The organism is Microbacterium sp. DWRC1-3, assembly GCF_049896645.1.
GTDB classification, from domain to species: Bacteria; Actinomycetota; Actinomycetes; order Actinomycetales; family Microbacteriaceae; genus Microbacterium; species Microbacterium maritypicum.
On sequence record NZ_JAFCUS010000001.1, the window covers coordinates 2482252 to 2597594 of the forward strand.

The following is a 115343-nucleotide window of genomic DNA, read 5'->3' on the forward strand; positions in this document are numbered from 1 at the left end:
CGTGCGCTGGAACCCGGAGCAGCTGCGCGCCGCATCCGCGTCGAGCCTCTGAGCGCCTCGCGCCTTCTCTCGCGGAAGGCGCGGCCGTGGAGTCCCTCAAGGTGAGGGAGAGACGATCGTGACGGATTTCGCCGGCGTCCTTGTGCTCTCGCCGATCCTCTGGATACTCTTTACCCATCCAATAATGAATGGATACTTAACAAATTAAGTATCCCGGCGTCAGCTTCACTGTGGAACGACGCCGTAGACGCGAGTCGCCTCGTCGCAAGCACGCTCCCGGAATGTGTCGAGACGGCCCCGCACCAGCTCGAACTGGAGATCAAGATGCGCAACGACGCACACCGTGACCGTCCCCGATCGCTCCTTCGCAGTCTCGCCGGCGCGCTCGCCGTGCTCGTGACGCTCGGCGGTCTCGCCTTCTCCGCCGCTCCGGCCAGCGCCGCAGACAGCCGCGACGTCGCCCGTGAGGGCACCGCCACGGCGCGATCCACGTACTCGCTGAGCGGCAGCTTCGCCGCGGCGCACGTGAACGACGGCGACGCAGCGACGCGCTGGGGATCGAGGTATACGCGCACGAACCCGAACGACACCTACGACACGGCCGGTGAATGGGTGCAGATCGCCCTGGCCGAGCCCACCTACATCCTCAAGGTCGTGCTCGACTGGGAGGCCGCCTACTCCACCGACTACGAGATCCAGGTGTCCCAGGACGCGGTGGAGTGGACGTCCCTGCGCCGGGTGACGACTCCCACCGGGCAGGCCGTCGGAGGCCGCCTCGTGCAGCAGAGCGATGTCGACACGTCCGACGCCTGGTCGTACGTGCGCATCCTGTCCCACAGCGTCGCGACGAAGTACGGCCTGTCGCTGTACTCGTTCCAGGTCTGGGACCAGCCCGTCAGCGTCCCTCCGGGGGAGGCCAGGGACCTTGCCCTCGACGGCACCACCACGGCGAAGTCCTCGTACAACACCACGACCTTCGCTCCCGCGAACGCCACGGACGGTGATTCGGCATCGCGCTGGGGCTCGCACTACACGCGCGGCACTCCCGCCTACGACAACAGGTCCGACTGGATCCAGGTCGAGCTCGCAGAAGCCTCTCGCGTGCACACGATCGTCCTGAACTGGGAAGCGGCCTATGGCAAGAAGTACCTGCTCCAGGTCTCCGGCGACGGTGCGGCGTGGACGACGATCCATGAAGGCGCCGCCACGAAGGCCGGTGTGCAGGAGATCGTCGTCGATACCGCGGACGCCTGGAAGTTCGTGCGCATGCAGGGTGTGGAGACGGCCGGAATCTACGGGTACTCGCTGTTCGACTTCGAGATCTGGGGAGCGGCCAAGCCTCCGGTGGAGGTGCCCGACCCGCAGGGCGGTGACATCGTCCCGAAGCCCGTGAGCCGGAACGACGCCGAAGGCGCCGCGTTCACCCTGGGAGCGGATGCGCGCGTGGTCGCGCCTGCATCCTTCTCCGGCATCGCCGAGCAGCTCGCGGCGACCCTCCGCAGCGGCACGGGCTACGCTCTCCCGGTCGTCGCGAACCCGCCGCGAGACGGTGACATCGTGCTCGTCGAGGGCGACCCGGCCACGGGCGGCGCGAAGGCGTACCAGAAGGAGCAGGGGTACCGGCTGAACGCCGATGCCTCGAGCGTGACCATCACTGCGCAGGCCGCGGCCGGAGCGTGGAACGGTACGCGCACCCTGCTGCAGCTGCTGCCCTCCTGGGTGCTCGCCGGCGACCCCGACGTCGTCGTCGACTGGACGGTGCCGGCGACCGAGGTCGTCGATCATCCTCGGCTCGAGCAGCGCGGCCTGATGATCGATCCGGCACGCAACTTCATCACGGTCGACGCGGTGAAGGCCATCATCGACCAGGCCTCGCAGGCGAAGATGAACAGGCTGCACATGCACCTCACCGACGACCAGGGCTGGCGGCTCGAGATCGCCTCCTGGCCGAATCTCACCGCGCACGGCGCATCGTCGTCGATGAAGAACGGGCAGTCCGGCTTCTACACGCAGGCCGAGTTCCGCGACATCGTCGCCTATGCGGCCGCTCGCCAGGTCACGGTCGTCCCAGAGATCGACGTGCCGGGGCACGTCGACGCGGCACTGTCCTCCTACCCCGTGCTCGATTGCGCCGAGCGCAGCATCCCGATCCGCACCACCGGCGGCATCTCCACCAACTCGCTGTGCATCGGCAAGCCGATCGTCGAGACGTTCATGCGCGACGTGATCGGCGAGCTCGCCGTGATCACCCCCGGCGACTATCTCCACATCGGCGCCGACGAGGTGGAGGGTGTGAGCACAGAGCAGTACGCATCGTTCATCCGCATGGTCGAGCAGATCGCGGCCGAGAACGGGAAGAAGATCATCGGCTGGACCCCGATGCCGCAGGCCGGAGTCTCCAAGGACGCCGTGCATCAGTACTGGGCTGATCGCAAGAACCACCTCGCGACCAGCTGGTTCGAGGGACGCGACGTCATCCTCTCCCCCGTGAACAACGCCTACATGGACTACAAGTTCCCCGGATCGCCGCTCGGCTTCCGGGAGGCGATCTACAGCACCAAGTACCAGTACGACTGGGACCCCAGCCGTGTCGTCGACGCCACGACGAAGAAGAACCTCAACACCTCCTTCGGTCTCACCGAGGACGACGTGCAGGGTGTCGAAGCGGCAGCGTGGGGAGAGACCTTCCTCCGCGGAGGCGAGGATGTGGAGTACATGCTCTGGCCGCGCACGCTCGGCATCGCCGACAAGGGCTGGTCGACCAAGGCGGACACCACCTCGTTCGCCGACTTCGCCCAGCGCGCAGGGGCGCAGGGCGCACGGATGCTGGTGCAGGGGCAGAACTTCTGGAACGACCCCGATCTGGCCTGGGTCAGCGAGCTCGCCGGCACGCGAGTCGCCGCGGGATCCGAGGGCCAAGTCGCCGGCGTCGTTGCACAGATCGCCTCGCCCCGGGTGCCGAAGGGTCAGCTCAACGCGACGATCACCTGGCCGGACGGGCAGACGTCGGCAGGGGTGATCGACGGCAAGGATGCGATCGGTGCGGATGCGGCCTCGCTCTTCACCGTGACCGGCAGCCACGCCAGTGCTCCCTCCGCTGCGGCCGGCACCGGCTCGGTGCGGGTGACGGGGCCGGCGGGTCTGGACATCACGGCACCGTTCATCGTCGAGGCCGAGGTCGTCGCACCTCCCGTGATCGCGCTCTCCGCCTCCACCATCCAGGCCGGATCGACGGTCACGGTCGATGCCACCGGCCTGACCCCGGGGGAGCGGGTGTCCTTCGCGCTCCACTCGGATCCGGTCGACATGGGGGCGGCCATCGCCGATGACGACGGTGCGGTGTCGCTCACCTGGAAGGTGCCGACGGGCACGCCGGCCGGGGCGCACGAGGTCGTGATGACCAGGGCCGACACGACCACGGTCGCCGTGCCGTTGACCGTCACCGCCGCGGCCGTGCCGGGAGGCGATCCCGGTACGGGGGGAGGTGCCGGTGGAGGTGCGGCATCCGGTTCCGGTTCGGGTTCGGGCGCCGGATCGTCGGGCCCCGCCGGGCTCGCCGGAACCGGAGCGGACCCGATCCTCATCACCAGCGGACTGCTGCTTGCGGCGTTGCTCCTCGCGGGTGGTGCGGTCGCGATCAGGCGACGGAGTCTCGGGCTCTGAGCGGGGCGCCTGGGATGATCGGGCTGCCGGCGAGCATCCCTCCACCGAGTACGAGTCACGCGCTGGCCGACGGCATCTCGTCGCTGCCGATGATCTGTCGTGGTGCCGGATCAGGCCGGTGAGGGCGGCCTTTCCTCCTCGTAGACGGAAGCAGGGCCGCCGCGGCCTCCGGGGTGAGGCGGCGACGACCCTGCGCGAGAGTCCGGTCAGCGGTGGGAGGATCGCCTGCGTCGGACGGCGACGGCGCCGCCGGCGAGCAGCAGCAGGGCCAGCAGAAGGGCCGTCGTGATCATCGTCGGGTCGGCTCCGGTGCTGGCGAGGTCGCCCCCGCTCGACGAGGTGCCGGAACCGGACCCGGTCCCCCCGCCCGGTGAGCCGTTGCCGTCCCCGCCGCCGGGGTTCGCGGCGGCGCGCACCGTCACCGCGAGGGACACGCTTCCCGGGGTTCCGGCCGCGTCACGGGAGGTGACCACCAGCTGGTGGTCACCGGCGTCGACCCGGGGAACCGTGAACGACAACCGGGCGGTGCCCTGATCGTCGGCGACGGCCGTGCCGAGAGCCACCGGGTCGGAGTGCAGCTCGAACGCCGCCGTCGAACCCGGCTCGAGCCCGGTGGCGGTCGCGGTGACCTCGGTGCCGATGACGAGCGGACCCTCGGGCACCGAGACGGTGAACGAGACCTGACGGTCGGCGAGGAACGCGCGTGTCGCGGTGTCGAGCGCCGCCTGGAGCCGGTCGACCTCGGCGGGGATGTCGACGTCGCCCGGATCGATCACCCCGCCGTACGGGTCCTTCTTGAATCCGGGGTTCGCCATCTGCGCCATCGCGGCGTTCAGGGCCGTCGCGGCATCGGCGGAGCGGGCCGACAGCCACCGCACCTTCTCCGCGTCCCTGATCCCCTCGTTCATGTGCTCCCAGCGCACGGACGAGATGTCGTGCGGGTACACCTGCGCGGCGTCGCCGGACTCCCAGGTCTTGAAGTCGACCGTCGTGAACGGGTCCTCCACGAAGCTGTCGTAGGCCCAGCGGAGGTAGCCGTCGGACTGCGTCGCGGTGGTCTTCCACTGCCCCCAGACCGCCTCGGCGAGGTTGGAGCGCACGAACGTGTTCGGGTAGATGCCGACGCAGTAGTAGATGCTCGTGATGAGGCCAAGGTCGCGTCGGTGAGCTGCGACCTGCTCGAACTCCTCGTCTCCGATGAGCACGTGGTCGGACGACACCGAGATCTTGTCGATACGGTCGAGTCGGTCGTCGTTAAGGCTGTTGTAGTTCATCGCCGCCCCGACCTTGAGGCCGGGTGCCGCGATGTCGATCAGGTCCACGGCCTTCAGGATGTCGTCGAGCGCGCGTTCGTCCATCGCCATGTAGGTGATGTCGAACCAGCCCTTCTCCTTGAGGTGCGGGCCGAACTTCGTCAGGAACGCCGTCCACATCTCCCGCCACACGGGCGTGCCGACCGACACCGACGCCGTGATCCGACGGTTCTGCGCGACATCGAAGTACTCGATCTTGCTCGCCCAGTTGACCATCGAGTACGCGTCGATCTGCCCGTCGATACCGACCTCGTCCATCATGAACTCGACCCATCGGTCGAAGACGCTGAAGTCGAACGACCAGGTGCCGTCGGTGTTCTTGGTCCACTCGACCATCGAGTCGTACGGGTCGTAGGTCTGCGACGCCCACGGGTCCTTCACCACGGTTGCGGTGATCACGTCCTGTCCCGCGTCACGCAGCCGCTGGTAGTGGGGGAGCATCGCAGCGAAGTGGGCATCGCTCCAGAGCTCGCTCTTCGGGATGCCCTCGGCGCGGGCCACCGCATACGGGTTCTGCCACAGGTCGATGAACTGGTCCCAGTCGCCGGGGGCGGGAAGGCGGATGTCGAGCACCTCGAGCGAGAGGGTGAGCTCGATGCGGTCGCCCTGATCGCTGACCACGACGATCGTGCCGTCGTAGACGCCGGGGGTGGTGTCGGCCGGCACGTCGACGGTCATCCAGACGGGCTGCACGGAGCGGGGCGCCATCTCCACCGATGCGACCGGCTTGAGCACGTCAGGGATCGGCTCCTGCGGCTTTCCGAGCGAGGGGCGCCCGCGTCCGGCCATCACGTTGGAGATGAGCGTGGCGGTGATGCCGTCATCGAGGGTCGCTCCGTCGGAGCCGCTCAGATGCACGCTCTCGATCCGCACGCCGGTCTTGCGTTCGCCGGAGGTCCACAGCACGAACTGCGCGTTGACGCGGTCCCGCTGCCATGCGCTCGCCTGCCACGACTTCTCGGTCATCCCCACCACGTCGGGGTAGTACTTGCGGCGGTAGTCGTCGAAGGACTTGGTGGTGACGTAGTGGAAGTTGGTGTCGGCGACGGCTCCGGCGAGCTCGGTGCGCGCCTTCGTCACGGTGACCGTGCGCCGGGCGGTGAACCCACCGTCGCGCGTGGTCGCGGTGACGGTGGTCTCGCCGGCGGCGACGCCGGTGATCGTGCCGTCGGCGGCGATGGTGGCGATGCCCTCGTCTGCGGAGGACCACGCCACCGTCTTGTCGGTCGCTTCGGCGGGGGCGACGGTCGCGGTGACCTTCGCCGTGCTTCCCGCTTCGAGCGTCAACGGTGCCTGATCGGTCGTCACGCCGGTCGCGGGGACGACCTCCTTCGTCACACGGGCGAAGTCGATCTGCGCCCCCGCGCGGGAGGCCGCGGGGTTCTTCTGCCCCGTCACCCGCAGCACGACAGTGTGGGCTCCGGGGTCGAGGATGCCGGTCGAGAACAGCACCTGCTGGTACTGCCGCGTCGCGGAGTAGGCGTCGACGACGGTCTCGGGTCCGCCGTCGACGGAGACCGCGTACGTGCCGTGGGCAGGATCGGTGTTCCCGAGCAGCTCCGCCTGCACTCCGGTGAACCGGAACGTCATGCTGGGGGTGTCACCCGCCCGCACCCAGTGCTCGGTCCCCTCCATCCAGCGGGTGGCGTCGAGGCCGGACTCGGCCACCCACTTGGCCGGGAACTCGAATCCCTCGGTGGGGGAGGTGACGGCATCGTCCACGATCACGACGGTCGTTTCCGCGGCCAGTGCCGGAGCGGCGAGCGCCGGAGCGAGGGGGAGGGTGAGAGCCAGGGCGACGATGGCGGCCCCGCCTCTCAGGAATCGGTGTGCGCGGGTGCGCGGTGAGGGAGGTAGGGGTGCAGACACGTGTCTCGGTCCTGTCTTGTCGTCGTTGAAAGGCATGGGAGGGCGAGCGGGGGACTTTACTTAGTGAGTAAGCGAAGTGTGGCTAGCGTAGAGTTTGAACCTGCTGCCTGTCAAGGTTCCGTGGGGAACGCGGGCAGGCGGGGCGAAGGAGCGCGGAAGGTCGATGCTGACAGCAGAGGCACAACTGAGGACACGACTCGAGAGCTCGGTGTTCGGCCGCGGTGCGGACGCCCTCCTCGACGGCAAGGGCAAGATCCGCCGCGACCATCTGCGACGTGCCCTCGCGTTGATCGCCTCCGCTGACCCCGTCACCCGTGCGTCACTGGCTCGATCGACCGGCCTCACGACGGCGACCACCTCGTCGCTGGTGAACGAGCTCATCGCGTTGGGGCTCGTCGTCGAGGGCGAGCAGGCCGAGAGCACCGGAGGGAAGCCGGGAACGCGCGTCGAGGTGAATCGCGCCTTCTACGCGGTGTGCGTCGTCATCGTGCGGGCGCAGAGCGTCGAGACCGTGCTCCTCGACCTGAGCGGCGCGCGGGTGCTGACCAGGGAGTCGGTCCATCCGGCGGGCGTGACCCCGGCCGACGTCGTCGCCGTGACGGCTGAGGTCGTGCGCGAGTTCCGCGATCGCGTTCTGGCGGTGTGCCTGCAGTCCCCCGGCGTCACCGACGGCTCCGTCGTGCGGGAGAGCGTGCTCCTGGGGTGGAAGGACGTGCCGCTCGCCGACCTCCTCGCGGAGGAGATCGATGTGCCCGTCGTCATCCTCAACGACGCGGATGGTGAGGCGCTCACGGAGTCGGCGTTCGACGAGGTCGACGGCGTGCAGCGGCTCGTGCTCCGCATGGGCGAGGGCATCGGTGCGGCGGTCACGATCGACGGCCGGGTGCTGCCCGGAGCCACCAGCCGCGCAGGGGAGATCGGCCACGTGGCATTCGGCGGCAGGGGATCGCAGGTGCGCTGCCGCTGCGGCGGGCTCGGATGCATCGAGGCCGTCGCCTCCCTCACCGCGGTGCTCGGCCCGGACTTCCATGACGAACTCGAGCCGGATGCGGTGCGAGCGCTCCTGCGGGCCGATGGCGCTGAGGAACGGATGCTGCTCGGGGCCGAGGCCGTGGCTGCTGCCCTGCGCATCCTGTCGGGCCTCACCGATCCGCACGAGATCGTGATCGCCGGTCGGGCTCCGCTGCTCGGAGAGCCCTTCCTCGCGGCGGTGCGGGAGGGGTTCGCGACGAACCGGGCCAAGGGGACGGCATCTCCGCCGATCCGTTTCGCCCACGACTCTGACCCCGCGCTGGGCCCGGGGCGACTCGTGCTCGGCAGGGTGCTCGGAGTCTCGATGCTGCGTCCGGCCGTGTACCCGTCCGGCAGCTGAGGTCCGGGTCGGTCGGTCACCGAGTGCACCGGCGCCGTGCCCTGCACGGATGTCGGGAGAACGGACGGATGTCGGGTGACACGCCGCAGGTCGGTCCTGCAGACGCACATCCGCCCGACAGGTGTGCTGTCGGGCGGATGGCGAAGCGCGGCGAGGAGCGTTACTTCACGCTGCCGGCGGTGAGTCCGCCGACGAGTCGCTTCTCGATGAGCATGAACAGGATGACCACCGGCAGGATCGCGACGATCGAGACGCCGAACACGTACTGCCAGCTGGTCTCGTACTGACCGACGAACTTGGTCAGAGCGACCGACAGCGGCTGGTTCTTGTCGGTCGACAGGATCACGAGGGATGCCGCGAACTCGTTCCAGCAGGCGACGAACGTGAACACGATCGCGGTCACGATGCCCGGCCACACGAGCGGCAGGTTGATCTTGAACAGCACCGTGAAGCGTCCCGCCCCGTCGATCTGGGCGGCCTCGTCGACCTCCTTGGGGATGCCCGCGAAGAACGAGTGCATGATCCACACCGCGAACGACAGGTTGAACGCGGCGTTGATGAAGATCATCGCCACCCAGGTGTCACCGAGTCCGAGGACCGTGAACTGACGGAAGAGACCCGAGGTCAGCACCGCCGGCTGCAGCATCTGCGTGACGATCACGAGGAAGAGGAACACCATGCGGCCGGGGAACTTGAACCGTGCCGTGTAGTACGCCGCCGGCAGCGACACCAGCAGCACGAGCAGCGTCGCGAACACCGCGATCACGATCGTCGAGATCAGGTTGTACGGCAACGGCGTCTCGGGGGTGGACCACATCGTGATGTAGTTCTCCCAGTGCCACTCCGTCGGCAGGTACGTCGGGTCGACCGACCGGATCTGCGGCTTGGTCTTCACGGAGCCGAAGAACATGATCAGGTACGGCAGCACGAAGATCGCGAGCACCAGGAACCCGGCGGCGGTGCGCAGGATGACGCGGGGCAGCGTCACCTGGTCTTCGGTGTAGCGGCGCTTGCGGCCGGGGGTCGGCGGTGTGCGACGGCCGCGGCCACCGGCGGTGGTCACGAGGGCGGTCTCGGTCACGGTCATGATCAGACCTCCTTCATGGGCTTGACGATCTTCACGTAGGCCGCGACGATCAGGATGACGATGAGGAATGCGACGACCGAGAGGGCGCTCGCGACATCGACCTTCTTCTGCAGCTCGATGTACTTGAAGATCAGCGTCATGATCGTGTCGGCGCCGTAGCCGGGGATGGATCCGGTCATCACCTTCAGGATCGGCAGCGAGTTGAAGACGTTGATGATGTTGATGAGGACGGCCACGGCGAGAGCGCTGCGCAGCTGCGGCAGCACGATCGACCAGTAGGTGCGGGCAGGGCTGGCCCCGTCCATCTTCGCGGCCTCGATCGCATCGGCCGGTACCGACTGGAGACCGGCGAGGATCGTGTAGGTCGTGAAGGGGAGAGACACGAAGATCGCGATCACGATCGACCAGATGAAGGCCGTCGTCGGGTTCTTCGTCCACCCGTATCCGACCGCGTCATCCGAGAGCCCGATGTCGTAGAGGAACTTGTTGAAGACTCCGAAGTACGGCTCGAGGCTGTAGTAGAACACCATCGTGGTCATGACGACCGATGCCGCCCACGGCACGATGACGGCCATGCGGACGAGCTGGCGTCCGGGGAAGGCCTTGTTCAGGATCTGGGCGAGGCCGAGCGAGATGACGACCGTGAAGACCACGACCGACACGACCCAGAGGATCGTGCGGAAGAAGATCGGCCAGAACTCGGCGAACGTGAAGACCGTGACGAAGTTGTCGAAGCCGACCGATCCCTTGTCGAGGCCCGACAGCGAGATGTCGCGCGTCGAGTTGAAGAACATCACTCCGGCGGGGAAGAACACCACGCCGATGATGAGCAGCAGTGCGGGGGCGATCCAGGGCAGCGCCTGGAGGAGGTCCTTTCCGCCCGGCCTGCCCCGAAGAGCATCCGGGGTCTTCCGGGTGCGGGGGCGGCCGGTGGCCGCCCCCGCGAGGTTCGAGGACTCTGTCTTCTGGTTCATTCGGGTACCCGAACCTCTCCGTTCAGCGGGCTCAGCCCGCGTCGACCTGCGCCTGGATCTCGGTCAGCACGTCCTGAGCCGGCTTCGTCTGGATCTGACCGAACAGGGACTTGAACGCACCGTCTGCGGCAGACCACTGCGGGTTCGTCGACGGGTAGAACTGCGCGTCGGGCAGCACGTCGAGGAACGGCTTGAGAGCCTCCTCGCCGGAGAGCTGCTCAGCACCGGACTTGGTGACGGGCAGGAAGCCCTCGGCCTGCACCCACGGCACGTACACGTCTGCCGAGTAGTAGTAGTCGAAGAACTTGGTGATCGCTTCCTTCTTGTCGTCGTCGTTCTGGAACGCCATCAGCTGGTCCATGACGCCGAGCGTGAACGGCGAGCCGTCCTTGGTCGGGATCGGGACGATCGAGTAGTCCAGGTCGGGGTTGCCCTCTGCGATCTGGCCGACCGTCGGCGGGAGGCCGACCTGCATGCCGATCTTGCCCTGGATGAAGATGTCCATCAGCGGGGAGCGCTGCGTCGAACCCGGGTCGGCCTGGGTCGCACCCGCGTCGATCATCTTCTTGATCTGCTCGGCACCCGCCAGGTTCTCGGGGGTGTCGATCGTGATCTCGGATGCGTCGCCGAACGATCCGCCGCCGCCCCACAGCCACACGGCCGCTTCGGCCTGAGCCTCTTCGGATCCGAGCGGCATGCCGTAACCGGCGACGCCGCCGCCGAGCGCGGACACCTTGGTGGCGGCATCCAGCAGCGAGTCCCAGTCGGTCGGCGCCTCGACGCCGGCCTGGTCGAGCAGGGCGTTGTTGACGAACAGGGCGCGAGCCGACGCGATCAGCGGGAGAGCGTACGCGGTGCCGTCGATCTCGGCGTTCTTGATGAACGAGTCCTGGAAGTCGGAGAAGGTGTCTTCGGAGACGACGTCCTTCGTCGGGTAGAGCAGCTCATCGCCGACGAAGCCCGCGAAGGGTCCGCCGTTGTAGATGTCCGGAGCCTCGCCGGCCTGGATCTTGGTGGAGACGACCTTCTCGAGGTTGTCCCACGACTGCACCTCGAGCTTGACCTTGATGTCGGGGTTCGCCTTCTCGAAACCGTCGATCACCGTCTCCCAGTTGGCCTTGGTGCCGTCGGAGTAGCTGGGGACGAGGAGATCGAGCGTGGTCGCTCCATCGGCATCGCCGCTGTCGCCGGAAGAACCGCCGAACCCGCACGAAGCGAGCGAGAGCGTGGCGACGGCCGCGATGGCGGCGGCGCCGAACCGCAGTGACTTCTTCATGTGTATTGCATTCCTCACTGTGATGTCCGAACCCTCGGCGGCGGGGCCGCTTCGGGAGGGGGGTGTGGTGCACAGTCGCAAGCACATCACGCGACAGTGCGTGGTGATCGCGTCGCCGGGAGGGCTACCGCGATCGTTCAAGCCGGGGCTCGGGGCTCTCGACGTCGGCCGGGGTCGGCGTCGAGGGTGGAACTCGTCTGATTATTTGTCAGGAGAACAAACAAATCAAGGTAAAGCTGGTGTTGCATCAATCTGACGCCATACTATGATCGAATCAAGCTTCAAACAATCACAAGTCTGCAACTTATCGCCAGAAAGGCACATCGATGACCGAATCGCTGCCCGGCGCACACATGCGCGAAGAGCTCAACTCACAGCCTCAGACGTGGGCCACGGCCGCAGATCTGAAGGCCGAGCAGGCGCTGTTGCCTGCCTCCGGTGCCCGGATCGCCGTCGTCGGCTGCGGCACCTCGTGGTTCATGGCGCAGTCGTACGCGGCTCTGCGCGAGTCCGCCGGCCACGGTGAGACCGACGCGTACGCGGCGTCCGAGGCGTTCCTCGACCGCGGATACGACGCCGTCGTCGCCCTCACCCGTTCCGGCACGACCAGCGAGGTGCTCGAGCTCGTCGACCGCATCAAGGGGCGCATCCCCACCGTCGGCGTGATCGGCGACCCGGACTCGCCGCTCGTCTCGCTCGTCGACGAGGCTGTGCTGCTGCCGTTCGCCGACGAGAAGTCGGTCGTGCAGACGCGATTCGCGACCACGGCGCTGGCCCTCTTCCGCGCTTCGCTCGGTGAAGACCTCACCGGAGCCATCGCCGATGCCGAGGCCGTGCTCGCCGAGGACGGCGACGACGAGCTGCGTGACGCCGAGCAGTACACGTTCCTGGGTCGCGGCTGGACGATCGGTCTCGCCCACGAGGCCGCGTTGAAGCTGCGGGAGTCGTCGCAGTCGTGGACCGAGGCGTACCCGTCGATGGACTACCGCCATGGCCCGATCGCGATCGCGGCACCGGGGCGCGTCACCTGGCAGTTCGGCCAGGCTCCCGAGGGGCTCGCGGCGCAGGTCGAGGCCACCGGTGCCCGGTTCGAGCAGCGGACGATCGACCCGCTCGCCGACCTCGTGCGCCTGCACCGCACCGCGCTCGACCGCGCTGTGGCGCGAGGCCTCGACCCCGATCAGCCCCGCAACCTCACGCGATCCGTCATCCTGGATGCATGACGCAACCCGCCGCCGGAGCTGACCATGACCCGAGCTGACGGGACGGCCGCCGTTCCCGACGTCGAGCGTGACGCCACCGGGGAGAAGCTCGCCGCCGTGCGCACCCTCGGTATCGGCGCGCCCGTGCTGGCCTTCGACGTCGGCGGCACCGACATCAAGTCGGCGCTGTTCGACGCCGACGGCACCGCTCTCGGGCTGCGCCGCACGCCGACGCCGATCGCCGAGGGCGACCGCACACAGGTGCTTCTCGAACGCCTCGAGGTGCTGGCGGAGGAACTCCGTGCCGCTCACCCCGAGGTCGTGCCGCAGGCGGTGGGTCTCGTCGTACCGGGGATCGTCGATGCGGATGCCGGACTGGGTGTCTTCGCGAGCAACCTCGGCTGGCACGACTCCCCGCTGCGCGACCTCGCAGCCGATCGCCTCGGGCTGCCCGTGGCGTTCGACCACGACGTCCGCGCCGCGAGTTGGGCGGAACGTCGCCTGGGCGGCGCGCGGGATTACGCCGACTCGGTGGTGCTCGTGATCGGCACCGGGATCGCCGGCGCCTTGCTCGTCGGTGGCGTGCCCTACACCGCCGGGGGATACGCGGGCGAGATCGGGCACTCCCCGATCGCGGACGGGCCGATCTGCGCGTGCGGCGCCCGAGGCTGCCTGGAGGCCGTCGCCTCCGCCGGTGCCATCGCCCGGCGCTACCGCGAGGCGACCGGGATCGCTCCCGACGGCGCGAAGGACGTGATCGCCCGTGCGGCGGCCGGCGACCGGATCGCCGCGGATATCTGGAACTCGGCGCTCGACGCGCTCACGATGTCGCTGGCTCAGCTCACCGCCGTCGTGGCTCCGGAGGCCGTGGTCATCGGCGGCGGCCTGTCGCGCGCCGGAGGCGCACTCTTCGACGAGCTGCGCACCCGCCTGGCCGCACGGCTCAGCTTCCACCGCATCCCCGCCCTCGTGCCCGCCGAGCTCTCCGGCAACGCGGGACTGCTCGGGGCGGCCCTCCGCGCGCGGGAGCTCACGTGATCCTCACCGTCACCCCCAATCCCGCACTCGACCTCACCTGGCGTGTCGAACGGCTCGTCGAAGGTGGAACGCACCGGGCGGATGCTGGGGCCGCACGCGCCGGCGGCAAGGGGCTCAACGTCGCGCGCGTGGCGCACGCCGAGGGCACTGAGGTGCTCGCGGTGACCACTCTGGGCGGTCGGGTCGGCGAGGAGTTCGCCGCAGAGCTCATCGCGAGCGGGGTGCCGCACGCTCTGGTCCCGGTGGCCGCCGAGACCCGTCGCAGCATCGCGGTGGTCGACGAGACCCTCGGAGACACCACGATCATCAACGAGCGGGGCGTGAACCCGACCGACGTCGAATGGGCTGCCGTGCTCGCCGAAGTCGTCGAGCGGCTCTCGGGCGCGCGTGTGCTGGTCGTGTCCGGCAGCGTGCCCCCCGGAGCGCCGGAATCGCTCATCCCCATGCTCATCACGGTGGGCAAGGATGCCGGTGTGCCGGTGATCGTCGACACCTCCGGTCCCGCCCTGCTGCGTGCGGCGGATGCCGGCGCCACCGTGCTCAAGCCGAACGCCGCCGAGCTGGTCGAGGCCACGGGTGTGGCCGACCCGGTCGAGGGCGCCCGCTCGCTGATCGCCCGCGGCACCGAGCTCGTGCTGCTCTCCCTCGGAGCCGAGGGCATGCTCGCGGTCACGGCGACCGCTCTCGTGCATGCGCGTCTCGACGAACCGCTCGCCGGCAACCCCACGGGCGCGGGCGATGCCGGTGTCGCCGCCTGTGCCGTGCTGTACGCCGACGGGGTGCGCGACCCCGAGCAGATCCTCCGCCGGGCCACGGCGTGGTCCGCCGCCGCCGTGCTCACCCCGCTCGCCGGCGACATCTCCCCGCGCTGGCCCGAGATCGAGCAGCAGCTGCGCATCTCGCATCCCGACCCTGAATCGTTCCGGAAGGACCCTTCGTGACCCTCGTCTCCGCTCGTGACCTCGTCTCCGCCGCATCCGCTGCCGGCACCGGAATCGGCGCCTTCAACGTGATCCACCTCGAGACCGCGGAAGGGCTGGTGCGGGCGGCCGCTCTGGCGCAGCTGCCGGTCATCCTGCAGATCTCGCAGAACTGCGCCGACTACCACGGCGGGCTCGAGCCCATCGCCCTGGCCACGCTCGCGGTGGCGCGGCGCGCGCAGACACCCGTCGCGGTGCATCTCGACCACGCCGAGCGGCCCGAGCTGGTCGACGAGGCCATCGCGCTGGGCTTCGGCTCGGTCATGTTCGACGGGGGCGCACTGCCCTACGACGACAACGTGGCCCTGACGGCGGCGGTCGCCGCCCATGCACACGAGGCCGGGGTCTACGTCGAGGGCGAGCTCGGAGAGGTGGGCGGCAAGGACGGGGCGCACGCTCCGGGTGTGCGCACCGACCCCGAAGAGGCACGCGCGTTCGTGGCCGCCACGGGCGTGGACGCCCTCGCGGTCGCGGTCGGCTCCTCGCACGCGATGACCGATCGCACGGCGTCGCTGGACCTCGACCTGATCGGGCGCCTGCACGAAGCGCTCCCGGTTCCGCTGGTGCTGCACGGATCGTCGGGCGTCGCGGATACCGTGATCGCCGACGCCGTGCGCGCCGGGATGACGAAGATCAACGTCTCCACCCACCTGAACGGGTTCTTCACGCGGGCGGTGCGCGACAAGCTCGACGCCGACGAGCGTCTGGTCGATTCCCGCAAGTACCTCGCGCCCGCCCGGGAGGCACTCGCGGAAGAGGCCGCCCGCATGCTCCGACTCTTCGCACTGCAGCCCGCGGAACCGGTGTCCTGATGAAGCGGGCCGCCCGGCTGAACGCGATCCTCGACCTGCTGGCCGCGAAGGGCGAGGTCACGGTCGAAGAACTGGTCGATCGGTTCGAGGCGTCGTCCGCGACCACGCGGCGAGACCTCGACACGCTCGCCGAGCAGCGCCTGCTCACCCGCACCCACGGCGGTGCTGTGGCGCAGACCGTCGCCTATGAGCTGCCCATCCGCTACAAGAGCCACCTGCGCACGCACGAGAAGGAGAGCATCGCGCAGACCGCCGCCGGCCTCGTCGCACCCGGCATGGTGGTGGGGCTCTCCGGTGGCACGACCACCACGGCCATCGCGGCAGCCCTCGCCGCGCGCGACGATCTCGCAGCGAACGGCGGCATCACCGTCGTCACCAACGCCGTGAACATCGCCGCCCAGCTCGCCACGCGGCCCGAGATCAAGGTCGTCGTCACCGGCGGCGTCATCCACTCGCGTAGCTACGAACTCGTCGGTCCGTTCGTGGAGCAGCTGCTGCGCGGGGTGCGGCTCGACATCGCCTTCATCGGTGTGAACGGGATGGATGCCGCCGCCGGTGCGACCACGCAGGACGAGCGCGAGGCCGCGGTCAACCGCATGATGGCCGAGCGTGCCCGCCGCGCGGTCGTGGTGACCGACGCCAGCAAGCTCGGTGTCGAGGCGTTCACGGCCGTCGGCGGGGTCGACCTCTTCCCGACCGTGATCACCGACGCCGGAGCGGACGCCGAAGCACTCGCGTCGCTGCGGGCGGCCGGATACGCAGTGCTGGTCGCCTGACCCCCCCGGACACCCCGAGGGCCTCGACGTCCCCACAACGTCGAGGCCCTCTGAGGGCGTCACGGCTGCGCGCCGCGATGCCCCCGAGCAGATGGTGTCCGTGTCGTGTTCGCGCTCCCCAGTGCGCATGATCCCCAGATCCGACAGCGCCTCCCTCGCGCCTCACCCTTCGAGGCCCTTCGCCTGGCACCTTCCGAAGAACAGGAGCGTGCGGCATCCGTTCTGATACACCGAATGGAGGAAAAATTTCAGAATCCGTCACCGTGGCACTGGAACGGCGCGCTCAGACCGGTGTCGAGGCCTGCCCTCGCGAGCGCGACAGCGGGCGCTGCGCCCTCGGAGAGACCGGTGTGCACGGCGCTGAGCAGTTCCCCGGCCACATCGTCGGGGACCGCGACGGGGGCGGCGATGACGCAGTCGGCTCCGGCGTGCAACCACACCCGCGTCATGCCCAGCGCTTCTTCTCCCCAGCGCACAGAGGAGCGCCCGAGTTCGCAGGCCGAGAGGATCACGGTCGTCGGGACGCGCGGTATCAGGTCGACGTCGTAGCCGAAGAGGATGCCGTCGGTGAGCTCGAACCCCGAGAACAGCGGGTTGTCCACCGCGTGCCGGCCGTGGGCGGCGATGTGGAGCACGTCGGTGGCGGCGGCGAGCTCGGTGACCGCCGCGACCGTCGCCGCGGAGGACTCCAGGATCCGCGGTGCGTGGCCCGCCTCACGCCAGGCCGCAGCCGCACGCGCGACCTCGTCTCCGGCGCGCGGGACACGGGGGCCTGCGGCGAAACCGATCGTCGTCGGCCGGGTCCGGTCGCGGGCGGGCGCGGCCAGCAGACGCGACACGGACGTCGCGAGGGTGAACGCGATGCCGGACATGCCGGGGAGCATCGCCCACGGCACGCCGCCCAGTGCTCCTGGCACGGTGATCGCGAGCCGCGCCGTGGTCGGCACCGCCAGCAGCAGCGGGGTGAGCAGCTCGGCGTCGAGGATCGCCAGCCGTGACGCGAGCGCCCGCGCGGTGACCTCCCCCATCAGCCCGCCACGGGTCAGTGCGACCATGTCGAGGTCGGCGCGGAGGCCGTCGAGAGCCGACTGCACCCGCTCCCATGACAGGTCGACGATGGTCGCCCCCGACGAGGTGACCACGATGGCATGCAGCGTCGAACCGGTGAACACGTAGGACAGGACGACGACGTCGGCGTCGAGCATCGAGGTCGCCTCGGCGAGTCCCCAGCGTTCGCGGGTGCCGCCGGATCCTGTGGCCGCCCATTGCCGCTCGCGCACGCGGTCGCGGAGGGTGCGCACCCTGGCATCCGTCGTCCAATCGGCGCCGGCCAGCTCGGCGCGCAGCATTCGCAACTCCGCCAGATCCACCGCCAGGGATTCGTCACGCGGGGGCCGCACCGGGGCGACCTGCTGGCTGAGGTGGCGCGCGCGTTCGGACCACTCGAACAGGATCGCGGGGTCGCGCAGCCGGGCAGCAGCGGCGAGGCCGGCGAACATCAGGTCGCTGCCGTGCATCGCGACGGATGCCTGCAGGTCGAGTGCACCGAAGGACTGCTGCCAGGCGGTGAGCAGGTCGAGGCCTTCGGCAGCCGCACGCAGCGCGTCGCGGTCACGGCCGGCAGCCGCGGCGCGCGCAGCACGCACCTCGTGGGCGCGCAGGCGCAGAGGCGTGGGGGCGGCGTCGTCCAGTCGCGGGAGGCGTCCGGTGCCGTCGCGTCGAGCACTCAGTCGCAGTCCTGTCGCCTCGGTGCGAAAACCTCCCCGGTCCAAGGCTTTCGCTGTGCGGGCGAATTCCGCTTCGTCGATGGGGCGGTGCGGTCTCGCCCGCTGCTGCGCCTCGAGGCGCACCGCCTCGGCTCGCGCCGCCCACCCGTGGTTCGCGAGTGCCGTGAACCGTCGCGCCGCGGTGCGGGCTGCGCGCTCGGCGGCGGCGGGATCGTGGCGCAGGAGCGAGCGGGCGAGGTGGAACTCGGACTCGCCTCTGGCCTGCCGCATCCGCTGCGCGCCGAACTGGGTGGCGACCTGCTCCAGCAGCGCTTCGGCCTCGGTCGTGAGACCCGCGTCGCGCAGCACCTCCGCCCGGTCGAGGTCGCTGATCGCCGCCGCGAGGTCGCTGATCGCGGCGAGCTTCGGTCGGGAGCGGGTCATCAGGGTGAGCGCGGTGACGAGGTCTCCGCCGAGCAGCGCCGCGTACCCGAGATTGTGCCGGGCCTCCGCCAGCGGCTCCTCGTCGTCGTTCGCCTCGTACACGGCCACCGCGCGCCGCAGATCCGCGATGCAGGAGTCGAGCTCGCGCTGCTGCATCCGCACCACGGATCGGTTCATGAGGCAGTTCGCGAGCTCGGTCGTCTCGTCTCCGACGGCCGTGAGCGTCTCGATCGCACGGGTGAGTTCGGCCTCGGCGTCGCCCAGCCGACCGCTGTGCGTCAGGAGCGTGCCGAGCTGGCCGCTGAGCACCGCGATGGTCTCGGCGCGCAGCCCGGATCGGCCGAGGGCGTCGCGACACAGCTGCTCTGCGGCCGCCGGCTCTCCCGTCTGGGCGAGGACGTAGGCGGTCGTGCCGTCGATGCGCGCACGAAGATCAGGGTCTTCGGTGCGGGCGGATGCCGCGTCGAGAGCGCGCTGTGCCTGCGTGAATCGCCGGGCGTTGGCCGCTTCGACCCCGCGCCGGTGCAGCTCGATCGCGGACAGGGGCATCCCTTCAGAATGCCCTGCGTCGGGGCCGCAGGGAAGAGCGCGTATTCCGAGCGGGAGCGGTGCGTGATCGCTCGGGTGAGGCAGTGGACACCTGTCGGGAGGAAGAGCACGTGTCGGGCGACACGCCGCGTTCGGATCCGACAGCCGAACATCCGCCCGACAGGTGCACCAGGACGAGCCGCCGGAGCGTGTCCCGCGAGCCGCTCGGGCGGCGCTCGGCACCAGGACGAGCCGCCCGCATCGGTACGGACGGCTCGTCCCGGGGGTGCGTCAGTCGAGGTCGACCGGGGTCGGCAGGGACTTCAGGACGGCGGCGACGGCTTTCGCCGCAGCGGCGGGGCTGACGCCGCCGACGGGGACGGTGCCGAGCTGGGCGGCTATGCGCGCTGCGACGTACGGGGCCGAGAACGAGGTGCCGCTCCACACCGCGAACCCGCCCCGATAGTCGTCGGGATCGATCGTCTCGCGGCGGAGGCCCTCGACGTCGGCCCTCGTGACCGCCTGGGTGCCGCCGACGAACGCGGGGGATGTGCTCACCACGGCGGCCCCCGGCGCGTAGGCCTGAACCCACGGGCCGATGTTCGAGAAGAGGGCGACCGACTGCGCCGAGGGGTTCAGCGCTCCGACCGACACGAGCGGCGCGTCTCTGTCCCGACGGATGCCGTTGTCGGCGCCGGGCCAGGACCAGAGCGACGCCGGGAACGAGGGACGGTCGATCGCGTCGTTGCCGGCCGAGCACACGACCACGCAGCCGAGCTCGCGTGCCTTGGCCAGCAGCTGGTATAGCGTGAGGCTGAACAATCCGTCGATCGGCGTCTCGTGGTAGTAGCTGAGCGACAGGTTCAGCACATCGATCGGGAAGCCGGTCTTCGGATCCTCCCGGTGGCGGGCCAGCAGGGTCACGACCTGGGCCACGGTCTCGAGCAGCGTGCTCTCGTCGACCACCCCGAGGGCTCCCGCCACCCGGATCGAGAGGATGTCCGCCTCCGGAGCCGCCTGTCTGACGATGCCGGCGATGAACGTGCCGTGTCCGGCGACCGCGTCGATCTCACCGTCGAGCTGCCCGTACAGGTCGGGGTAGCGTTCCGGATCGGCGTCGTCGGTCAGCCCGACCGGCACGCCGTCGAGGTCGACCGTGCGCGTGACGATGTCGGCAGGCAGCCAGGCGTGCTCGCCGCAACCGGTGTCGAGCACCGCGACCACGGGGCGCCGTCCGCGTTTCGGCGCGGGTCCGCGCACAGGGGCGGGGCCCAACCAGCTCACGGGCTGCCGTGCGCCGCGTCCGGGCTCGAGGTAGTCGTCGCTGCCGCCCGCGCCCCCTCCGGCGCCGCGCACCGGGTTCGTGCGGGTGAACGGGTTGGTGCGTGTGAAGGGGTTCGTCCTGGTGAAGGGATTGAGCCCGACCGGATCGATGGACAGCACGTGGTCGAGGCTCGTCCGCGGCATCGTCGAGCGCGACATGCGGCGTGCGCGCTGGAGCACTCGCCAGGCGTCGGGTGCGACGGGTGACTCGCCCCTGACCGGTTCGTCGGGAGTCCGCAGCCGTGCGCGAAGGAAGCTGGGAACCCCCGGAACCAGCTCGCCATCGACCGCCGAGCGGGTGCCGTCCTCGATCTCGAGCTGCCATCCGAAGGTGTCGGCGGCATCACGCAGAGTGCGCACCTCGCGGTCGTAGGCCTCCCCGTCGCCGAGGGCGCGGGTGATCAGCAGCCGCTCCGGCAGATACGCCGTCGGAAACGCGCGGATGCCGTCCACCGGCTCCGTGCTCGGATCGAGCGCGGTTCCCCGGCGGATCGATCCCTCCGCGCGGTCCTGCCAGGTCCATCCCTTGGGCTGATCCATGCGTCATCCTCTCCCTGCGGGTCGCCCCGCGTCCTCATCGACGGGCGGCGCCCGTGGTCACAGCTCGAACTGCGGGGTCGCGAGCGTGCGCGTCTCGTCCCCGACCGCGGTCGTCAGGCGCACGCGCGTGAGACCGGGCGGCACCTCGTCGAACACGAAGCGTCCGGTCTCCTCCGGCGAGACCGACCTGGCCTTCTCTCCCTGCGTCAGGACGATCTCGGCGGCCGCGGTGTCGACCCAGCCGTCGACGCGGCGGCGGCCGGAAGCGGTGGTCGTCACATGCAGCAGGATGCTGGTGGAGCCGTCGCTGAACTGCAGGGTGAGTGCATCCGCCTCGCCGCGCACCTCGCCGAGCTGTCCCTCGACCAGGGTCAGCAGTGCATACTCGCTGTTCAGGCCGTCCGAAGCGACTGCGGCGACCATGCGGTCGATCAGGCCCGCGGGCACCGGGTCGACCGCTCTCCAGTGCGTGCGGAGCCGGGCGAGCATCCTGGCGTCTTCGTGGTCGGTCATGCGAGTCCCCCCGCCGGCGCTGTCGGCGGTGCGTCCAGCAGGGCGCGGAGCTTCGCGAGGCACCGGTTCCGTGTGGGGCCGATGCTGCCGATGGGCATCGCGAGGTCGCTGGCGATGTGCGCATAGTCCGGGCGGTCCTCGAAGGCGATCACGCGCAGCAGCCTCTGACAGCGGTCGTTCAGGCGGCGTACGGCCGACCACAGCCGACGGTTCTCGTCGCCGATGGTCGCGTGCTCCTCGGCCGACGCCTGCTCGGGGAGCAGGGTGTCGAGATCGTCGACATCGGTCGTGTCGACCTTGCCGTGTGCCTTCGCGACCTTCCAGGCTTCGCGGCGTGCTGTGGTGGTGAGCCAGGCCGACACGGCCCGCGAATCGCTGATCGATCCGTGACCGCGCACCAGCCGCAGCCAGGTGGTCTGCACGACGTCTTCGGCGAGGGTGCGTTCGAGTCCGTAGGCGCGCACGACGTGCCAGAGCACGGGCGTCATCAGCCGTACGAGCTCGTCCATCGCGCGGCTGTCGCTCTCGCGCCATGCGTCGAACAGATCTGCGGCGCGCTCCCAGCGTGCACGCCCGTCATCCGAGGCATGATCGAGACCGGCGCCGGGTGCACCGTCGATCATGAAGCCCATTGTGATCACACCTACCAGGAGCGCGGCAAGGGCTTTCTGATACAAGTCCGCATCCAAGAATTCCGCATCCCGGCGGCGGTCGGCAGCCACAGGCGATGTCGATAGCGTTGAGGGGTGATCCCGCTCGCCGTCCTGCTCTTGCTCAACGCCGCCTTCAACGCCCTCGTCTGGCCGCGGTTCTACACGCGCGTCGCCAAGGATCCGCGGGCGCGCGACGAGAACGGCAGGGCCACGGCATTCCTCAAGGTGCACGCCGTCCTCATCGCGATCGCTCTCGTGCTCGCCCTGGTCTCCCTGCTCGCCGGCATCGCGGCACTGACCGGCGCGCTCTAGCCCGCACGGCTGCCGGCGCACACCGCTGCGGCATCAAGCCGTCTCGTACTGCTTCGCGTGCGCGGCCCAGCGCGCTTCGACCGGCAGTGCCCGCAGCGCCCTGTTGCCCACGGCGAGGAGGACCGCGACCAGGCACAGCGCGGCGCAGATCAGGATGGTGCCTTCGCGGCCGATCCAGGCGAGTCCGGAGCCGGCGATCAGGGGAGCGAGTGGCATCGCACCCATGCCGAGCACTCCGGCGGCGCTGTTGGCTCGACCGAGCAGGTGGCTCGGGGTGGCGACCATGAAGTAGCCCATCATGCCGGCGTTGAGCGCGGGCACGAGCAGGACCGAGGCGCCGAGCACCACCGCGATGGCCCAGGGCCCGGTGACCATCGACAGCACGATCGCGCCGACCGAGACGACCGAGAGCCCGGCGATGGTCAGGATCCCGGTCTTGATCCGCGGGACGAGCAGCGGAGCGCACACGGCGCCCACGAGCATCACGGCCCCGATCGATGCGCTCAGGGTGCCGATCAACAGCTCGGAGTACCCGTCCTGCTGGAGGGCGTAGATGACGGTCGTGATCGTGGCGTTGAAGCCGAGGTTGATGACCGTCGTGATGAGCAGCACACCGCCGAGGTCGGGGCGGGAGAGCAGCCAGCCGAACCCCTCGCGCAGCTCCGCCCAGGCGTTGGGCTTCGTCGTCGGGGCCGGAGCGACGTCGTCGTCCGCGCCCGCATCGACCACTCCTGCACGACGGGCCTGACGCCCCAGCATCCACGCGGTCAGGGCTGCGATCGCGTGGCACAGCGTCATGACCGCGCCCACGAGCCATCCGCCGACGCCCAGCAGCAGACCGCCGAGCGGTCCGCCCGCGAGCTGGAGCGCCGCGTCGCGCCCTTGGTTCGCCGCCTGCGCTCGGCCCATCGCGTCGTCGGGCACGATCTCCTTGATCGCGCTCTCACCGGCGACGTCGAAGAGTCCGCTGCGCGCGGCGAGCAGCACGTCGATCACGAGCAGTGATCCGAACGTCATCGCGTCGCCGAGGGCGAGGAGGGTGAAGCCGCCGGCGAGCACGATGCCGATGAGCGAGCCGAGGAGCATCAGCGCGATGCGGCGATGACGGTCGGCCAGCACGCCGCCGGCCAGGGTCATGAGCAGTCGCGCGATCATTCCGGCTCCGCCGATGATGCCGGCCTGGGCGGGGTCGTTCGTCACGATCAGGGCGAGCAGGGGGATGGCGAAGCCGAACAGGGAAGCCGCGAGGCCCTTGCTCGTGTCGCTCACCAACCAGGTGAGGTAGCGGGTGTTGCGCCACAGACGGTGGGGCTCGGTGACGGTGGTCATGGGACGAGAGTAGATGCGCAAGAACTATTGCGCAAGTCTTATTGCGCAATTGTGGGTGCGAGTAGGATCGGCACATGACGGAGGACAGCGCGAAGAGCACGAGCACCGATCCCGTCTGGATGACCTCGGCCATGCTCAAGGCCTACTCGCACCCCCTGCGACGCCAGATGATCCGGCTGTTCTCACGGCGGGACTTCCTCCGCGCCGCCGACATCGCCGCCGAGCTCGGCGTTCCGGCGAACAGCGCCAGCTTCCATCTGCGCGCCCTCGCCGATGCCGGGCTCATCGAAGAGGCACCAGACAAAGCTCGTGACCGACGCGATCGTGTCTGGACGGGGCACAAGGGCGCGCTCAACGTCGGCGGTCCGGAGAGCCCCGTCCCGGATGAGGCCCTCGGCGTCGCGGTGGTCGCCGCGCTCGTCGAAGACCATCAGGATCTGATCCGTCGGGTGATGGCCTGGACCCCGGAGTACGTCGCCGGACGCACGAGGGAGGTGCACGCCGCCTTCACCCAGCGCACGATCCGGCTCACGGAGTCGGAGTTCGACGACGTGATGGTGAAGATCAACGACATCCTGAGTGCGGCCGACGACGCGCACGACAGCGCGGACCCGGACGGCCGCTACTGGCAGATGGACCTGGTCGTCGCCGACGACACCATCTGAGGTGGCGGCCCGGGTCGGATCAATCCTCGGCCGGAGGGCGCGTACCGCTCAGGATCAGGATGCGACGCAGGTGCATCGCGGTGAGCACACCGGGTCCCATCGAGCGCCGCACATCGATGGTGCGGTCGTCGACCGTCTCGAGAAGCAGCCGGATCGCGCGCGCCGCTTCACCGCGGGCGCGATGATCGTCGCTCGAGGAGGCATCCCCCCGCGCGATCACATCGGCGACCGCGTGACAGGCCGCAGAGAGGGGCGCAGGCAGAGCGGGGTCGAGCGCCAGTGCCGACGGCCGGTCCCAGATCGTGTCGGCGATCTCGTCGGAGATGTCGCGGATGAGATGGGCGATGCGATCGAGAGCCGCGAGCTCGTCGTGGCTCTGCTGGATCCGTGTGCGATGCCCCCTGGCGCGAGGGTTGCCCCGTCGGCTCTCGTCCGCCTCCGTCAGCGCCGCTCGTAGTTCGGAGGAGGTGTCGGCGAGAGAGGCCGCATCGTCGGCCCATTGCTCGTGCTCGGGCGGCCATGCCTCCGACACCGCGGATCCGATGTCGTGCAGGTGCGCGGCCAACTGCTCCCGGAACGCCGCCACCCGTCCCGCCGCGGCGACGGTGAGTGGTGCGGGTGCGATCACCAGGTTCACCACCAGCCCGACGACCACGCCGACCGCCGTCTGGGTGAGGTAGCCGAGCGAATAGTCGTCGGCGTTCTGTCCGCCGATGATCAGCACGAACAGGGCGGCCATCGGCACGTATTCGCGGCCGACGCCGAACCAGCCCGTGCCCGAGAGCAGCACTCCGACGCCGACCACGAGGGGGATCGTCCACCAGGTCGGGTCGACCGTCAGCACCACGATCGTGGCGAGACCGATTCCCGTGGCGAGACCGAGCAGCGTCTGCAGGCTCGACTTCGCCGAACCCATCAGCGTCGGGTACATGCTCAACAGGGCCCCGAGGGGCGCGTAGTACGGGTACTGGTCGGTGACCCCGGGCATGTGCGGAGCGATCATCCACGCCAGTCCGACGGCCAGGGTCGTCTTGGCCACGAGCAGCAACCGGGCAGGGCGGACGGCGTCGTGGAGCGCGCGTCGGGCGCCCGCTCGTCGTACCCGGAGCCGGGTGCGGGTCTGCGTCACGGCATCCTCTCTGTCGGGGGCAGGGGGTTCCGCGAGCGTAGGCGCTCCGGTGCGCAGGAGGCGAGCGGGTTGCGTGCTCGGCGGCGTACCGGTAGCGCGCACACGCGACGCCGGCCGCCCGGGAGGGCGACCGGCGTCGGCGAGAGGGATGGATCTGCGGGGGGGGTCTACGGGATGGCTCTGCGGAAGGCGAGGAACGAGACGCCCATGAGGGCCGCCGTGACCACGAGGCCCCAGAGGGCGAGACCGAGGGCGCCGAGGCTTCCGATCCCCGTCCAGACCTGCCCCCACAGCTCGAACCGCGTCACGAGATACGAGAGCCCGACCAGCACGAGCGCCAGCGCGACCCACCCGATCGTGAGCACCATCAGACCCCAGCTCTTGTAGATGGTGGCGCCGGTGAACCCGACCACGAAGAAGAACAGCGCGAGGGTGAAGTAGACGACGAAGGCCCCGAGCGGACCGGCCTCCCACAGCCACGGGATGTAGAACACCCACCCGTTCACGCCGTAGCCGTTCGTGGCGACTTCGATCCCCCCGCCGATCAGGAACAGGATCCCCATGAGGGTGCTGGCGATGATGGCGGTGAGCATGGTGCCGAGGAAGAACTCGCGTCGCGTGATGCTCATCGCCTGAGAGAAGGGGAACGTGAGCGTCATCGCAGAGATGCCGATGGCGAAGAAGTACCACAGGGGCGCCTGTCCTCCGCCGCCGTAGATCGCGATGTCGTCGGGGATCATCCCGTAGATCAGTATCGAGATCGCCGTCGCCGCGCCGAGGATGATCAGCGGCACCCAGATGAAGGTCTGCCGGTTGATCAGCTGCAGGCGGATGACGTTGAGTGTGCGTCGCATCAGCGCACCTCCTCTTTCGTGACGGCGGATCTCGTGGCGTCGGCCTCGACCTTCTGGGTGAGACGCACGATCAGCTGCTGCAGCGAGACCGGCGCGAGATCGAGCCCTGCTGCCGCGATCTGCGCGCGCTCCTCCGCGGATACGGCGCCGAGGACGGTGACGGATGCCACGCGCCCGAGCGCCTCGCGGTGCAGCACCTCTCGGTTGCCGACCCAGGCGTCGACCTTCGCGGCGTCGCCCACCACGGTCACGGCGCGGTCGCGGACCGCATCCGTGTCCTCGTTCAGGAGGATCTGGCCGTTGTCGATCACGATGACCTTCTCGATGAGGTTCGAGACCTCGTCGATCAGGTGCGACGAGAGGATGACGGTGCGCGGGTGCTCGGCGTAGTCCTCGATCAGGCGGTCGTAGAAGATCTGCCGGGCGACGGCGTCGAGGCCGAGGTAGGGCTCGTCGAAGAACGTGATCTCGGCGCGCGAGGCGAGTCCGATGATCACCCCGACCGCGGAGAGCTGACCGCGGGAGAGCTTCTTGATGGTCTGCTTCATCGGCAGCTGGAACTGGGCGATGAGCTCGTCGGCGAGGGCCTGATCCCAGTTCGGGAAGAACAGGCTCGCGGCCTTGAACGCGTGCTTGGGGTGGGCGTCGTCCGGGTACTTCTGGCTCTCGCGGACGAAGCAGATCCGGCTGAGCACGTGCGCGTTCTCGTACGGGTGCTCACCGAACACCTTCACGGTGCCGGACGACTCGAAGTTCTGAGCGGTGAGGATCGACATGAGTGTCGTCTTCCCCGCACCGTTGCGGCCGAGGAGGCCGTAGATCGCGCCTCCCTCGATGGCGAGCGACACGTTGTCGAGCGCTCGCTTCTCCTTGTAGCGCTTGCTGAGGTTGTGCACCTCGATGACGGCGGTCATGCGGAGGTCTTCCCTTCTGCGTCAGTGGTCAGTGCGGCACGCTGCCGGAGCAGGGCCGCGAGGTCTTCGGCGCCGAGCCCGAGCGTGCGGGCTTCGGCGAGGAGCGGGTCGATGTAGCGGTCGGCGAACGCGGCGCGGCGCTCGCCGAGGAGGAGATCCCTGGCGCCCTCCGCGACGAACATGCCGATGCCTCGGCGCTTGTAGAGCACTCCCTTGTCGGTGAGCACGGCGACTCCCTTCGCTGCGGTGGCGGGGTTGATCCGGTAGAACGCGGCCAGCTCGTTCGTGGAGGGGGCCTGGGCCTCTTCGGCGAGTGAGCCGTCGACGATCGAGTCCTCGATCTGCTCGGCGATCTGGACGAAGAGCGGCTTGCCTTCTTCGATCACGAGTCCTCCGCGTGGTTAGTGGGTTACTTACTCGACTAAGTAACCACATAACCCGGACGAGTGTCAACCCCTACCCGGGCGCCGGGTCCGGAGGCTGGCGGAACGGATGTCGGGAGGGCGGGCGGATGTCGGGCGAGAATGCACCGAATGCCCCGACAGTCGTGCATCCTCCCGACAAATGATCCGAGGCGAGACGGAACGGCGGGCGGGACGGTACAGCGGGGCGGGCGGGAGTCAGCTCGGTTCGGTCTCGCGGCGCTGTTCGTGCCAGTCGTCGACGATCTGCAGCATGCGCGCGGAGAGGAAGCGGAAGAACTCGGCGAGCTCGACGGCCCGGTCGTGGGCGCCCTGGTCGTCGGTGTGCGCGGCGGCGATGTCGTCGATGTACGCGGACAAGCGGGAGTACACGGGCATGTTCCCCGCGATCGAAGTCGTGAACGGGTCGTGCACGAACTCGTAGCGGTCGCGGCGCTCCCCCTGCCGTGAGCGGCGCTGGACGAAGTGCAGCTGCTGCAGGTAGCGCACCGCGCCGGAGACGGCCGCAGCCGAGACGCCGAGACGCTCGCCGAGCTGGGAGGCCGTATACCCGCCCTCGGGCGCGGCGATCAGCGCCATCATCACCCGCGCCGGCATGCGGGGCATTCCCGCAGCGGTCATCATGGCCGCCGCCTTCTCCGCCGGTTCGATCCCTCGATGCACCGCGGCGGTCTCGAGGTCGGAGGTCTCGAGGTCGGCGGTGTCGAGGCTCTCGGTGCTGTCGTCGGGCATCCCGGCTCCTCCTACGCGCCGAGGGCGAGCTCGCGTCGCCGCATCAACGTCAGTGCTGCCGCGCCTCCTGCGGCCAGGGCGAGCACGAGCCACCACAGACCGCGCACGTCCACTCCGCCGCCGTCGACCACCGGGGTCACCGCGAACGGCGAGAGGTTCGCGCTCCACTCGGGCAGTCCGAACAGCGGCCCGAACATGCCGAGCAGGGCCGCCAGCAGCACGAGGCTCCACGCCACGGCGGTCGTCGCCCGCGGGAGCAGCACGAACACCAGGGCGGTCAGCACCGCGAAGATCGAGGCAGCGACCGCCTGCCCGAATCCGGCCACCGCCACGATGCGATAGAGCGACTCGTCGCCGCCGTTCGACCAGGCGCCGACCCACCCGGCGAGCACGGCGGCGGCGACGACGATCAGCACCGCGGCCACGCCGACCATCATGTAGTCGGCGAGCCAGCGCACGCGTCCGACCGGGGTGGCGAGCACGGCCTCGGCGGTGCCACGCGCCTCTTCCTGGCGGGCGCGCACCACGGTCTGCACCGCCGCGCAGGCGGCGAGGATGCCCAGCAGCGTGAAGAACACGGTCACCACGACCTCGTCGAGTCCTCCCGCGGCGCCGCCGATCTTCTTCAGGATGTCGGCGACGGCCGGGTTCTCGCCCGAGATCCGGTCGACCACCCCGCTCAGCGTCGTGGCGAGGAGGCCGGTGATGGCTCCGCCGATCGCCCATCCCACGATCGAACCGGAGGTGAGCCGCCACACCAGCGCGTGCGGCGACGCGAGCGCCGCTCGCGCCGAGACCCGGCCCGGGCGCTCCGCGACGAAGCCGGCATCGACGTCGCGCGCGGATTGCAGGGCGACGGATGCGCCGGCGAGCACGAGGCCGAAAGCGAAGCCGAGCAGCACCGGCCAGGCCAGATCGGTGTCGTAGGGGCGCGTCTGCTCGGCCCAGCCGAACGGCGAGAGCCAGGCGGGCCAGGCGCTCGTTATGCGGGTCAGGTCGTCGCTCGGAGTACCCGCCGCGTTGCCGATGCCGCGGATCAGGAAGGTCCCCACGAGGACCCAGATCGTCAGGGAGTTCGCCCCGCGCGATGTGCGCATGAGCTGCGCAGCGAACAGGCCGACGCCGAGGAACGCGATCCCGGTCGCGCCGGCCCCCGCCCCCGCGAGGAGGGAGCCCGCGGCCGGAAGCCCGGTGGCGATCAACGCGAGCGCGGTGAGCGCGGCCAGCACCACGTTCGCCAGGAGGCCGTGCACGATGGTCGCGATGGTCGGCAGTCGGCGTCCGGCCGGAGTGGCCCATACGAGCTCCGCCCGTCCCGCCTCCTCATCGCCGCGCGTGTGCCGCACCGCCAGGAAGGTGCTCATGAGCGCGGCGAGCAGCGCCAGCCACGGAAGGACCGCGAAGGCGAGGAAGGCTCCTTCGGACGTGCCGGAGGGCAGCCCGCGGAACATCAGGATCACGGGGTTCGCGAGTGCTGCGGCGAGGATGCTCTGCCGGTCGGCGACGGTCGCGTACGACTGGCTGACGCCGGCGTATCCCGCGAATGCCATGAGCGCGGTGCCCACGATCCATAGCGTCAGCTGCAGCCGGTCTCGTCGCAGCCGCTGTCGGAGCAGCACGCCGAATGCGGACATCACGCGCGACCCTTCAGGGCGCGACGCTCGCGACGGGTGGTGGGTGCCGCGTCATCGCGGCCGCCCTCTTCTGCGGCTTCGAGTGTGGCGAGGTCGTCGCCGTAGTGGCGCAGGAACAGCTCCTCGAGCGAGGGCGGGGCGACCCGGAGGTCATCGATGCCGAGCGCGGCGAGGGCGGGGAGCACGGTGGCCGTGCGGTCGCTGTCGACGGCGAGGCGGATGCGGTCGCCCTGCTGCTGGGCGTCGTGCACATCGGGGATGCGGGACACCTGGTCGAGGGTGGCCCCGGCGGGGGTGAACGACACGTCGCTGCGGGTGAGGTGTCGCAGCTGCGTGAGCGTGCCGGTCTCGACGATACGGCCGGCGCGGATGATCGACACCCGGTCGCACAGCTGCTCGACTTCGCTCATGATGTGGCTCGACAGCAGCACGGTCGCGCCGTTCGCATGGGCGCGGGCGACTTCGTGCTGGAAGATGACCGCCATCAGCGGATCGAGTCCGCTGGTGGGCTCGTCGAAGATGTAGAGGTCGGCGGGCACCGCGAACGCCGCGATCAACGCGACCTTCTGCCGGTTGCCCTTCGAGTAGGCGCGGCCCTTCTTGCGTGGGTCGAACTGGAAGGCGTCCAGGAGCCGCTTCTTCTCGCGCTGGTACCCGGGGTCGCTCGTGCGGGCCCCCCGCAGACGGGCGAGCAGATCGACGGCCTCGCCTCCGGACAGGTTCGGCCACACGCTGACGTCGCCGGGAACGTACGCAATGCGTCGATGCAGGTCGACGGCACGCTCCCAGGGGTCTTCGCCGAACACGGTCGCCTGGCCGGAGGTGCGCCGGGCGAGGCCGAGCAGGATGCGGATCGCGGTCGACTTGCCTGCCCCGTTCGGCCCCAGGAAGCCGTGCACCTGACCGTGCTCGACGGTGAGGTCGAGACCGTCGAGCGCATGCACGGTGCCGTAGTGCTTGGCGAGGTCCTGGGTGGCGATGACGGTGGCCATGCGCGGGAGCGTACGCCCGATTCATGAAGTTGTGAATCGGGCGAAGACGACGCATGCGAAATCCTCACGGCCCCCGCGTACAGTGGGCTGGTGCCGGAGTTCCCCTACAGCCGCCTGCGCCGCTGGCCCGACGTCGAGGCGGACAACCTCCAGGCGTATGACGCGACCGATCTGCTGCTCGTCGAACGGGCGCTCGCTCTCGATGCCCCGGGTTCCGAGACCGTCGTGATCGGTGACGAGTTCGGCGCGATCACCCTGGCGCTGACGGCTGCCGGACGGCACGGCATCCGGGTGCATCAGGACCTCGCGACCGGTCGTCGAGCCCTGAGCCGCAATGCCGAGGAGCTCGGGCTCGCCGGCTTCACCGCGCACGAGCTCGACGCCGAGCTGCTCGCCGGGGCGAAGGTCGTGCTGCTGCAGCTGCCGAAGGCACTCGCGGAACTCGAGGAGATCACGGATGCGGTGGTCCGCTGGGCGGCGTCCGACGTCGTGCTCATCGCGGGAGGTCGCGTGAAGCACATGACCCTCACCCAGAACGAGGTGCTCGGGCACCGTTTCGCCCAGGTGCAGGCCCAGCGCGCGGAGCGCAAGTCGCGGCTGATCGTGGCGTCGGAGCCGCTCCCCGCCCCGTCGACACCGCCGTTCCCCGTGAGCGCGCAGCACGACGGGCTCACTCTGGTGGCGCACGGCGGGGCCTTCGCGGGCGCGCGCCTCGACATCGGCACCCGGGTGCTGCTGGAGGTGCTCGGCGCTCAGGCGAGGGGGGCGGCGGTCGACGTGCTCGACCTCGGCTGCGGCACCGGGGCGCTCGCGGTCTCGTACGCGCTCGCCCATCCCGAGGCCCGCGTGACGGCGACCGACCGGTCGGCAGCGGCCGTGGCCTCCGCGCGGGCGACGGCGGCCGCGAACGGGGTCGCCGACCGGGTCGTGGTCACCCTCGACGACGCTGCCTCGGACGTCCCGGATGCGAGCGTCGACGTGGTGCTGCTGAACCCGCCGTTCCACCTCGGTGCGAGCGTCCACACGGGGGCGGCGACCCGCCTGTTCGAGGCCGCGGCGCGCGTGCTCCGACCCGGCGGAGAGCTCTTCACGGTCTACAACTCCTCGCTCGCGTATCGTCCGGAACTCACCCGGCTGATCGGTGCGACCACGCAGGTGACACGCACGGCGAAGTTCACCGTGACGCGCAGCATCCGCCGTTCCGACACGCCCGATTCCTGACGCCGGGGCCCTCGTCAGGGGGATTGTTGAATACCCGTGCAATTCCCCGGTCAGCCGCTGAAACTCGCGCAGGTCGAGCACCCGGGATTTGCCCCTGATCGGCCATTTCGTTACGTTGGAACGTGGGCCTGACGGCCCGAAGACCAGTCCGCGACCACGTCCTTCTTTCGATGAGCTGTGCTGCGAAGAGGCGTGGACGTACGGTCGATGCTCTATCGCGGCGGATCCGAAATCCGCCGCCTGTGCCGCCACAGCGATCATGTCGAACGGCCCCGAGAGCTCACCCGGGCGTAACCGAAGCAGGCTCAGCCACCCGAAGGCGAGCCGCGGGGGAAACGTGTCCGAAATCGCTCTCGAAGCGCGCAATCTGTACAAGGTTTTCGGTAAGAATCCGAGCACCGCCGTCCGTCGGTTGAAAGCCGGTGAGAGCCGCGCCGCCGTCGCGGATGCCGGTACCGCAGCGGTCATCGACGCCAGCTTCACCGTCAACCGCGGTGAGATCTTCGTCATCATGGGGCTGTCCGGATCAGGCAAGTCCACCATCATCCGCATGCTCAACGGGCTGCACGATGTAACCTCCGGAACCGTCACGGTGAACGGCGATCCCATCACGGGCATTCCGTCGTCGAAGCTCCGCGAGATCCGTCGCGACCGCATCTCGATGGTCTTCCAGCACTTCGCCCTGCTGCCGCACCGCTCCGTCGCCGCGAACGTCGCCTACCCGCTCGAGCTGAAGGGCGTCGGCAAGGTCGAGCGCCTGGCCAAGGCCGAGGAGATCCTGTCCCTGGTGGGTCTCGAGGGCCAGGGCGAGAAGCTCCCGTCCGAGCTCTCCGGTGGCATGCAGCAGCGCGTGGGGATCGCCCGCGCGCTCGCCGCCGACAGCGACATCCTGCTGATGGACGAGGCATTCAGTGCGCTCGACCCGCTGATCCGTCGCGAGATGCAGGAGCAGCTGCTCGAACTGCAGCAGAAGCTGCAGAAGACGATCGTCTTCATCACGCACGACCTGAACGAGGCCATGTTCCTCGGCGACCGGATCGCCGTGATGCGCGACGGCCGCATCGTGCAGATCGGCACCCCCGAGGACATCCTGATGGACCCGGCCAACGACTACGTCGAGCAGTTCGTGCAGGACGTCGACCGCGCTCGCGTGCTCACCGCCGCGAACGTGATGGAGCGCCCGCGCCCCGTCGTGCCGCACACCGCAGGTCCGCGCACCGCGCTGCGCCAAATGCGCGATGCGTACATGTCGGCGACCTACGTGGTCGGTCGCGACCGCCAGCTCGTCGGTGTCGTCACCGACCGGGATGCGGTCAAGCTCGTGCGCAACGGCGCGACCACTCTCGACTCGATCCTCAAGCCCGTGCTGCAGAGCGTGCGCGAGGACGAGGTGCTGATGAACCTGTTCGTCCCCGCCGTCGAATCGCCGCTGCCGCTCGCGGTGACCGATGCCGACGGCCGTCTGGTGGGCGTGATCCCGCGTGTGACCCTGCTCGCCGCCCTCGGCCCCGGCCCCGGAGCGACCGAGGAGATCACCCTCCCGCTGATGCCGATGCCGCAGGCCGAGATCGATGCCGTGCTCGATGACGGGTGGACCGCCGACCCGGCCGATGCCCCGACCACGGAGGAGGTGCGCTGATGGATGACTTCCGCATCCCCGTCGGAACCTGGATCGAATCCGGCGTCGACTGGATCAAGGACAACCTCGACGGTCTGCTCGACGTGATCTCGTTCGTGATGAGCTTCCTCGTCGACGGCCTCACGCGCATGCTGCTGACCCCGCACTTCGCGGTCATCATCGTGATCGCCGCGCTCATCGCCTGGGTCGTGCGCTCGTGGCAGCTCGCGATCGGAACGGTCGTCTCGTTCGGCCTGATCGTGGCGATGGATCTGTGGGTCCCCGCCATGCAGACCCTCGCGCTCGTGCTCGTCGCCGCCGTGATCGCGGTGCTGATCGCCGTGCCGCTGGGCATCTGGTCGGCACGCAACGCGACCGTGCGCGCGGTGCTCAAGCCCGTGCTCGACTTCATGCAGACCATGCCGGCGTTCGTGTACCTGATCCCGGCGATCGTGTTCTTCGGCATCGGCGTGGTGCCGGGCCTCGTGGCCACCGTGATCTTCGCGCTGCCCCCGGGCGTGCGACTGACCGAGCTCGGCATCCGCGGTGTCGACTCCGAGACCGTCGAGGCCGGACACGCGTTCGGTGCCAAGCCGGGTCAGATCCTGCGCGGCATCCAGCTCCCCCTCGCGATGCCGACCATCATGGCCGGTGTCAACCAGGTCATCATGCTCGCCCTGTCGATGGCGGTCATCGCCGGAATGGCGGGTGCGGACGGCCTCGGGAAGATGGTGGTCGAGGCGATCTCGACCATCAACATCCCCAAGGGTGTCGAGGCCGGTCTCGGCGTCGTGCTGATCGCCGTCTTCCTCGATCGCGTCACCGCAGCGCTGGGCGCACCGGGCGAGAACCGCTCCTCGCTGCTGGGCATGCTCGCGCGGCGCGGCACGCCGCGCGACGGTGGTGGCGGAACAGCATCCGCCCCCGCCCCCGAGGTCACCGCGCAGCAGGATGCCGCGGACGAGGCGGAGCGCGCTGCGACCTCGCCTCGCCGCAACGCCGTCGGCGGCGGAGTGCACTGAGAGTTTCACCCCTACGGAACAACACACATACGGAACCGAGAGAGAGAAATCACATGAAGAAGAAGATCCTCGCAATCACAGCAGTCGGCATCGCGGCATCCCTCACCCTCGCGGGATGCAGCGGCGACGGCGCCGGTGGCACGGGCGGCGACAGCAACGCCGACGACAAGGGCACGATCACCCTGGGCTTCCTGCCCTCGTGGACCGACGGCCTGAGCACCGCATACCTGCTGCAGGACCAGCTCGAGAAGATCGGCTACACGGTCGAGATGAAGACGCTCACCGAGGCGGGCCCGCTCTACACCGGCCTCGCGCAGGGTGATGTCGACATGTACCCGTCGGCCTGGCCCGAGCTCACCCACGCCACGTACATGGAGAAGTACGGCGACGACATCGAGGACCTGGGCAAGTACTACGACAACGCCAAGCTCACGCTCGCGGTGCCGGAGTACTCCGAGCTCACCTCGATCGAGGACCTCGTGGGCAAGGGCTCCGAGTTCGACGGCAAGATCTACGGCATCGAGCCGGGTGCGGGACTCACCGCGCAGACCCAGAAGATGATGCCCGAGTACGGACTCGACAGCGAGTACGAGCTGGTCACCTCGTCGACCGCGGCCATGCTCACCGAGCTGAAGACCGCGACCGACAAGCAGGAAGACATCGTCGTCACACTGTGGCGTCCGTTCTGGGCCAACGACGCCTTCCCCGTGAAGGACCTCGAAGACCCGAAGGGCGCGATGGGCAAGGCCGAGGGCCTGCACTTCCTGGGTACCAAGGGCTTCGCCGAGGAGTTCCCCGAGGCCGCAGAGCTGATCGAGAAGATCAAGCTCGACGACGAGCAGTACGGCGCGCTCGAGGACCTCGTGGTCAACGAGTACGGCGAGGGCAAGGAAGCGGATGCCGTCGACGCATGGCTGAAGCAGTACGGCGACCAGTTCGACTGGACCGTCACCAGCTGACCCGCCTCACGCACACGCCTCGCAGAGGTTCGCTCCGGTCGCACTTGCTGCCGCTTCCCGGTCCGCCGGGCGGCAGGAAGTGCGACCGGAGCTTCTGCGTTCCGGCGCCGGCACGACGGTCTCAGAGCGGGAGGACGATCGCGGCGATCAGGCCGCCGCCCTTGCGGGCCCGCAGGCGAACTTCGCCGCCGTGGGTCTTCGCGATGCTCTGCACGATCGCGAGCCCCAGCCCGGTGCCGTCGGGGCCGGTGGAGGTGCGGCTCGCGTCGCCACGATAGAACGGCTCGGTGAGCAGCTCCACGGTGGCGGGGGTGATCGGCGCCCCGGTGTTCTCGACCTCGATGATGGCACGACCACGCTCGCGTCGGCACCGCACCCACAGTTCGCCATCCGGCACGTTGTGGCGGATGGCGTTCTCGAGCAGGTTGCGCACGGCCCTGGCCAGCAGCACCGTGTCGCCATCGACCGTGAGCTCGCGCAGATTCGCGTGCACCGCGATCTCCCCGGCGCCGAGGTCTTCGACCTCGTCCTCGATGAGGGTGCGCAGCTCGACGGGTTCGACCTCGTCCAGCCCGGTGCGGGCTCGGGCGAGGGAGAGCAGGGCTGTGATGAGGCGCTCGCTCTGCTCGGTGGCGCGGAGGGCGCGCTGCATGTTCGCCTGCAGGTCTGCCGGCACCGCGCCCTGTTCGAGCGGGATCTCCAGGGCCGTCCTGGTCGTGGTCAGCGGGGTGCGCAACTCGTGCGAGGCGTTCGCCACGAAGCGATCCTGCGCGGTGAACGCCGACTGCAGCCGGTCCAGCATCCCGTCGATCGTGTCGCCCAGCTCCTTGATCTCGTCGTCGGGACCAGGCAGGTCGAGGCGGCGCCCGAGGTCGCGCTCCGAGATGTCCCGCGCCGCGGCGGTGACCTCCCCGATCCGGTCGAGGGAGCGTCGCGCGAGCCAGAACGCGATCGCGGCGGCGACACCGGTGAAGGCCACGAGCACCACGACCGACCACAACAGCAGCCCGCCGCCGACCTCATCCGCGAGGAACGTCGACTGTTGCAGCACCGCGCCCTCGACGGCGTCGATCGTCACCGTCTGCATCGGAGTGGCCGCCGGGAGCCCGGCGGCATCGGCGGTCTCTGCGAAGTACGCGCATCCGGTGCTGCTGTCCCCGTAGAGGAGCGTGCTGCTGTCGGTGAAGGGTGAGACGCCCTCGGGGTCGGTCGCGCTTGCCTCCTGCGAGATCTGAGTGATCGACATCGACGGCACGCAGGTCGCTGCGGTCGTGTTGATCGCGGAGGCGAACAGCGACTGCACCACCAGATACTGCACCGTGAGCAGGGCGGCGCCCGCGGCGATGAAGACTCCGGCGATGATGATCACCAGTCGGGTGCGGAAGCTCATGCGTCTCATTGCGTCCCCACTCGATAGCCGTGCCCCGCCGCGGAGTGGATGACCGCGGGTGAGCCGAGTTTGCGTCGCAGCGTGTGCACCACGATCTTGACCACGCCACGGGTGCGCTCGAGAGGTTCGTCCCACACCTCGTCGAGCAGATCGTCGGCGCTGACGTAGCCGCCCTCCGCGGCGAGCAGCGTCTCGAGCACCCCGAACTCCTTGAGCGTGAGCCGGATCGGGCTGCCGTCCCGCTCCACGATGCGGCGCACGACGTCGAGGCGCACGCCCGCGAACTCCAGGACCGCACTCGCCCGCGTCGACTGTCCGCGGCGACCGAGAGCGCGCAGGCGGGCCAGCAGCTCGACGTACGCGAACGGCTTGGCGAGGTAGTCGTCGGCGCCGAGATCGAGACCCTCGACGCGGTCGTTGAGAGTGCCGGCCGCGGTGAGCATGAGGATGCGCGCCGGATACTCCTGCGCCACGAGTGTGCGGCATACGGCATCGCCGCTCAGCACCGGCAGGTCGCGGTCGAGCACGATCACGTCCACATCGTTCGACGCGGCGGCGGTCAGGGCGCTCGCCCCGTCGCGTGCGACATCCACCAGGTAGCCCTCGCGGCGCAGGCCATCGGCGAGGGTGTCGGCCAGATCGACCTCGTCTTCCACCAGCAGCAGTCGCATGGCACCTCCCGTCTCCGAGGGTGCGCGCTGCGCGGTTAGTTTCCGGTTAGGCGGCGTCATACCCCCAGCAAACCAGCGCATCCGTAGAACTGACTGCACGTCGCGGATGAACTGCGACCGCGAGAAAGGGAAAGTCATGTTCGACTCGAAAGCACGCCGTTCCATGGTGGTGATGCCCGCTGTCTTCGCGCTCTTCGCGCTCTCGGCCTGCAGCGCCCCCTCCGGAGATGACAAGGCGAAGGACGGCGCGAACGATGCGGCCGCTGCCCGGTTCGTGACCTGCCTGACCGACGAAGGCCAGACGGCGAAGATCCTCGAAGGCGGCCAGGTGGGTCTGCTGATGCCGGATGTCGACGGCGGGGGATCCATGGGCACGCTCAGCGACAGCTCCGCATCGATCAGTGTCGGCGAGGGCGAGGAGATGCCCATGACGATGTTCTTTTCCGACGACGACGGCGCGTGGCTCGCCTCGACCGCGGCATCCGGCTATCCGGAGGAGGGAGGCCAGCGCGCCGCCTGGGAGACCTGCGAGCAGGAGGTCCCCGAGTTCACCCAGCCGGAGCCCGACGTCTCGATGAAGGAAGGGGCGCAGACCCAGATGATCTCTCCCGAGGAGCTCGCCGAGGCAGGACTCGCGTTCGCCTCGTGCGCCAGGGAGAACGGCTTCACCGACTTCGCCGATCCCGACGCCGACGGCATGCTCACGTTGCCCACGGGGATCACCGAAGACGAGGCGCGCACCCTTCTCGAGGCGTGCGCGGAGACCACAGGAGAGATGCCGCCCATGTTCACGCAGGAGAGCATTGAGGCGGCTGACTTCGACTGGTTCGCGCTGATGGGGGAGTTCTTCGACGGTATGTTCGCGGCAGCGTCCACCATCCCCTCCGGAGGCGACGAATGAGCCGCCGACTGACGAAGGTGCTGGTGCCGGTCGGGCTCCTGCTCGTGGCCGCCGCAGTGGCGCTGGCGGTGCTGCAGCCGTGGAGCTCGGTCGCCGAGTCTCCGGATGACGGCAAGAAGCCGGTCACCGCGAAGGCCGAGCTCACCACGCTCACCTCCGATCTGCGACTGAACGGAACCCTGAGCTACGGCGCGTCGATCGCCCTGCCGGGTCGTGGCGGAACGATCACGCGCCTGCCGACCGCGGGAGATGTGATCGGTGTCGGCCAGGCGATCTACGAGGTCGACGGGAGGCCGGTGATCGCGATGCGCGGCGACCGCCCGTTCTGGCGCGACCTCGGCGTCGGCGTCGACAAGGGCCCCGATGTCCGACAGCTCGAGCAGGCTCTCGCCGACCTCGGCTTCGGCAAGAACCTGACGGTGGACGACGAGTTCACCGCGGTCACCGAGACCAACGTCAAGGCCTGGCAGAAGTCGCTCGGCGTGCCGCAGGACGGCATCGTGAAATTGGGCGACGTCGTCGCGATCACCGCCTCTTCGGTGCGTGTCGAGTCGGTCACGGCGCAGCTGGGCGACCCGGCGGGCACGAGTCCGCTGAAGTACACCAGCACCACTTTGCGGGTCGTCGCCAAGCTCACCGATGCGCAAGCGCGTGAGATCCTGCCCGCGACCCGGGTGACCGTGGTCCTCCCGGACGGCACGGAGGTGCCGGCGACGGTGACCGCCGTCGACCCGGGCGGTCAGCCGACCGAGAAGGAGGGGGAGACCACGCCGGCCACCGCGAACGTCGAGTTCGACGACCCAGCTGTGGCGGAGGGGATCGGGCTGCGTGCGGTCAAGGTCGTGTTCGCCACCTCCGAGGTGAAGGACGCCCTGGTCGTGCCGGTAACCGCCCTGGTCGCGACGACCGACGGAGGCTACGCGGTCGACGTGCTGCGCAAGGGCGGCAAGATCGTGCGCGTCGCCGTGGAGGTCGGGCTGATCGCCGACACCAAGGTGCAGGTCACGGGCGGCGACCTCGCCGCCGGCGATGCCGTGGTGGTGGCGCGATGACGCCGGACACCGTGGTCGAGCTCGTCGACGTGATCAAGGAGTACCCGGGCAGCCCGCCGCTGCGCGTGCTGCACGGCATGAGCCTCGCGATCGAGAGCGGCGAGCTGGTGGCCGTGGTCGGAGCATCCGGATCGGGAAAGAGCACGATGCTCTCGATCATGGGAACCCTCGACGACCCCACCAGTGGCACCGTGCTGATCGATGGGACGGATGCCGCAGTCCTCGCCGAACGAGACCGGGCGGTCCTGCGCGCTCGCCGCATCGGATTCGTGTTCCAGCAGTTCTTCCTGCTGCCGGCCCTCAGTGCGCTCGACAACGTCGCACTCGGGCTCCTCTATTCGGGAGTCCCCGCGACGGAGCGCTCGGTGCGGGCGGCTGCGGCCCTGGAGCGGGTCGGCCTCGGCGCTCGGATGAAGCACCGGCCGGGTCAGCTCTCGGGCGGCGAGCAGCAGCGGGTCGCGATCGCCCGGGCGATCGTCGGGAACCCGTCGGTGCTCTTCGCCGATGAGCCCACGGGCGCGCTCGACTCGACGACGGGCGAGCACATCCTCGAGCTGCTCACCTCGATCGCGGGCGCCGGTACCGCGGTCGTGATCATCACGCATGATCCGCACATCGCCGAGCGCACGCAGCGGCAGGTCAGCATCCACGACGGGCGCATCGTGAGCGACACCGGCTCATCAGAGAAGGAAGAGGTCGCGGCATGAGGCGGAGGGGAGAGCGGATGCCGCGGCTGAGCGCTGCGGACAGCATCCGCACGGCGCTCATCGGACCGCGCAGCCGCAAGATGCGTACGGCGCTGTCGGCGCTCGGCGTCGCTGTGGGCATCGCGGCACTCACCGCGATCACCGGCATCGCCGCCTCGAATCAGGCCGAGCTGCTGGCGAAGCTCGATGCGCTCGGCGCCAACATGATCGTGGTGCAGCCGGGCTACGGGCCGGACAACAAGCCGGTCGCGCTGCCGGAGACGGCCGCGGGCATGATCGAACGGGTGAAGGGGGTCGAGCAGGTCGGGGTGCTCGAGAAGGTGCCGGACGGCACCGGCGTGTACCGCAACGACCTCATGCCGAAGAGCCAGGGCAACGGACTGACGGCGTATGCGGCGAGTCCCGACTTCCTGTCGTCGGTGGAGGGATCAGTGGCGAAGGGGTCGTGGTTCGACGAGACCGACCGCTCGCTGCCGGTGACCGTGCTGGGGTCGGCTGCGGCTGCGCGCATGGGCATCACGGAGCCGGGTGTGCGGGTGTGGATCGGCGAGCAGTGGTACACCGTGATCGGGATCCTCGATTCGGCGGGACTCGCCGAATCGATCGACGCGAGCGCGTTCCTCGGCGATCACTGGGCGGCCGAGCACGTGTCGGCTGAGGGCGATGACACGATCGCCTCGATCTACGTGCGCATGACCGACGGGGGCACGGGCGAGAAGGTCCGTGATGCGATCGCCCGTGCGGCGAATCCGTCGTCCCCGTATGTGCAGGTGACCGGACTCGGCGACCTCGCCGGGGCGCGGGACACCGCGGATGACTCGCTGTCCGGCCTCGCGGTCGGACTTGCGGCGATCGCTCTGCTGGTCGGAGGGATCGGCATCGCGAACACCATGGTGGTGGCGGTGCTGGAGCGGCGCGGCGAGATCGGACTCCGACGGGCGCTCGGCGCGCGTTCGGGTCAGATCGCGGGTCAGTTCGTGGCGGAGGCGATCGTGCTCGGCGGCCTGGGGGGCCTGGCCGGGCTGCTGCTCGGTGCCGCGGGTGTGTTCGTCTACGCCGGCATCCAGGGTCAGGCAGCGACGATACCCCTCGTGGTGCTCGTCGGCGGCCCGCTCGTGGCGCTGGTGGTCGGCGTGATCGCGGGGCTGTATCCGGCGATCAGTGCCGCGCGGCTGTCGCCCACCTCGGCGTTGCGCACGGTCTGAGCGTCAGCGCACTCCGGAGCGGAGCTCTCGGCGTCGGGAGGAGCATCCGAGCGCGGCGAAACGCCCCGGCCGGGTCGAGTGACCCGGTCGGAGCGTCCCGTCTCGCTGGGTGAAGATCAGCTGACCTTCTTCCGGTAGGAGATGATCGCGAACACGTAGGCGACCACGAGAATGCCGACGCACCAGGCGAGGGCCACCCAGATGTCGGAGCCGACGGGCTTCTCGGCGAACAACGCCTGGACGGTGTTGACGATCGAGGTGACGGGCTGGTTGTCGGCGAACCACTGCACCGGAGCCGGCATGGTGTCGGTCGGCACGAACGCCGAGCTGATGAACGGCAGGAAGATCAGCGGGTAGGAGAACGCACTCGCGCCGTCGACCGTCTTGGCGTTCAGACACGCGATGATCGCCAGCCAGGTGAGTGCCAGGGTGAACAGCATCAGGATGCCGATCACTCCGAGCCAGGCCCACAAGCTCGCCCCGGTGCGGAAACCCATCAGGAATCCGACGCCGAAGATGATCGCCAGGGTGATGGCGTTCGCCGTCAGCGACGTGAGCACGTGTGCCCACAGCACGCTCGATCGGGCGATCGGCATGGAGTGGAACCGCTCGAAGATGCCGCTCTGCATGTCGGTGAACAGCCGGAACGCCGTGTACGCGATGCCCGAGGCGATCGCGATGAGCAGGATGCCGGGGAGCAGGTAGTTCACGTAGTTGTCGGTGCCGGTGCTCTGCTGGAGCGCACCGCCGAAGACGTAGACGAAGAGGAGCATCAGCGCGATCGGGGTGACCGCCGTGGTGATGATCGTGTCGGGGCTGCGGAAGATGTGCCGCATGGAGCGGCCGGTGAGTGTCGCCGTGTCGGCGGCGAAGTGCGTGGTCATGCCGCATCCTCCTTCTTGGAAGTGGTGCCGACGAGGGTGAGGAAGATCTCCTCCAGAGTGGGCTGCTTCTCGACGTACTCGACCTTCGCGGCCGGGAGCAGCTTCTTCAGCTCGGCGAGTGTGCCGCCGGCGATGATGCGGCCCTCGTGCAGGATCGCGATGCGGTCGGCCAGATGTTCGGCCTCGTCGAGATACTGCGTGGTCAGCAGCACGGTCGTGCCCGTGTTCGCGAGTTCCTTGACCACGCCCCACACTTCGATGCGGGCTTCGGGGTCGAGGCCCGTGGTCGGCTCGTCGAGGTAGATGACCTCGGGGTGTCCGACCAGGCTCATCGCGATGTCGAGCCGGCGACGCATGCCGCCGGAGTAGGTGCCGACCTTGCGGGCGCCGGCATCTGTCAGGCGGAAGGTCGCCAGCAGGTCGTCGGCGACCTTCCCGGCGTCCGGCAGGTGCCGCAGCTTCGCGACCAGCACGAGGTTCTCGCGTCCGGTGAGGATCTCGTCGACCGCGGCGAACTGTCCGGTGAGGCTGATGCGCTCACGCACGCCCACCGGGTTCGCGGCGACATCGATGCCCTGCACGGTCGCGGTTCCGGCATCCGACTTCAGCAGGGTGGAGAGGATGCGCACCACGGTGGTCTTGCCGGCGCCGTTCGAGCCGAGGAGGGCGAAGATGCTGCCCTTCTCCACCTCGAAGTCGACGCCGCGCAGCACGTGCAGATCTCTGTACGACTTCTCGATGCCGCGCACCGAGATGGCTGCATCCGTCATGATTGCTCCTTCTTCTTCGCGTCGTCGAACGCCTTGATGAGACGCGTGCGCTCCTTGTCGATCCACTGCCGCCCGCCGTAGGCCGCCGCGTAGTTCTCGGCGAACTCGACCGGGTCGTCGCCGACGATCGCGCTGACGGGGGTGCCGTCGATCGCGGCCCGCTCCCACAGGTCGGCGATGTCGAGGAACATCTGCACGATGATGTCGCCGTCGGTGACGCCGCCGTAGTACATGTTGTAGCGCTGCTGGGCCTTCGCGACCTCGCGATAGGGCTCGGGCAGGGCGTTGATGCGGGCCTGGGCCTGCTTGTACTGCTTCTTCTCCTCGAGCGATCCGGTGAGCGCTTCGATCCACTTCGCGGCCATGATCAGTTCTCCTTGCTCTGGGTGTTGCTCTTGTTGTCGGTGTGGGTCTGCTTCAGCTGCGCGATGCGCTGCGCGAGGAAGTCCCAGGTCTTCCAGAACTCCTCGAGCTCCTGCCGGCCCTGCGCGTTCAGGGTGTACACCTTGCGGGGCGGCCCCTTCTCGCTCGGGACCTTCTCGACGTCGACGAGGTTCTTCTGCTCGATGCGCACGAGGAGCGCGTAGATGGTGCCCTCGGCGGTGTCGGTGAACCCGTGCGCGCGCAGCCGTGTGGTGATCTCGTACCCGTACGCGGGCTGCTCGGCGAGGAGGGCCAGGACGATGCCCTCCAGAGTGCCCTTGAGCATCTCGGTCATCTGCTTGCCCATCGGGTTCCCCTTTCGTGTCGGTTGGTACTCAGTGTTGCCGAGTACTGGTACAAAGTAACACTGAGTACCGGTACTTAGCAACACCGATTACTGGGCTTGTTTTTCCGAGAGCAAGCATCGAGACCCATCGCGCGCGTCGAGACCCACGCCCGCGTGCGTCCGCGCCGGTGGGTATCGGCGATGGGCGTGGGTCTCGACGCTGGGGGGCTGGGCGCGGGACGCGGTCAGCTGCGCAGGTAGGCGAGCACGGCGAGCACGCGCCGGTGGCCGCTGTCGCTGGAGGCGAGGCCGAGCTTGGCGAAGATGTTGCCGATGTGCTTGCTCACCGCGGTCTCGGTCACGAAGAGTCGCCCGGCGATGGTGCCGTTGTCGAGGCCTTCGGCCATGAGCCCGAGCACCTCGCGCTCGCGGGGGTGAGCGTCTGCACCGGGTCGTCGGCGCGACGCCTGCTCATCAGCTGCGAGATGACCTCGGGATCCATCACCGTGCCGCCGGCTGCCACGCGATGCAGGGCGTCGACGAAGGAGGCGACCTTGCCCACGCGCTCCTTGAGCAGGTAGCCGAGTCCGTCGGCTCCGGCCGCCAGCAGCTCACCGGCGTAGCGGTCCTCGACATACGCCGACAGCACCAGCACGGGGAAGCCGGGGCGGCGGGCACGGGCTTCGGCGGCGGCCTTGAGCCCTTCGCTCGTGAAGGTGGGCGGCATGCGCACATCGACCACCGCGGCATCCGCCTCGTCGAGCCGTGCGAGGAACGCCTCGGCGTTGTCGACGGCCGCCACCACCTCGAACCCCTCGCTGCGCAGCAGCAGGGCCAGCCCTTCGCGCAGCAGGGTGTCGTCTTCGGCGATCACGATCCGCATGGAAGCTCCGCTCTCAGGATGGTGGGTCCGCCGACCGGGCTCGTCAGCTCCAGCGCACCCTCGAAGGCCTCGATGCGGCGACGGATGCCGGCCACCCCGCCACCGGGACGCTCGACGGCTCCGCCCACGCCGTCGTCCTCGACCGTGATGCGCAGGATCTCGCCCTCGCGCACGACCCGCACCGCGGCGCGCGTCGCCTCGCTGTACTTGCTGACGTTCGTGAGGGCCTCGGCCACCACGAAGTAGCTGGCCGATTCGACGGCCGCGGGCACGCGTCCGACCTCGTCCGCCTCGATCGTGCACGGCACGACGCTGCGCCCGGCGAGCGAGGTCAGCGCCCCTTCCAGACCCAGCTCGTCGAGGATCGGCGGGTAGATGTCATGCACCGTGCGGCGGAGCCCGGCGAGCGCATCGGTCGCCGCATCCTGCGCTCGCCGCAGCGGTTCGAGCACGTCGCCCCCGGTCTCCTGGGCGCGCTCGGCGATCCCGAGCATCATCACCACGTTCACCAGGCGGTTCTGCGCGCCGTCGTGCAGGTCGCGCTCGATGCGGCGCAGCTCGGCCGCGTGGGCATCGAGCGCCGCGGCACGGCTGAGGGTCAGGGCATCGACACGGGCGGCGAGGCGCGACTTCTCGGGGGTCGCGAGGAGCTTCGCCGACACGAACGACACCAGCCGTGCGACCGCGGGGATCAGGAACGCCGCGACGATCGCATACCCGAGCGCGAGCAGAGGCTGCGTCGCCGCGAGTTCCCACGATGTGACCGGATAGACAGAACCGACCGGATCATCGGCGGGTGCGAACTGCCAGTAGTAGGTGATGGCGAGGGTGTTGACCGCGGCGATGGGGAGCGAGATCGTCAGCAGTGACACGAACAGCACGGGCAGCCCCTGCACCGCGAGCCACAGCACGTCGCGGCCGGTGGCGCGCGAGAACGCGAAGCGCAGACGATCGTCGATGGTCGACCCCGGCGGAAGCACATGGCCGATCGGTGCCAGCTCCACGCCCCGGTAGGCGCCGACGCGGCGACGGTTCAGATCCGTCCATCGGTGCAGGCCCTGCACGGCCTCGGGCATCACCAGCACGCCGCCGGTGAGGGCCATGAAGGGAAGCAGGACGATCGCCAGGCAGAGGAACACCACCGAGGCGATCGAGACTCCGGCCTCGACGGCCAGATACCCCCACGCACGCAGCCAGCGGCGCATCCATCCGTCCTTCACTCTCACAGTCTGCCCGAGGGCTCGTGGCGGCACGGTATAGCCAGCACCACCATCGATGCGGCAGCGGGCGGGATGGGGTGCCGCATCGGCCGTCCCTAGCGTCGAATCATGACCTTCACACCACTCGCCCCCGCCGTCGACGCGCGGCCCTCCGAAGCGCTGCGGCTGCAGTCCGTCGTCAAGACCTACGGCTCAGGCGCCAGCTGCGTCACGGCTCTGCGGGGCGTCGACCTCGCCATCGCGAAGGGCACGTTCACGGCGATCATGGGCCCCTCGGGGTCGGGCAAGAGCACGCTGCTGCACAGTGCCGCCGGACTCGACCGACCGAGCAGCGGCACCGTGCACCTCGGCGGGACCGAGATCTCGGGGCTGAAGGCGCGACAGCTCACGGCCTTCCGGCGCGATCACGTGGGCTTCGTGTTCCAGGCGTACAACCTGCTGCCGGCCCTCGACGTCGAGGACAACATCACCCTGCCGCTGCGGCTCGGCGGTCGCCGGCTCGAAGCCCGGTGGCTCGACTTCCTCCTCGACGCCGTGGGTCTCACCGAGTACCGTCGTCGCCGTCCTTCCGAGCTCTCCGGCGGTCAGCAGCAGCGGGTGGCGATCGCACGCGCGCTCATCACCCGGCCCCACGTGGTGTTCGGCGACGAGCCGACCGGCGCGCTCGACTCGCGCTCCGGCAAGCAGGTTCTCGACCTGCTCGCCCACACCGCGAGGGAGCTGGACCAGACGGTCGTGGTCGTGACGCACGACCCGGTGGTCGCCTCGCACGCCGATCGGGTGATCTTCCTCGCCGACGGAGCCTTCGCCGGATACCTCGACGGCGCCGACCCGGCCCAGATCAACGACCGCATGAGCGCATTGGGGGAATGGTGATGTCGGCGTCTCTGGGCTTGGGTCGACTCGTCGGTGCTGACCTTCGTCACCACCGTGGCAGCTTCGTCGGGGTGGCGGTGGCCGTGTTCGTCGCGAGCGCGCTCGTGACGGGGCTCGGGGTGCTCGTCGAGTCCGGCATGCGTGGAGGGCTGGCACCCGAGCGCTACGCCGCGGTCGACGTGGTGGTCGGTGCACCGCAGCAGGTGGATGTGCCGCAGGATCTGCCGGTTCCGCTGCGGGAGCGCGTGCCGCTGCCCGCTGACGCGGTGCGCGACATCGCCGCCCTCCCCGGAGTCGACCGCGTCGTTGTCGATGTCACCATCCCGCTCGTGCGGCAGGATGCGGGAGCGGAGGCCGCGGATGCCGGATCCGCCGTGATCGAGGCGCACCCCTGGCCGGCCACTGCACTCACGGGCTTCGAGCTGCGAGAAGGGCAGGAGCCCGCCGCAGCGGACGAGGTCGTCGTCACCGCCGGAAGCGGGCATGCCGTGGGCGACACGGTCGTCCTGGCTCACGGTGGCGTGCCGTCGGAGTATCGCGTCGTCGGCGAGGTCGTCGCTTCCCAGGCGCCGGAGCGGGCCTCGCACGTGTTCCTCAGCGAGAATCGCATCGACGAGCTCGACCCGCACGAGGGCGCTGCACAGGCGCTCGGCGTCTTCGTCTCCGGGGCAGATCCCGAGCAGACGGCGACCGCGATCCGCGAGGCGTTCCCCGGCCTGAGCGCCCGCACCGGCGACAGTCGAGGAGACGTCGAGTTCCTCGACTCCGGTGCCGCTCGGTCGACGCTCGTGTCCATCGGCAGCGCATTCGTCGGCACGTGCATCCTCGTGGCGATGTTCATCGTGGCGGGCACCCTGTCGCTGTCGGTACAGTCGCGACGTCGTGACTACGCGCTGCTGCGGGCGGTCGGGGCGAGTCCGTCCCAGGTGCATGCGCTCGTCGCCCGTGAGGTGCTGTGGGTCTCGGTGGTCGCCGTGCTGCTGGGACTCGCGCCGGGATACCTGCTCTCGAGCGTGCTGCAGTCGGCCTTCGTGGCAGCCGGCGTGATCCCCGGCGATTTCGCGCTGGCCGTCGGCCCGCTCCCCGCGGTCGGAGCCGTGCTGCTCGTGCTCGCCTCCGCCTGGGGCGCCGCGCGCATCGCGGCGTCTCGGGTGGCGAAGCTCGATCCCGTCGAGGCTCTGCGGGAGTCGACGACGGGTGCTCCGGCCATCGGCCTGCCGCGCATCATCATCGGAATCGTGCTGGCCGCCGCCGGGATCTCGGTGTCGACCGTGCCGCTCGTGGTGCGCGGGCAGATCGCCGCCGGTGCTGCCGGTGGCGCTGTCATGCTGCTGATCATCGCGCTCGCGGTGCTCGGACCGTGGCTGGTGTCGCTGAGCGTCCGACTGATCGGAACCGTGCTGCGCCGGATGTCATCCGCGGGATTCCTCGCCTCCGCGAACGCTGCGGCGAACAGCAGGCGCCTCGCCTCCGCTATCCTGCCGATCGCCCTCGGCATCGGGCTGGGGCTCGTGCAGATCGGTGCGCCGTCGATCATCGCGGCGGAGGCGGCGACGCAGGCCAGTGCCGGTGTCATCGCCGACCTGCGCGTGACGGCACCCACGGGTCTCTCGCCTGAGGCCGTCGACGCGATCCGCGAGACCCCGGGGGTGGGCGAGGCATCAGGGGTCGCGCTGAGCACGGCGGTGCTCGACTCCCACGATCTGGAGGGCAAGCTCGAGCGCTCGGAGCACGTGCTGCAGGGCCTGGATCCCCGAAACGTCGCGCACGCCCTGGATCTGCGCGTGCGGGAGGGGTCGCTGGCGGAACTCGACGGCACCACCACGGTCGCGGTGAGCACGGATGCCGCGCAGGTGCTCGGGGTCGGCATCGGCGGCGCGGTCGTCGGACATCTCGGCGACGGCTCGCCCTTCGCGGCGACGGTCGTCGCGGTGTACGAGCGGGGTCTCGGATTCGGCGACCTCGCCATGGCCGCCGACGCGGTCAGGGCGCACACCACCATCGGTCTCGACTCCTTCGCACTCGTCACGGTCGAAGAGGGCGCATCGGACGAGGTGCGTGCCGCGCTGGGCGCTCGCGGTCTGCTGGTGAGCGACCGGTCGGGGCAGGAGGCCGCCGGCGCGGCCACGCAGTCCCAGAACGGGTGGACGGGTCTCATCGCGCTGCTGGTGATCCTCGGGTACATCGCGATCGCCGTGGTGAACACCCTCGTGATGGCGACGGGCGAGCGCTCGCGCGAACTGGCACTGCTGCAGCTGATCGGGTCGTCGCGAGGGCAGGTGCGCTCGATGATGCGGATCGAAGCCCTGCTCGTCGCGGTTATCGCCATGGTGTTCGGGGTGGTCGTCGCCCTGCCTCCGCTGATCGGCATGAGCATGGGCATCTCGGGGCAGCCGCTGCCTGTGCTGCCCGTGCTCGGATCGCTGGCGATCATCGCAGGGATGGGCGCGCTGGCCCTCGTGGCGATGTGGATCGGGACCACGGCGACCATGCGCACGCGTCCGATAGACGAGATCGGCTCCCGCCAGTAGGCCCCGCGGGGCCGGGGCGCACCGAGTCATCGGTGCGCCCTTCTGCGTGGGGTGAAAAGGCGGGGTGAATTCTCCGGGATCGGCGGGGCCGCGTGTCGGGGGCCGGGCAGGCTGGACTTGTCCCGGATCGAGTTCGTCATGCCCGAATGACGCTCGGCGGTCGCCTGAGGGGGCGGGGGCTTCCGCGTGCGAACGCGCAGCGGTGAAGCGATGAATGGGGAGACAGTCATGGGGTTTCGTGTTGCCCGCAAGGACCACACAGCCGATGGCCTTCCGTCCGAGCGGCAGAGCCGCTGGCGGGGCCGTGCAAGGAAACTGATCGGCGGCGCCGTGAGTACGGCGCTCGTCGCGTCGTCGATGGTGTTCGTCGGCGGGACGCTGACGGCCGCGCCTGCGGCCGCGGCTAGTCCGTTCCTGTGCACACCGGGCGCGGTGTACGTGCAGAACGCCACCGAGGTGCGCGAGTTCACGGTGAAGGAGCAGGGTGCACCGGGCGACGGCGGCACGCTGGGCTCCTCCACGATCGGCCTCGACTACTCCAACAACGCCCTCGGCATCTCGTCCACCGGTCAGTACGCGTACACGGTCACCAACGCCGCCGGCTCGAAGGTGCTCGCCAAGCACGATCGCGTGACCGACTCCACGAGCCGCACGACGTTCACGCTCAACTCTTCTGTGCTCCGTGGTGCTGTGCACCCGGTGACCGGCGTCTACTACTTCGCCAGCGGTACTTCCGTCGACGGGGCCATCAACCTGTACGCCTGGAACGAGAGCGTCACGCCGCAGGCCTACGTGCAGGTCGGCACGCTCCGCCCGACCGCTGACAGCACCGCGTTCGGCGCCAACGGCGACATGGCCTTCAGCGCTTCGGGTCAGCTCGTGCTCGTGGCGGACAACGTCATCTACTCGTCCGACCTTCCCACCTCGCTCGTGCCGAGCAACGCGACCATCGAGGCCAAGCAGGTCCACAACATGGGTGCCGGTGTGCAGGGCAACGGCATCGCCTTCGGTAACCTCGGGCACATCTTCGTGTCGGTCGCCGGTAGCGATCCGAGGATCATCGAGGTCGATCTTCCGCGCGGGCTGACCGTCAACTCGACGTCGACCCCCGGCTTCTCGCCCACCGACATGGCGAGCTGCACCTTCCCGAACACCCTCACCCTGAAGAAGGACCTTCCCGAGGGGCGTCACGCCGCCACCGACCAGTTCGCGCTGCGCGTGCAGTCGCCGGCCGGATACCAGGTCGCGCAGACCGACGCCACCACGCGCGGTGAGCGCACGGGGCTGCAGCCCGACTACGCGGGACCGGTGTTCACCAACCAGGGCGACACCTTCCGCCTCTCCGAGGCCGCATCCGGAACCACGGACCGCACCCGCTACGCCGAGTCCCTGGATTGCGTGCAGGTCAATTCCGACGGCTCCACGATCCCGGTGGCCGTGACGGCATCGGGTGAGGTGAAGCAGCCTGCCGGTTCGCTCGGCACGGATGTCACCTGCACGTTCACGAACGTGCGCCTCGCGCCCGACCTGGCGCTGCGCAAGACGTCCGACCCCGCAGCCGGCGTCGCCGTGCACGCCGGTCAGCGCCTCACCTACACCGTCGAGGCGGAGAACACGGGCAACACGCGCCTCGACCCCGTCAGCGTGACCGACGACCTGTCCGGCGTGCTCGCGTTCGCCGAGTACCAGGGTGATGTCGCCACGAAGATCGATGGAAAGCCCGTCGCCTCGGGCGCTGCGACCGTCACGGGCGACGACCTCGCCTGGACCGGCGCACTCGAGCCCGGTCAGGTGCTCACCGTCACCTACTCGGTGATCGTCGACGCCGGTGTCGAAGGAGAGCGGATCGCCAACAGCGTCACCGCCTCGGGAACCCCTCCGGGCGGTCTCCCCCCGATCGATCCCCCCGCCGTCACGACCGAGCACCCCGTCGCGGGCTACACCGTCGCCAAGAGCTCAAGCCCCGCCGCCGGCACCGTCGTGGAGCCGGGACAGACCATCGAGTACACGGTGACCGGGACCAACACCGGCGCCACCGTGCTGAACCCGGCCTCGATCGCCGACGACCTGTCGGGTGTGCTCGCGCACGCCGCGTACAACTCCGACGTCACCACGTCGATCGACGGCACGCCCGTCGCCACGGGGGCGGCCACCATCACCGGTGACGACCTCGCCTGGACCGGCGCGCTCCAGCCCGGGCAGACCGTGACCATCACCTACTCCGTGACCGTGGATGCGGCGTCTTCGGGTGAGGTCCTGCAGAACACCGTCAGCGGCACGGCCACTCCGACGACACCGAACCCGGGCGACCCCACCGGGCCGCAGGTGCCGGGCGAGCCGATCGTCCCGCCGACCGCGACCACCGAGCACCCGGTCATCGGGTCGGGCTTCACGATCAGCAAGTCCGCCGATCCCGCCTCGGGCACGGCCGTCTCCGCTGGAGACACCGTCACGTACACGATCACCGGCACCAACACCGGCGACACCGACCTCGACCCGGCCCGGATTGTGGACGACCTCTCCGGCGTGCTCGACAGCGCCGCCTACAACGACGACGCCACCGCCGACCGCGGCTCGGTCGCCGTCACCGCCAACACGCTGACCTGGACCGGCGATGTGCCCCGGGGCGAGTCGGTCACCATCCGCTACACGGTGACCGTCGACGCGGGCGTGAAGCAGGCGCTGCTGAACAACGTCGCCACCGGTACGGCCACTCCTCGGATCCCGGTCGACCCGAGCGACCCCGACAGCCCCACGACCCCCGGAACGCCGATCGTCCCGCCGGCCGTGGAGACGAACCACCCGGTCGTCGACAACGGCTTCGAGGTGACGAAGTCCGCCGACCCCGCCTCCGGCACCGCCGTGCGCGCGGGTGACACGATCACCTACACGATCTCGGGCGTCAACACCGGCAACACGACACTCGACCCGGCGACGATCGTCGACGACCTGTCGGCGGTGCTCGCACACGCCCAGTACGGCGGCGATGTGTCGGCCTCGACCGGTGCGGTCGACCTCGCCGGCACCACGCTCACCTGGACAGGAGCGCTCGCGCCCGGCGCCCGCGTCGACATCACCTACACGGTGACGGTCGACGAGGACGCGACCGGCGTGCTGCTGCGCAACACCGTCACGGGCGAGGGAACGCCCCTCATCCCGACCGACCCGACGGACCCGGACAGCCCCACCACGCCCGGCACCCCGGTGACGACGCCGCCTTCGACCACGGAGCACCCGGTGGCCACCCCCGGCTTCACGGTCACGAAGTCGGCCGACCCCGAGACGGGCACGCGCGTCGACCCCGGCAGCGTGATCACCTACACCGTCACCGGTCGCAACACGGGTGACACCGTGCTCGACCCGGCCTCGATCGCCGATGACCTGCGCGGTGCGCTGGCGCACGCGTCGTACAACGACGACGTGACGGCCACTCGCGGCGACGTCAGCGTGGCAGACGGTGCCCTCGCGTGGAGCGGCGTGCTGCTTCCCGGCCAGGACGTCGTCATCACCTACTCGGTGAAGGTCGACCCGACCGCCGGCGGTGAGATGATCGCCAACACCGCGACCGGTTCGGCGACTCCGCTGATCCCGACCGACCCGAGCGACCCCGACAGCCCCACCACGCCGGGCACGCCGATCACGCCGCCGCCGTCGACCACGGAGCACCCGGTCAACGAGCCCGGCTTCACGTTCGCGAAGACGGTCGACCCGGAAGCGGGCACGGCCGTGGACCCCGGTGACGTGCTCACCTACACGCTGACCGCCGTCAACACCGGCCAGACCGTTCTCGACCCGGTCGAGATCACGGACGACTTCTCGAAGGTGCTGCCGTACGCGTCGTACAACGGCGATGCCGCGGCCGTGATCGGCGGGCAGCCCGCCGGTGCGGTGACTGTCGACGGTGCGAAGCTCGGCTGGTCCGGCGCACTCGCGGTCGGTCAGACCGTCATCGTCACGTACTCCGTGACGGTCGGCGCCGACGGCGTGGGCTCCGTGATCGAGAACAGTGCGAGTGCGACCGCGACCCCGCCCGGAGGCTCGGTCATCACGCCGCCGCCCGGCACCACGACGAACGCCGTCAACGTGCCCGGATTCTCGGTGTCGAAGAGCGCCGACCCGGCAGCGGGTACGGCAGTCGACCCCGGCAGCGTCATCACCTACACGGTGACCGGTGTGAACACCGGCGAGACGGTCCTCGATCCTGTCGCGATCACGGACGACCTCTCCGGCGTCCTCGCTCACGCCGACTACAACGGCGACGCGACCGCCACGATCGGTGCCGCCGCGACGACCGCTCCCGCGGTGGCCGGCGATCGCCTCTCGTGGACGGGCGTCCTCCAGGTCGGCGAGACCGTCACCGTCACGTACTCGGTGACCGTGCACGCGGATGCCGGCGGGACGATCCTCGAGAACTCGGCTTCCGGCTCGGCGACCCCGCCGGGTGGGGTGCCTCCGATCGAGACGCCTCCCGCGACGACCGAGAACCCTGTCAACGAGCCCGGCTTCGAGCTGCGCAAGACGGCAGACCCCGCCTCGGGGACCCGGGTCGACCCCGGCAGCGTCATCACCTACACGGTGACCGGTGTGAACACCGGTGAGACGGCGTTGTCGCCCGTGCGCATCACAGACGACCTGTCGGGTGTTCTCGCCCACGCCGCCTACAACGACGATGCCGCAGCGACCGTGATCGACGGACCCGCTCTGGAGCCTGTCGTGGAGGGTGACGAGCTCACCTGGTCCGGCGCGCTCGCCGTGGGTCAGCGCGTCACGATCACCTACTCGGTGACCGTGAACGGCGATGCCGGCGGTGCGACGATCGCGAACACGGTCGCCGGAATCGCCACCCCGCCCGGTGGCGCGGAGATCACGCCCCCGCCCGTGACGACCGAGAACCCGGTCGGCACCCCGGGCTTCACGTTCGCGAAGACCGCCGATCCCGGTTCGGGCACGGCCGTCGCCACGGGAAGCACCGTCACCTACACGCTGGTCGGCACCAACACCGGTGAGACGGGCCTGGACGACGTCGCCATCGCGGATGACCTCTCCGGAGTGCTGCGGCACGCCGACCTCCGCCCCGGTGCGACCGCCGTCATCGGCGACCGCACGGTGGCCGCACCCGTCGTGGACGGAATGCAGCTGCGCTGGTCCGGCAGCCTCGCCGAGGGCGAGAGCGTCACGATCACGTACTCCGTGACGGTGCACGCCGACGCGGCAGGGGCGACGCTGCGCAACGCGGCCGTGGGCTCGGCCACACCTCCCGGCGGTGAGACGATCACGCCGCCGAAGAGCTCGACCGAGAACCCGGTGCTCACGCCGCTCGCCCTCACCGGCGGACTGCTGGCGCCGTGGGTGCTGGCGCTCGCGTTCGCTCTGCTGCTCGGCGGTGCCGTGCTGCTGATCGTGCGTCGACGCCGGTCGCAGGCCTAGCGGTCACAGGAAAGGCCTCGTCTGTCGCGTGCGACGGACGAGGCCTTCTGTGTCTCCCGGGTGGTGTCTCGCTCGGTCGCCCTCTCACTCGGGGAGCAGACCGTGGCGCGCTGCCTGCTCCATCGCCTCGGTGCGGTTGTGGGCGCCCAGCTTGCGGTAGATGCTGCGGAGCTGGGTCTTGAGGGTGTTCTGCGAGACGTTCAGCTCGTCCGCGATCGCCGGCAGAGACGCGCCCGATGTCAGGGCCCGCAGCACGATCTGCTCGCGAGACGACAGCCGTGGCCGCGTCGCGAACGACGGCAACGCGGATCGCAGGGGGAAGGTCCCACGGCCCGTCGGGTCGAGGTCGGCCCGCACGGCGCCGAAGTCCTCGGCGCTCAGGAGCACGAGCGGGGTGGTGAGACCCCGGTCGATGAGCTGCACGCTCAGCGCCTCGCTCGAGGGCTGCGCGGCCGCGGAGGAGACGCGGTGCAGTGCGGCACTGTGCACAGCCGCTGCTTCCGCGCGTTCTCTGGCGGTGGAGGGCCGCAGGCGGGTCTGACCCAGAAGCCGGGACACGTCGGCGGCCTTGCCGTCGATGAGAGCCAGGCGCGCCCGCTTGAGGACCGTGCCGAAACGATCGGCGACCGCGTCCCGCTGCAGGATGCTCCGGGCCGAGCTCACGTCACCGAGGGCGAGGTGCAGCAGAACGCGCGGCTGAGACAGCGCTTGGCGCACGTGGGCTGTAGCCGCCTCCTTGCCCCGGAGACGCACGAATGATTCCAGACGCTCCAGTCCCGCTGCGGGCTCACCGTCGTGCAGAGCGACCCACGCTTCGACAGCGGCCATCGTCGTCCAGTGCTCGCTCGTCGCCCGGTACGGCTCGAAGAAGCGGATGTGCTGCTTGGCCGCGGGGAGATCACCGTCCTCCACCGCGAGCATCGCCTCGGCCACGTGGTAGAACGTGCTCCGATAGCTGTCGAGGAGCGCCGGATCCCAGTCGCCGTCGCGGATGAGGGCGACATAGTGCCTGGCCTCCGGCAGGTCTCCGTTCAGCGCGTGGACCCCGCCCAGGAGGCAGATGCCGTGGAAGGCGTTCTTGTTGCCGTGCGCGGCGGCGAGCGCCGTCGCCTGCTCCCAGATGTGAACGGCGTCGTCTCGTCGTCCGCCGTCGTAGAGCGAGATGCCGAGGTGGGTGCACAGGAGGGGCATGTCGCAGGCGTACTGCTGCCATTGCGACTCGGGTGTCTCGGTGAACAGGGCCAGTGCGCGTGCGGCCACCTGGGCGGCGCGCTCGGGTCGGCCGATGGCCCGCAGCGATGCGCTCTCGGCGGCCCAGATGAAGATCCGCTCCGTCGCCGAGAGCGTGGTCCGACGGGCATCCGCCGCCGCCACCGCGATGCGCAGGAGCTGGAGCCCGCGCTGGCGGCGGAGGCGATTGGGCTTGAGGCACATCCCGAGCAGCATGGCCACGAGAGGCTCCTCCTTGAGCCGTGACACCGGCACGTCGCCGAGCAGGTCGACGACGGCATGCCGGTCGCGGTGGAGCAGGCGGTTCCACCCCGACATCGTCACATGCGTGGCGAGGCGCAGGTCGTCATCCTCCATCGCGAGGCGCAGCCCCTCGAGCGGCATGTCGCGGCGCACCGCACCCTCTGCCGCGACGCGTCGCAGCTGAGCGACCTCGTCCGGAAAGGTCCGGCGCAGTTCACGGCGCAGCATGCCGCGGGTGAGGGGGGTGAGGGCGAAGCTGCTGCGTCCGTCGGCCGACCAGCGGCCGAAGCCGAACATCTCGGCCTGGTCGAGGGCCTTCGCGATCTCGGAGTCGCCGGTGAGCGCCACCGCGAGGGGAAGGTCGACCGAGTCGGTGACGCTGATCCGCAGCAGTCCCTGCAGGGCCTGAGGATCGAAGGCGCATTCGGCGAGCCGATCCTGCAGGTAGTCCTCGATCACGGTGGTCGCGGCGCGCAGCGATGAGGCATCAACTGCGGCGCCGCGCAGCGCGAGAGCCCGGATGAGGGCGGGGAAGCCGCCCGTCGCCTCTCGCGTGGCGGCGGCCGTGTGCTCGTCGACGTCGAGAGCACGACGGATCTCGTCGGTGTCGAACATGAGCTGTTCCGGGGTGATGAGCTTCGTGTCGATCACGAGGTCGAGGCCCTCGCTGTCGAAGGGACTGGGGCGGTTGGTGGCGACGATCAGCCGGGTCATCGCGGCCATGGCCACGGCGCGGCACAGGGCGAACACGCCTTCGCGGTCGACCGCGGCCGCGTCATCGAGCACCAGGGCCAGAGGAGCATCGACGGCGCGCAGCCGTGCCGTCACGGCGGCCCAGCCTTCCTCTCCGGCGGCGGTGTGCGCGGGATCCGCCTCCGGCAGGGCCCGTAGCAGGGCGCCGGCGAGGGCGTCTCCGGTCGCGATGGCGGGGGTGACGGTGATCCACACGACGTGGCACGCGGTGGCGGACGCCCATTCCACGAGGGCGGTCGTCTTGCCCGACCCGGATGCGGAGCGCATCAGCGTCAGCGGTGACGCGGTCTCGAGCGCGGCCGTCAGGCGGGGGCGGCTGACCGCATGCGCCGACACCCGCGGCAGATACCCGTCCCGTTGCACGGCAAAAGACGACACTGCACCTCCCCAGGTCCCGTCCCTACGATATCGCCCGGCGGCTCGTCGAGGTGACGTCTTCGGGGGCGGCTCAGGCGAACAGGAACGACAGAGGCACGCCGATGATGATCGCGACGGCCACGTAGATGAGGTTCGGCAGCTGGAACGAGTGGTCGAAGACGAACTTCCCCATCTTGGTCGTGCCGGTCTGGTCGAAGGCCACGGTGGCGACCTGACTGCCGTTGGCCGGCAGCGTGTAGATGCCCATCGCGGCCGGCCACAGGCCCACCAGGAGCGGGGCGGGCAGGCCGATCGTGATGCCGATCGGCACGATCGCGTTCGTCGCGCTCGACTGGCTGGTGGTGAGCATCGCGACCGCGAAGAGGGCCAGCGCGAACAGCAGCGCACCCAGGAACGCCGACGACCCGGAGACCACGGCTCCGAGCCCATCGACGATGAGGGTCTGGTTCGCGGCGACGAAGGTGTTGGCCAACCAGGCGATGCCGAAGAGGGCGATGGCGCCGACGATACCGGCGGGGAAGGTGGGCTGCTTGGGCACATCTGCCGCCTTCACCTTGCAGAAGACGAAGATGAGGGCGGCGATGATGCCCATCACGACCTCGATGATGACCGTGACGCTGAGGCGCACCGGATCACCCGCGTCGTCGGTGCCGATGACCGGACGCAGGTTCTCGAACAGGCCGAAGAGCACGATCACGCCGACCCCGGCGAGGAAGAGCGAGGCTGAGAGCACGGCGGTGGAGGGCAGCTTCTTCTCGTGCGCGTCGGTCTCGGGCGGCGTGATCTGGTGCTCGGCGAGACGCCGCTGGAACTCGGGATCGTCTTCCAGGTCCTTGCCGTGGCGCATCATGACGAGCGCCGCGACGAACAGCCCGACGATCGACGCCGGCCACATGATGAGCAGCAGCCCGCCGAGATCGACGCCCTGCGGGGCCAGCAGCACCACCATCGAGGCGGTCGCGGCTGAGACGGGAGAGCAGAGGATGCCGACCTGCGAGGCGACGGCCGAGACCGAGAGTGCCCGCTCCGGGCGGATCTTCTGCTGGTACGAGACGTCGTAGATGACGGGAAGCAGCGGGTAGAAGATGTTGCCCGTGCCGGCCCCGACCGTGAACAGGAACGACATCGCCGGGGCGAGGAAGACCACCGACCTCGGCCGGCGCCTGATGACCTTCGCCGCCACCGACACCATCCAGTCGATGCCGCCGGCCGCCTGCATGGTCGAGGCCGCGGTGATCACCGTGATGACGATGAAGACCGCATCGACCGGGGCGTTGCCCGGGGCCTCTCCGAAGAAGAAGATGAGCACGGCCACGCCGACCAGTCCCCAGACGCCCAATCCGATCCCGCTCGTGCGGGTGCCCATGTAGATGGCGCCGATGACGACGAGCAGCTCGGCGATGAGGATCCACACGTTGTCGTTCATGACGAGGGCCCCTTCACGATCGGGGCGCTCCCGGTGAGCAGGGTGGTGGGAAGCTCGGTCTCGACGATCTTCCCGTCGACGGCCTCGACGCGCAGGGCGAGGGGGTTCTCGACCGGGCTGACCGCGGTGACGAACGCGGAGTTCTCGAAGTGCAGCGACTGGAGGTTGCCGACCGCGTACCCGGTGGAGAGCCCACCGCTCAACAGGGAGGCGTGGAAGAGCGGGCGGCGCTGGTCCTCGGCGTCGTAGTGCGGGCAGAAGCTGCCGTGCAGGAACCCGAGTCCCTCGGGCAGCACCTGAAGCGTCGGGCCGTAGCTGTCGGTGGTCCCGCCTTCGAACCAGCAGATACCGCCGGCGCTGCCCCCGGTGAAGACCACGTTGGAGTCGGGGTCCTCCCACATCTCGCGCATGATCTCGTCGAGACCCTGGCGCTTCCACACGTCGAGCATGTTCGCGGTGTTGCCCCCGCCGACGTGGATCACGTCGAAGCCCTTCACGAAACCGGCGAGGTCGTCGACCGCTCGGTGGAAGAGGGGCAGGTGATGCGGCGCGCACCTGTCGGAGTCGTAGGTGGCGTAGAAGCTCACGATGTACGCGGCGTCGTCACCCGTGGCGGTGCCGACGAAGAGCACCCGGGGTCGCTCCTTGCCGGTGAGTCCGAGGATGTAGTCGTGCGTCGGATCGTTCTGCCGCTCCATCATGGCCTTGCCGGCCCCTGTTGCCACCACGTGAGACATGCCCCCACCTCTCCGACGAGTGTGAATGCGCTCAACCTAGTTGCGGGCCTGCGGCTGCGTCCAGAGGTCTTTCGTCCACGACGGGTGAGGGGGTCTCGGACGCCTATGCGTTCTGTCGAGCGGTCGCCACGAGTCCTTCGAGCAGCGCGAAAGTGCGTGCGCGAGGGCCTTCGGGGCGGATCCCGATGGCGTGCGCGAGTTCGAGCGCGAGGGCCGCGTGGCCTTCGGTGTTCGGGTGGAACGGGTCGTTCATGAGTCCCCACGGCACACCGCCGGCGCCGAGCTCGGCGAAGCGGGCGTACTGGTCGACGAGGATGACGTCTTCGCCGGCGGCCACCTGACGCACGGCCTCGGCGAACTCTCCGATGCGGGCCCGCTCCGGGGCGTTGCGGACGTCGATGGCCGGCGGTGTCTGCAGGACGGGAACGGCGCCGAGCTCGCGCACCCGAGTGACGAAGTCACGCAGTGAAGCCGCGTAGTCGTCGGCGGTGATGACCTCGCGCGGTCCGCCGTCGGAGGCGTCGTTCGTGCCGATCATGAGGGTGACGACGTCGGGCCGCCATGACGCGACGCGGCGGTCCCAGTCGTCGAGGAGGTCGACGATGCGGTTGCCGCTGATCGCGGTGTTGAGCACGACGTCGCGCACGCGCTCCAGCTCGCCGCGGATCAGCTCGTGCAGGTGCTCCGGATAGCTGCGCCCGCCCTGGGTGTGCACCAGGCCGTGCGTGATCGAGTCGCCTGTGATGACCCAGTTCAGCGGTGCGGGTGCTGCGAGCGACGCGGCGATGCGGCGGAGGTCGGATGCGGCGGAGGCGGAGGCGGGGGATTCGGCGTTCGACACGGCTCCGAGCCTATCGGCCGCGTGGCGTGGGTTACCGTGGAGGGGTGAGCCCTGAGTCCGACAGACCGTAGATCGCGGGTCGAGTGCACGTCGTGCGCTCCCCGCATCCCTGTCGACCCTTTTCTCGCCCGCTGTTCCTCGCCCTGAGCGATTCGAGCGGCGTCTTCGTGTCTGGATGCTCCATGCCCTTGCTCGTCCCTGTCCTGGCCCTGGCGATCTTCGCCCAGGGCACCAGCGAGTTCATGCTCGCCGGCCTTCTCCTTCCCCTTTCGGCCGATCTCGACGTCGATCCGTCCACCGCGGCCCTGCTGACGTCGGCATTCGCGGTCGGCATGGTGATCGGCGCCCCGACCATGGCGGTGTTCGCCAGCCGTTGGGCACCGCGGCGTACTCTCGTGCTGCTGCTCCTCGCCTTCATCGCTGCGCATGCGGTCGGCGCCCTCGTCTCGTCCTTCTGGGTGCTGCTCGTCAGCCGGGTGTTCGCGGCGCTGGCCTATGCCGGGTTCCTCGCGATCGCGTTGGCGACCGTGCGGGTCATCGTCGAGCCGGCGCAGACGACACGTGCCGTCGCGGTGCTGCTCGCCGGCACGACTCTGGCCACGATCGTCGGAGTTCCTGCCGGCGCGGCGCTGGCGAACGCCTACGGATGGCGTTCGACGTTCTGGGCCGTGGTGCTGCTGTGTCTGCCCGCCGTCGTGGCCCTGCTGCGTGATCGCACCCTCGTCGCCGTCGCGCGCTCGCCGCGGATCGCTGTGCGCGGGGAGCTCGCCGAGCTTCGGCGTCGTCCGGTGCTCGTCGCCGTGGTGATGGCCGTCGTGGTGAACGCCGCGACCTTCGGCGTCTTCACATTCCTCGCCGTCATCGGCACCGATGCCGGCGTCGGTGATTCCTGGATCCCTCTGCTCCTCGCCGCCTTCGGCGTGGGGGCCTTCCTCGGGGTCTCCGCGACCGGTCGGTGGGCCGCCGGCATCGAACGCACCTGGATCCGGGTCGGTGCCGTGGCGACGACCGCCGCGTGGATCGTCTTCGCTGCGTGCGTCGACGCGGTGCCCGGCGTCTTCATCGGGGCGGCGGCCGGCGGCATGCTGTCGTTCGCCGTCGGTTCGGCGCTGATCGCTCGCATCGTCGGGCAGGCGTCGGGTGCTCCGGTGCTCGGGGGCGCCTACGCCACCGCGGCCCTGAATCTCGGAGCCTTCGCCGGTCCTGTGGTCGCCGGCATCGCCTACGCACAGACCGGGGCGGCCGGGGTGCTGGTGGTGGCTGCGATCCTGGCGGCCATCGGGGTGCTCCTGGCTCCGCTGCTCCGTGCGCGATGACCGCCCACGACCGCGCTCGATGCGAAAGACTGGAGGCATGACTTCGCCTGCGCTCGACACCCTCCTGGCCCGCATCGTCGAGAGCGGACTGCTCGAAGATCCCCTCGCGGAGAACGGCCTGGTCTACGGGCGCGCGAGCATCGATGCGGCGGGCACCGTGGTCAACGTCAACGTCGACCCGGAGCTCGAAGACGATGATGAACAGGGCGACGACGTCGATCACGATGCGTTGATCGCCGCGGTCTCGCGCATCCTCTCGGTGGGGGAGTCGCGCTGGCGCGCGATCATCGACGAGGTGGCCGCCGACATCGACGACGCGGTGGACGACGAGCCCGTGGTCGAGCAGATCGACCTGCGCGACGACCTCGAGGCCACGTCGGTCGTGGTGTTCGCAGACGCCGTGCTGCTCGCCTTCCTCGCACCGAAGCAGTTCCCGGACTCGCGGATCCTCGTGCAGCTGGATGACGATCTCGAGGTCGACGGCGTCGAGGTGCGAGAGCTCGACGGTTCGGAGACCATCGCGTTCGATACGCTCGACGACCTGCTCGACCACATCAGCGGTCCCGACGAGAGCGCAGCGCCGGCGTAAGCCCGCTCCCGTGGAGACCGCGAGCCCTCGTTCCGATCCGCCGAAGCGGCGCGGAGCGGCGAACCCGAGCACCGTGCTGTCGGTGCTCGGGTCCGCCGCGGTCGGCGTCGTGGTGACGTGGTGGATCAGTGTCGTCCAGCGTGTCCCGGTGCACGCCGACGCCGACCTCGCCTCCGTCCGCTTCGGCTTCCCTCTTCCCTGGATCACACAGGATCATTCGTCCAACCCGTTCGTCGCGTATCCGCAAGAGGTGGCGCTGCGCCTGACCGGCCGCACCGGGATCAGCTATCCGACGGAGTACGACTGGACCTCGTTCGCCGGTGACGCGCTGATCTGGGGTGGCGTGTTCTGGGTGATCGCGATGGTCGGGATCCCCGCACTGGTCAGGGCGATCCGCGGGCAGGAACGCTGAGTCGGACACGGAGGAGGACGAGCAGGCGATGGACAGGACGGACACCCCCGACCTCGAGGTGCGCGCACGCATCGAGGACTATGCCCTGCTGAGCAACTGCCGCACGGCGGCGCTCGTCTCCCGCGCGGGGAGCATCGATTGGCTGTGCCTGCCGCGGCTCGACTCGGCGTCGACGTTCGCGGCCGTGCTCGGAGACGAGTCCCATGGGCGATGGCTGTTGCGCCCGACCGACCCTGCTGCCGTGAGCACCCGGCGATACGACGAGGACACCTTCGTTCTCGTGACCCGTTGGGAGAGCGCGGGAGCAGTGGCGGAGGTGCACGACTTCATGCCGATCGGACTCGACCCCGATACCGCGATCCGGCGCACCGACCTGATCCGCAGGGTCGTCGGCGTGCAGGGGTCGATGCGCTTCGAGCAGCGACTGAGCATCCGCTTCGACTACGCCAGGGTCATGCCGTGGGTGCGTCAGGTCGGATCGCCCGGCGAGCCGTGTCTGGTCGCGATGGGCGGACCCGATGCCGTCGCGTTGCGCGGTGCACCCCTGAAGCCGATCGACCATCAGCACCGGGGTGAGCTGACGGTGGCCGCCGGAGAGGTGCGCGACCTGCAGCTGACCTGGTTCCCCTCGCACCTCGAGGTCCCGCCGGTGCTCGAGGTGGAGAAGGAGCTCGGCGACACCAAGGCCTGGTGGCAGGACTGGGCGGATCGGATCTCGCACGATGGTCCGCACCGCGACGAGGTGGTCAGGTCGCTGCTGATCCTGCGGGCGCTGACCAACCACGAGACCGGCGGTATCGCCGCCGCAGCGACGATGGCGCTGCCCGAGGAGATCGGGGGTGTGCGCAACTGGGACTACCGCTACGTCTGGCTGCGCGATGCCGCCCTCACGCTCGAGGCGCTGCTCGCCCACGGCTTCCTCGGCGTGGCCGGGCAGTGGCGGGAATGGTTGCTGCGGGCCGTCGCCGGAGACCCCGCCGATCTCCAGATCATGTACGGCCCGGCGGGCGAGCGAGACCTTCCGGAGCGGGCTCTGCCGAATCTCCCCGGATACGAGGGGTCGACGCCGGTGCGGATCGGCAACGGCGCGGCGGACCAGTATCAGGCGGATGTCGTCGGCGAGGTGCTCGTGACGCTGTCGGCGGCGCGGGCGGCGGGGCTCAACGAGTCGGGCTTCTCCTGGCCGTTGGAGCGCGAGCTGCTGCGGTTCGCCTCCGAGCAGCTCGATCGCCCCGATCAGGGGCTGTGGGAGATCCGTGGTGAGCCCCGTCTCTTCACCCACTCTCGGGTGATGATGTGGGCGGCGTTCGACCGCGCGGTGCTCGCGGTCGAGGAGTACGGCCTCGAAGGCCCCGTGGAGCGCTGGCGTGGGCTGCGCGATCGGATGCGCGAGGAGATCGATCGCGACGGCGTCGTCGACGGCCACTTCGTGCAGCACTACGCGACGACCGAGGTCGACGCCTCGCTGCTGCTCCTTCCGCAGGTGGGCTACTGCCCACCGGACGACCCGCGGATGCTGGCGACGGTCGAGCGCATCGAGCAGACGCTGATGTCGGGCGGGCTGGTGCGTCGGTATCGCACCGCGACGGGAGTGGATGGACTCTCCGGAACCGAGGGTGCGTTCCTCGCCTGCTCGTTCTGGCTCGTCGAGCAGTATGCCCTGACCGGACGGCGCGGGGAGGCGGCCGCGCTCATGGAGAGGTTGTGCGGGCTGGCGAACGACGTGGGGATGCTCTCCGAGGAGTACGACCCGGTGGCGCAGCGGCAGCTCGGCAACACCCCGCAGGCGTTCTCCCATCTCGCGCTCGTGCGCGCCGCCGATGCCCTGGCCATGACGGAATCCCGGACGCGCTGAACAGAGGCGTCGAGCGGTGCGCGATCAGCGTCTTCTCACCGGTGCGGGCACTTCCTAGGATGTGGACATGGCGGAACCAGTCAAGAGGCGGGATCCTCTGGTGCAGCGTCGGCGGTTCTCCGTCAACGCGGCTCTCGACGATGCCTTCTTCGTCTTCGCCGGTGTCGCCGCGATCTGGCTCGCCTACCTCCTCATCACCGAGGCGTTCTCGTGGGGCTGGTGGGCCATCGCCTTCGCGATCGCTTTCTGGCTGCTCCTCGCCTACCTCGTGCTGCCGAGACTGCACTCCATCCTCACGCGCATCTACGTGCCCAGCTACTTCATCGGGCGCGCCCGAACCAGCGACGGCCTGCTCGGCGATCCGGTGAACCTCGCTGTCCTGGGCACGCAGGAGCAGCTCACCCGATGCATGGCCGAGGCCGGATGGACGCGCGCCGACGAGATCACCGCCGCGTCGACCTGGCGCATCGTGCAGTCGACCGTGCTGCGGCGCAGCTACGACGAGGCGCCCGTCAGCCCGCTCTTCCTGTTCGGTCGTCGACAGGATCTCGCGTATCAGCAGGAGGTCGAGGGCAACCCGGCCAAGCGGCACCACGTGAGGTTCTGGCGCTGTCCCGAGGGGTGGATGCTGCCCGGCGGGCACCGCGTGGACTGGGTGGCCGCCGGCACCTTCGACCGCGCTGTCGGGTTCTCGCTGTTCACCCTGCAGGTCACGCACAAGATCGATGCGGACATCGACATCGAACGCGATCACATCGTCCGCACGCTGCGGGACGCCCACGCCGGGGTGCGCATCGTCATCATCCGCGACTTCTCCACGGGCTATCACTCCCGAAACGGGGGTGGTGACAGCATCCACACCGACGGCGACCTGCCGGTCATCGATCTCCGCCACGTCACGAAGGCGCAGCCGACAGCCGCCATGACGGAGCCCGACGACCAGGCGCCGGTCACTGAGCTGCGGGGGCTGTCGTGAGGCGTCCGCTGGCCACCGGGCTCGGTGCCGTGCTGATGTCGCTCCGCGTGATCTGGGGGTTCATCTCGATCCTCATCTACGTGCTGAACTGGAGCGCGATCAGGGAGGATGTCTTCGCCTCCGCCGATGGTGGCCTGCTGGTGCCCGCAGACGTCGCCGATCTCCTCCTCGTCATCGGTTTGAGCGCGCTCGGCGTCTGGTACGTGTTCTACGGCGTGCTCGCCGGCCTCGTCTTCGCGGGGGCGAACTGGGCCCGCATCGTGGCGATGAGCTTCGCCTCGCTCAGCATCATCGTCGTCTTCTTGGACTGGTGGAACGCCGGGATCCCCGTCACGTTCCAGACCTCGCTCGCCAGCGTCGCCCTCGACATCCTCGTCCTGCTCGCCCTGTCGGCGCAGAGCGCCCGGAGCTTCGCCAGACGGAACGATCCTCGGTTCGCCAGCACGGGCGAGCCACTCGAGTGATGCTGCCGATCGCGCCCGCTTCGTGATGGGGAACGACGGTGCGCCCGCGTCGCTCAGCTCCGGCCGTGCGAGGCGAGGACCGCCGCGGTCAGCTCGGCGCGATACCGGGCCTCGTCGAACGCATCCTCGTGGGGGAGCAGATGCAGCGGCGGCGGGGTGATGGCCAGCAGTGTGTTGACGAGCCCGAGCGGCTCGGGGTAGCTGATGCGCACGGTGCCGGCCGGGAAGCCGTTCTCGCTCTGCCAGAGAGCCAGGTCGTCGCAGAAGCGCTCGTGCTCGGGGAGCCGGATCGAACGGGCCCGGTCTTCCGGCCAGACCTTCCACGCCAGGTTGTACAGTCCGTGGGCGAAGGGCCAGAACAGCTTCTCCAACGCTCCGACGCCCGATTCGGAGACACGCGAGACCGCGTTGACGTAGTTGTTCAGCTGCGTGGAAGCCTCCTCCGGGTCTTCGTCGAGCAGCGCGAGCAGGTACCTCAACTCCGCCTCGTACAGCTTCGGCTGCTTTCGCTCCAGGTGGCGGTGAGCGCGCACCCGCACCGACGGTGCGAGGTCTTCACGCCCGTGCCAGAGGACCATGACCACGGAGGCCATGGGTGCCCACGTGCCGCGGTCCAGGAACTCCTCGGGCAGCAGAAGCGGCACGCGATCGAACATCCCCGCCGCCAAGACGCGTTTGACCGTGGGGTAGGCGTAGTCGGGGGTGGAACCGGTCCAGTTCCGGCAGCCCTCGGCGACGGCGAAGTGGAACAGGGAATCGTTCAGGGCAGGCATGTCCTCAGCCAGAAGCGCGTCGTGCGCGGCCAGCTTCCACGGCACCCGCAGCAGCCCGCGCCACGTGTGGACCTGTTGATCTGCCGGCTTGCCGTCGCAGTAGTCGTCGAAGATCTTGCGGCAGGCATCCAGATACGCGGTCACATCCCGGTAGTGGCCTCGACCCTTCGCGCTGTCGTCGGCATAGGCCTTCATGTACTGCTGCCTGTACGTGGCGGTGATCACTGACAACCCCTCGGAATCCCTCTGCGTGAACCCAGTCTCCATCAGGTCTGCTGCCGGAAGCAGCAGGCCGTCACCGCCGTTTCCGTGCGGCGGTGACGAACCCCACGACGGACTCCGCCCTGGCGATCAGAGCCACTTCTTGTACTTGAACACCCCGAACAGACCGACGGCGAAGGCGACCATCGCACCGATGGCCATCGGGTAGCCGAACGCCCAGTGCAGCTCGGGCATCACATCGAAGTTCATGCCGTACACCGTGCCGACCAGCGTCGGCGCGAAGATGATCGCGGCCCAGGAGGAGATCTTCTTGATCTCGTCGTTCTGCGCGAGCCCGGCCTCGGTCTGCCGGCGGGCGACGAGCGCGGAGTGCACGGTCAGCGCGTTCTCGAGGATCGCGCGGAAGGAGTCGATCTTCTCGTTCACGCGGATCGTGTGGTCGAGCACGTCACGCAGGGAGCGCTGCAGCTCCTCGTCGATGCGGTACTTCTCGGAACCGCGGCGCAGCCACTCCAGCATCCCGTTCAGGGGGTGCACGGCGCGCTGGAAGTTGATGACCTCGCGGGACAGCTCGTAGATGCGGCGGGAGAGAGCGCTGTCGTCGTCGCCGTCGCCGAAGAGCTGGTCCTCGATCTCGTCGATGTCGTTGAGGAGCCCCGCCACGATCGGCTCGTACCCGTCGACGACCTCGTCGAGGATCGCGTACAGCACGGCCTCGGGGCCCATCGCGAGCAGCGCGGGGTTCGCCTCCATGCGGGCGCGCACGGCGGCGAGGTTGGGCGACTCGGCATGCCGGATCGTCACCACGAAGTCGGGGCCGACGAACAGGTGCAGCTCGCCGAACTCGATCGACTCCTGCTCATCGCGGTAGCGCGCGGGGCGCAGCACGGCGAACAGGGTGTCGCCGTAGCGCTCCACCTTCGAGCGCTGGTGCCCGGAGAGCGCATCCTCGACGGCGAGCGGATGCAGGTCGAACTCGCGAGCGACGGACGCCACTTCCTCGGGGCTGGGCCGGTACAGGCCGATCCAGGCGATCCCGCCGGCCGCATCCAGCAGCCGGTAGGTCTCGTCCAGGTTCTTGGGGGTCTCCACGCGACGTCCGTGGACGTACACGCCGTTGTCGATGAGCGCCATGATGCGGCTCCGTTCTCGCAGGGGCACGGCGGCAGAGAGCACCGTGCGCGGATTCGTCAGGGGCGGATGACGCCGCCGACGGCTGCGAGGAAGGACGTGCGAAAGCGGACCGGAAGGTCAACGCGTGAACGCAGGGAGTCTCGACGCAGCGAAGGCGGCGTCGTAACTATCACCGGACATCGCCATCACCGCCTTTCGGGACTCTTCGGGGTCGGACGACCCAACGGGTCAGCATACCCCTGTCTGCTGGGAGTCGGGTGTCCGGCCCGTCGCGCCTTCCCGCCCGGAGCGAGCTCAGAGCGTGATGACCTCGCCACCGCGGGAGGCAGAGGCCTGAGCGGCCGTGGCGATCTCGACCGTGCGGATGCCCACGCCGGCGTCGGGCTGCGGCTGCCGGCCCTCGCGTACGGCGTGCACGAACTCGTCGAGCAGCAGCGCGTCGAGGTCGGCGCCCACCGGGCTCCAGGTCTCGCCGTGCGCATCATGCCCGGCGACGCCCTTGGCGAAGGGGCTGACGGTGACGGTGCCACGCTCGGCGACGACCTGGAGGGTCAGCCCGCCCCAGGTGGCCGAGCTCATCGGCCAGCTCCAGGAGCAGTCGATCGTGGCGATGACGCCGCTCGGGTACCGGATCGAGACGATTCCGCCGGTCTCGACCTCGAGCTCGCGCTCGGCGTGCAGGATGCTGTTGGACACGGCGCGCACCGACTGGGCCCGCTCGCCCAGGAGCTCGTCGAGCAGGTCGGCGCAGTGCACGACGTGGTCGACCAGCGCGCCGCCTCCGGCCAGTTCCGGATCGGACTGGCCTGCGTCATTTGTGAGACCCGTTGGGTCTCACAAATGGACGTGCAGTACCGGAAGGCATCTCCGACCGCGTGACTCGTGCTGCCCCTTGAGCTTACGCGGCCGCACCGACTACGTGACTTTGATGGGGGAATCACCGTGAACGAAGCAGTCACTCGCTGGGTCGCTGAGGGAAGCGCGACAGCTGTTGTGCTCGCGCTCCGGGTGGTGCAGTACGGCGAACAGGGTGTCGCCGTAGCGCTCCACCTTCGAGCGCTGGTGCCCGGAGAGCGCATCCTCGACGGCGAGCGGATGCAGGTCGAACTCGCGAGCGACGGACGCCACTTCCTCGGGGCTGGGTCGGTACAGGCCGATCCAGGCGATTCCGCCGGCGGCATCCAGCAGCCGGTAGGTCTCGTCCAGGTTCTTGGGGGTCTCCACGCGACGTCCGTGGACGTACACGCCGTTGTCGATGAGCGCCATGATGCGGCTCCGTTCTCGCAGGGGCACGGCGGCAGAGAGCACCGTGGGCGGATTCGTCAGTGGGCGGATGACGCCGCCGACGGCTGCGAGGAAGGACGTGCGAAGCGGACCGGAAGGTCAACGCGTGAGCGCAGGGAGTCTCGACGCAGCGAGGGCGGCGTCGTAACTGTCACCGGAAATCTGCCGTCGCGCGGCCCGACACCTCTATGGCGACCTTTGTGCACGTTTGATGGACCTTCGTCGAACCGGCCGGTGGCCATGAGCTTGTCCCCCAAAAAGCCTACAGCGGTAGGCCTGCGGTGGTCGGTACTTTTGCTGCACCGTCTTGATGTTGCGCTGTCTGCGCAGCGGCCGGCTAGAACTGAATGGATGTGAGATGAAGAAGATCAAGGTTGCTCTGGTAGCGCTGACAACCGTCTCTCTGGTATTGGCGGGAACTCCCGCTATTGCCGCCGAGGACGACTTAGCGGAGGATGCGGCTCAGTCCGTTGCCGCGGCGGTGGAGAATCACCCCCTCGCCGAAGATGCTGAGATTATTGCGCCCGAGGCTCGTGACGGAGTGTTTGTCGCTGATTCTGAAGCAGCGCAGATCACCGTGCCGCGTACAGTCGATATGCCCATTGATGTTTCCCCAACGGGGCATTGGGCGGGAGCCCTGACTGGGATCAGCGTTGGTCTCCCGGAGCCTGTTCAGGGGGCCGCAACTGAGGTTGCAGATGACGGGAGTGTGGTAGCTGATGGGGACGGCGTGCAAGCGGTCGTCCAGACACTTGAGGGTGGTCTTCGGCTGAGCACAGTTATCGACGGGCCGAGTGCACCTACTTCCTTCGCCTACGAGCTGCCTGAGGATCTGGATATCACCCTTAATGAAGATGGGTCCGCCACGCTGTCAAGGACGGCAACCGGGCTTGACGAAGAAGGCAATGAAGTGTCCTTCACGGCTGAAGTGGGCTATGTGGGAGCTCCGTGGGCGGCTGATGCAGATGGTTCGGAGATCGAGACTCGGTACGAAGTCGTTGGCAACGAACTGATCCAGTACGTGGAGCATGGGCCCGGGACCAGCTATCCGGTTGTCGCCGACCCGACGTTCTGGTGGGGATGGAATGTGTACGCAAGCAACACGGTGGTCAGCCAGATCACCAAGCTGCTTCTGGGCGGGTCTAGCGCGGCTCTCTTGGCGAGCCGGATCACTGCGCTCATCCCCGCGGTTGGCACGTTGACCACGAACGTCATTGCTCTCGCTGGGGCGCTGCTTGCTTTCGGTGCAGCTGCGATCAACGCCTGCAACTGGAACAATCGGGGTGTCTACTTTGGCCACACCTGGGTCACTGGCGTTTTGCCTTTCGCCCCATCTATCGTGAGGAACGGGTACTTCTGCGTTCCCAACTAGTTGGTAGCGTGGGTCCAGGTGGAGCGAGGCGGCTCCCCTGGACCCACAAGGCGTTCGAGGGGCTCATATGACGGCTGTGATCTTGGTTGTCGTCCTGCTTGTGTCAACCATTGGGCTGATGCCGCGTCCTGGCCAGTCGAGGGGATTGTCCCGCGTCGTCCTGGGTGTTCTAGCCCTGGCCGAGGCGGCGTTGATCGTCCTTCTGCTGACGGACGAGGCGATCTCCTCAAGCCCATGGGTCGTTGCGGGCATAGCTGTTCTCGCCGCGATCGTCGTGACCTTCTGGTGCTTCGCTGTGGTCTCCGAATTGCAGCGGCCGACTGACTCATCCTGACAGTTCGCGAAACTGAATCCATCCACCGCTGAAGGACTCATTCGCCGCGATCGCGACGGACCTTCTTCTTTCCCTCGGTGAGATCTGGAAGACGAGTCTTGATCTCAGATTCCTTGAGATTTGTGGGGCGCCTCAGGCAATCGATCTGTCTACACTTAGGCGAGCGTGACGACCTCGCCGCCGCGAGCCGCAGAGGCCTGGGCGGCCGTGGCGATCTCGACCGTGCGGATGCCCACGCCGGCGTCGGGCTGCGGCTGCCGACCCTCGCGCACGGCGTGCACGAACTCGTCGAGCAGCAGCGCGTCGAGGTCGGCGCCCACCGGGCTCCAGGTCTCGCCGTGCGCATCATGCCCGGCGACGCCCTTGGCGAAGGGGCTGACGGTGACGGTGCCGCGCTCGGCGACGACCTGGAGGGTCAGCCCTCCCCAGGTGGCCGAGCTCATCGGCCAGCTCCAGGAGCAGTCGATCGTGGCGATGACGCCGCTCGGGTACCGGATCGAGACGAGTCCGCCGGTCTCGACCTCGAGCTCGCGCTCGGCGTGCAGGATGCTGTTCGACACGGCGCGCACCGACTGGGCCCGCTCGCCCAGGAGCTCGTCGAGCAGGTCGGCGCAGTGCACGACATGGTCGACGAGCGCGCCGCCTCCGGCCAGTTCCGGATCGGTGAACCAGGCGCGGTCCTGCGGGAGCTTCCCGTTGTTGATGCCGGTGACGCCGAGGACCTTCCCGAGGCGACCGCTGCGCAGCTCGGTGATCGCGTCGCGCACGCTCGGCGCGAAGCGCACAGGGTAGGCGACCATGAGGATCACGCCGGCACGCTCGCAGGCCTCCTGCATCGCGGCGGCATCCTCGACCGTGGTGGCCAGCGGCTTCTCGCACAGCACGTGCACCCCGGCAGCGGCCGCGCGCTCGACGAGGGCGCGGTGGCGGGAGTTCTCGGCGGCGATCACCACGGCGTCGGGCTTCCAGGCGAAGGCCTCGTCGTAGGTGTCGACGTACGCGACGCCGAGCTCGGCGGCCAGGGCCGCGCCCCGGAGCGCGTCGTCGGCAGCCGCGGCGCCGTCGGGATCGGCGGCGACCAGCTCGACGCCCGGCATCGCTTTCAGCGCGTGCACGTAGCTGAGCGAGTGCGTGTGCGCGAACGAGAGCACGGCGATCCGCAGCGGGACGGGAGTGTTCATCGGGCGGCCTCCTCGGCGTCGGCGGCGGAGCGTTCGGGCAGGGTGATCGGGGCTCCGACGGCGATCGAGGCGTACGCGGCCTCGGCCACGGCCACGGCCTCGATGCCGTCGGCGGGGCTGACCCTCGCGTCACGGCCCTCGCGCACAGCGGCGACGAAGTCGGCGATCTCGGCGTAGTACGGACTCTCCTGCGGAGACATCGGCGGCAGATAGTCGGTGTCACCCTCGGGGAGCACGGCGTCGGTGCGCAGCGCGTTGTCCTCGGCGCTGTCGTAGCGCAGGCGTCCCTCGGAACCTGCGACCTCGACGCTCGTGCGGAAGGGCATGCCCGGCGCGACCCAACTGCCGTGGATGTGGCTGATCACGCCGTTGCGGTGCGTCAGCACGACATGCGAGGTCACGGGGGCGGGCACGCGGTCATCGACCGTCGGCGGGCTCTGCACCGCATAGACCGTCGCGACGGGACCGGCGAACCAGACCGCCTGGTCGATGTCGTGGATCATCAGGTCGCGGATCACGCCGCCACCGGCGCTCTCCGAGAAGAACCACGGGGTCTGCGGGGCGGAACCTGCGCGGCTGAACCGCTGCACGGCGAGCGTGCCGATGCGACCGGCGTCGATGCCCGCCTTGATCTGGGCGTACTCGCCCATGTATCGCACGACGTGGGCAGGGAAGAGCCGCACACCGGCCTCTTCTGCGGCGCGGGCGATGGTCGCAGCGGCCTCGGCGGTCGCCGCGAGCGGCTTCTCGCAGATCACGTCGAGTCCGCGCGCGATGGCCCGCTGCGCGAAGTCGGCGTGGGTGCTGCTCGGGGTCACGATGTCGACGATGTCGACCAGACCGATGAGCGTGTCGACATCGGGGACCAGCTCGAATCCGTACTCCTCGGCGATCGCCTCGGCTCCCACGAGAGAGGTGACGTACCCCTCGGCGCCGAGCGCCCGCCAGGCGTCGGCGTGCACGCGGGAGATTCCCCCGGCGCCGACGAGTCCGACCTTCAACGTGCTCACTGCTTCTCCTCGGTGTTCTCGACGGTGGTGTCGTCGGTGCCGGCCGCCTCGATCGGCAGCGGGGTGATCGGCGGGGCCGGCATGTCCTCGATGCCGTAGATCTCGGCGGCGTGGCGCTGGAACGCGTGCACGACCGCTCCGTGCGCGGCGGCCTCGGCGCCCAGTCGCGCTTCGGCGATCGGCACCTGGAACGGCAGGCCGAGGTGGCCGGGCAGGGCGGCCCGAAGCGGGTCGAGCAGCTGCTCGTGCGCTGCGGACAGTCCGCCGCCGATCACGATCATGGCCGGGTCGACCGTCATGGTCAGGGTGGCGATCCCGTGGGCGAGTTCGTCGATGAAGCCGTCGAGCTCCTGCTGGGCGGCCTCATCGCCCCCGCGTGCTTTCGCGAACACCTCGGCCGCGGTCGGCGCCGTGCGCCACGAGATCTGACCCGTCTCGGTGTTCAGCCCCCGGAAGGCGAGCCGGCCGATGTCGCCGGCGGCGTTGTGGATGCCGCGCCGCGGGCGTCCGCCGAGGATCAGTCCCATCGCGATGCGGTTGCCGACCGAGAGGTAGATCACGTCGTCGACCAGCTGCGCGACACCGAGGTGGTGTTCCGCGACAGCTGCGAGGCGCACGCCGTTGTCGACGGCGACCGGACAGCCGAAGGCCTGCCGCAGCTGGGAGCCGATGTCGATGCCCGACCATTCGGGGATGACGACGGAGGTGGTCACGCGCCCCGCATCATCGACGATGCCGGGGAGCGAGACGCCGACCGCGCGCACCTTCGAGGCGGGGATGGAGACGGCGGAGAGGGTGCGGCGCACATCGTCGATCACGGCGGCGAGCTTGGAGGCGCCGTCGGGCTGCGCGGCCACACCGGAGTAGCTGCGCTGCGCGATCACGAGTCCGGACAGGTCGGCGAGCACCACGCGCACGCTCGCGACCCCGATGTCGACCCCCACCACGGTGCCCGCGGCGCCGTGGAAGGAGTAGCGGCGGGCGGGGCGTCCGGCGCCGCCGCCGTTCTGGGCAGGAGCGTCGACGATCAGCCCGGACTCGGCCAGGACGGTCACGGCGTTCTCGACCGAGGTGCGCGAGATCTCGAGCGAACGAGACAGGTCGTTCACGGTCGCGGGCCCGACATCGCGCAGCTGCAGAGCGGATCGCGCAACGATCGAGAGCGGACTGGTCACGGCCATGTGCGGTCCTTCCTTCTTCTCCGTCGTCGGGTGCGATCAAATTAGCACACCCAATTCTCAGATCAAGCTTTGATGTTCTCGAACGGGAAACACGGCTGAAACACGGGTCTGAGAACTTGTACTTGACGAATTATCCCATTGCAGTGTCATAATGAACCGTACTCAGCACGGTATAAGCAAAGGAGCACCATGCGCGTCAGCAAGATCACCGGCGTCGTCGCGGGATTCGCGGCCGCCACCCTGTTGGCCGGATGTTCGGCCGGCGGAGGCAACACCGCAGAGGGTGAGCAGGACATCACGGTCTGGCTCTACCCGGTCATCGCCGACGAGGCGGTGCACAAGGACTTCTGGGACTCGACGATCGCCGACTTCGAGAAGCAGAACGAGAACATCAACGTGAAGTACGAGATCTTCCCGTGGGCGAACCGCGACGAGGCTCTCCAGACCGCGATCGCGGCCGGCAAGGGCCCCGACGTCGTCTACCTCATCCCCGACCAGCTCGCGGCGTACCAGAAGTCGATCGCCCCGCTCAATGATCTGTTGAGCACCGAGCGCCAGGATGATCTGCTGCCGAACGTGAAGAAGTCGGTCACGCTCGACGGAGACATCCTCGGGGCTCCGATCCTCACCAGCGCCCAGCCCCTCATCTGCAACGCCGCTGCGTTCGAGGCCGCGGGCGTCACCGAGTACCCCGAGACCTGGGACGACGTCACCGCGATGGCCCCCGCCTTCACGGAGAAGGGCATGTACGCCCTGAACTACCCGGCATCCGCGGAGAACACCCTCAACCTCACGTACTACCCGCTGCTGTGGCAGGCCGGTGGCGAGGTCTACACGAAGGACGGCGACGTCGGGTTCGACAGCAAGGAGGGCGTGCAGGCGCTCACCTTCCTCACCGACCTGGCCGAGGCGGGCGCTCTCGACCCCGAGGCGCTCACCACCAACGTCCCGCTCGAGCAGACCGCCGTCGCCCAGGGCAAGGTCGCGTGCACGTGGAACAACGCGGTCAACGAGGTCGTGCCCTTCTGGGGCGAGGAGAACGTCAAGGTGATGGCGCCGCTGACCGAGAAGGAGTCCGTGGCCTACGGCACCGTCGGATCGCTCTCGGTGCTCAAGGGCTCCAAGGCGCAGGACGCTGCGGCGAAGTTCGTCGAGTACGCCACCGGCGCCGACGTGGTCGAGCCGTACCTCAAGGCGGCCGGCTACTTCTCGGCGCTCAGCACCACCGCCCCGCTGTACGCGGACGACCCGCTGCTCGGCGAGGTCGAGAAGTACGTCCCCGACACCACGGTGGGCGAGCTCAACGCCTCGTCCCGCGCGCTCATGGGCGTGCTCGCGCCGGAGATCCAGGCAGCCCTCCTCGGGGACAAGACCCCGGAGGCTGCGCTGAAGGATGCCGCGACAGCCGCGGCACCGCTGATCAAGAAGTAACACGATCGGGGGCATGCGGAGCCCGAACTCCGCATGCCCCCGCACCCCTTCACTCCCCCCACGTGAGGTATCACTGATGACGACGGCAACCACGGCGAAGAGGCCCGCAGGGCGGGTCACCCGGGTGCTCGCACGACGAGAGGCGCGGATCGCGTTCCTGTTCGTGCTCCCCGCCTTCCTCCTGTTCATCGCCTTCCGCTTCGGCCCGAGCATCGCCGGCGTGGCCCTGAGCTTCTTCGACTACGACATCACGGGTGAGATCTCGTGGCGTGGTCTCGACCACTTCCAGCGCATGATCGCCGATCCGCTGTTCTGGCGGGCGATGGGCACCACCCTCATCTACACGGTGTGCGCCGTGCCGATCGCGCTCGTGCTGTCCACCGTGATGGCACTGGGTGTGCGCCGGGCCTTCCGGGGCGCGCGCTTCTTCCGCTCGATCTTCTTCCTCCCCGTCATCACCTCTCTCGTGCTGGCCGGGTCGATCTTCGTCTGGATCTTCTCCGCGAACGGTCCGTGGTCGGCGCTGATGGCGCCGCTGGGGCTCGGCGGATCATGGCTCGGCAGCACCGTGCTCGTGATCCCCGCGATCGTCGTCGTCGGTGTCTGGTCGCGCTTCGGCTACGGGATGATGATCCTCATCGCCGCGCTGCAGGACGTTCCCCGCGAGCTCGAGGAGGCGGCGCTGGTCGACGGCGCCAACGCCTGGCAGCGCTTCCGGTACATCATCCTCCCGGTGCTGCGTCCGACCTTCTTCTTCCTCGCGGTGATCGAGACGACCGCCGCCTTCCAGGTGTTCGACGTCATCTACGTGATGACCCAGGGCGGGCCGGCGAACGCCAGCTACTCGCTCGTGTACATGCTCTACGACCAGGGCTTCCGCTACTTCGACTACGGCTACGCGGCCGCGATCGGTGTGGCCCTGTTCATCATGACCCTCGTCGTCGCGCTCATCCAGCGCCTGGTGATCGGAAAGCAGAAATGACCGCTCTGTTGCAGCCTCCGACCCAGGCACCGGCGACGCCGCCGAAGATGTCGACGAAGCAGCGTCGCGCCTACCGTGCGCTCCAGCCCACCGGATGGGGAATCGTCGGCCGGTGGATCTGGCTGAGCCTGGCCGGCATCCTCAGCTTCTTCCCGTTCTACGCGATGGTCGTGCTGAGCCTGAAGCCCGGCATGGTCGTCGAGCTCCCGGGTTCCCTGCTGCCCTTCCAGGACATCTCGTTCGAGGCCTACGAGCAGGTGCTCGCGGGACAGAACATCCTCGGCTGGCTCGGCAACACGCTCATCTACTCCCTCGTCTCGGTCGTCGCCGTGCTGTTCCTCTCGGCACTTGCCGGCTATGCCTTCGCGAAGAAGCGCTTCCGCGGCAAGGAGGTGATGTTCTGGTCGTTCCTGGCGATGGTCATGGTGCCGTTCCACGTCACCCTCATCCCGACGTTCATCCTCATGGCCAACCTCGGCGGCGTCGACACGTACTGGGGTCTGATCCTGCCGTCGCTCGCGAACGCGCAGGCCGTCTTCCTGATGCGGCAGTTCATCCAGGGACTGCCGGATGAGCTGTTCGAGGCCGCCCGCATCGACGGCGCGGGGGAGTTCCGCATCTTCCTGCGGATCGTGCTCCCGCTGTGCAAGCCGATCCTGGCGACGCTGGGCATCTTCGTCTTCCTGTGGCACTGGAACGACTTCCTGTGGCCGCTCATCATCGCGAAGTCCAACGCGATGTTCACACTCACCGTCGGCATCTCGTCGCTGCAGCAGCAGAACGTCCCGCTGAGCACCATGCTCGCCGGATCCGTCGTGGCGCTGCTGCCCATCTTCCTCGCGTACCTCATCGCTCAGCGGTACGTGCAGGAGGGCGTGGCCGGTACGGGTATCAAGGGCTGAGAAGAAGGGAAAGCACCACATGACTCAGCACCAGTTCACTTCCGAGGCGGAGCTCGAGGAGGCGCTCGCCACTCCGAGCGCCGGCCTGATCGACGACCTCGCACGGGGTGCGGGCGACCTCGTGATCCTCGGCGCCGGGGGCAAGATGGGCCCGACGCTGGCCATGCTCGCGCGCCGCGGGATGGATGCCGCCGGGCGCCAGGGCGACGCGGTCTACGCCGTCTCCCGCTTCGGTGACGCGGCGATCCGCGAGCGTCTGGAGACCGCGGGGGTGAAGGTCGTCCCGTTCGACCTGATCGAGAACGACGACTTCGCATCGCTGCCGGACGCCCCCAACGTGGTGTTCATGGTCGGGGCGAAGTTCGGAGCCGCGACCAACGCCTCGTGGGCGTGGGAGGTCAACGCCGCCCTGCCCGATCGGGTAGCCCGCCGCTACCGCGACAGTGCCATCTCGGTGCTCTCGACGGGCAACGTCTACCCGTTCCTGCCCGCGTCCTCCGGCGGTGCATCCGAAGAGGTGCAGCCCGCACCGATCGGCGAGTACGCGCAGTCGTGCCTCGGGCGCGAGCGGGTCTTCGAGTTCGGCGCCCAGGAGCGTGGCACGAAGGTCGCGATCATCCGCCTCAACTACGCCGTCGACCTGCGCTACGGGGTGCTCGCCGACATCGGCAGCGCCGTGCATGCGGGCCAGCCCGTGTCGGTCGCGACGGCCAACGTCAACGTGATCTGGCAGGGGTATGCGAACGAGGTCGTGTTGCGCAGCCTCGTGCACGCCTCGACCGCCCCGTTCGCGATCAACCTCACCGGCCCCGAGCTGCTGAGCGTGGAGTCGATCGCCCGTCGATTCGGCACCCTGTTCGACCGCGAGGTCACGGTCGTCGACGAGCCCCAGCCCACCGCGCTGCTCAGCGATGCCCGGCGCTGCATGGCCCTGTTCGGCTACCCGTCCGTCTCGGCCGAGACGCTGATCGGGCTGCAGGCGGACTGGATCGAGAAGGGCCTTCCGATGATCGCCAAGCCGACCAAGTGGGCCGTGCGGGACGGGAAGTTCTGATGGCGGTTCCCACCCTGCGACCGGAGGCTGCGGCGACCCTCGCCCGCGGCGCCGTGATCCCGGCGCATCCGCTCGCGCTCACCGCCGATCGGCGCATCGACGAACGCCGTCAGCGCGCCCTCACCCGCTACTACCTCGACGCCGGTGCCGGGGGCATCGCCGTGGGAGTGCACACCACCCAGTTCGAGATCCGCGATCCGGAGCACGCCCTGTTCGAGCCCGTGCTCGCGCTCGCCGCGGAAGAGCTCAACGCGCGGGCGAGCGCCGACGTCGTACGCATCGCCGGTGTCGCCGGTGGCACGGCTCAGGCGGTCGCCGAGGCCGAGCTCGCCCGTGGCCTGGGCTACGACGCCGTGCTGGTGAGCCCTCGCGTGGCCGGAGCCGACGAGCGCGCCCTGCTGGAGCGCGCCCGGGCGGTGGGCGACGTGCTGCCGGTGGTCGGCTTCTACCTGCAGACCGCGATCGGCGGTCCCGTGCTCGACCGCGACTTCTGGCGCGAGTTCGCCTCGATCCCGGCCGTCGTCGCGGTCAAAGCCGCCCCCTTCGACCGCTACCGCACGCTCGAGCTGGTGCGCGGCGTCGCGGCCTCGGGCCGCGCCGACGAGATCGCGCTCTACACCGGGAACGACGATGCGATCGTGGCCGACCTGCTCTCCGAATTCCACGTGGATTCGCCCTCGGGTGCGCGCACGCTGCGCTTCGTCGGCGGGCTGCTCGGCCAGTGGGCGGTCGGCACGCGCGCCGCCGTCGCTCTCCTCGAACGCGCGCAGCGGGCGATGGCCGGCGATGCGCAGGCCTACCGCGAGCTCGGTCTCGTCGCCTCCGACATGGTCGACGTCAACCAGGCCGTGTTCGATCCCGGCAACGACTTCGACGGCGTGATCGCCGGCGTGCACGAGATGCTGCGCCAGCAGGGTCTGCTCGACGGCGTCTGGTGCCTCGACCCCGCGGAGGGTCTCTCACCAGGACAGGCCGAGGAGATCGCGCGGGTGCGTCACGCCTACCCCGACCTGAACGACGACGCTTTCATCGCCGAGAACCTCGAGGCCTGGTTGAGATGAGCGCGCAGAGGAGTGTGCCGACCGTGGTCGCGGTCGTCTCGGAAGAGCTCTTCACGGAGTTCTTCTCCGACGAGGATGCGGAGCGCCTGCGTGCGGTCGCGGCTCGTCTCGGGGGCACCTTCCTGCGTGTCGACCGCCTCGCGGACGCGGAGCTCGCCGAGGCGCGCATCGTCATCACGAGCTGGGGCGTCGGCCCGTTCGACGCCGCGGTGCTGGCATCGCTGCCCGCGCTCGCACTGATCGCGCACACCGGTGCGACGATCAAGCCCTTCGCGACCGACGAGCTGTTCGACCGCGGCATCCTGGTCACCCAGGCCGGTGCGGGTATGGCGCGGCCGGTGGCCGAGGTGTCGCTGACGTTCACGCTCGCGCTGCTGCACCGGGTGCCCGAGATGCACAACGCCCTGCGCTCCGGCGACGGCTGGTACGACGCGGATGCCGTGGGCGTGCAGCGCGAGATCCTCGGCACACCCATCGCCGTGATCGGCGCCTCCCGCACCGGGCGGGCCTACCTCGAACTGATCCGTGCGCTCGGGGCCGAAGCGCTGCTGGTCGACCCGACGATCGATGCCGACGCGGCGACGGCTCTCGGAGCCGAGCTCGTGCCGCTCGACGAGGCGCTGCGGCGCGCGCAGATCGTCGCGGTGCATGCTCCCACGCTGCCCGAGACCCACCATCTCATCGGTCGCCGCGAGCTCGCCCTGATGCGCGACGGCGCGGGGCTCGTGAACACCGCGCGCTCGTGGCTGGTCGACGAGGCCGCGCTGATCGAGGAGCTGCAGCGCGGCAGGCTCAACGCCGCGATCGACGTGTTCGACGAGGAGCCGTTCGCCGCGGACAGTCCGTTCCGGACGCTGCCCGGCGCGCTGGTGACCCCGCATCGGGCGGCCGGCACGAGTCAGGGGCGACGGCGTCAGGGACGGATCGTCGCCGACGAGGTCGAGGCCTTCGCCGCGGGGCGTTCCCTCGCACACACCGTCTCCCGCGACCAGCTGTCGTCGATGGCATGACCGGGACGCCGCTGCGCGTGGCCTTCGCCGGGCTCGCGCACTCTCATCCGCACACCGACGCCGCGAACGTCCGAGCGCTCGGCGTCGAGGTCGTCGGGGTGCACGATGCGGATGCGGCAGCGGCGAGCGCGTTCGCGGCACGCTTCGGCGGGGTCACGGCGGCCTCGGTCGGCGAGCTCGCGGCGCTCCGACCCGACCTCGTCATCGCGACACCGCGTCCGCACGAGGTCAGACCCTTCCTGCAGGCGCTCGGCAGCGGAGCCGCTCCGGTCTTCGTGAACAAGGTGATGGCGGCGACGGCTGCGCAGCTCGTCGAGGTCGACCGCGCGCTCGTGGCATCCTCCGTCCCCGTCGGCACGAGCTCAGTCCTCCGCTTCGCGCCTGCGCTCAGAGCTCTCGCCGAGGAGGTCGCGGGTCACGATGTGCTCGCGCTCCGTGTGCACGCCCAGCACGACAATGCAGCCTTCCAGCTGCCGGAGCGCGCATGGCAGGACGACCCAAAGCGCGGCGGAGGCACGGCGGTGACGGTGGGGGTGCACGCCTGGGAGATGCTCGACGTGCTGCTGCCGGGTGCTGCTCTCGTCTCGGGATCGGGCTGGACGCGCTCGCGCCACGGATCGGCCACGGCGTCCGAGGATGCCGCCGGCGTCGAGGGCATGGTGCGAATGCCCGGTGCGGAGCGCGAGGTGCCGGTGCAGGTGCTGATCACCGGCGCGCCCGGTGTGGACGCCTACGGGGTGGATGTGGTGACGACCACCGGCATCCGCTCGGTCGCGCTCGATGTCGGTGCGGAGGGAGGTGCGGACGCGAACGACGAGCTCGGGTTCCGCGGCCTGATCCGCGCGCTGCTCGATGCGGCGCCCGCGGGGGCGACCGTGGCGCCCTGGCACGAGGCGCGGAGCGTCGTGGCGAACAGCATCCGTGCCGCCGAGATCGCGCGGGGCGACGCATGAGCGACCAGCGCATCCGGGCCGCGCGCGTCGAGGACGAGCCCGCGCTCACCGCGCTGTGGGCGACCGCGTTCACCCCTGCGCTCACGCCTGACCAGTGGCTCATCGACGACGAACGGTTCGCCCACACGATCGTGGCCGAAGACGATGAGGGCCTGTGCGGGTCGATCTACGGTCTGCCCAAGCGGCTGCGCGAATCCGACGGCGGCATCGCCGAGGTGCAGGCGATCGGCAGCGTCGCGGTCGCCGAGCGCTCCAGGGGACAGGGCCTGGCCCGCAGGCTCGTCACCGCGACGTTGCAGGCCGGGCGCGACGCCGACTGGGCGCTGCTGTTCACCGGCACCCCGGAGGTGTATCACTCGAGCGGGTTCGAGACCTTCTCCATGCCGCGCACCCTGGTCGGGCCGTGGAGCCCTCCCGTGTCGGCCGAGACCGAGGGGCTGGTCGTGCGCGAGACCGTGGGGCTCGGGAGCCTCCGCCCACTGCGGGAGGTCTACGAGCGTTCGCGCGCAGGTCGAGTGGTCCTGGCCCCGGTGCGCGGCGACCGCGACCGGGCGATGGCCGAGGTGCGTATGAGGGGCGCGACACTGTACCTCCGGGTCGAGGGATCGGCGCTCGTCGGCTATGCGATCGCCGAGCGCCGCGGCGACGTCGGCATGCTCCTGGAGAGTGCCGTGCTTCCGGGGCGCGGTGCTGCGCGCGATGACCTGCTCTCTGCCATCGGCGCGGACTGGGCATCCGCCGGGGTGACGTCGTGCGATCTCGCCGTCCCCGCTCTCGAGGATGAGGATCGCGCACTCCGCGCCTTCGCCCCCGCGGCCGTGAGGCAGGACGACCGCACCGGGATGATCCGTCCGCTGCGGCGTGAGGCGCGGCTGCGCGGCATCCGCCACTTCACGGCGGGCGACTACTTCTGAGCGACCCGCTCGGAGAAAGCACTGGGGACTGGGGATCGATCGGATGATGCGGCCCGGCCGAACGACCGGACGCCTGACCGCGGCGATGACGCCGCAAGGAGGATGAGCATGACCCAGAAGACGAGCACGACCCCGCAGGAGAAGACCGACACCGCTGCTCTGCGCAGCAGACGCATGCTGCTCGCCGGTTTCGGAGCGGCAGCCATCGGCGGCGTGGCGGCCGTCAGCGCGCAGACCCCCGCGCAGGCCGCCGGCCCGATCGTCACGCAGGGCAACTCGGGCTCCTCGTCTGTGGCGAACGGCGGCACGGCGACCGGTCTCGTCACGCGCAAGGGCAAGGACGGCGATCTGGTCCGCACGACCGGGTACGCCGCGGCCGGTGACGGGGGCGGCGGGCTGTACCGCTTCGTGAAGAAGAACGCTCCGGCGGCGAACGGCGGCACCGTGCTCGCCGCTCCGAAGGGCGGGGCATGGGTGCTCGTGCACGAGGGGGTCGTGGACTTCCGGATGTTCGGGATCATGGATGCGAGCGTCAACGCCGACGACGCGCTCGACGCCATGGTGAACGATGCGAGTATCCACCGCATCGAGGGGCACAGCCCCCTCAACTTCGTGCGTCGCCACAGGTTCTCGCGGTCGAACATCGCGTTCGACTTCGGCGGGCACCTCATGACGACCGTCGGCATCGAGAATGCGGGCAAGGACGACCCCTTCGCGGCGGTCATGTTCTTCCGCGGCGAGGTGACGGATGCCCTGCAGGAGGCGAAGCTCGGCGAGGTGGTTCCCGACCTGGGTGACATCTTCCCGGTCGCCGACTCCTCGTTCTTCGCGGTCGGCGACTGGTACGCCGCCGAGGTGAACGCGCTGTCGGGCCGCTGGGAGCGCGAGCTGCAGCGGCTGGTGCAGGTCACGCAGATCGTCGATGGCACGCACATCCGCATCAACTACAAGAACGGCTGGCCGCTCGGCAAAGACCGCACGATGACCTGGCGTCGCGTCGTTCCGGTGCATGACGTGACGGTGTCGAACCTGAAGTTCCTCGGCACCGGGACCGACGAGTACACGGGCTCGCACCCGTTGGCCTTCGAGTACGCGGTGCGCTGCGACGTCGACCACATCGACGGCACCGGCACCTTCTGGCCGCTGATCCAGCGCCGGTGGAACACGTACTACTCGACCGTGAGCTGCACGCTGAAGAACCCGACGTCGGTCACCTGGGGTGGGGCCGGCTACCTGACGCAGCAGATCTACTGCCTCTACGGATACGTCGCCAACTGCCACACCGCGAACGCCCGGCACCTGAACGACTTCACCGCGAGTGCCTACTGCCTGGTGGAGAACTGCCACGGCGACGGTGACGACCAGGGGCCGTTCGTCACGCACGGACAGTACGAGCACGACCTCACGTACACCGGCAACTCGGGGCTGATGACCTTCGCGAACTCGGGGGCGGCCTGGGGATCGGCGGCCAAGCGCATCACGGTGCGCAAGCACGTGTGCTCGTGGTTCGTCGCCCGCGTGCGCATCACCGACCTCACCCTCGAAGACGTGCAGGTGATCGGCAAGCCGTCGCTCGCGGGATCGGGCATGCTGTGGATCAACGCCGACGGCGCGCAGCTGCGCGGCTGCACGGCATCCGACACCCTCGTGATCACGCAGGCCTCGGACAACTCCGCGCGACCGACCGTGATCGCCGATTCGCACTTCACCTTCGTCGCACCGGGGGAGCTCACCAACGCCACGGTGAAGACGCCGGTCACGTTCGTCGACACCGTGCTCGACCGGGTCGGCGGCATGAAGATCGCGGGGGCCGGAGCAGTCACGTTCCGCGGCTCGACGCTCATGGCCGCCGACGACGCGGCGCCGGTCGTGACATCGTCGGAGCGGCTGCGGTTCGAGGGATCGACGCTCCGCAACGCCCGCATCGCCGCGGCACGAGGGGAGCGGCAGGCGGTCGAGATCGCGGGGTCGGATGTCGCGATCAAGGGCGGCACCGGTGTCTCGCGCGCCGGCGACGGCGAGCTGCACCTGACGCTGTCCGACAGCACTTTCCGTGCGGAGGGGTCGGCCACGCATGTCGCGGTCACGAAGGGAGCGACCCACTACCGCGCCGTCGGCAACCGTTTCGAAGGCGGCGCGATCGAGCTGGCGGATGCCGCGTTCGGCGCATCGTCCACGCTGCTGCACACCGGCAACGTCGAGTCGGGTGTGACCCGCACGGCCTTCCCCGCCGCGGGCCCGCGTGTGGTGGATACCGCGAACCTCGTGGTCTGACGCGCCGCCCGGGCGCGGGCCTCCGGGGCGGAGCATCCGTCGGGAGGTGCATCCGTCGGGAGGTGCATCCGTCGGGAGGTGCATCCGTCGGGAGAGTGTCCGGATGTCGGACCGGTAAGCCTGTTCCGGTCCGACATCCGTGAGATCTCCCGACAGGTGCGCACTCCGGGGAGACGAACCGGGGAACGCGAACCGGGCAGGCGAGCCGGGGCCGTTCGATGCGTTCGGGCTACGTGGCAGGGATGCCGACGAGCTCGGCGCTGCGCTGCCAGAGGGCCTCGGCGAGGGCGGCGTCGTTCACCTGCGGATTGATCTTCGTGGTCAGCTGGCGCTCGTCGTAGTAGGCGCCGGAGAACCAGGTCTCACCGGGGGTTCCCTCGATGAACCAGCGCAGTGTCGCACCGCCCTTGTCCGCACCGATGAGCATGAGGTGCTTGAGCGGGGTGCGGTAGAGCAGCCGCATGATGCTCGACGAGTCGGACGCGAAGTTCGTCTGCACGGTGCCGGGGTGGAAGGCGACCGCGCTCAGCCCCTGGGCGTGGAACTTCGTGTGCAGGCTCTTGGCGAACAGCACGTTCGCGAGCTTGGCATCGCCGTAGGCCTTGTTCGGGCTGAAGCGGTGGCGGTTGTCGAGGTCGTCCACGTCGAGATGACCGAACAGGCGGTGGGCGATGCTGGAGGTGTTGATGACTGAGCCTTCGGCCTTCAGCACGTGGGGGAGCAGCAGGTTCGTGAGCAGGAACGGCGCCAGGTGGTTGACCTGCATGGTCTTCTCGAAGCCGTCGACCGTCGGGGTCTGATCCCCGAAGATTCCGCCGGCGTTGTTCGCCAGCACGTGGATGCCGCTGTCGCCGACGGCATCGCTGATCTTCGCGGCCAGTGCTCGCACGTCGTCGAGGCGCGCGAAGTCGGCGGTGAACCACGCAGCGCCCGTCTCCTCGGCGATGGCGCGGGTCTTCTCGACCGACCGGCCGACGAGGATGAGGCGATGCGGGGAGGAGGCGAGCTGGCGGGCGGCCGCTGCGCCGATCCCGTCGGAGGCTCCGGTGAGGACGATCGTCTGCGGGGTCACGGCGCGGATCACTCGGCCGTGGGGGTGATGCGCTCGACGGCCCTGGTCACATGCTCGGCGATCACGGCCTGCGCCCGCTCGGGGTCGCCGCTCGCGATGGCGTCGACGATCTGCTGGTGGCTGCGCACGTGCTCCTCCTGCTCTGCGGGGTCGAGGGCCGCGTTGGCGGCATGCAGGAATCCGGTGATCCGGCCGCGCAACTGTCCGCTCAGCTCGTCGAGGAAGCGGTGCTCGGCGAGATCGGCGAGCGTCTCGTGGAAGAGGCGGTCCTGGCGCAGCACCTCGTCGATGTCGCCGGGGGCCGCATCCGCCATCGCCTGGATGATGGCTCCGAGCCGGGCGGCGGATTCCTCGCTCCATCGCTCCTGCACACGGATCGCCATGAACTGCTCCAGCACGATCCGCAGGCTGGAGATCTCCTCCAGGTCCTGCGCGCTCAGCTGGGCGACACGAGCGCCGCGGCGGGGCTCGCGGGTGATCAGGCGCTCCTCGGCGAGCCGGGTCAGGGCCTCGCGCACCGGGATGTGGCTGACACCGAGCCGGTCGGCGAGCTTGCGCTCGACCAGGCGCTCGCCGGGGGCGAGCTCTCCGGAGTGGATGGCCGCGCGCAGCTCGTCTGCGACCTGTTCGGCGATGTTCTGATCCGAGACGCTGCGCATTCGGTGCCCTTCTCGATCCGCGGTTCCGTCTCGTCGAGAGGCGCGAATTCGTTCGCTCGATGCTATGGCATTTTCCGGATGAGTGGACACGGCCAGGGATTTGCTAGATGCTATAGCAAGCCCACTCGAACGATGACGAAGGAGTTGTCCATGGCCGGGAACGCATCCGCACCCGATACGCGAACACCGGAGGAGGTCGGAGCCTCCGCCATGAAGAAGGCGATCTGGCGTCTGGGCCCGTTCCTCGGGTTGCTGTACCTCGTCGCCTACATGGACCGCAACAACGCGGGCTTCGCCAAGCTGGAGATGACGGCGGCACTGCAGATCACCGAGGCCGCCTTCGGGTTCGCCGCCGGCATCTTCTTCATCGGGTACCTGCTGTTCGAAGTGCCCAGCAACCTCCTGCTCGAGCGCTTCGGCGCCCGTAAGTGGATCGCCCGCATCATGGTCTCCTGGGGACTCGTCGCCGCCCTCACCGCCTTCGTGCAGGATGCCACCCAGTTCGCGATCGCCCGGTTCGTGCTCGGCATCGCCGAGGCCGGCTTCTTCCCCGGCGTGCTCCTCTACCTCACGCTCTGGTTCCCGCGGCAGTACCGCACCCAGGTGCTCGCAGTGTTCGTGCTGTCGAACCCGATCGCGAACGCCGTCGCCGCGCCCCTCTCCGGCTGGATGCTCGAGCTCCACGGCATGTGGGGTCTGGACGGTTGGCAGCTGGTCTTCCTCCTGCAGGGCCTCCCCGCTGTACTCCTCGCCTTCGTCGTCTTCTTCTGGCTGCCCGACCGTCCGCAGGATGCGCGCTGGCTCGACCCGACCGAGCAGCGGTGGATCAACGACACCCTGGCGGCCGAGACAGCGGCGACCGAGCAGAAGCACGGGCGTCTGCGCCTGCGCGAGGTGTTCAGCAACGGACGCCTGTGGACCCTGATCGTGCTGTTCTTCGGTGTGGTGTTCGGCGCGTACGGGCTCGGCATGTGGTTGCCCACGATCGTGAAGAGCATGGGCGACTTCTCCAACTCCACGACGGGGTGGATCGTCGCGCTGCCGAATCTGTGCGCCGCACTCGTCATGCTCCCGTGGGAGCGTGCCGCCCGCAAGCAGGGCAACATCCCGCTGCAGATCGGCATCACGCTCACCATCACCGCGCTGTCGCTCATCGCGGCGGTCGCGGCGCAGGGCACGCCGATCCTCGCGCTCGCGGCGCTGTGCGTCGGGATGTCGGCGCTGTTCTCGACGACGCCGCTGTTCTGGAGTCTGCCGCCCATGGTGCTCACCGGCACGGCGGCGGCTGCCGGACTCGCCTTCATCAACTCGGTCGGCAACCTCGCCGGATTCGCCGGTCCGTACGCGATCGGCTGGATCAGCGAGACCACGGGGTCGGCGATCTGGGGTCTGCTCCTGATCGCCGGACTCACGCTGCTCGGTGCGACCATCGCCTTCGTGCTCAGCCGACGGGCGGACTTCACTGTTCCGGCCGAAGCGCTGCTCGCCGCAGACGCGAAGTCCGGGGTGCGGTGATGTCCCGCAGCGACGCGGATGCGCGTGTGCGTTCGACGAGTCGACGCGCCCTCGTGGCGGGGTTCGGTGCGGTCGCGCTCGGTGCGGCCGGCTCCCTGGCCGCTGCGTCACCCGCGCAGGGGGCTCCCACCGCGGCGGGGGCGAAGGACATCACCAGGGCGGACTCGGTCTCCGAGCTGTCCCGGCGCCGTGCGCGCGACGGCGAGGTGGCGATCGTCGCCGGTTACCGGACGCCCGGCGACGCCGGACTACTCGTTTACGTGGGGGTCGAGGCTGCGGACATCGAGGCCAACGGCGGCACGGTGATCGCCGGAAAGCGCGGCAGCAGATGGCTGCTGCAGCACGACGGCACCGTCGACTTCCGGGTCTTCGGCATCACCGGGCCCGAGACGGCGGCCGATGACGCGCTCGCCGCGATGGTGAACGACATCCGCGTCAAGCGGATCGCGGCGAGCACCGACCTGCTGTTCCAGCGACGGCATCGCTTCACCCGCTCCCACATCGAGATCGACTTCGGGGGCCACGTCATCACGACGGACGGGATCGAGGCGAACACCCACGACAACCCCTTCGGTGCGGTGATGTTCTTCACCGGGGTGTCGCGGGACGTGGTGGTCGAGCACCGCCTGGCAGAGGGCTGGCCCGAGCTGACGGACGCGGTGACTGTGCCTGATGCGGCGGCGTTCCCCGTGGACTCCTGGTGGGCGCTACAGTGCGACACGGTCGCCGGAGGCGGAGCCGATGAGCGCGAGATCCAGCGATTCGTCCGGGTGACGCAGCAGATCGACGGAACGCACATCCGGATCGACTACCTGAACGGCTGGCCGCTCGACACGGGGCGAAAGCTCATCTGGCGTCGGATGGATCCGGTCGAGGGCGTGCGCATCTCGAACATGCGGTTCCTCGGGGCCGGTCCCTTCGACGGACCGACGGACGGCTCCTTCCCGGACTCTCGCGAGCTCACCGGATCGCACCCGATCGCCTTCGAGTACGCGATCCACTGCGATGTCGCCGACGTGCACGCCAGTCGCACCTGGTGGCCGGTCATCATGCGGCGGTGGAACACCCACTTCACGACCGAACGCTGCTCGGTCGAGAACCCGCCCACGGTCTTCTACGGCGGCGCGGGCTACCTCACGCAGCAGATCTACAGCCTCTACGGGCGGGTGAGCGACTGCACATCGTCGAACGCGCGGCATCTCAACGATCTGACCGCCAGTGCGTACTGCATCGTCGAGAACTGCCACGGCGACGGTGACGACCAGGGCGGGAACCCGTTCACCACGCACGGTCAGTACGAGCACGACCTCACCTTCATCGGGTGCTCGGGGCTGATGGACATCGCCAACTCCGGCGCGCAATGGGGCACCGCAGCCAAGCGCATCACGGTGCGCGACCACGTCTGCTCGTGGTTCGTCGCGGGCACGAAGATCAGCGACCTGACGCTCGAGAACGTCCGGGTGATCGGGCGATCGACCTTCGACCCCCAGGCGACCATGACGATCAACGCCGACGGCGCCCAGCTGCGAGGGTGCACCGCGGGGCTGCTGGCCATCGGCCAGCGATCGACCAGGTCGTCGCGGCCGACGACCATCGAGGACTGCACCTTCGCGCTCCCCAAGGACCAGGTGCTCATCCAGACCCCCGTCACGGTCCCCGTGAGTTTCGCACGCTGCACGATCACCGGAATCGACGGGATGAAGGCTCGGGGATCCGGAGCGGTCGAGTTCGTCGACTGCCGCCTGAGCGGTCCGGCGACCGGCGCCCCCGCCGAACTCGGCGGGTCGAGGGTGACCATCCGGGGCGGCACGGTCCGTGACGTCGTGCTCACGGCGACCGCGGTGCGCGACCAGGCCATCGTGCTCGAGGGTGTCGAGCTGAGCACGGAGCGCGGCGAGGGCGCCATGCTGTCGCGGGCCGGCGGCGCGGGCGTGATCACCTGGCGGCTGAGCGGTATGACGTCCACGGTGCCGAAGGGTGCGGCGCACGTCGACATCGGCGCGGGCATCAACCACGCGCGGGTCACCGGCGCACAGTTCGTCGGAGGACGGCTGCGGTTGGCCGCGGGCTTCTCCGAGCCGTCGACGCTGCTCTACAGCGACACGGTCGAGCGCGGCGTCGAGACCGATCTCCCCGCAGACGGTGAGCGTGTCCTGATCGCCGACGTGCTGAAAACCGCCTGAGCGGCGGCATCATGGAGAACAGGGAGGACCACGCGTGAACGACACCGCATCTGCCACGAAACTCGGCGATCGCATCCGCATCCCCCGCACCCAGGCGCGCATCGGCGTCGCCCGGCGCGACATCACCCCGCCCACCGGCATCCGGGCGAAGAACTGGGGCCCCGCCGACTGGGAGCGCTCCGAGGGGGCGCACCGTCCGTTCGAGCTCACCGCGCTCGCCGTGGTCTCCGCCGACGAGCGCCCGCGCGTGCTGCTCGCGGTGGATGGCACGTGGTGGCGTCGCGTCGCCGACGAGCAGGGCGTGCGCGGGGCGATCCTCGACGGGCTGGGGCTCGACCCCGACCAGCTGATGCTCTCGCTCTCGCACACCCACGCCGGTGCGGTGCTGTGCGCCGCCGATGCGCATCTTCCGGGCGGCGAGCTGATCCCCGGATACCTCGAAGCGCTCGCCGCTGCGGGGATCGCCGCCGGGCGCGAGGCGCTGGAGAGCGCGGTCCCCGGACTCATCGAGTGGACCACCGGGCGCTGCACCCTGGCGGCCGACCGCGAGCTCGACGTCGACGGACGAGCCCTCGTGGGCTACAACCCCGCGGGCGAGGCCGATGACACCGTGACGATCGGACGCCTCAGCGTCGACGGTGCGGTGCGCGGCACGCTCGTGAACTACGCGTGCCACCCGACCACGCTCGCCTGGCAGAGCCGAGAGGTGTCGCCGGACTACGTCGGGGCGATGCGCGAGATCGTCGAGTCCGCCACTGGCGCTCCGTGCCTGTTCGTGCAGGGCGCATCGGGCGAGCTGGCTCCGCGCGAGCAGTACACGGGCGACGTCGCGATCGCCGACCGGCACGGACGCTCGCTCGGACACGCGGTGCTCGCCGCTCTCGATGCGCTGCCCGCCCCGGGGGAGGAGCTGACGCTCGACGGCGTCGTGGAGTCGGGTGCTCCGCTCGCGATCTGGACCGGGCGGGCAGCCGCTGGAGGGGAAGAGGCCGGCTCTTCGCTGACGAGTGTGGAACTGCCGCTGCGTGACCTCCCGACGCTCGACGAGCTCGCCGAGGAGTGGAAGGACATCGATCCGCGCTCGCGCGAGGAACGTCTGGGACGCGCGCGCAACCTGCGCGACGGCTACATCGACGGTCCGACCGTGCAGCATCCGATCTGGGCCTGGCGGCTCGGGGATGCGGTGATCGTGGGGCATCCGGGCGAGGCCTACTCGCGGCTGCAGACCACGCTGCGCCGCCGATTCCCCGAGACGCCGATCGTGGTGATGAACCTCACGAACGGCCCAGGTTTCGTGTATCTGCCGACGCGCGACGCCTATGACCGCGGGGCGTATCAGGCCTGGCAGACGCCTCTCGCGCCCGGGGCGCTCGACCTGCTCGAGGAGCATGCGGTGGCTGTCGTGGCCGATCTGCTCGACCGCTGACGGCACTCCCGATACACTTGCTATAGCAAATCTCGACCACTCTGAGGAGAGCAATGACCGCCCAGCGCCCTGTCGCCATCGTCACCGGAGGATCCGCCGGGATCGGCTGGGAGATCGGTCAGCGCCTCGCCGCCGACGGCTATCTCGTGGTGGCCGCGGACCGCGTTCCCGGACTCACCGCCGCCGACAACCCGGCCGGCATCCTGTGGCGCGAGCTCGATGTGACCGACCATGCCGGTGTCGACCGCGTGTTCGGCGAGATCGAGACGGAGCTCGGACCGATCGAGGTGCTCGTCAACAATGCCGGCATCCAGCGCCACCGCGGCATCGAAGACCTCACCTGGGACGAATGGTCGGCCGTGGTCGACGTCAACCTGCACGGGGTGTTCTCGGCGCTGCAGGCCGCAGGAAAGCGGATGCTGGAGCGTGGCGAGGGCCGCATCGTGAACATCTCCTCCATCTCGTCGCGCGGCTCTGCGGGACGCGCCCCCTACGCCACGACGAAGGCCGCGGTGATCGGTCTGACCTCGACCGCGGGTGCCGAGTGGGCCTCGCGCGGGGTGCGGGTCAACGCGGTCGCACCCGGGTACGTCGACACGGGCGTCTTCCGCCAGGGTGTCGAGGCGGGCACGCTCAGCCTCGACACGATCCTGTCGCGCATCCCCGCGAAGCGTCTGGCCGAAGCGAGCGAGATCGCCGCCGCGGTCAGCTTCCTCGTCTCCGACCAGTCGCGGTACATGAACGGCCAGACGCTCTACGTCGACGGCGGGTTCATGGTCGACTACGGCGTGCCGCTGGCGAAGAAGCCCGAATGACGACGATCGCTCGCATCGACACGGCCACGGCCGTGCTGCCGCTCCCCGCACCCCTGCACCTGGGAGCGATGACTGTGACCCGCCGCGAGTACAGCGCGGTGCGGGCGACCGCTGACGACGGCCTGACCGGTGTGGCCTACTGCCTCTCGCGGGAAGCGCCGATGGCCGAGATCGTCGACCGTCTCGTTGCGGTGCACGCGGTGGGCGCGGATGCCGACGACCCCGCCGCGACCTGGGAGCGGATGCTGCGCGGCAGCGCCATCGTCGGACGGGTGGGCCTGGTGCGGCGGGCGATCGGCCTGGTCGACATCGCGCTGTGGGACATCGCCGCGCGGCGTGCGGGCCTGCCGCTGTGGACGCTGCTCGGCACGGGCGACGGTCCTCGCGAGTCGATGCTGGTCGCCGCGTATCCCTCTGCGGACCGGACTCCCCGCGAGGTGGCCGACGAGGTTCTCGCGCAGGCGGACGGCTGGACGAACGTGAAGATCTCCCGCATTCCGGATCCGGCATATATGCGTGATCTGCTCGCGATGCTGAACGCCGAGCTGCCCGATGCGACCGGCCTGATCGTCGACGTGGGCTTCGGCTGGCCCGATGCCGACACGGCGTTGACCGAGATCGCGCAGTGGGGCGACCCTCGGCTCGCGTGGCTCGAAGACCCGCTGCTTCCCGAAGACGCCGAGGGCGTCGCGCGCATCCGCCGGGAGTCAGGGCTCCCGGTCTCGGTCGGCGATGAGGTCACCGATCCGGCCGTGCTGAAGGCGCTCGTCGAGGTGGGCGGTGTCGACGTGCTGCGGCTCGATGTGGTCGCGATCGGCGGCGTGACACCGGCCCGCGAGATGATCGCGTGGGCGGCCGAGCGCGGTGTGCCGGTGTCGGGGCACGTCTATCCTGAGGTCACCGCGCACCTGGGCATCGGCGTCGAGACCTTCGCCCGCGGCGTCAATCCGTACGATCCTGCGCCGTCGTTCATCCTCGGCGGTCCGTCGTTCGAGGGCCGGGTGCGGCCGACGGATGCCGCGGGCCTCGGCTTCGCGCTCGATCCCACCGTCTTCCGATTCGAGAGGGACTGACATGCCAGACTCCTCGCGCAGCTCTGTGAACCGCAGCATCGTGAACCGCAGCTCTGTGAACCGCAGCGTCGTCGTGACCGGCAGCGGCAAGGGCATCGGCCGTGCCATCGCGGAACGTCTCACCGCCGACGGGTGGATCGTGGTCGGGCTCGAGCGTTCCCCGGGCTCCGGCACGCTCGAAGACGGCATCGTGGCCGAGGTCGTGCTCGGAGACGCCGCCGATCGCGCGACGCACGAGCGCGCCGCCGCTGCCGCCCGTGCCAGGGCGCCCCTCGCCGGTTGGGTCAACAACGCCGGCATCACCAAGCGCACCCCTCTGCACGAGCTCGACGAACACACCGTGCGCGAGGTGCTCGACATCAACGGCTTCGGGTACATCTGGGGCTGCTCGACCGCCGTCTCCGCCTTCGTCGATCAGGGCGTGCCGGGCGCGATCGTGAACATCGGGTCGATCCACGGACGCTCCAGCTTCACCGACCATGCCGCCTACGAGTTCACCAAGGGCGGCATCGACGCCCTCACCCGCAGCGTGGCCGTGTCGTACGGCGGTCTCGGCATCCGCGCCAACACCGTCGCTCCCGGCGGAGTGCGCACCCCGCATCTGGAGGCGCAGATCGCCCGCGCGGCCGACCCCGAGGCTGAAGAGCGGGCGCTCGCAGAGGGGCCGCCCATGGGCCGCATCGCCCGCGCCGAAGAGGTGGCAGCGCTCACAGCGTTCCTGCTGTCGGATGAGGCCCCTTACCTGTCGGGGCAGTCGATCGCGGTCGACGGGGCCTGGACGGCATCGTTCGGCGACATCGCCATCGACCAGGGTTTGCGGGAGCGCTTCGAGCGCTGATCGGGCTCTGCGTCACCGCAGATAGGCATCCACGAGCAGCGCGCCACGAATGACCCGCAGCTCGTCGAGGATGCGGGCGATGCTCTTCCCGCTCACCGAAGACAGCGTGAGGTCGTGCGGACCGAGGGGTTCGAGCTTCCCGGTGCGGATGCGGATCACCTCCCAGCCCGCGGCGCGGAGGGCGCGATCTTTGCGCAGGTCGACATCTTGGCGTCTGCCCACATGCTCCAGGCCGTGACGGCCGGCGGTGTCGTATTCGAGCGCGACCCGGAGCTCCGGGAACACGATGTCGGGCCAGACCTCGGTATGGCGGAAGAACGGGCGCGAGACCTTCACGGCGTTCATGGTCGGGTCGACGTCGATCACCGCGCCGAGCTCCGTTCGCAGGCGGCCCTCTGCTGCCGAAGCGGGCCGCGGGGCGCACTCGCTCACGAACGCGGTGCCCGCGGGAAGGCCGGGCGTCTTCGTGCAGAGCGCGGGCGCGGGGCGACGGGGTGCGCGGGGGCGGGCGCGTGCTTCGCCGAGCACGACCGGCTGCGGACGAGCGAGGGCAGAACACTCGGGGCACCACGCGGAGCGGCGCCGCACCTGTCCAGGACGCTCGCGCTGCTCGGTCGGCGTCGCGGCGAACCGGTGCCCGACCGCGCACTCCCAGCACAGGAGCACGTCGGCTGCCAGTGGGATCTGCGACAGGACGATGCCGTGGTTCAGCTCCGGGTGGTACTGCCGCACCAGTTCCGGATACGCCGCCCACCCGGCGCGATAGGTGCCCACGTCATACGGAACAGCGCGACCGCGGGAGAACTGCCGTCGCGCCCACCACTGCTTCACCGGTTCCGGCACGCGCCGACCATACCGGCCGCCACAGACACGCCGTCTCGCCTCTCGAAGTCGCTGCCGGTGTCCCCGGTTCGTGCGACGATCCGCACGTCGACAGGAGAACGGGATGCGTGGGGAAGCGACGGTGCTGCACGCCGACCTCGATGCGTTCTACGCGTCGGTCGAGCAGCGCGATGCGCCCGAACTGCGCGGTCGCCCCGTGATCGTCGGCGGCGGGGTCGTGCTGGCGGCGAGCTACGAAGCGAAGGCGCGCGGGGTGCGCACCGCCATGGGCGGCCGACAGGCGCGAGAGCTCTGCCCTGATGCCGTCGTCGTCCCGCCGCGCATGGATGCCTACTCCGCGGCGAGCAAAGACGTGTTCGCGATCTTCCGTGACACCGCCCCTCTCGTGGAGGGGCTGTCGATCGACGAGGCGTTCCTCGAGGTCGGGGGTCTCAGACGCATCGCCGGCAGCCCCGAGCAGATCGCGGCACGGCTGCGTGAACGCGTGCGGGCGGAGGCGGGACTCGCCATCTCGGTCGGGGTCGCGCGCACCAAGTTCCTGGCCAAGGTCGCCAGCGCCGTGAGCAAACCCGACGGGCTGCTGGTCGTGGAGCCCGATCGGGAAGAGGAGTTCCTTCTCCCTCTTCCCGTGGAACGCCTGTGGGGTGTGGGCGCCGTGACGGCCGAGAAGCTCCACCGCTACGGCATCCGCACGGTCGGAGAGCTCGCCGAGCTCGAGGCGGCGAGCGCCGAGCGGATGCTGGGCAAAGCGACGGGCGCGCACGTGCACGCGCTCGCTCGTCTGCGGGATCCGCGGCCCGTCGACAGTACTCGGCGACGCGGGTCCATCGGCTCGCAGCGCGCTCTGGGCACCCGCCCCCGATCTGCCGAGGAACTCGATCTCATCCTCACGCAGGTCGTCGACCGGCTGGGTCGGCGCCTCCGCGACGGCGATCGCGTCTGCCGCACCGTCGTGCTGCGCCTGCGCTTCGGTGACTTCTCGAAGGCGACCCGCTCCCGCTCGCTCCGCGCGCCGACCGATCGCACCGCCGTGCTGCTCACCCTCGCGCGCACACTGCTCGCCGCCGCGCACGCCGAGATCACCGCCCGCGGCATCACCCTGATCGGCATCTCGCTGTCGCAGCTCGACCACACCGACCGTGTGCAGCCTGAACTGCCGATCGACTGGGGTGACGAGGCCCGCCTCGACACCGTGCTCGACACTCTGCGGGATCGCTACGGTGCGACTTCCGTCTCGCGGGCGGCGCAGCTCGGGCGCGACCCTGGATGGTCGTCCCCGATCCTCCCGGAGCACGAGTGAGCAGGGGGTCACGGATCGGTCCGGTACTTTGGGCTCGACGACGCCGAGCCGAAGAGGGGCACAACCGCAGATGAACGTACTCAGCCAGACGGGATGGTTCCTGGTGGTGCTGGTGCGCGGGCTCCTGCTCTGGGTCCTGATCCCCTTCGCCTTCCTCGCCTGGCTTCTCGTGCATTCGTGGGCACAGAGAGTCTCGCGTCGTCAGGCTCTTTGCTGGTACGACGGGCACCTGACCCGGGGGCTCGCGAGTGGCCCGTTCCGCCTGATGATCGCCCCCGAGCATCGGCACTTCGGGCGGATTCCGAGGATGGCGGCGGTCGAGCCCCGGAAGACCAGTCTCTTTGGGATGGGTGCGATCGACCTCGTCCAGGTGGTGTGACGGCGGCGCGGGTCGAATCCCGAGCTGATCCGACAGATGACGCCTGGGCTCAGGCCTTGAGCATCGAGGCCCGTGCGATCAGCCCATCGACCACGTCGAACGTCGCGATGGTCTCGGTGGCGACGCCCGCGTTGATGACCTGTTCCTGCGCGACGACCCACCGGGTACCGAACAGCACGCTGGTCTCGATGACGCACGACAGCTCGGGGTTCTGCAGTCGAGGCTCGTAGAACGCGCGGATCGCGGCGGAGCCGACCACGGGCTCGGGCGCGACACCGGTGATCACGGCGTCCTCGGCGTAGGTCGCTACGAACGCGTCGAGGTCGTGCGCGTTGAAAGCGTCGAGCTGTGCCTGCACGGTATCGAGGGCAGAGCGGTCCAGGACGGAGCGGGCGGTGCGGTCAGTCAATGCGAACTCCTCCGTTGACGTCGTAGGTGGCGCCGGTGATGAAGCGGGCGCGCTCCGAGGCGAGCGATGCGATGATCCAGGCGACGTCTTCCGGTTGTCCGAACGCGCCGAGCGGGATCCCTGCTTCGAGCTTCTCGCGGCCCGCGCCCTGCAGCTGGTCGGTGATCGCGCTCGCGACGGGACCAGGGGTGACGGCGTTGACGCGGATGCCCTCGGGGGCGAGATGCCGCGCGAAGCTGCGGGTGATCGCGAGGATCGCCCCCTTGCTGGCCGCGTAGTGGATGCCGGTCTGCAGCGCGCCGACCTGGCCGGCGATCGAGGCGATGTTGATCACCGAGCGGTCGCCCTCAGCGGCACGGAGCAGCGGGAGAGCGCCGCGGGTCAGGAAGAAGGTGCCGCGAGCGTTGGTCTCCAGGACCATGTCCCACTCGTCGAACTCGATGTCGTCGTAGGAGGTGTACGGGCAGACGCCGCCGTTGTTGACGAGCACATGCAGCGAGCCCCATACGGCCGCGACCTCGGCGATCAGGGCGTCGATCGATGACCGCTCACGCAGGTCGAGGCGCGAGACGTGTACTTCGGGCGCCCCCGCGGCGCGGCACTCCTCGGCGACGCGGAGGGCTTCGGCTTCCCGCCCCGTGTAGGTGATCCAGAGGGCAGAACCCTCGCGGGCCAGTTCGAGGGCGGCGGCGGTTCCGATACCGGAACTGGCCCCCGTGATCAGTGCGCGGCGAGCAGTCATGGGATCGATGCTATAGCAAATTATGGTGAAGGCGAGCGATCGATCTGGCGTCGTGCATCCATCTGCTAGATGCTATAGCATCGCATCCATGACCGAGCCATTCATCCTCGTCAGCGACTGCGACCTGCCGGGAACCGTCATCGAAGACACCCTCCGACAGGCCGGGCTGCGTGCCGAACGCGCGGCCTCCGGCAGCATCGACGACCTCGCCACCATCGGCTCCGACGCCGAGGGTCTGGTCGTGCAGTGGGCGCAGATCACCGGCGAGGTGATGGACCGGATGCCGAACCTGCGCATCATCAGCCGGGTCGGCATCGGCTACGACATGGTCGACGTCGAGGCGGCGACCGCCCGCGGCATCGCGGTCGCGAACACCCCGAGCTACTGCATCGAAGAGGTCGCCGCGCACACGATCGCGATGATCATGACGCAGGCCCGCGGCCTCCCCGCCTACGACCGTGCCGTGCGCGCCGGCACCTGGAAAGCCGTCGACGCCCGCCCGCTCGCCGTGCGCCCCTCGGCCACCACGGTCTCGGTGCTCGGCTTCGGCCGTATCGGCTCGATGGTCGCCCGCGGCTGCCGCGCGCTCGGGTTCCGCGTGCTCGTCGCCGACCCGTATGCCTCCGCCGACACGGTGCGCGACGCCGGATGCGAGCTGGTCGAGATCCCGGATGCCGTGGCCCGGGCCGACATCCTCACCCTGCACGTGCCGCTGACCGCGGAGACCCGCCATCTGATCGACGCCGCGGCTCTCGCGACCATGAAGAGGGGTGCTGTCGTGGTGAACACCTGCCGCGGTCCGCTCATCGACGAGGAGGCGCTCGCCGCCTCGCTGCGTGCCGGGCACCTGGGCGCCGCGGCGCTCGACGTGTTCGCGGGGGAGCCCCTCGCTGCCGACTCCCCGCTGCGCGACCTCGACGACGTGCTGCTCACCCCGCACGCCGCCTGGTACTCGCCCGAGGCGCTGGCGGACCTGCCCGTGCACGCGGCCGAGAACATCATCCGCTATCTGGCCGGCGAATCCGTGCCGATCGTCAACCCGACCTTCGCCGCTGCGCGCTGACGGAAGGAACACCATGGAACTCCTGCGACTCGGCCCCGTCGGCCACGAGCGTCCCTACGCGCGGGAGGCGGGCATCACCTACGACCTGTCGCCCCTCACCGCCGAGATCGACGGTGCCTTCCTCGCCACCGACGGCATCGACCGCGTGCGCGAGGCCCTCGGTCGCGGCGAGCTTCCCGCAGCCACTGTCGACGGGCTGCGCATCGGCGCTCCGGTCGCCCGCCCGACCGCGGTGATCTGCATCGGCCAGAACTACGCCGCCCACGCGGCCGAGTCCGGATCCGTGCCGCCCGAGCATCCGGTGATCTTCTTTAAACACCCCAACACGGTGGTCGGCCCGGACGATGTCGTGCTGCTGCCGCCCGGTGCGGAGAAGGTCGACTGGGAGGTCGAGCTGGCGGTCGTGATCGGCAAGACCGCGCGCTACCTGTCGTCTCCGGATGCCGCCCGCGAGGTCATCGCCGGTTACACGATCTCGAACGATGTGTCCGAGCGCGCCTATCAGCTCGACGTGTCGGGCGGGCAGTGGTCGAAGGGCAAGTGCTCCGAGACGTTCAACCCGCTCGGGCCGGCGCTCGTCCCCGCCGACGAGGTCGACCCGCAGGCGCTGCGGCTGCGGTCTTTCGTGAACGGCGAGCCGAGGCAGGACTCGTCGACCGCCGACATGATCTTCCCGGTGCTGCAGATCGTGCACGAGCTGAGCCACTACCTGGTGCTCGAGCCCGGCGACGTGATCAACACCGGCACCCCGCAGGGCGTCGCGCTCTCCGGCCGGTTCCCGTACCTCCAGGACGGCGATGAGATGACGATCGAGATCGAGGGCCTCGGTCGCCAGCACCAGCGCACCGAGCGGGTGCACCTGCGCTGACCTGCGTCATCCACCCGGCGGCCTGTGTCCGGGGCACGGTTCCTTTCGCTGAGTGCACCGTGCCTCGGGCAGAGGCCGTCGGTGCTGCCGCGAGGTCTCAGCCGGCGAAGGGGATGACGGGGAGGCCGCGCACGCCCGGTCGCACGGCGAAGAGCGAACCCGCCTCGGTGCCGTGGTCGGGCCCCAGGCCCTGCGCCGAGGTGGTGATGTAGAGCGTGCCGAGGTCGTCATCACCGAACGTGCACGCGCTGACCTGGGGCACCGGGAGATCGATCGTCGCGATGCGCTGTCCGGCGGCGTCGTAGCCGTGCACGGCGCTGCCGCCCCAAAGGGCGACCCACACGCTGCCGTCGGCGGCGACCGTGAGGCCGTCGGGTGACCCCTGTTCCTCGGGGATCACGACGAAGGCGCGTCGCCCGCGCAGCTCCCCCTCGGCCACGTCGAACACGTCGATGCGGTGCGTCGCGGTGTCGACGTAGTACGCGCGTCGTCCGTCGGGCGAGAAGCCGACGCCGTTCGAGATCGTCGCCCGCGCCAGCACGGTCGCGATGTTCAGGTCGGCGTCGAGGCGCAGCAGGCTTCCGGCGTCGGCCGCGGCGTCGTAGGCCATCGAACCGGCCAGCAGCCGGCCGCGAGGATCGCAGCAGCCGTCGTTCATGCGCACACGAGGGTCGTCGCCCAGCGAGGCCACGGCCCTGGCGCCGCCGTCGACGTCGTCCGCGAGGTAGAGCGTGCGGGCGCCGACCGCCACCAGGCCGCCACCGGATCGGGGGCGAGCGAAGGCCAGGTACTCGTCGTCGATGTGCTGGCGGGTCACACCCTCGGGACGCAGCGCGAGCAGGTCGCCCGCGCTTCCGTCGACCCAGCGCAAGCCGCCCCAGCCCGCCCACCAGACGGGTGCTTCGGCGTGGTGGGCGATCGGACCGGTGACGTTCTCCGGGGTCATGCGTCCTCGCCCGCGTGCGGGGCGGAGGCGTCGAGCGCCTCGGCACCCGTTCTGCGACTGCGCGCCACGTACACGGTGTTCGACGACGTGCCGCCCGTGACGGCGTTCTCGAAGTCGACGACATGTGCGACGGCGTCATCGAACACCGCCTTCAACTCGACCATGAACTCCTCGTCGGGCGGGTCATCCGACCACAGGGCGAAGACGCCGTCGGGGGCGAGATGACGGTCGAGCGCGCGCAGACCGGCGGCGTCGTACAGGTCGGCGTGCGTCGGATCCAGCTGGTGCCGCGGAGAGTGGTCGACGTCCAAGAGGATCGCCGAGTACCCGGTGCGACCCTCGACGGGCGCGGAGCGCATCACCGCGAAGAAGTCGTCTTCGAGCAGGGTCGTGCGCGGATCGTCGACGAGTTCCGCCGACACCGGGAGGAGCTTGCGCTCATGCCACCCGATCACGGCGCCCAGCCGGTCGATCACCGTGAGGGCGCTCACCCGCTCATCCCGCAGGGCCGCGACGGCGGTGTAGCCGAGCCCGAGCCCGCCGACCAGCACCGAGAGGTTGTCGCCGTCGACCGCTGCCAACCCCAGGTCGGCGAGCTCTTCCTCCGCCACGGTGAACAGGCTCGACATCAGGTACTCGTCGCCGAGCTTGACCTCGTAGATCTCCTGTCCCACCGCGGGCTCCGTGCGCCGGCGCAGAGTGAGGTCGCCGATCGGGGTGGACTGCCAGTCGAGCTCTTCGAACCGAGTGATCACTGCGGCATGCCTCCGTCGTCGTCCGCCCGGGTGGGGCGGGGGTGCGGGCAGAACCCGCGGATGTGCCTGGGCTTCAGGACTGTTCGTCGCGGCGGGGGAGCCGGATCCGCTCGGGCTCAGGGGTGGTGGGCTCGGACACTGATGGTGCTGCCGGTGCGGAGATCTCTCTGGCCACCTGCTTCTCGAGCACGGTGACCGCGTCGTCGGAGAGCAGGATGAGCCCGTCGAGCTCTTCACGCACGCGCTTGTAGGCGACGTTGCGTTCGGCCTGTGTGGCCGATTCGTCGACGGCGACCTTCAGCAGCTGCTGCGCGCGGTCGAGGCGCTTGCGCTCCGGTTCGGTGAAGGTCGAATCGCGCAGGCGTCTGGCGTCCTTCTCGGCGATCTCGAACGCGACCGCGTAGTCGCCGACGGCTTGCAGATACTCGGTGACCTGCTGCTCCGACACTCTGGCGTCTGCCGAGGCCGGGCGCAGGGCATCCGCCGTCTTCTTGGCGCGCAGGAACGCGGCGGTCAGGGGCTGGCGACCATCGCTCATGGCAGGGAAGGCGATGAGCTTCGCCACGTCGAGTTCGTAGTCGAGCCAGCGTGCGGTGATCTCGTCGTGCTCGCTGAACAGGCGCGCGACCAGGTCGTTCGGGGCGACGGATGCCGTCGTGTCGACGACGGAGGGCCCGCGGCGCCGGGCCTGCTGGGTCAGCGCACGCGCCTCGATCTCGGCGGTCTTCAGCTGCGCCTTCATGCGGAGAGTCTCCAGACGGCGCTCGTGTCGGCGCTTGGAGCTGCGCTCCCATGCCTTCGCGGCGCCGCCAGCCATTCCCATGATGGGGAAGATGAGCCACCAGTAGTGCTGCGCGAAGTTCCAGAAGCCCTGGATGAACTCGTCCATGATGAGTTCAGCCTACTTCTCGAGGTGGCCGCCCCGCGGGCCGACCGATCCGTCGGTGCGTCGTGCGGCGTCTCCCAAGTCGAGCACGGACGACGGGGCAATGAGGCGCAAGACAGCCACACCAGAAGAGTCGCCGACCCCCAGAAAGTGACGCGACGAAAGTTCGGCACCCGGTGCCCTATTCTGACGTCGGAAGAGAGACCTGTGGTCCGGGGAGGGAACATGATCGATCCCCGCAGTGATGCGGAGTTGCTGAGCGCGCTACGGGCCGGTGATCGGGGCAGCTACGAAGCCCTCTGGCGCCGCCACGCGGAGGCGGCGCACCGCTACGCTTATCGGCTCTTTCCGGCCCGTGCCGATGACCTCGTCTCGGAATCGTTCCTGACGATCTATCAGCAGGTCACCACGACCGACAGAGGTCCGCAGTTCGCCTTCCGCTCCTACCTGAAGACGGTGATCCGCAACACCGCCATCGCCTGGCGGAAGGACGCGGCGCGCGTCCTGACCAGCGATGATGTCGATCAGTTGGAGCTGCGCGACGGGCTCAGCGTACTCGAGCAGCAGGCGAGTTCGGCAGATGTGCTCGCAGCCTTCCAGGCCCTTCCCGAACGGTGGCAGCGTGTGCTGTGGCTGGCGGAGGTCGATGACGTCGACCGGCCGGAGATCGCCGAAGAGCTGGGGATCAAGCCGAACGCGGTGTCGGCGCTGCAACGTCGTGCGCGCACGGGGTTGAAATTCCAGTGGCTGAGCCGACAGATTCCCGTCGCTCTTCGCGATGACACGACGCATGTGGCGCGTCTGATCCCTCAGTACCTGACCGAACCGAACAACGTCGCCGTGGAGCGGGAAGTGGCTGACCACCTCTCAGAGTGCGGGGAATGCAGAGATCTGCTGCAGTCGACGCGGGGTGGCGCGGCACGGCTGCAGGGCAGGACCCTCGCCGTGCTGCTGGGGGCGGCGGGGCTCGGGGCGCCTACAGCCGCCTCACTGTCGTCCGGTACGGCCGCCGCTGCGGCGTTCGCCGGGTTCTCCGGATGGCTCCTCGCCGGGTCCCTGGGTGCGGCCACGGTCGGCGGGATCATCGTCGCGGCGCTGATCGCCGGGCCCGGCCCGGCGCCCTCTCAGGCGGACGTGCTGCCGGCGAGCTCGGACGCCGTCAGTGCCGCGGCATCCGAGCCAGACCCTGTCCGCGCTTCGGGCCCGGATCTGCTGGTCGCTGCTCCGCCGGTTTCGGCCCCGGAGGAACCGACCACCGGGCGTCGGATCCTCGACCCGACCGTCCCCTCAGCGGGTCTCTCCGACGACCCCGATCAGTACTTCCCCACGGCTCCGACCCGGCCACTGCCCGCCGATCCGCGTACGCCGGGACCTGGCACCGATCCAGAGTCCCCGTTGTCTCCGGGGGTTGCCAACCCCACCACCTTCTCAGGTCACCTCTCCCCTGTCATCGCGGGACAGACAACGCCGGGCGAGAGCATCGTCGTCTCCCTGGACTCTCAGCGCTACACACCCACGGTCGCCGACGACGGCACCTGGAGCTTCGACACCCGCGCGTTGCAACTCGACGCAGGAACCTACGCCTACGAGGTGTGGTCATACGACGAGACTTCGCAGTCGGCCGTCACATCGGGCACCTTCACCGTGCTCCCGATCCAAGTGCAGGGCTTCGAAGACCTGACCGGATTCGAAGACATGAGGGTCGAAGAGGCGCAGACCACCGGTGTGGTCATCGCGGTCACGGGGCCGCCGAACGGGCGAGTGTTCATCACCTCGATGGAGGGACACTCCGCGACCATCGACCTGGATCAGAACGGATACACGCGCAAGCGACTCCTGATGGATGCAGCGGGGTGGTACTACTTCACCATGCGGGCGCTCGACAGCGACGGGTACTGGGGGCCGGCGTATGAGAAGGCCGTGGATGTGTACGACCCCGACGTCATCTTCGACCCCTGGGGCGAGGGGCCGGACAGCATGACCTTCGACTTCGTCGATCCGTGACTCGCGCCACGACTCCGGGGATCTGCACTCCTTCTCGGCGGGATCGTGGGGTCCTCTCCGGCTCCACGACCCCGGCTCATTCGGTGATCATGCAGGGCCCCTCGTGTGGCGAAGGATCCGCGTACCCGTCAGCCCAGGCGATCTGCGCCAGTTGGAGCTTCGAGCGGGCAGGGCGACCCGCCGATGTGAACTTGTCGCGCACGCGATTGAGGTACTTCCTTGCCGTGTCGTGGCGGATGCCCATGGCATCGGCCGCTTGACCGATGGTCATGCCGTTCACGTAGAGCGCGAGCACTCGCGCCTCCTGGGCGCTCAGACGCGTTCCCGGGGAGCCGGGTTTGACGATGTCGTGCGCGGGGGACGTCATGATCGTGCCTCCCGTCAGGACGATGGTGGCGGCGACGACGAAGTCGTCTTCCGAGTCGGCGGTGGACACGAATCCGTCGGTGCCTGCGGCCGCGACACGCCGGGCAGTCGTTCGCGTACCCGGCGATGTGAGAGCGAGCACGCGGATCCCGGCCTCGCGCAGAGCCGTGAGCGCGGACAGATCGTTCGACGCGAGCGGATCGAAGGGGAGCGAGAGCACGAGCAGATGAGGCCATCGAGTTCTTTCGGTGTGGCGCAGCCACCCCAGGAAACCGCGGAGCGTGGGGCAGACCTCGACGACGTCGAGGCCTGAGATCCCCGACAGCAGCTGTTCGATGCGGGAGCGCTGCAAGACGAGCTCGTCGACGACTGCGGCGCGACGTGTATGGCTCATGCCCTCGAGCTCGTTCAGCGTCGAGGCAACCGTCGAGTCGGCTGTCGTCGTGCGCCGATCAAGAACTCTCACACAGAGAAGGTGTGCGAGAGTCGCAAAAAGTGACGCCGAGATTGACGTCCTTTCGGGATCGATAGCCATCCACGCACGGGGTTCGCGCGGCGACAGGTCCTCGGCGGGCTCGGATTCATCGACGGCATCATGAATCCGAGCACCGCCGAGGACCTCGACGCCGGGGTCTGGAGCGATTCGCAGTATCTCGACACGCATTGGGTGCTGCGCCGCATGCGTGTGTCGGGAGACTTCGGGCGGATGCCGTCTGGTCGGCACGAGCGCGCTGTCGGTCGCCGGCGCGACACCGGCGCACCTCTGTCCGGGGGAGGCGAGCGGGACGAGATCGATCTCGAGGGACTCGGCGTCCCGGTCGCTTCAGGGCCGACTGTCGGGCCTCGCCACTCCGTAGAGAGGCGAGGCCCGACACGGCTCGTCAGTCGGCGTCGATGGTCTTCCGCCGTGCGCGTCCGACGAGCAGGATCATCGCGCCCAGGGCGAGCAGCACGCCGGCCGCGCCGACGGCGATGCCGGGAAGGTCGCCACCGGTCGTGGCCAGCTGTCCCTTCGCGCCCGGGGTCGCCGTCGGCGTCGTCGGGGTCGTCGGCGTCACGGGCGCCTTCTCGATGGTGACGGTCTGTGCGGCGTCGTCGATGTCTTCGTGCACGGCGATCGGGTCGCCCGTGGTGTCGGTTCCTTCGTAGAGGCGCTCGAAGGCGACGAGCGTGCCGCCGGCGTAGCCGACCGGGACGGTGAAGGTGACGTCGATGGAGCCGTTCGCGGTCTCCGGGGTGAAGGTGATGGACCCGGTGATGCCGGTGGCGGTGCCGTCGGCCTTGTTCTGCAGTTCGCCGGTCACGGTGTACTCGGTGTCGGGGGTGAGGTTCTGGTAGGTGACGGTGTCGATGACGGTGCCGCCGTTCCAGGGCAGGATCCGGTCGCCGTCAGCGGAGTCGACCAGTGAGGTCCCGATGGAGGGGGCCGGTACTGCCGTGGTGACCCACTCGACGGTGGCATCGTCGGTGGTCGTCGCCGTGCTCGGTGCGACCAGGATGATCGTCTGCGCGTGGTCATCCGCCGTGGGCGTCGGTGAGTTGCTCGTCGGTACCGAGACGATCTTCCCGGTGCCGCTCAAGCCCTCTGCCACCACGGACACGGTCGCCGAACCTGCGGCGGTCGACCCGCGAAGGTCGAGGTACAGCGTCTGACCGTCGACGACGGCGTTCGCGTCGATCGCGTTCCCGCTCGCATCCACGAGTGACACCGCAGGGTCGGCCGTCACACTGACGGTGGGCTGGTCGGTGGTCACCAGGAAGGGGCCGACCAGTGAGTCGGCGGTCTGCGGGGCGCTGGGGGCGTCGATGCTGGCAGTGACTGCGAAATCGGCCGGGGTCATCCCCGTGCTCGCGTTCGCACCGTTCACCAGGTGCCAGTAGGCGGCTTCCGAATCCGGAGTCTCCCACGCCCACGCCGCGTCGAAGTTGAGGTCGGTGTAGCGCCAGACCGCGTACTGGGTGGCCTCGATCGCGTCATTGCGGGAGATGCCGGGGGCACCCGCGGCAGCGCCGAACTCCTCGAGGCTCAGTGCGGGGTAACCGTGGGCCAGCACCCAGAGCACCTTCCCTTGGATCACGGGGTCGGTGAAGTAGTTGCTGCCGAGGTAGTCCTCGGCGTTGCCGACGTACCCCTCGAGCTGCGTCCTTGAAGAGACGGGGTTCTCGATGCAATACGCCCAGAAGTCGGGGTCGCCGACGGCTGGGACCTCGGCCCAGATCGGGAACATCCCCGTACCGGAGTATCCCTGCTTGCTGCCGATGTAGACCGAATCCCCTGCGTCGACCGATGCTGAAGCCGCCAGGGGGGCGATCAGCCCGCCCAAGGCGAGCACGCTCGCACCGATCCAACTTCCGAGTCGGCCCCGAATCTTCTTATGTTCCTTCACGCTGCACTCCCTGCGATCGCGCCCCTGAGCTCTCCCGGGCGGGTCAGTTCAGGGGCATTCCTAATTGACGGTCATCGGAGAACAGGGGGAGTGTTCCGCGATTCCTTCTTAAGGAGTGCGGGACCGGCGAAAGGTGACGGCGTTCAGCAGCCTTCTTTCCTGGTCAGCAGGTTTCGATCGGCGCGCCGCGTGCACAGCTTCGGATCTGCGCGCCCACACTTTGACGGATGCCGCCCCGCCTCGGCGTGTCCAGGTCGATCTCCGAAGTTTGTGCGCGCCACACGTGAACGCGCGCGGCCGCGACCCGACTCAGTGCCCGAGCTTCTCCGCGCACGCGACGCAGTGCTCGGCGAATGGGCGCACGGCCAGGCGCTCCGCGGGAATCGGCTTCCCGCAGTTCGCGCACCTGCCGTAGGCGCCGGCATCCATCCGGGCCAGCGCGTCGTCGACCTGGTGGAGTTCGGATGCTGCGGCCTCGGCAAGCCCGGTCAGGCGCGACCACTCCGACGAGAGTGTTACGCCCTCGGGGTCGTGCTCGTCGTCGTCGTTCGAGCCCGCCCGGTCATGCGTGAGCTCGGCCAGCATCAGCGACGTGGATGCTGCGCGCGCCTCGGCCCGCGCACGGAGGCCCGTGAGGAGGGCGCGAAGGTCGGTGGTCATCCGCCCACTCTATGCACGGTCACCTCTTCGGGAGGAGGTATCACCTCGGGAGGAGATCTCCGCCCCGGGAGGAGGCACCGCGGGGGTTCATGCGCCCGAAAGGCGAAAGTCCTCCCGAAGGCAGCGGGCGTCTCAGCCGAGGAGCAGCGTGAGCACGGTCGCGCCGCCACCGCCGAGGATGAGCGCGATGATGACGGTCCACGCCACGATGCGCATGCGTCGATTGCGCTTCTCGCCGAGGTCGCCGTAGTCCTCGTCGTTCGAGTCCTGACGGCTTACGTCGCTCATGCGCTGACCTCGGTGACGGTCGGGCCGAAGTACGACGGGAGGGTGGCCTGCGAACGCTCGCGCAGTTCAGCGGCCGTCACGGTGAAGACGCCCTGAACCTCGAGCTTCGCGCCTTCGCTGTCGGTCACGCCGATGCGCATCACCGGGTAGTCGCGTCCTTCGCACAGACCGCGGAACTTCACGTCGTCTTCACGGGGCACGGTCACCAGCACGCGGCCGGTCGACTCCGAGAACAGGGCGGATGCGGCATCCACACCGTCGCGCTCGATGATCTCGTTCAGCCAGACGCGGGCGCCGACACCGAAGCGCATGACGCCCTCGGCGAGAGCCTGCGCGAGGCCGCCTTCGGAGAGGTCGTGGGCCGAGGAGATCAGCCACTCGTCGCGAGCCGCCGACAGCAGACCGGCGAGACGCTTCTCACCAGCGAGGTCGACCTTGGGGGGCAGGCCGCCGAGGTGCTGGTGCACCACATCGGCCCAGGCCGAGCCCGAGAGCTCGGTCGAGGTGGTGCCGAGCAGGTAGATGTTCTGACCCTCGTCCTGCCATCCGGAGGGGATGCGGCGCGAGACGTCGTCGATGATGCCGAGCACGCCCACGAGCGGGGTCGGGTGGATCGGCACGTCGCCCGTCTGGTTGTAGAACGAGACGTTGCCGCCGGTGACGGGGGTGCCCAGTTCGTAGCATCCGTCGGCCAGGCCGTCGACCGTCTGACCGAACTGCCACATGACCTCGGGGTTCTCGGGAGAGCCGAAGTTCAGGCAGTCGGTGATCGCGGAGGGAACGGCACCGGTGACGGCGACGTTGCGGTACGCCTCGGCGAGGGCCAGCTGCGCACCCGCGTAGGGGTCGAGTTGGCAGTAGCGGCCGTTGGCGTCGGTCGAGACGGCGAAGCCGAGACCCGACTCCTCGTCGACGCGGATCATGCCGGCGTCGTCGGGGAAGCTCAGAGCGGTGTTGCCGAGCACGTAGTAGTCGTACTGGTTGGTGATCCAGCTCGTGTCGGCCAGGTTCGGCGACGCGACGAGGTTCAGGAACTGCTCGCGCAGCGTCTCCGGGTCGTTCGAGCGGGGAAGGTTCTCCGCGGCATCCGCCTGCAGTGCGTCGATCCACGTCGGGTAGGCGACCGGACGGTCGTAGACGGGGCCGTCGACCGCGACGGTCGAGGGGTCGACGTCGACGATGCGCTCGCCCTGCCAGTCGATGATGAGGCGTCCGTCGCCGGTGACCTCGCCGAGCACGGAGGTCTCGACCTCCCACTTGTTCACGACCTCGAGGAATGCGTCGAGCTTCTCGGGGGCGACGATCGCCATCATGCGCTCCTGCGACTCCGACATGAGGATCTCCTCGGCCGTGAGCGTGGGGTCGCGCAGCAGCACGTTGTCGAGGGAGACCTTCATGCCGCTGTTGCCGTTGGCCGCGAGCTCGCTGGTCGCGCAGGAGATGCCGGCCGCGCCCAGGTCCTGGATCGCCTCGACGAGCTCGCCGCGGTACAGCTCCAGGCAGCACTCGATGAGCACCTTCTCGGCGAACGGGTCGCCCACCTGCACGGCGGGACGCTTGGTCGGACCGGTGGAGTCGAAGGAGTCGGAGGCCAGGATGCTCGCGCCGCCGATGCCGTCGCCACCCGTGCGAGCGCCGAACAGCACGACCTTGTTGCCGACGCCGGTCGCGTTGGCGAGCTTGAGGTCTTCGTGACGCAGCACGCCCACCGCGAGCGCGTTCACGAGGGGGTTGGCCTGGTAGACGGAATCGAACACCGTCTCGCCGCCGATGTTCGGAAGGCCCAGGCAGTTGCCGTAGAAGCTGATGCCGCTGGTCACGCCGTGCACGACGCGGGCGGTGTCGGGGTGGTCGATCGCACCGAAGCGCAGGGCGTCCATGACCGCGACCGGGCGGGCGCCCATCGAGATGATGTCGCGGACGATGCCGCCGACACCGGTCGCCGCGCCCTGGAAGGGCTCGATGAACGACGGGTGGTTGTGCGACTCGGCCTTGAAGGTGACGGCCCAGCCCTCGCCGACGTCGACGACGCCCGCGTTCTGGCCCATGCCCACCATGAGGCGTTCCTTCATCTCGTCGGAGACCTTCTGGCCGAAACGACGCAGGTAGTTCTTGGACGACTTATAGGAGCAGTGCTCCGACCACATGACGGAGTACATCGCCAGCTCGCCCGAAGTGGGGCGGCGTCCGAGGATCTCCTTGATGCGCGCGTACTCGTCGGGCTTGAGTCCGAGAGCCGCGTACGGCTGCTCCTTCTCGGGCGTCGCGATCGCGTTCTCGACAGAGTCGGGGACGTGCTGGTGGGAAGGTGCAGGGGCGGTGGTCACGCGCACTCCAAAGGAAGGGGCCGGCGGGGCAGGTTCAGTCTACCGGCGCGGCGTCCGACAGGATTTCGGCTGGAGGAGCACGTGAACCCGCCGCCTTCATCGAATCGTTGTATGAAACACCCAGGCTTTCCGCCCTGGTGATCCTAGGGTGGCGATATGCGCCTGCGTCTCCTTGCCCCTCTCGGCCTCGCGACCGTCTTGGTCATGGCCGGATGCACTCCTACCCCCGACGTATCGCCGAGTCCCTCCGCCTCCGCGCCGGATCCGACGCCGACCCCCACAGAGGAACCCATCGTGGCTCCCGAGGCGGCGTTCGATGTGACGTGCTCCGACGTGAACAGCGCCGTCGCGGGCGTTCTGGGTGCGTCTGTCGGCGGGGAGAAAGACGTCCTGGGCCTGACATCCACACCGATCTGGTATCCGGGGCCGGCGCAGTACATGATGCAGCAGGCCGGAGGGATAGCGTGCTCGGCGGGCGACCCCGTGCAGTTGGACCCCAACTCGACCTCCCCCGCGGACTGGAGTCTCGCGGTCGTCCCGAATGCGCAGGCGATCATCGACGGTGCGGCGGAGCGCGGCGCGAGCGACATCCCCGGAGACGGCATCCGCTGCTTCACCGGCTCGTGCACCATCGAACTTCGCGACGGCGACGTGCTCATGACCGGTTCGTTGCGGTCCTCCGCATTGGTCGAGAGCGATGCCGACCGTGTTCGCGAGGCGATGGCCGGCGTTCTGGCCTCGGCCGTCGCAACCCTTCGCGACTTCGAGCCCGGCCAGAGCAAGATCGCGGGGGCACGATGCGAGACGCTGCTCACCGCGCAGGAGGCGTCCGAGATCCTGGGCAGGGAAGTCGTGATCATGGACTACACCGAGCTCGGGGGGTGGGGAACAGCCGCGGAGATCTACTTCGCCAGTGAAGGAGCGCAGTACTGCATGTACGCGACGGGGCCGGACCCGTACGGCGATCCCACGCTGGTCGCGCTGACCACCCTTCCCTCCGGTGCGTGGGCGTTCGAGAAGCTCGATGCCGGGAGCCCGGTCTCCCTCACCGGCGCGGACGCCGCCCTCACGGGAGTCGACTTCTACGGCCGGACGGTGCTCGACGCTCGTGTCGGTGCCGACTGGCTGCGGTTCACCGTTCCCGTCGGGGAAGACGCATCCTCCGTCACGTCCGTCGCGGAGGCGACCATCGAGCATCTGACCCGGGGCCGTCCTGCCCCGCAGTGATTCCCTGTGGGGTCCGCGCCGCGGATGCGCCGGATGTAGGGAGCAGGGACGGATGCAGGAAGACTCGCCGTCTTCTGCTCCTACATCCGTCCGATCTCCCGACGGATGAACCGCCGGGAATCGCCGTCACGCACGGAAACGTGAAATGCGACGGCGCGGGGCCGTCCGTAGATTGGTCGGACCCCGCTGTGAATGGAGTTTCCCGTGTCCGAGATCCGCGCCCTGCGCCCCTCCTGTACCGACGCCGTCGGCTGAACCGGCGGGAACCCAGATCATGACCGCGGACCGTTCCTCGCACGCGTCGCATCCCTTTGATGCGCGTACCCGTCTCTTCCTCGATCGGCCGCAGAGTCGTAAGTGGAGTCTGCATCCCGGCCACATCGGGGCGTGGGTGGCGGAGATGGACTTCGGGGTCGCTCCCGAGATCGCGGAGGCGCTGCACCGGGCGATCGACGGCGAGAACCTCGGCTACCTCTCGCCCCCGCAGGCGACGGAGCTGGGTGAGGCGACGGCCGAGTGGATGCGCGACGAGTACGGCTGGGTGGTCGACCCGGAGCGGGTGCATCCGGTGTCGGATGTGATGGCGGCTCTCGGGGTCGCGGTGCAGGAGTATGCGCCGGCGGGTTCGCCCGTGATAGTGCCGACGCCTGCGTACATGCCGTTCCTGACATACCTGCCGGCGATCGGGCATCCGGTGATCGAGGTGCCGGGTGTCGAGGTCGACGGGCGCTGGCAGCACGACCTGCAGCGCATCGATGAGGCCTTCGCCGCGGGGGCGCGGACACTCGTGCTCTGCAACCCGCACAATCCCACCGGCACGATCGTCGGTCGGGAGGAGCTCGAGGCGATCGCTCTGATCGTGGAGCGGCACGGCGGGCGAGTGTTCGCGGATGAGATCCACGCCCCGCTGCGTTACGACGGTGCGCCGTTCGTGCCCTACGCGTCGGTGTCGCAGGCTGCGGCCGCGCATACGGTCACGGGGACGAGCGCATCGAAGGCGTGGAACATCCCGGGGTTGAAGACCGCGCAGCTGATCACCTCGAACGATGCGGATCAGCAGCTCTACACACGGTTCGGGTTCGCGGTGCAGCACGGCGCGGCCACCCTCGGCGTCGTCGCCTCGACGGCGGCGTATCGGTCGGGTAAGCCCTGGCTGACGGACGTGATCGAGTACCTCGACGGGTCGCGGCGGCAGCTCGCATCGCTGGTGGACGAGCATCTTCCCGGCGCCGTGTATCGCGTGCCCGAGGCGACATACATCGGGTGGATCGACATGTCCGCGTTGGGGATCCCGGGCCCTCCGGCAGCGTTCTTCCGTGAGCAGGCCGGGGTCGTGCTGACAGAGGGACGCCTGCTCGGGCGCGGTGCGGAGGACCATGCGCGGGTCGTGTTCGCGACTCCTCGTCCGGTGCTCGACGAGGCGTTCGCGGCGATGGGCGCTGCCGTGCGTCGGGCCGGTCTCGCGGCCTGACATCCGGCGCCCTCGAGCGATGCTGCGGAGGCTGTCAAGGGTCTCCTCGATGTCGGTGGCCTGACGTAGAAAGGGAGACGAGAGAAGGGATCCCCATGGCTGCAGGCGACATCGAGACGTTTCACCGCAACGGCATCTGGTTCAACCGCATCGAGGGTGAATCGCAGACGTTGGGCAGCAGTTTCATGAGCGAGGCCGAGGCGGTGAAGGTGGGTCGCAGTGCCGCGGTCGCGCGTCAGGTCGAGCACACGGTGCGCAACGACGAGGGCCCTTCGGTCGACTCCTTCTCCTACGATCTGCGCCCGCGTGAGCTGATCGGCCGATGACCGCGGCTTCCGACGCCGATCACGTTCCCGGGTCCGAGCGACGCATGCTGTTGCAGGCATGCGTCAACGGTGCCCGCGATGCGGTCGGACATCCGTGGCTGAGCGCGGATGCCTCGGTCGTGGCCGACGATGCCGCCAGGGCTGTGGCGGCGGGCGCGCACGAGGTGCATGTGCATCCGAAAGATGCCACGGGGCGCGACAGTCTCGCCGCCGACGATGTCGCACGGTGGGTGCGGGCGATGCGCTCCGCGAGCCCTGGCGTGCCGGTCGGTGTGACCACGGGGGCGTGGGCCGAGCTCGATGTCGAGCGTCGTCTCGCGGCCATCGAGACGTGGACGGAACTGCCTGATCACGCGTCGGTCAACTGGCACGAGGCCGGCGCCGACGAGGTGGCCGTGCTGCTGCTGAAGCGAGGTGTCGCGGTCGAGGCGGGGCTGTGGGATGCGGCCGGCTTCGAGGTGTGGAAACGCTCGCCCGTCAGAGGGGAGTGCCTGCGGGTGCTCATCGAGCTTCCCGACGAGCCGACCGACACGCTGCGCGACCATGCCGAGGGGATGATCGCCCACGTCGAGCTCGAGGAGCCCGACCTGCCGATCCTGCTCCACGGAGAAGAGGGCTCGACGTGGCCGGTGTTCGACCTCGCGGTCGAGTTCGGCGTGGCGTCGCGCATCGGGTTGGAAGACACCCTGCTGCTCCCCGACGGTGCGACGGCACCGGGCAACGCCGCGCTCGTGCGGGCGGCTGTGGCGAGGCTACGGGGAGTCTGACCGCCTCGAGCGCCTGCGATGCGGCATCCTGGGGCGATGTTCGCTGACTCACTTCTCGTCTTCCTTCTCGCGAATCTCGCATACGTCTTCATCGGGATCGCCATCGCGTGGCTGGTGATCTACTCGGCCGTGCGGGCGGCGCTGACCTCGCACCGACAGGCGATGGCGCGGGAGGCGCGTCCCGGCCAGGAGTGACCGGCGGGTGCCGGTGGGCGCTGGCCGACGTGAGGTGAGAACCATGACGCCCCGCCGACATCGCCGGCGGGGCGTCGTGGTGAGTGCGAGAGGCACTCGGCGGATGCCGCGAACGGGCCGCGGCAGCCGCCGATGTCTCAGGCGGCGTCGATGCGGTGGCGAC

At 69.3% G+C, this 115343-nt stretch carries 102 protein-coding genes and 1 pseudogene (2 of these 103 only partly in view); 54 read left to right on the forward strand and 49 right to left on the reverse strand.

Annotation, left to right across the window (positions count from 1 at the left end; genetic code table 11):
• A protein-coding gene (locus ACP699_RS12075) for an ROK family protein (RefSeq protein WP_426171321.1) crosses the window boundary here: on the forward strand, positions 1–52 show its 3' end. 1115 nt of this gene lie to the left of the window's left edge; only the last 52 of its 1167 coding nucleotides appear in the window; the start codon falls outside the window, past its left edge; it ends in the stop codon at positions 50–52.
• Positions 53–324: 272 nt separating this feature from the next.
• Complete coding sequence (locus ACP699_RS12080) at positions 325–3663, forward strand: family 20 glycosylhydrolase (protein ID WP_426171323.1); 3339 nt, start codon at positions 325–327, stop codon at positions 3661–3663.
• Between the two features lie 206 nt (positions 3664–3869).
• On the opposite strand, the gene ACP699_RS12085 is transcribed toward ACP699_RS12080, so the two are convergent.
• On the reverse strand, positions 3870–6845 hold the full coding sequence (locus ACP699_RS12085; protein ID WP_426171325.1) for a glycoside hydrolase domain-containing protein: 2976 nt from the start codon (positions 6843–6845) through the stop codon (positions 3870–3872).
• Between the two features lie 163 nt (positions 6846–7008).
• Between ACP699_RS12085 and ACP699_RS12090 the strand changes: the two genes are divergently transcribed.
• A complete protein-coding gene (locus ACP699_RS12090) occupies positions 7009–8217 on the forward strand; it encodes an ROK family transcriptional regulator (protein WP_210698989.1) in 1209 nt (402 codons plus the stop codon).
• 160 nt (positions 8218–8377) lie between these two features.
• Here ACP699_RS12090 and ACP699_RS12095 read toward each other — a convergent pair whose 3' ends face one another.
• Genes ACP699_RS12095 through ACP699_RS12105 form a run of 3 tightly spaced genes read right to left on the reverse strand, consistent with a single transcriptional unit; the run spans position 8378 to position 11554 of the window.
• Positions 8378–9304 (reverse strand): carbohydrate ABC transporter permease, encoded by a 927-nt coding sequence (locus tag ACP699_RS12095; RefSeq protein ID WP_017830027.1) that lies wholly within the window; start codon positions 9302–9304, stop codon positions 8378–8380.
• 2 nt (positions 9305–9306) lie between these two features.
• On the reverse strand, positions 9307–10278 hold the full coding sequence (locus tag ACP699_RS12100; protein ID WP_055871773.1) for a carbohydrate ABC transporter permease: 972 nt from the start codon (positions 10276–10278) through the stop codon (positions 9307–9309).
• A gap of 31 nt (positions 10279–10309) precedes the next feature.
• Positions 10310–11554, reverse strand: coding sequence for an extracellular solute-binding protein (locus tag ACP699_RS12105; RefSeq protein ID WP_055871776.1), 1245 nt, complete (start codon positions 11552–11554; stop codon positions 10310–10312).
• A 326-nt stretch (positions 11555–11880) separates the two neighbouring features.
• Between ACP699_RS12105 and ACP699_RS12110 the strand changes: the two genes are divergently transcribed.
• Genes ACP699_RS12110 through ACP699_RS12130 form a run of 5 tightly spaced genes read left to right on the forward strand, consistent with a single transcriptional unit; the run spans position 11881 to position 16362 of the window.
• Positions 11881–12777 carry an SIS domain-containing protein gene (locus tag ACP699_RS12110; protein ID WP_017830030.1) on the forward strand — a complete coding sequence of 299 codons (897 nt, stop codon included), beginning with the start codon at positions 11881–11883 and terminating at the stop codon, positions 12775–12777.
• 24 nt (positions 12778–12801) lie between these two features.
• Complete coding sequence (locus tag ACP699_RS12115) at positions 12802–13794, forward strand: ROK family protein (protein WP_082531548.1); 993 nt, start codon at positions 12802–12804, stop codon at positions 13792–13794.
• Positions 13791–14735 (forward strand): 1-phosphofructokinase family hexose kinase, encoded by a 945-nt coding sequence (locus tag ACP699_RS12120; protein ID WP_426171330.1) that lies wholly within the window; start codon positions 13791–13793, stop codon positions 14733–14735. The genes ACP699_RS12115 and ACP699_RS12120 overlap by 4 nt, the downstream gene beginning before the upstream one ends.
• Positions 14732–15586, forward strand: a complete 855-nt coding sequence (locus tag ACP699_RS12125; RefSeq protein ID WP_426171331.1) for a class II fructose-bisphosphate aldolase — start codon at positions 14732–14734, stop codon at positions 15584–15586. The genes ACP699_RS12120 and ACP699_RS12125 overlap by 4 nt, the downstream gene beginning before the upstream one ends.
• Entirely contained in the window at positions 15586–16362 is a 777-nt protein-coding gene (locus ACP699_RS12130) for a DeoR/GlpR family DNA-binding transcription regulator (protein ID WP_055871791.1), read from the forward strand. Before ACP699_RS12125 ends, ACP699_RS12130 begins: the two co-directional genes overlap by 1 nt.
• Positions 16363–16610: 248 nt before the next feature.
• Here the strand turns inward: ACP699_RS12130 and ACP699_RS12135 are convergent, their stop codons facing one another.
• From ACP699_RS12135 to ACP699_RS12150, 4 genes are all read right to left on the reverse strand, one after another.
• On the reverse strand, positions 16611–19061 hold the full coding sequence (locus tag ACP699_RS12135; protein ID WP_426171334.1) for a CHAT domain-containing protein: 2451 nt from the start codon (positions 19059–19061) through the stop codon (positions 16611–16613).
• A 270-nt stretch (positions 19062–19331) separates the two neighbouring features.
• Positions 19332–20903, reverse strand: a complete 1572-nt coding sequence (locus ACP699_RS12140; RefSeq protein WP_426171336.1) for a S8 family peptidase — start codon at positions 20901–20903, stop codon at positions 19332–19334.
• A gap of 57 nt (positions 20904–20960) precedes the next feature.
• Positions 20961–21416, reverse strand: coding sequence for a hypothetical protein (locus ACP699_RS12145; RefSeq protein ID WP_426171338.1), 456 nt, complete (start codon positions 21414–21416; stop codon positions 20961–20963).
• Complete coding sequence (locus tag ACP699_RS12150; protein WP_229778765.1) at positions 21413–22039, reverse strand: RNA polymerase sigma factor; 627 nt, start codon at positions 22037–22039, stop codon at positions 21413–21415. Before ACP699_RS12150 ends, ACP699_RS12145 begins: the two co-directional genes overlap by 4 nt.
• 123 nt (positions 22040–22162) lie before the next feature.
• Here ACP699_RS12150 and ACP699_RS12155 point away from each other — a divergent pair, with 123 nt between their 5' ends.
• Positions 22163–22381 carry an SCO4848 family membrane protein gene (locus ACP699_RS12155; protein WP_055871807.1) on the forward strand — a complete coding sequence of 73 codons (219 nt, stop codon included), beginning with the start codon at positions 22163–22165 and terminating at the stop codon, positions 22379–22381.
• Between the two features lie 33 nt (positions 22382–22414).
• Here ACP699_RS12155 and ACP699_RS12160 read toward each other — a convergent pair whose 3' ends face one another.
• Positions 22415–23710 (reverse strand): MFS transporter, encoded by a 1296-nt coding sequence (locus ACP699_RS12160; RefSeq protein ID WP_426171341.1) that lies wholly within the window; start codon positions 23708–23710, stop codon positions 22415–22417.
• A 74-nt stretch (positions 23711–23784) separates the two neighbouring features.
• On the opposite strand from ACP699_RS12160, the gene ACP699_RS12165 reads away from it, so the two are divergent.
• Entirely contained in the window at positions 23785–24375 is a 591-nt protein-coding gene (locus tag ACP699_RS12165) for a winged helix-turn-helix domain-containing protein (protein WP_055871813.1), read from the forward strand.
• Positions 24376–24394: 19 nt separating this feature from the next.
• On the opposite strand, the gene ACP699_RS12170 is transcribed toward ACP699_RS12165, so the two are convergent.
• The 7 genes from ACP699_RS12170 to ACP699_RS12200 form a co-directional block, all read right to left on the reverse strand.
• On the reverse strand, positions 24395–25504 hold the full coding sequence (locus ACP699_RS12170) for an aromatic acid exporter family protein (RefSeq protein WP_426171343.1): 1110 nt from the start codon (positions 25502–25504) through the stop codon (positions 24395–24397).
• 167 nt (positions 25505–25671) lie between these two features.
• On the reverse strand, positions 25672–26358 hold the full coding sequence (locus tag ACP699_RS12175; RefSeq protein ID WP_151487340.1) for a hypothetical protein: 687 nt from the start codon (positions 26356–26358) through the stop codon (positions 25672–25674).
• Positions 26358–27272 carry an ABC transporter ATP-binding protein gene (locus ACP699_RS12180; RefSeq protein WP_314475465.1) on the reverse strand — a complete coding sequence of 305 codons (915 nt, stop codon included), beginning with the start codon at positions 27270–27272 and terminating at the stop codon, positions 26358–26360. Before ACP699_RS12180 ends, ACP699_RS12175 begins: the two co-directional genes overlap by 1 nt.
• The gene (locus ACP699_RS12185) at positions 27269–27658 is read right to left on the reverse strand and encodes a GntR family transcriptional regulator (protein WP_055875682.1); all 390 of its coding nucleotides are present in this window, start codon (positions 27656–27658) and stop codon (positions 27269–27271) included. Before ACP699_RS12185 ends, ACP699_RS12180 begins: the two co-directional genes overlap by 4 nt.
• A 234-nt stretch (positions 27659–27892) precedes the next feature.
• Positions 27893–28426: a GbsR/MarR family transcriptional regulator gene (locus ACP699_RS12190; RefSeq protein ID WP_426171347.1), complete on the reverse strand. Its 534-nt coding sequence runs from the start codon at positions 28424–28426 to the stop codon at positions 27893–27895.
• Positions 28427–28437: 11 nt separating this feature from the next.
• Positions 28438–30060 (reverse strand): ABC transporter permease, encoded by a 1623-nt coding sequence (locus ACP699_RS12195; protein ID WP_426171576.1) that lies wholly within the window; start codon positions 30058–30060, stop codon positions 28438–28440.
• A complete protein-coding gene (locus ACP699_RS12200) occupies positions 30060–31052 on the reverse strand; it encodes an ATP-binding cassette domain-containing protein (protein WP_426171349.1) in 993 nt (330 codons plus the stop codon). Before ACP699_RS12200 ends, ACP699_RS12195 begins: the two co-directional genes overlap by 1 nt.
• A 90-nt stretch (positions 31053–31142) precedes the next feature.
• Between ACP699_RS12200 and ACP699_RS12205 the strand changes: the two genes are divergently transcribed.
• The 4 genes from ACP699_RS12205 to ACP699_RS12220 all read left to right on the forward strand — a co-directional run bounded on the left by ACP699_RS12205 (position 31143) and on the right by ACP699_RS12220 (position 35872).
• Positions 31143–32273, forward strand: coding sequence for a class I SAM-dependent methyltransferase (locus tag ACP699_RS12205; protein WP_426171351.1), 1131 nt, complete (start codon positions 31143–31145; stop codon positions 32271–32273).
• A gap of 337 nt (positions 32274–32610) precedes the next feature.
• Positions 32611–33912 (forward strand): quaternary amine ABC transporter ATP-binding protein, encoded by a 1302-nt coding sequence (locus ACP699_RS12210; RefSeq protein ID WP_017830050.1) that lies wholly within the window; start codon positions 32611–32613, stop codon positions 33910–33912.
• On the forward strand, positions 33912–34913 hold the full coding sequence (locus ACP699_RS12215) for an ABC transporter permease (protein ID WP_426171353.1): 1002 nt from the start codon (positions 33912–33914) through the stop codon (positions 34911–34913). The genes ACP699_RS12210 and ACP699_RS12215 overlap by 1 nt, the downstream gene beginning before the upstream one ends.
• 53 nt (positions 34914–34966) lie before the next feature.
• Positions 34967–35872: a glycine betaine ABC transporter substrate-binding protein gene (locus ACP699_RS12220; protein WP_055871845.1), complete on the forward strand. Its 906-nt coding sequence runs from the start codon at positions 34967–34969 to the stop codon at positions 35870–35872.
• Positions 35873–35993: 121 nt separating this feature from the next.
• Here ACP699_RS12220 and ACP699_RS12225 read toward each other — a convergent pair whose 3' ends face one another.
• Positions 35994–37262: a sensor histidine kinase gene (locus tag ACP699_RS12225; RefSeq protein WP_426171356.1), complete on the reverse strand. Its 1269-nt coding sequence runs from the start codon at positions 37260–37262 to the stop codon at positions 35994–35996.
• 5 nt (positions 37263–37267) lie between these two features.
• Positions 37268–37933: a response regulator transcription factor gene (locus ACP699_RS12230; RefSeq protein WP_055871851.1), complete on the reverse strand. Its 666-nt coding sequence runs from the start codon at positions 37931–37933 to the stop codon at positions 37268–37270.
• Positions 37934–38105: 172 nt separating this feature from the next.
• Between ACP699_RS12230 and ACP699_RS12235 the strand changes: the two genes are divergently transcribed.
• From ACP699_RS12235 to ACP699_RS12250, 4 genes are read left to right on the forward strand one after another with little or no spacing between them, the layout of a single operon-like run.
• A complete protein-coding gene (locus ACP699_RS12235; protein WP_426171359.1) occupies positions 38106–38834 on the forward strand; it encodes a hypothetical protein in 729 nt (242 codons plus the stop codon).
• Entirely contained in the window at positions 38831–39886 is a 1056-nt protein-coding gene (locus ACP699_RS12240) for a peptidoglycan-binding protein (protein ID WP_426171361.1), read from the forward strand. The genes ACP699_RS12235 and ACP699_RS12240 overlap by 4 nt, the downstream gene beginning before the upstream one ends.
• Complete coding sequence (locus tag ACP699_RS12245) at positions 39883–40593, forward strand: ABC transporter ATP-binding protein (protein ID WP_426171363.1); 711 nt, start codon at positions 39883–39885, stop codon at positions 40591–40593. The genes ACP699_RS12240 and ACP699_RS12245 overlap by 4 nt, the downstream gene beginning before the upstream one ends.
• A gap of 17 nt (positions 40594–40610) precedes the next feature.
• On the forward strand, positions 40611–41798 hold the full coding sequence (locus ACP699_RS12250) for an ABC transporter permease (RefSeq protein ID WP_314475498.1): 1188 nt from the start codon (positions 40611–40613) through the stop codon (positions 41796–41798).
• 116 nt (positions 41799–41914) lie between these two features.
• Here the strand turns inward: ACP699_RS12250 and ACP699_RS12255 are convergent, their stop codons facing one another.
• The 6 genes and pseudogenes from ACP699_RS12255 to ACP699_RS12280 form a co-directional block, all read right to left on the reverse strand.
• Complete coding sequence (locus ACP699_RS12255; RefSeq protein ID WP_426171366.1) at positions 41915–42682, reverse strand: ABC transporter permease; 768 nt, start codon at positions 42680–42682, stop codon at positions 41915–41917.
• Positions 42679–43452: an ABC transporter ATP-binding protein gene (locus tag ACP699_RS12260; protein ID WP_288969915.1), complete on the reverse strand. Its 774-nt coding sequence runs from the start codon at positions 43450–43452 to the stop codon at positions 42679–42681. The genes ACP699_RS12255 and ACP699_RS12260 overlap by 4 nt, the downstream gene beginning before the upstream one ends.
• Complete coding sequence (locus ACP699_RS12265; RefSeq protein ID WP_017830056.1) at positions 43449–43817, reverse strand: DUF1048 domain-containing protein; 369 nt, start codon at positions 43815–43817, stop codon at positions 43449–43451. Before ACP699_RS12265 ends, ACP699_RS12260 begins: the two co-directional genes overlap by 4 nt.
• A 2-nt stretch (positions 43818–43819) precedes the next feature.
• A complete protein-coding gene (locus tag ACP699_RS12270; RefSeq protein WP_055871877.1) occupies positions 43820–44182 on the reverse strand; it encodes a PadR family transcriptional regulator in 363 nt (120 codons plus the stop codon).
• A 224-nt stretch (positions 44183–44406) separates the two neighbouring features.
• A pseudogene (locus ACP699_RS12275) lies at positions 44407–45044 on the reverse strand (response regulator).
• Positions 45032–46264: a sensor histidine kinase gene (locus ACP699_RS12280; RefSeq protein ID WP_426171369.1), complete on the reverse strand. Its 1233-nt coding sequence runs from the start codon at positions 46262–46264 to the stop codon at positions 45032–45034. Before ACP699_RS12280 ends, ACP699_RS12275 begins: the two are co-directional and overlap by 13 nt.
• A 108-nt stretch (positions 46265–46372) precedes the next feature.
• Here ACP699_RS12280 and ACP699_RS12285 point away from each other — a divergent pair, with 108 nt between their 5' ends.
• The 3 genes from ACP699_RS12285 (at position 46373) to ACP699_RS12295 (ending at position 55098) form a co-directional block, all read left to right on the forward strand.
• Positions 46373–47140: an ABC transporter ATP-binding protein gene (locus ACP699_RS12285; protein ID WP_426171371.1), complete on the forward strand. Its 768-nt coding sequence runs from the start codon at positions 46373–46375 to the stop codon at positions 47138–47140.
• A complete protein-coding gene (locus ACP699_RS12290; protein WP_426171373.1) occupies positions 47140–49671 on the forward strand; it encodes an ABC transporter permease in 2532 nt (843 codons plus the stop codon). The genes ACP699_RS12285 and ACP699_RS12290 overlap by 1 nt, the downstream gene beginning before the upstream one ends.
• 330 nt (positions 49672–50001) lie before the next feature.
• Positions 50002–55098: a beta strand repeat-containing protein gene (locus tag ACP699_RS12295; protein ID WP_426171375.1), complete on the forward strand. Its 5097-nt coding sequence runs from the start codon at positions 50002–50004 to the stop codon at positions 55096–55098.
• A gap of 84 nt (positions 55099–55182) precedes the next feature.
• On the opposite strand, the gene ACP699_RS12300 is transcribed toward ACP699_RS12295, so the two are convergent.
• From ACP699_RS12300 to ACP699_RS12315, 4 genes are all read right to left on the reverse strand, one after another.
• The gene (locus tag ACP699_RS12300; RefSeq protein ID WP_426171377.1) at positions 55183–57702 is read right to left on the reverse strand and encodes a response regulator transcription factor; all 2520 of its coding nucleotides are present in this window, start codon (positions 57700–57702) and stop codon (positions 55183–55185) included.
• A gap of 70 nt (positions 57703–57772) precedes the next feature.
• Positions 57773–59128 (reverse strand): anaerobic C4-dicarboxylate transporter family protein, encoded by a 1356-nt coding sequence (locus ACP699_RS12305; RefSeq protein ID WP_426171379.1) that lies wholly within the window; start codon positions 59126–59128, stop codon positions 57773–57775.
• Positions 59125–59865 carry a Type 1 glutamine amidotransferase-like domain-containing protein gene (locus ACP699_RS12310; RefSeq protein WP_426171381.1) on the reverse strand — a complete coding sequence of 247 codons (741 nt, stop codon included), beginning with the start codon at positions 59863–59865 and terminating at the stop codon, positions 59125–59127. Before ACP699_RS12310 ends, ACP699_RS12305 begins: the two co-directional genes overlap by 4 nt.
• 103 nt (positions 59866–59968) lie before the next feature.
• On the reverse strand, positions 59969–60706 hold the full coding sequence (locus ACP699_RS12315; RefSeq protein ID WP_426171383.1) for an SGNH/GDSL hydrolase family protein: 738 nt from the start codon (positions 60704–60706) through the stop codon (positions 59969–59971).
• A gap of 182 nt (positions 60707–60888) precedes the next feature.
• On the opposite strand from ACP699_RS12315, the gene ACP699_RS12320 reads away from it, so the two are divergent.
• The 6 genes from ACP699_RS12320 to ACP699_RS12345 all read left to right on the forward strand — a co-directional run bounded on the left by ACP699_RS12320 (position 60889) and on the right by ACP699_RS12345 (position 66318).
• On the forward strand, positions 60889–62022 hold the full coding sequence (locus tag ACP699_RS12320; protein WP_426171385.1) for an MFS transporter: 1134 nt from the start codon (positions 60889–60891) through the stop codon (positions 62020–62022).
• Positions 62023–62059: 37 nt separating this feature from the next.
• Positions 62060–62611: a hypothetical protein gene (locus tag ACP699_RS12325; RefSeq protein ID WP_017830064.1), complete on the forward strand. Its 552-nt coding sequence runs from the start codon at positions 62060–62062 to the stop codon at positions 62609–62611.
• Between the two features lie 10 nt (positions 62612–62621).
• Positions 62622–63023 carry a hypothetical protein gene (locus ACP699_RS12330; protein ID WP_288969908.1) on the forward strand — a complete coding sequence of 134 codons (402 nt, stop codon included), beginning with the start codon at positions 62622–62624 and terminating at the stop codon, positions 63021–63023.
• Between the two features lie 28 nt (positions 63024–63051).
• Positions 63052–64878 (forward strand): glycoside hydrolase family 15 protein, encoded by a 1827-nt coding sequence (locus ACP699_RS12335; protein WP_426171388.1) that lies wholly within the window; start codon positions 63052–63054, stop codon positions 64876–64878.
• Positions 64879–64945: 67 nt separating this feature from the next.
• Positions 64946–65854 (forward strand): LssY C-terminal domain-containing protein, encoded by a 909-nt coding sequence (locus ACP699_RS12340; RefSeq protein WP_082524325.1) that lies wholly within the window; start codon positions 64946–64948, stop codon positions 65852–65854.
• Entirely contained in the window at positions 65851–66318 is a 468-nt protein-coding gene (locus ACP699_RS12345; RefSeq protein WP_017830068.1) for a hypothetical protein, read from the forward strand. Before ACP699_RS12340 ends, ACP699_RS12345 begins: the two co-directional genes overlap by 4 nt.
• A gap of 53 nt (positions 66319–66371) precedes the next feature.
• Here ACP699_RS12345 and ACP699_RS12350 read toward each other — a convergent pair whose 3' ends face one another.
• The 4 genes from ACP699_RS12350 to ACP699_RS12365 form a co-directional block, all read right to left on the reverse strand.
• Positions 66372–67316, reverse strand: a complete 945-nt coding sequence (locus ACP699_RS12350; protein WP_055875747.1) for a hypothetical protein — start codon at positions 67314–67316, stop codon at positions 66372–66374.
• Between the two features lie 126 nt (positions 67317–67442).
• The gene (locus ACP699_RS12355) at positions 67443–68447 is read right to left on the reverse strand and encodes a magnesium and cobalt transport protein CorA (protein ID WP_031205899.1); all 1005 of its coding nucleotides are present in this window, start codon (positions 68445–68447) and stop codon (positions 67443–67445) included.
• Positions 68448–68741: 294 nt separating this feature from the next.
• Entirely contained in the window at positions 68742–69203 is a 462-nt protein-coding gene (locus ACP699_RS12360) for a Gfo/Idh/MocA family oxidoreductase (protein WP_426171392.1), read from the reverse strand.
• 159 nt (positions 69204–69362) lie between these two features.
• Positions 69363–69713: a CorA family divalent cation transporter gene (locus tag ACP699_RS12365; protein ID WP_426171394.1), complete on the reverse strand. Its 351-nt coding sequence runs from the start codon at positions 69711–69713 to the stop codon at positions 69363–69365.
• 376 nt (positions 69714–70089) lie between these two features.
• Here ACP699_RS12365 and ACP699_RS12370 point away from each other — a divergent pair, with 376 nt between their 5' ends.
• Complete coding sequence (locus tag ACP699_RS12370) at positions 70090–71103, forward strand: hypothetical protein (protein ID WP_426171396.1); 1014 nt, start codon at positions 70090–70092, stop codon at positions 71101–71103.
• A gap of 67 nt (positions 71104–71170) precedes the next feature.
• A complete protein-coding gene (locus tag ACP699_RS12375) occupies positions 71171–71437 on the forward strand; it encodes a hypothetical protein (RefSeq protein WP_055872001.1) in 267 nt (88 codons plus the stop codon).
• A gap of 155 nt (positions 71438–71592) precedes the next feature.
• Here ACP699_RS12375 and ACP699_RS12380 read toward each other — a convergent pair whose 3' ends face one another.
• From ACP699_RS12380 to ACP699_RS12390, 3 genes are read right to left on the reverse strand one after another with little or no spacing between them, the layout of a single operon-like run.
• The gene (locus tag ACP699_RS12380) at positions 71593–72618 is read right to left on the reverse strand and encodes a Gfo/Idh/MocA family protein (protein WP_426171398.1); all 1026 of its coding nucleotides are present in this window, start codon (positions 72616–72618) and stop codon (positions 71593–71595) included.
• Complete coding sequence (locus ACP699_RS12385; protein ID WP_055875758.1) at positions 72615–73628, reverse strand: Gfo/Idh/MocA family protein; 1014 nt, start codon at positions 73626–73628, stop codon at positions 72615–72617. Before ACP699_RS12385 ends, ACP699_RS12380 begins: the two co-directional genes overlap by 4 nt.
• The gene (locus ACP699_RS12390; RefSeq protein ID WP_426171401.1) at positions 73625–74809 is read right to left on the reverse strand and encodes an ROK family protein; all 1185 of its coding nucleotides are present in this window, start codon (positions 74807–74809) and stop codon (positions 73625–73627) included. Before ACP699_RS12390 ends, ACP699_RS12385 begins: the two co-directional genes overlap by 4 nt.
• A gap of 189 nt (positions 74810–74998) precedes the next feature.
• Between ACP699_RS12390 and ACP699_RS12395 the strand changes: the two genes are divergently transcribed.
• The 9 genes from ACP699_RS12395 (at position 74999) to ACP699_RS12435 (ending at position 85390) form a co-directional block, all read left to right on the forward strand.
• Entirely contained in the window at positions 74999–76240 is a 1242-nt protein-coding gene (locus ACP699_RS12395) for an ABC transporter substrate-binding protein (protein ID WP_017830075.1), read from the forward strand.
• A gap of 76 nt (positions 76241–76316) precedes the next feature.
• Positions 76317–77222, forward strand: coding sequence for a carbohydrate ABC transporter permease (locus ACP699_RS12400; protein ID WP_047523748.1), 906 nt, complete (start codon positions 76317–76319; stop codon positions 77220–77222).
• Positions 77219–78124 carry a carbohydrate ABC transporter permease gene (locus tag ACP699_RS12405; RefSeq protein WP_047523747.1) on the forward strand — a complete coding sequence of 302 codons (906 nt, stop codon included), beginning with the start codon at positions 77219–77221 and terminating at the stop codon, positions 78122–78124. Before ACP699_RS12400 ends, ACP699_RS12405 begins: the two co-directional genes overlap by 4 nt.
• A 19-nt stretch (positions 78125–78143) precedes the next feature.
• On the forward strand, positions 78144–79178 hold the full coding sequence (locus tag ACP699_RS12410) for an NAD-dependent epimerase/dehydratase family protein (RefSeq protein WP_426171404.1): 1035 nt from the start codon (positions 78144–78146) through the stop codon (positions 79176–79178).
• Positions 79178–80239 (forward strand): dihydrodipicolinate synthase family protein, encoded by a 1062-nt coding sequence (locus ACP699_RS12415; RefSeq protein ID WP_426171406.1) that lies wholly within the window; start codon positions 79178–79180, stop codon positions 80237–80239. Before ACP699_RS12410 ends, ACP699_RS12415 begins: the two co-directional genes overlap by 1 nt.
• Positions 80236–81249 (forward strand): hydroxyacid dehydrogenase, encoded by a 1014-nt coding sequence (locus tag ACP699_RS12420; protein ID WP_426171408.1) that lies wholly within the window; start codon positions 80236–80238, stop codon positions 81247–81249. Before ACP699_RS12415 ends, ACP699_RS12420 begins: the two co-directional genes overlap by 4 nt.
• Positions 81246–82202, forward strand: a complete 957-nt coding sequence (locus ACP699_RS12425; RefSeq protein ID WP_426171410.1) for a Gfo/Idh/MocA family oxidoreductase — start codon at positions 81246–81248, stop codon at positions 82200–82202. Before ACP699_RS12420 ends, ACP699_RS12425 begins: the two co-directional genes overlap by 4 nt.
• Positions 82199–83116, forward strand: a complete 918-nt coding sequence (locus ACP699_RS12430; protein ID WP_426171412.1) for a GNAT family N-acetyltransferase — start codon at positions 82199–82201, stop codon at positions 83114–83116. Before ACP699_RS12425 ends, ACP699_RS12430 begins: the two co-directional genes overlap by 4 nt.
• 108 nt (positions 83117–83224) lie before the next feature.
• Complete coding sequence (locus tag ACP699_RS12435) at positions 83225–85390, forward strand: peptidase C14 (protein ID WP_426171414.1); 2166 nt, start codon at positions 83225–83227, stop codon at positions 85388–85390.
• 229 nt (positions 85391–85619) lie between these two features.
• On the opposite strand, the gene ACP699_RS12440 is transcribed toward ACP699_RS12435, so the two are convergent.
• Complete coding sequence (locus ACP699_RS12440; protein ID WP_426171416.1) at positions 85620–86462, reverse strand: SDR family NAD(P)-dependent oxidoreductase; 843 nt, start codon at positions 86460–86462, stop codon at positions 85620–85622.
• 8 nt (positions 86463–86470) lie between these two features.
• Positions 86471–87121 carry a GntR family transcriptional regulator gene (locus ACP699_RS12445; protein ID WP_017830085.1) on the reverse strand — a complete coding sequence of 217 codons (651 nt, stop codon included), beginning with the start codon at positions 87119–87121 and terminating at the stop codon, positions 86471–86473.
• Positions 87122–87271: 150 nt separating this feature from the next.
• Between ACP699_RS12445 and ACP699_RS12450 the strand changes: the two genes are divergently transcribed.
• The 6 genes from ACP699_RS12450 to ACP699_RS12475 are packed head-to-tail and all read left to right on the forward strand — an operon-like array spanning position 87272 to position 94971.
• Positions 87272–88636 carry an MFS transporter gene (locus ACP699_RS12450; protein WP_288970155.1) on the forward strand — a complete coding sequence of 455 codons (1365 nt, stop codon included), beginning with the start codon at positions 87272–87274 and terminating at the stop codon, positions 88634–88636.
• The gene (locus ACP699_RS12455; RefSeq protein WP_426171419.1) at positions 88636–90819 is read left to right on the forward strand and encodes a peptidase C14; all 2184 of its coding nucleotides are present in this window, start codon (positions 88636–88638) and stop codon (positions 90817–90819) included. Before ACP699_RS12450 ends, ACP699_RS12455 begins: the two co-directional genes overlap by 1 nt.
• Before the next feature lie 34 nt (positions 90820–90853).
• Complete coding sequence (locus tag ACP699_RS12460) at positions 90854–92245, forward strand: hypothetical protein (protein WP_426171421.1); 1392 nt, start codon at positions 90854–90856, stop codon at positions 92243–92245.
• Positions 92246–92298: 53 nt separating this feature from the next.
• Positions 92299–93060, forward strand: a complete 762-nt coding sequence (locus ACP699_RS12465; RefSeq protein WP_288970158.1) for an SDR family NAD(P)-dependent oxidoreductase — start codon at positions 92299–92301, stop codon at positions 93058–93060.
• The gene (locus tag ACP699_RS12470; RefSeq protein ID WP_426171424.1) at positions 93057–94133 is read left to right on the forward strand and encodes a mandelate racemase/muconate lactonizing enzyme family protein; all 1077 of its coding nucleotides are present in this window, start codon (positions 93057–93059) and stop codon (positions 94131–94133) included. Before ACP699_RS12465 ends, ACP699_RS12470 begins: the two co-directional genes overlap by 4 nt.
• A 1-nt stretch (position 94134) precedes the next feature.
• The gene (locus ACP699_RS12475) at positions 94135–94971 is read left to right on the forward strand and encodes an SDR family NAD(P)-dependent oxidoreductase (RefSeq protein ID WP_426171426.1); all 837 of its coding nucleotides are present in this window, start codon (positions 94135–94137) and stop codon (positions 94969–94971) included.
• 12 nt (positions 94972–94983) lie between these two features.
• Here the strand turns inward: ACP699_RS12475 and ACP699_RS12480 are convergent, their stop codons facing one another.
• Complete coding sequence (locus tag ACP699_RS12480) at positions 94984–95814, reverse strand: hypothetical protein (protein WP_426171428.1); 831 nt, start codon at positions 95812–95814, stop codon at positions 94984–94986.
• Positions 95815–95917: 103 nt separating this feature from the next.
• Between ACP699_RS12480 and dinB the strand changes: the two genes are divergently transcribed.
• Complete coding sequence (dinB, locus tag ACP699_RS12485) at positions 95918–97114, forward strand: DNA polymerase IV (protein WP_426171430.1); 1197 nt, start codon at positions 95918–95920, stop codon at positions 97112–97114.
• A 70-nt stretch (positions 97115–97184) separates the two neighbouring features.
• Positions 97185–97493, forward strand: a complete 309-nt coding sequence (locus ACP699_RS12490) for a hypothetical protein (RefSeq protein ID WP_302794205.1) — start codon at positions 97185–97187, stop codon at positions 97491–97493.
• Positions 97494–97542: 49 nt separating this feature from the next.
• On the opposite strand, the gene ACP699_RS12495 is transcribed toward ACP699_RS12490, so the two are convergent.
• Entirely contained in the window at positions 97543–97902 is a 360-nt protein-coding gene (locus tag ACP699_RS12495) for a nuclear transport factor 2 family protein (RefSeq protein WP_047523729.1), read from the reverse strand.
• Positions 97895–98644, reverse strand: coding sequence for an SDR family NAD(P)-dependent oxidoreductase (locus ACP699_RS12500; protein ID WP_426171433.1), 750 nt, complete (start codon positions 98642–98644; stop codon positions 97895–97897). The genes ACP699_RS12495 and ACP699_RS12500 overlap by 8 nt, the downstream gene beginning before the upstream one ends.
• Positions 98645–98732: 88 nt before the next feature.
• On the opposite strand from ACP699_RS12500, the gene ACP699_RS12505 reads away from it, so the two are divergent.
• Both ACP699_RS12505 and ACP699_RS12510 read left to right on the forward strand, forming a co-directional pair.
• The gene (locus tag ACP699_RS12505) at positions 98733–99707 is read left to right on the forward strand and encodes a C-terminal binding protein (protein ID WP_426171435.1); all 975 of its coding nucleotides are present in this window, start codon (positions 98733–98735) and stop codon (positions 99705–99707) included.
• A gap of 13 nt (positions 99708–99720) precedes the next feature.
• Positions 99721–100575 carry a fumarylacetoacetate hydrolase family protein gene (locus tag ACP699_RS12510; protein WP_426171437.1) on the forward strand — a complete coding sequence of 285 codons (855 nt, stop codon included), beginning with the start codon at positions 99721–99723 and terminating at the stop codon, positions 100573–100575.
• Positions 100576–100672: 97 nt separating this feature from the next.
• Here the strand turns inward: ACP699_RS12510 and ACP699_RS12515 are convergent, their stop codons facing one another.
• The 3 genes from ACP699_RS12515 to ACP699_RS12525 form a co-directional block, all read right to left on the reverse strand.
• Positions 100673–101521 (reverse strand): SMP-30/gluconolactonase/LRE family protein, encoded by an 849-nt coding sequence (locus ACP699_RS12515; RefSeq protein ID WP_426171439.1) that lies wholly within the window; start codon positions 101519–101521, stop codon positions 100673–100675.
• Entirely contained in the window at positions 101518–102276 is a 759-nt protein-coding gene (locus tag ACP699_RS12520) for a spermidine synthase (RefSeq protein ID WP_288968101.1), read from the reverse strand. The genes ACP699_RS12515 and ACP699_RS12520 overlap by 4 nt, the downstream gene beginning before the upstream one ends.
• A 73-nt stretch (positions 102277–102349) precedes the next feature.
• Positions 102350–103165: a hypothetical protein gene (locus ACP699_RS12525; protein WP_426171442.1), complete on the reverse strand. Its 816-nt coding sequence runs from the start codon at positions 103163–103165 to the stop codon at positions 102350–102352.
• A 222-nt stretch (positions 103166–103387) separates the two neighbouring features.
• On the opposite strand from ACP699_RS12525, the gene ACP699_RS12530 reads away from it, so the two are divergent.
• On the forward strand, positions 103388–105166 hold the full coding sequence (locus tag ACP699_RS12530) for a sigma-70 family RNA polymerase sigma factor (protein ID WP_426171444.1): 1779 nt from the start codon (positions 103388–103390) through the stop codon (positions 105164–105166).
• A 76-nt stretch (positions 105167–105242) separates the two neighbouring features.
• Here ACP699_RS12530 and ACP699_RS12535 read toward each other — a convergent pair whose 3' ends face one another.
• The 5 genes from ACP699_RS12535 to purL form a co-directional block, all read right to left on the reverse strand.
• Positions 105243–105998, reverse strand: a complete 756-nt coding sequence (locus ACP699_RS12535) for a helix-turn-helix transcriptional regulator (protein WP_157559444.1) — start codon at positions 105996–105998, stop codon at positions 105243–105245.
• A gap of 415 nt (positions 105999–106413) precedes the next feature.
• Complete coding sequence (locus tag ACP699_RS12540) at positions 106414–107919, reverse strand: VaFE repeat-containing surface-anchored protein (protein WP_426171446.1); 1506 nt, start codon at positions 107917–107919, stop codon at positions 106414–106416.
• A gap of 309 nt (positions 107920–108228) precedes the next feature.
• Entirely contained in the window at positions 108229–108579 is a 351-nt protein-coding gene (locus ACP699_RS12545) for a TraR/DksA family transcriptional regulator (protein ID WP_426171449.1), read from the reverse strand.
• A 132-nt stretch (positions 108580–108711) separates the two neighbouring features.
• Positions 108712–108867, reverse strand: a complete 156-nt coding sequence (locus ACP699_RS12550) for a hypothetical protein (protein ID WP_017830104.1) — start codon at positions 108865–108867, stop codon at positions 108712–108714.
• Positions 108864–111194 (reverse strand): phosphoribosylformylglycinamidine synthase subunit PurL, encoded by a 2331-nt coding sequence (gene purL / locus ACP699_RS12555; RefSeq protein WP_426171454.1) that lies wholly within the window; start codon positions 111192–111194, stop codon positions 108864–108866. The genes ACP699_RS12550 and purL overlap by 4 nt, the downstream gene beginning before the upstream one ends.
• Positions 111195–111488: 294 nt before the next feature.
• Between purL and ACP699_RS12560 the strand changes: the two genes are divergently transcribed.
• The 5 genes from ACP699_RS12560 to ACP699_RS12580 all read left to right on the forward strand — a co-directional run bounded on the left by ACP699_RS12560 (position 111489) and on the right by ACP699_RS12580 (position 115180).
• Entirely contained in the window at positions 111489–112421 is a 933-nt protein-coding gene (locus ACP699_RS12560; RefSeq protein ID WP_426171456.1) for a hypothetical protein, read from the forward strand.
• A 400-nt stretch (positions 112422–112821) separates the two neighbouring features.
• Positions 112822–113892 carry a MalY/PatB family protein gene (locus ACP699_RS12565; RefSeq protein WP_426171458.1) on the forward strand — a complete coding sequence of 357 codons (1071 nt, stop codon included), beginning with the start codon at positions 112822–112824 and terminating at the stop codon, positions 113890–113892.
• A 95-nt stretch (positions 113893–113987) separates the two neighbouring features.
• Positions 113988–114218: a hypothetical protein gene (locus ACP699_RS12570; RefSeq protein ID WP_426171460.1), complete on the forward strand. Its 231-nt coding sequence runs from the start codon at positions 113988–113990 to the stop codon at positions 114216–114218.
• Complete coding sequence (locus tag ACP699_RS12575) at positions 114215–114985, forward strand: 3-keto-5-aminohexanoate cleavage protein (RefSeq protein WP_426171462.1); 771 nt, start codon at positions 114215–114217, stop codon at positions 114983–114985. Before ACP699_RS12570 ends, ACP699_RS12575 begins: the two co-directional genes overlap by 4 nt.
• A gap of 36 nt (positions 114986–115021) precedes the next feature.
• Entirely contained in the window at positions 115022–115180 is a 159-nt protein-coding gene (locus tag ACP699_RS12580) for a hypothetical protein (protein ID WP_426171464.1), read from the forward strand.
• A gap of 137 nt (positions 115181–115317) precedes the next feature.
• On the opposite strand, the gene ACP699_RS12585 is transcribed toward ACP699_RS12580, so the two are convergent.
• Positions 115318–115343 carry the final stretch of a M1 family aminopeptidase gene (locus tag ACP699_RS12585; protein WP_426171466.1) on the reverse strand. 2353 nt of this gene lie beyond the right edge of the window, so 26 of the gene's 2379 nt are visible here — the last part of the coding sequence; its start codon lies beyond the right edge, outside the window — the gene reads right to left on this strand; it ends in the stop codon at positions 115318–115320.

Bases quoted from the DNA above. Each gene is read 5' to 3' on its own strand.
- ACP699_RS12270 (WP_055871877.1), bottom strand. From the start codon at position 44,182: ATGGGCAAGCAGATGACCGAGATGCTCAAGGGCACTCTGGAGGGCATC.
- ACP699_RS12200 (WP_426171349.1), bottom strand. From the start codon at position 31,052: ATGGCCACCGTCATCGCCACCCAGGACCTCGCCAAGCACTACGGCACC.
- ACP699_RS12115 (WP_082531548.1), top strand. From the start codon at position 12,802: ATGACCCGAGCTGACGGGACGGCCGCCGTTCCCGACGTCGAGCGTGAC.
- ACP699_RS12405 (WP_047523747.1), top strand. From the start codon at position 77,219: ATGACCGCTCTGTTGCAGCCTCCGACCCAGGCACCGGCGACGCCGCCG.
- ACP699_RS12450 (WP_288970155.1), top strand. From the start codon at position 87,272: ATGGCCGGGAACGCATCCGCACCCGATACGCGAACACCGGAGGAGGTC.
- ACP699_RS12100 (WP_055871773.1), bottom strand. From the start codon at position 10,278: ATGAACCAGAAGACAGAGTCCTCGAACCTCGCGGGGGCGGCCACCGGC.
- ACP699_RS12490 (WP_302794205.1), top strand. From the start codon at position 97,185: ATGAACGTACTCAGCCAGACGGGATGGTTCCTGGTGGTGCTGGTGCGC.
- ACP699_RS12370 (WP_426171396.1), top strand. From the start codon at position 70,090: ATGAAGAAGATCAAGGTTGCTCTGGTAGCGCTGACAACCGTCTCTCTG.
- ACP699_RS12340 (WP_082524325.1), top strand. From the start codon at position 64,946: ATGGCGGAACCAGTCAAGAGGCGGGATCCTCTGGTGCAGCGTCGGCGG.
- ACP699_RS12395 (WP_017830075.1), top strand. From the start codon at position 74,999: ATGCGCGTCAGCAAGATCACCGGCGTCGTCGCGGGATTCGCGGCCGCC.
- ACP699_RS12165 (WP_055871813.1), top strand. From the start codon at position 23,785: ATGACGGAGGACAGCGCGAAGAGCACGAGCACCGATCCCGTCTGGATG.
- ACP699_RS12335 (WP_426171388.1), top strand. From the start codon at position 63,052: ATGGACAGGACGGACACCCCCGACCTCGAGGTGCGCGCACGCATCGAG.
- ACP699_RS12365 (WP_426171394.1), bottom strand. From the start codon at position 69,713: ATGGCGCTCATCGACAACGGCGTGTACGTCCACGGACGTCGCGTGGAG.
- ACP699_RS12260 (WP_288969915.1), bottom strand. From the start codon at position 43,452: ATGACGGATGCAGCCATCTCGGTGCGCGGCATCGAGAAGTCGTACAGA.
- ACP699_RS12475 (WP_426171426.1), top strand. From the start codon at position 94,135: ATGCCAGACTCCTCGCGCAGCTCTGTGAACCGCAGCATCGTGAACCGC.
- ACP699_RS12235 (WP_426171359.1), top strand. From the start codon at position 38,106: ATGCCCGCTGTCTTCGCGCTCTTCGCGCTCTCGGCCTGCAGCGCCCCC.
- ACP699_RS12215 (WP_426171353.1), top strand. From the start codon at position 33,912: ATGGATGACTTCCGCATCCCCGTCGGAACCTGGATCGAATCCGGCGTC.
- ACP699_RS12515 (WP_426171439.1), bottom strand. From the start codon at position 101,521: ATGACCCCGGAGAACGTCACCGGTCCGATCGCCCACCACGCCGAAGCA.
- ACP699_RS12290 (WP_426171373.1), top strand. From the start codon at position 47,140: ATGTCGGCGTCTCTGGGCTTGGGTCGACTCGTCGGTGCTGACCTTCGT.
- ACP699_RS12510 (WP_426171437.1), top strand. From the start codon at position 99,721: ATGGAACTCCTGCGACTCGGCCCCGTCGGCCACGAGCGTCCCTACGCG.
- ACP699_RS12435 (WP_426171414.1), top strand. From the start codon at position 83,225: ATGACCCAGAAGACGAGCACGACCCCGCAGGAGAAGACCGACACCGCT.
- ACP699_RS12430 (WP_426171412.1), top strand. From the start codon at position 82,199: ATGAGCGACCAGCGCATCCGGGCCGCGCGCGTCGAGGACGAGCCCGCG.
- ACP699_RS12505 (WP_426171435.1), top strand. From the start codon at position 98,733: ATGACCGAGCCATTCATCCTCGTCAGCGACTGCGACCTGCCGGGAACC.
- ACP699_RS12500 (WP_426171433.1), bottom strand. From the start codon at position 98,644: ATGACTGCTCGCCGCGCACTGATCACGGGGGCCAGTTCCGGTATCGGA.
- ACP699_RS12310 (WP_426171381.1), bottom strand. From the start codon at position 59,865: ATGTCTCACGTGGTGGCAACAGGGGCCGGCAAGGCCATGATGGAGCGG.
- ACP699_RS12175 (WP_151487340.1), bottom strand. From the start codon at position 26,358: ATGCGACGCACACTCAACGTCATCCGCCTGCAGCTGATCAACCGGCAG.
- ACP699_RS12415 (WP_426171406.1), top strand. From the start codon at position 79,178: ATGGCGGTTCCCACCCTGCGACCGGAGGCTGCGGCGACCCTCGCCCGC.
- dinB (WP_426171430.1), top strand. From the start codon at position 95,918: ATGCGTGGGGAAGCGACGGTGCTGCACGCCGACCTCGATGCGTTCTAC.
- ACP699_RS12110 (WP_017830030.1), top strand. From the start codon at position 11,881: ATGACCGAATCGCTGCCCGGCGCACACATGCGCGAAGAGCTCAACTCA.
- ACP699_RS12390 (WP_426171401.1), bottom strand. From the start codon at position 74,809: ATGGCCGTGACCAGTCCGCTCTCGATCGTTGCGCGATCCGCTCTGCAG.
- ACP699_RS12400 (WP_047523748.1), top strand. From the start codon at position 76,317: ATGACGACGGCAACCACGGCGAAGAGGCCCGCAGGGCGGGTCACCCGG.
- ACP699_RS12355 (WP_031205899.1), bottom strand. From the start codon at position 68,447: ATGGCGCTCATCGACAACGGCGTGTACGTCCACGGACGTCGCGTGGAG.
- ACP699_RS12410 (WP_426171404.1), top strand. From the start codon at position 78,144: ATGACTCAGCACCAGTTCACTTCCGAGGCGGAGCTCGAGGAGGCGCTC.
- ACP699_RS12090 (WP_210698989.1), top strand. From the start codon at position 7,009: ATGCTGACAGCAGAGGCACAACTGAGGACACGACTCGAGAGCTCGGTG.
- ACP699_RS12285 (WP_426171371.1), top strand. From the start codon at position 46,373: ATGACCTTCACACCACTCGCCCCCGCCGTCGACGCGCGGCCCTCCGAA.
- ACP699_RS12150 (WP_229778765.1), bottom strand. From the start codon at position 22,039: ATGATCGACGGTGCACCCGGCGCCGGTCTCGATCATGCCTCGGATGAC.
- ACP699_RS12380 (WP_426171398.1), bottom strand. From the start codon at position 72,618: ATGAACACTCCCGTCCCGCTGCGGATCGCCGTGCTCTCGTTCGCGCAC.
- ACP699_RS12455 (WP_426171419.1), top strand. From the start codon at position 88,636: ATGTCCCGCAGCGACGCGGATGCGCGTGTGCGTTCGACGAGTCGACGC.
- ACP699_RS12195 (WP_426171576.1), bottom strand. From the start codon at position 30,060: ATGTCCGCATTCGGCGTGCTGCTCCGACAGCGGCTGCGACGAGACCGG.
- ACP699_RS12470 (WP_426171424.1), top strand. From the start codon at position 93,057: ATGACGACGATCGCTCGCATCGACACGGCCACGGCCGTGCTGCCGCTC.
- ACP699_RS12570 (WP_426171460.1), top strand. From the start codon at position 113,988: ATGGCTGCAGGCGACATCGAGACGTTTCACCGCAACGGCATCTGGTTC.
- ACP699_RS12245 (WP_426171363.1), top strand. From the start codon at position 39,883: ATGACGCCGGACACCGTGGTCGAGCTCGTCGACGTGATCAAGGAGTAC.
- ACP699_RS12305 (WP_426171379.1), bottom strand. From the start codon at position 59,128: ATGAACGACAACGTGTGGATCCTCATCGCCGAGCTGCTCGTCGTCATC.
- ACP699_RS12140 (WP_426171336.1), bottom strand. From the start codon at position 20,903: ATGGATCAGCCCAAGGGATGGACCTGGCAGGACCGCGCGGAGGGATCG.
- ACP699_RS12160 (WP_426171341.1), bottom strand. From the start codon at position 23,710: ATGACCACCGTCACCGAGCCCCACCGTCTGTGGCGCAACACCCGCTAC.
- ACP699_RS12580 (WP_426171464.1), top strand. From the start codon at position 115,022: ATGTTCGCTGACTCACTTCTCGTCTTCCTTCTCGCGAATCTCGCATAC.
- ACP699_RS12530 (WP_426171444.1), top strand. From the start codon at position 103,388: ATGATCGATCCCCGCAGTGATGCGGAGTTGCTGAGCGCGCTACGGGCC.
- ACP699_RS12445 (WP_017830085.1), bottom strand. From the start codon at position 87,121: ATGCGCAGCGTCTCGGATCAGAACATCGCCGAACAGGTCGCAGACGAG.
- ACP699_RS12135 (WP_426171334.1), bottom strand. From the start codon at position 19,061: ATGCCCCTGTCCGCGATCGAGCTGCACCGGCGCGGGGTCGAAGCGGCC.
- ACP699_RS12325 (WP_017830064.1), top strand. From the start codon at position 62,060: ATGACTTCGCCTGCGCTCGACACCCTCCTGGCCCGCATCGTCGAGAGC.
- ACP699_RS12225 (WP_426171356.1), bottom strand. From the start codon at position 37,262: ATGAGCTTCCGCACCCGACTGGTGATCATCATCGCCGGAGTCTTCATC.
- ACP699_RS12550 (WP_017830104.1), bottom strand. From the start codon at position 108,867: ATGAGCGACGTAAGCCGTCAGGACTCGAACGACGAGGACTACGGCGAC.
- ACP699_RS12575 (WP_426171462.1), top strand. From the start codon at position 114,215: ATGACCGCGGCTTCCGACGCCGATCACGTTCCCGGGTCCGAGCGACGC.
- ACP699_RS12545 (WP_426171449.1), bottom strand. From the start codon at position 108,579: ATGACCACCGACCTTCGCGCCCTCCTCACGGGCCTCCGTGCGCGGGCC.
- ACP699_RS12425 (WP_426171410.1), top strand. From the start codon at position 81,246: ATGACCGGGACGCCGCTGCGCGTGGCCTTCGCCGGGCTCGCGCACTCT.
- ACP699_RS12180 (WP_314475465.1), bottom strand. From the start codon at position 27,272: ATGACCGCCGTCATCGAGGTGCACAACCTCAGCAAGCGCTACAAGGAG.
- ACP699_RS12105 (WP_055871776.1), bottom strand. From the start codon at position 11,554: ATGAAGAAGTCACTGCGGTTCGGCGCCGCCGCCATCGCGGCCGTCGCC.
- ACP699_RS12565 (WP_426171458.1), top strand. From the start codon at position 112,822: ATGGACTTCGGGGTCGCTCCCGAGATCGCGGAGGCGCTGCACCGGGCG.
- ACP699_RS12420 (WP_426171408.1), top strand. From the start codon at position 80,236: ATGAGCGCGCAGAGGAGTGTGCCGACCGTGGTCGCGGTCGTCTCGGAA.
- ACP699_RS12255 (WP_426171366.1), bottom strand. From the start codon at position 42,682: ATGACCACGCACTTCGCCGCCGACACGGCGACACTCACCGGCCGCTCC.
- ACP699_RS12095 (WP_017830027.1), bottom strand. From the start codon at position 9,304: ATGACCGTGACCGAGACCGCCCTCGTGACCACCGCCGGTGGCCGCGGC.
- ACP699_RS12320 (WP_426171385.1), top strand. From the start codon at position 60,889: ATGCCCTTGCTCGTCCCTGTCCTGGCCCTGGCGATCTTCGCCCAGGGC.
- ACP699_RS12240 (WP_426171361.1), top strand. From the start codon at position 38,831: ATGAGCCGCCGACTGACGAAGGTGCTGGTGCCGGTCGGGCTCCTGCTC.
- ACP699_RS12465 (WP_288970158.1), top strand. From the start codon at position 92,299: ATGACCGCCCAGCGCCCTGTCGCCATCGTCACCGGAGGATCCGCCGGG.
- ACP699_RS12230 (WP_055871851.1), bottom strand. From the start codon at position 37,933: ATGCGACTGCTGCTGGTGGAAGACGAGGTCGATCTGGCCGACACCCTC.
- ACP699_RS12250 (WP_314475498.1), top strand. From the start codon at position 40,611: ATGCCGCGGCTGAGCGCTGCGGACAGCATCCGCACGGCGCTCATCGGA.
- ACP699_RS12130 (WP_055871791.1), top strand. From the start codon at position 15,586: ATGAAGCGGGCCGCCCGGCTGAACGCGATCCTCGACCTGCTGGCCGCG.
- ACP699_RS12375 (WP_055872001.1), top strand. From the start codon at position 71,171: ATGACGGCTGTGATCTTGGTTGTCGTCCTGCTTGTGTCAACCATTGGG.
- ACP699_RS12220 (WP_055871845.1), top strand. From the start codon at position 34,967: ATGAAGAAGAAGATCCTCGCAATCACAGCAGTCGGCATCGCGGCATCC.
- ACP699_RS12525 (WP_426171442.1), bottom strand. From the start codon at position 103,165: ATGGACGAGTTCATCCAGGGCTTCTGGAACTTCGCGCAGCACTACTGG.
- ACP699_RS12190 (WP_426171347.1), bottom strand. From the start codon at position 28,426: ATGCCCGACGACAGCACCGAGAGCCTCGACACCGCCGACCTCGAGACC.
- ACP699_RS12265 (WP_017830056.1), bottom strand. From the start codon at position 43,817: ATGGCCGCGAAGTGGATCGAAGCGCTCACCGGATCGCTCGAGGAGAAG.
- ACP699_RS12080 (WP_426171323.1), top strand. From the start codon at position 325: ATGCGCAACGACGCACACCGTGACCGTCCCCGATCGCTCCTTCGCAGT.
- ACP699_RS12145 (WP_426171338.1), bottom strand. From the start codon at position 21,416: ATGACCGACCACGAAGACGCCAGGATGCTCGCCCGGCTCCGCACGCAC.